This window comes from Sphaerisporangium sp. NPDC005288 (assembly GCF_040607475.1).
Taxonomy (GTDB): Bacteria; Actinomycetota; Actinomycetes; order Streptosporangiales; family Streptosporangiaceae; genus Sphaerisporangium; species Sphaerisporangium rhizosphaerae.
Genome location: NZ_JBEXGT010000029.1, coordinates 1 through 115,343 on the forward strand (window position 1 = coordinate 1; position 115,343 = coordinate 115,343).

Sequence of the window (115,343 nt, forward strand, 5' to 3'; positions counted from 1 at the left end):
AGCACCCCGCGCCCCCCCCGCCGCCGGCCGCGTCGAGCGCGACCGCGCAGCACATCGTCGCGTAGTAGGGGGACGCGTGCCACCGGTCCGACCAGCTCCCGTCGGCCGCCTGCCGTTCGAGCAGCCAGCCCGCGACCTCCGCCATCGCGGCCGCGTATCGGGGGGAGGCGTCCGGACGGCCGGTGGCGTACTCGCGAAAGCAGTCCAGGACGTGCGCGTTGGTCGTCGTCGAGAACCCCTGCTCGCCCTGCCAGGTCGCGAAGTGCGTCCCGGCCCGGTATCCCCACAGACTGGCGGGCTCCCCGGGCTCCCCGGGCTCCCCGGGCTCCCCGGGCTCCCCGGGCGCGCTCGCCAAAGCGAGGGCGTACAGGGCGACGGAGGTGGTGTCCGCGTCACCGGGCAGTCCTGCTCCCGCCGGGATGCCCTGCGGGCCGAGCCCCTCGTTCAGGCTCCGCAGCACCCGCGCTGGCATGGCGACCGGGACGCCCGCGCGAAGCAGCCAGCTCACCACCCAGCCGCGTTCGAACACGGTGATCGGCATCCCGCACGGCACCGGCCCGCCGTGCAGGCGCGCCACCGCCTCCAGGTGGACGCGCGCCGGATGGCCCGGCTCGGGAGCCCTCCCGGCGCCGAGCCACGCGGCCGTGGCGGCCGGCGAGGCCCCGACCGTCCCGGCCGGCGTGATCGGCACCCCGCGGGCGCCGGCCGCGGCGTCGCCCGCCACCTCCAGGGCGTGCATCAGCTTGTCCGGCAGCACAGCGCCCGCGCGCAGCGCCGAGCGGACGCCGGCCAGTTTGTCGGCCCGCATGCCCGGTGGCAGGGGCAGCGACGCCGCCCCGTCCCCCAGGGCGGAGGGGGCCAGGCCGGCCGCCCGCAGGGCCGCCAGGTGCCCGTTCACCGCCTCCACCAGGTACGGGACGATCAGCTCGACCGCCGGCATGTCGGGGCGCGGGCCCGCGTACCCGCCGCGCGACCACCGCAGCAGCGCCCGCAGCCCGCGCTCGGCCGCCGCGGCCGGTGTCCCGTGCCCGCCGTCCAGAGTCGTGGTCGGCGGGCCGCCGCCGCTGGCGCCGCCCGCCGTGCAGCCGCGCCGCAGGTCGGCGAGCAGGGCCTCGGTGGCGCTCAGCGTGGGCACCAGGGCGTAGTCGTCATGCACGCCCCACGAGCCGTCCGGTCGCTGGGCGCCCGTCAGGAACGCCACGCGCTCGGCGTGGCCGGTCAGCCACGGGGCCAGCGTGACCAGCCGCCCGGTCTCGTAGACCGACGCGGTGACCTCGCCCCAGGGGCGCTCCGTCAGCCCCCGCACCAGCGCGCCGGCCCGCGCCGCCAGGTGGCCTGCGGTGTTCCCCGTCGTGTCGCCCGCGGTGGGGGAGGCGTACCCGTTCGCCGAGCCGCCGCGGCTCATGGCCGCGCGGCCGTTGACGTGAGGCGTGGTGCGGTCCGATGCGCCGGGGGGCGGGAGGAGGGCGCTCACAGCCGCCCCCAGTACTCGCCGAGCGCGTAGAAGCCGGCGCAGAAGTCCATCTGGCGCTCCAGGTAGTCGGCCAGTCGCGGGTGGACGTCCCGCACGCCGCCGATCAGCTTCCCGGCCTCGGCGGTGAGCACGGCGACGCGGTCGCCGACCTCTTCGCGCGTGGCGCCGATCAGCAGGGCGTTGACGTCTCCCCAGCTCCGGTCCCGCTCATAGCTGCTCAGGTCGTTGAGCAGCCGCATCACCCGCTGCACCGCGCGGGCCGCCTCGCGCACCTGCCGCGCGGCCGTCGGGGCGTCCGGGCCGCCGGTGGCGATCCAGTGGCAGGTGAACACCAGGCTGAATGCGTGGTTGTCGGCGTTGGCCAGGTACTCCTCCATCGACGGGGTGGCATGGGCGGCCTTCCAGTCCCACTCCCGCACCATCGCCTCGAGCGTGCGCCGCACTTCGTCCTGCCAGATGTCCTCCATCGCCGGCCACGCCGGCGCCCCGGCCAGCCCGGCGCGGATGTCGGCGAGCATCCGGGCAAGGTCGTCCCCGGGTGGCGGCCCCTCGCCGGCCGCCACCTCCAGGCACACCCGCGCGTGGCCGCGGACCTCCTCCGCCGAGGTGAGCGCGTAGTCGATCAGCCAGTCGAGCGCGAACGCCCACAGGCACGCCTTGTTGGCCGTCCTCAGCTCCTCGGCGGTGTGCCGCGGTCCGCTGAACGCCATCGCCATCGCCACCGTGCCGTACAGCGCGGCGTCGAACGGCTTGGCGGAGAACAGGGCGGGGTAGGCGGCCGCCCACTCGGTCATGTGCCGCTGCGATCGTCCGGCGACCGCGGCGGCCCGCCCGCACTCCACGGCGCTCAGGCCGTGCGCGAAGGACGCCGCCATCACAGCGCCCCACGCGGCAGGTGGGGGGCGCGTACCAGTGCCAGCTCCACCTTCTCCTTCGGGCGCAGCGACCCGGCCGCGGCCGGCGTGAAAGGCCCGCCGCCGCGCACCACCGGGCGGAATCGGCTCAGCAGCGCCGCCACGATGAGCGGCGCGGCCATGTCGAACAGATGCCGGCCGAGGCACTGGTGGGGTCCGCCGCCGAAGGGGAAGTAGGCGTACCTGTGCCTGCGCTCCTGCCGGCCGGGCGCGAACCGCTCGGGGTCGAACTCCAGCGGGCGTTCCCAGAACTCGTCCAGCCGGTGGGTCGCGTAGGGGGTGATCAGAACCTGCGCTCCGGCCTCGATCTGCACCCCGCCGACCACGTCGGCCCGCTTGGCCATGCGCGGGAACAGCCAGCCCGCCGGCCGCAGGCGCATCAGCTCCTGCAGGACCATCTTGGTGTAGCGCAGCTCGGGCAGGTGGGAGGCCCGGACCGGCCCATCGCCGACGACCCGGCCGACCTCCTCGTAGAGGCCGGAGGCGACCTCCGGATGGGCGGCGAGCGTCGCCCACAGCCAGGTCAGCGTCGTGGCCGTGGACTCGGCCGCCGCCCCGTAGACGCTGACGACGTCGTCGCGCACCTGTCGCTCGTCGGCCCCCTGCTCCTCGCGGGCCCGGACGAGCGCGGAGAACACGTCGGTACCGGACCGCCGCCGGTCCCGGTCCTGCCTGATCATCGGCAGGACGACGTCGTCGATCCGCTGGACCGCGTCCATGAAGGCCCGGTCGCCGGGGAGCCGGACGCTGTACGGCATCGACGGCAGGAGCAGGCGGAAGGCGATCGAGCGCGCCGCGCGGTCGTAGGCGGGGGACAGGCGGCGCCCGCCCTCACGCGACAGCCGCCCGGCGAACAGCACCTTGATCACTGTCTGGTTGACGACGTCGGCCAGTTCCTCGCCCGCGTCGAACGAGCGCCCCGACGCGGCGTACGGCTCCAGTTCGGCGATCCGCTCGTCCACCGCCGCCGCCATCTGCTCGGCGAGGGAGGCGACGTACCTGGCGGTGAACAAGGGCTGCAGGATCTCGCGGCTGCTCTGCCAGGCGGCTCCGTCGTCCAGGACGCTCGCGCCGAGCAGCCGCTGGAGGGGCCGCCAGAACATCCCCTCGCGCTGGTAGTTCTCCCAGTTGCCGCGCAGGACGTGCTGGACGTCGTCGGGGTGGCTGACGAGGTAGATCGACGGGGTGCCCACGGGCAGCCGGACGATGCCTCCCGCCGACTCCCTCCCCAGTTCCGCCAGCATGTTCACCGGGTCGCGCACGATAGGCGCGAGTATCCGGCGGAGCGGAATTGTTCGGGCACGCCGGGGGGAAGCGACGACCGACATCGTGACTACTCCAATTGTGAGCTGCTTGTGGGGTATCCGGGGTCATGTCTTGACGGCGTGGACTGTTCCGTCTTGCGACGCGGGCACCGGCCCAGACGAGGTCAGGCGTCGGTCGACGGGGCACGTCCGGCCTGTTCGGAGCACGTCTGTGTCGGGCACCGCTCGCCGCATGACCACGAATGCGACAATTGCTTACTCTCCTGGCAAATTGGTGCAGGCCCAATGAGCTATCACGATCTACGACTCCGATCAAGTTTCCGGGCAACTAATGATTTTTTTCGTCAGATATGGTATTTGCTGGTCTTTCCGGGCCCCCGCATCCAAGCGGTCGGCCGGAGATGCCGCGCGCCCGGCTGAGGCTCGGCTAGTCTCGCCACGATTGATCTGATAAGTCGGGAGCTGATGCGTCGTGGAACCGGTATCGGTGGGCCTGATCGGAGCGGGGCCGTGGGCGGAGGCCGTCCACGCCCCCACCATCGCCGCGGGGCCGCACACGCGGCTGACCGGCGTCTGGGCCCGCAGGCCGAGAGCCGCCGCCCGGCTCGGCGTCCCGGTGTACGAGCGCCTCGAGGAGTTGTTCGAGGTCTGCGAGGCCGTCGCCTTCTGCGTGCCGCCCGCCGTGCAGGCCGAACTGGGCGTCCTGGCCGCCCGCGCCGGCAAGGCGCTCCTGCTGGAGAAGCCCCTCGCCGCCGACCTCGACGGGGCCAAGCGCCTGGCCGACGCCGTGGGCGAGGCGGGGGTCGCCTCCCAGATGGTGCTGACCTTCCGCTACTCGGCCACGACCAAGGCGTTCCTCGAACGCGTGCGCGCCATCGAACCGTTCGGCGGATACGCGATGAACGTTTCAGGAGCCCTCTACACCATCGACTCCCCGTGGCGGCAGGAGCGGGGAGCCATCCTGGACGTCGGGCCGCACATGATCGACATGCTGGACGCCTCCCTCGGGCCGGTCACCGGCGTGCGCGCCCACGGCCACACCCTCGGCTGGGTGGGCCTGCTGCTGGAGCACCAGAGCGGCGCGGTGAGCGAGGCGTCGCTGTCCATGGCCGCCCGCGTCGACCACGGCGCCTCCCAGGTCGCGGTGTTCGGCCGCCAGGGCACCGAGACCCTCGACGGCGGCGATCTCGGCTACGACGTCTTCCCCGACATGGTCGCCGAGTTCGCCCACACCGTCCGCCGCGGCGGGGGCCACCCCCTCGACGCCCGCCACGGCCTGCGACTGCAGGAGATCATCGCCGCCGCCGAGGCCCAGCTGCGCTGATCACCGCAGGTCAGGGGCCTCGGGCGCGGGCGGGTTCCGACCCCTCGTGTCCGATCCCGCCGGGGGTTGGTACCGTTCCCCTGACGCGCGCAGCGCAGCGAAGCCGGTGAGAGTCCGGCGCTGTCCCGCAACTGTGAGGCCCTCCGGCCGAGCCAGGTCGCCTGCGTGCCGCGCCGACGCCATCAACCCTCGTGGAAAAGGGTGATCCGTCATTTCGCGGGTCTCTCGATTCCCGGCAACTGGAGGAATCCCCTCGTGAGGCCCGTGCACACGGCCTTGGCGGGCGCGTTGCTGGGTGCGCTGACGCTGGCCGCATGCGGCCAGTCCGGCGGCACCGCAGCAGGCTCCGCCACCCCGGCCACCCCCGCCCCCGCCGCCTCTTCACAGGCGCCCGGCTTCCCGGTCACCGTCCAGGCCGGCAACGGCGCGGTCACCATCCCCGCCAAGCCCGCGCAGATCGTCTCGCTCTCGCCCACCGCGACCGAGAACCTGTTCGCCATCGGCGCCGGCCCGCAGGTCGCCGCGGTCGACGACCAGTCGACCTACCCCGCCGACGCCCCGAAGACCGACCTGTCCGGCTTCAAGCCGAACGCCGAGGCGATCATCGCCAAGAAGCCCGACCTGGTCGTGCTCGCCAACGACACCGGCGGCGTCGTGGCCGCGCTCACCAAGGTCGGCATCCCCGTCCTGCTCGAACCGGCCGCGACCAAGCTGGAGGAGAGCTACGACGAGATCGCCGACCTCGGCGCCGCCACCGGGAACCCCGACAAGGCCGCGCAGGTCACCTCGGACATGAAGGCGCAGATCGAGCGGCTCGCCGCCGCCGCGCCCAAGGACGCCGGGCTGACCTACTTCCACGAACTGGACAACACCCCGTACTCGGTCACCTCCGGCACCTTCATCGGCCAGATCTACGGGATGTTCGGCCTGACCAACATCGCCGACAAGGCCCCGGACGCTGCCGGCGGCTACCCCAAGCTCTCCAGCGAGTTCGTCGCCAAGGCCGACCCGGACCTGATCTTCCTCGCCGACACCAAGTGCTGTGGTCAGTCCAAGCAGACCCTGGCCAAGCGGCCCGGCTGGGGCGGCCTGTCGGCGATCAAGAAGGACCAGGTGTTCCCGATCGACGACGACATCGCCTCCCGCTGGGGCCCGCGCGTCGTCGACTTCGCCAAGGCCGTCGACGCGGCGGTCAAGAAGGCCGCCGGCTGACCGGCCCGGCCCCGAACCACCTGCGAGAACCATGACCGGCACCCGCCCGGACCCCTCCCCGCCCTCCGTGCCCGCCCCTCCCGGCGCCACGGAGGACCACCCCGCCATCTCCCCGGAACCGGCCGCCTCCGGGCAACCGGCCACCGGGGAACCGGCCGCCTCCGCGGAACGGGCCGCCTCCGCGGAGCCGGGGAGGATGCGGCCGGTGGTGCCGTTCGTCGCGGCCGGCCTGCTCGCGGTCTGCCTGCTGGCCGGGCTGATGATCGGCGCGGCCGGGCTGCCGCTCAAGGGCGTCGTGCTGGAACTGCTGGACCGGCTGCCGTTGGTCTCGGTGCACTCCGGGCTGTCCCCGGTCGAGCGCGGGCTGCTCTTCGAGCTCAGGATGCCCCGCGTCGTGCTGGCGGCGATCGTCGGCGGGCTGCTGGCGATGGCGGGCGCCGGCTACCAGGGCGTGTTCCGCAACCCGCTCGCCGACCCGTACCTGCTCGGCGCCGCCGCCGGCGCGGGCCTCACCGCCACTCTGGTCATCGTCCTGGTCCAGGCCGAGGGGCTGGTGCCGCTGGCGGCCTTCGGCGGGGCGATCGGCGGCGTGCTGCTGGCGTACGCGCTGGGCAACACGGCCGCGCGAGGCGGCGGCACCGCGACCCTGGTCCTGGCCGGGGTGGCGGTGGCCTCCTTCCTGTCGGCGTTGCAGGCGTTCGTCCAGCAGGTCAAGGTCGAGCAGCTCCAGCGCATCTACTCGTGGATCCTCGGCGGCATCGGCGGCGACTGGTCGCAGGTGTGGCTCGTCGCCCCCTACGCCCTGGTCTCGGCGGCCGTGCTGATGGCGCACGGCCGCCTGCTCGACGTGCTGTCGGTCGGGGACGACGAGGCCGGCAGCCTCGGGGTGAACGCGGCTCGCGTCCGGCTCGTGGTGCTGTGCGCGGCCTCGCTGGCCACGGCGTCGGCGGTGGCCGTCAGCGGGCTCATCGGGTTCGTCGGCATCGTCGTGCCGCACGCCGTCCGCCGCCTCGCGGGCGGGTCCTACCGGGTGGTGCTGCCGATCTCGCTGCTGGCGGGGGCCGCGTTCCTGGTGCTCGCCGACCTGGTCGCCCGCACCGTCCTGGCCCCGGCCGAACTGCCCATCGGCGTGGTCACGGCCTTCATCGGCGCCCCCTTCTTCGTCGCGGTGCTGCGCGCCACCAGGGCGGTGGAGGCATGACCACGAGGAGACGGTCGTGAGCGCGATCGAGGTGAGCGGGCTGTCGGTGTCGCTCGGCGGGCGGACGGTGCTGTCGGACGTCGGGTTGTCGGCGCGCGACGGCGAGTGGCTTGCGGTCATCGGCCCGAACGGCGCCGGCAAGTCCACGCTGCTGCGCGCGATGATGGGCCTGCTGGACGCGCGGGGCGAGGTGCTGGTGGACGGGCTGCCCGCGCGCTCGCTCAAGCCGCGGCAGCGGGCCCGGCTGATGGCCTACGCCCCCCAGAACCCCCTGCTCCCGCCCGGCCTGACCGTCCTGGAGTACGCCCTGCTGGGACGCACCCCCTACATCTCCTACCTCGGCCGCGACGGCAGGCACGACCGCGAGGTCACCGAGTCCGTCCTGGAACGCCTGGACCTGGCCGGCCTCGCGCGCCGGCCGCTCGCCCACCTGTCCGGCGGCGAGCGCCAGCGGGTCGTGCTCGCGCGGGCACTGGTCCAGCGGGCGCCCGTGCTGCTGCTCGACGAGCCGACGACCGCCCTCGACCTCGGGCACCAGCAGCAGGTGCTCGAACTGGTCGATCGGCTGCGCCTGGCGGACGGGCTGACGATCGTCACGACCGTCCACGACCTCAGCGTGGCCGGGCAGTACGCCGACCGGGTCCTGCTGATCGCCGACGGCCGTGCCGTCGCCTCCGGGCCGGTCGGCCGGGTGCTCACCGAGCCGCTGCTGGCCGCCACCTTCGGCGCTCACGTCCGCGTCGCCCAGGGCGAGGACGGCCGCCCCCTGGTCAACCTCGTCCGCCCCGCCGCCCCCGTGCCCTCCCGCCCAGCGGGCGGTCCGGAGGAGACGGGCGGTCCGGAGGAGGGTGAGGCGTGCTCTCCCTGAGCCATCGGCATGAGGACGGCGCCCGTCTGGCCTGTTTGCTGTGGCGGCTCGGGCCCGGATGGCGGGCCGTCTCCTCGGCCATGCTGGGAGGCGGCATCGGCCCGGTGGAGTGGGTGCTGAACGCGCAGGTCGTCGGCGCCTACTCGCGGATGGACCCGGTCGCGCACCTGCTCGAACTCGCGCCACCCGGACGCGGGGTCGGCATGCTGACGGCGGCCTCGGTCGCCGACCACACCCGTGCGCACGACGGGGGAGTGGACGCCGTGGCCACCGTGGGCCTGCGCGTCCCCACCTGGGCCGCCTCCCCCGAAGGCATCCCCGACCCAGAACTCCGCCCCACCCCCGAACCCCGTCCAGCCCCCGAACCCCGTCCAGCCCCCGAACCCCGTCCAGCCCCCGAACCCCGTCCAGCCCCCGAACTCCGCCCCGCCCCTCAACCTCGCTCCGCCCCGGAGTCCGGGCCGGCCTCCGGACTCCCTCCGGCCACTGGGCCGTACCCGGACCGCGACTCCAGCGCCCGGGGAGGGCCGGACACCCGGCCGGTCTTCCCGGCGCCGGGGACCATCAACATCATCGTGGCCGTCCCGGTGGCGATGAGCGACGCCGCCCTGGTCAACGCCGTGATGACCGTGACCGAGGCGAAGGCGCAGGCCCTGGCCGAGGCGGGGTACGCCTGCACGGGCACCGCCTCGGACGCCGTGTGCGTCGCGGTCCGCGCCGAGGGCCCGGAGGAGCCGTTCGGCGGCCCGAGGTCCACGTGGGGCGCCCGCGTCGCCAGAGCCGTGCACCGCTGCGTCCTCGCCGGCGCCCACGCCTGGCCCACCCTCGACCACACCCCCGCCTCCCCCTCCCGTCCGTTGCCTCCACATCCTTGGCCCACCACCTGAGACGACCGGCTCACCCCACTCCCAGACCCACGCTCCGGCCGTCGTCGATGCGGATCAGCGGCAACGCCGATCTCCGGAAGGGGCGCGGCGTACACTCACGATGTGGACGCCGCGCGTGATTACGACGACCTGCATGCCCTGGTGGACCGGCTCAAGCCAGACCAGGCACGCCGGTTGCGCGCGGTCGCCCTGCGTCTGGTCCAGTCCGGCGACGTCCCCGAAGGGGCGAGTGCGGAGCAATCGGGCAGACGCCGGCTCTCCTTCATCGGCATGATGAACTCCGGGGTGGGCGATCTCGCCGAACGGCATGAAGAAGTCCTCAAGGAGGGCTTGGATCGTCCGATGTGACGACCCTTCTCGATACCGGCCCGCTCGTGGCGGCCCTGGACGCCGACGACAAGAGCCACCACCGCTGTGCGGAGTTCCTGGAAACGGCTTCTGGCCCCCTCCTGGTTCCCGCCCCTGTCATGGTCGAGGTGTGCTGGCTGCTCGAGAAGTACCGTGGTGCCCGCGCCGAGGCCGCTTTCATCGACTCTCTCGTCACCGAGCAGATGACCTTGCTCGATCTGGCCGATGGCGATCTCGCCCGTGTGGCCCACCTGGTGCGGACGTACGCGGACCTGCCGCTCGGCGTGGTGGACGCCTCGGTCATCACGATCGCCGAGCGGCTGCAGCTTCGGGAGATAGCGACGCTCGATCATCGCCATTTCCGCGTGGTGCGGCCGGTTCATGTGCCCGCGTTCAGGTTGCTTCCTTGGCCGCCGAGCCGGTGCCGCCGGCCGTCGGCCGTGGCGGGGGGCTAGGAGGTGAAGGCGACGGTGGTGAGGGTGTGGTCGATGGTGGGCTGGTGGCATTTGCCGGGTGGGCAGAAGAAGGCGAGGAGGCCGACGGGCTGGCCCTGGCCGCGGCCGATGATGTAGACGATCAGGTCGAGGCGTCCCTGCTGGGCCGGGTCGTTGACCACGCCGGTCAGGCGGAAGGCGGGCTTGCCCGCCACGGTGTCGGTGGTGAGCGCCGAGGCGAAGTCGGCCGGGCCCGGCAGCACGAAGCTCAGGCTGCGCTTAAGGGTCTCGGGCGGGTCTGAGGTGGTGATGGCGTCGTTGAGCTCGGCGAACACGCCCGTCGCCCGTTCGGGGTGGGTGCCGAGCAGCGCGTTGACCGCCGTCCAGTCGGAGGCGATCGGCACGGAGAAGAGCGCGTCGAACTCCGCCGCCGCCGGTGAGACGACCGCGTACTCGTCGGCGTGCGTGCGCGCCTCCCACCCGCCCGGGTACTCGAAGGTCATCGGCGCCGCCGTGCTGCCGGGATAGCGCTTGGCCCCCAGGGGAGCCGTCCCCTGGTTGAGCAGCAGGGTGGCGGCGACCGCGACCGCGACCACCGCCGCGCCGGCGCCCACCAGCGCGCCCGCCAAACGGCCGCGCCGGCGCCGGGGCGCGGCGGGACGCGGGCCGGTGGCCACGCCCGGCCGGGTGGCCGGGCCGAGGGAGGCGTGCTGGGACCCCGCCGGGTCCGCCGCGGCGAACGCACGCAGGGAGGTCGTCGGCTCGGCCGAGCCCATGGCCTCGCCTCGCGGCCCGGAATGGCCGTCGTACGGGCCGTCGTACGGCCCGGCGGGCGCGTACGGCGGCTCGCCGCCTGCGTGCGGGCCGGGGTGGGCGTACGGGGGGTCGGTCGCGGGCGCGGCGTGCCGGCCCGGACTCGCCTGCTGCACGCCGGTGGGCTGGTCGTCGGAGCTGATCGCGTCCCGCAGGGCGGCGACGAACTGGCGGCAGGTGACGTACCGCTCGTTCGGCGACTTGGCCAGGGCGCGGAGCATCACCTGGTTGACCGAGTGCGGCAGGTCGGGCCGGTAGGGGGTGAGCGGCGGCGGGTCGTGCGATACGTGCGCGTACAGCAGGGCCAGTTCGGTGTCCCGCTGGAACGGCGGCGACCCGGTGAGCGCCTCGTAGACGACGCAGGCGAACGCGTACAGGTCGCTGCGGCCGTCCACGGGCAGCCCGCGGATCTGCTCGGGCGCCACGTAGCGCGGGGTCCCCATGAAATGGCCGTGGCTGGTCAGCCCCGCCTCGGAGAAGGTGCTCTTGGTGAGCCCGAAGTCGGTGAGGTAGACGTGCTCGGGGTCACGTTCGGACCCGTCGGCGACCAGGATGTTGGCCGGCTTGACGTCCCTGTGCACGAGCCCGTGCTGGTGGGCGGCGTCCAGCGCCGAGGCGATCTGGGAGAACAGGCGGTAGGCGCGGGCCACCGGCAGCGGGCCGCTGCCCTGGATGAGTTTGCGCAGGTCGGCTCCGTCGACGTACCGCATGGCGATGAACAGCAGGTCGCCGTTCTCGCCCGCCTCGTAGATCGGGATGATGTTGGGGTGGTCGACGGCCGCGACCAGGCGCGACTCGCGGACGAACCGGTCGCGGAAGCGCTGGTCCGCCGACAGTTGCGGCGCCAGCACCTTCAGCGCCACGGCGCGGCCGAGCCGCCGGTCGCGCGCCCGGTAGACCGTCGCCATGCCGCCGCGCCCGACGACCGCCTCGATGAGGTAGTCGGCCACCTGGGTGCCGATCAGCGGCGGCATCGAGAAACCCTGTTCGCTCATTGGTCCACCGGGTTCCCGCAGAAGCCGCAGAAACGGTGCGCCTTCTGCAACCGCATGCCGCACTGCGTGCAGAACCGCGCCTGCGCGCCGGACGCGCTCCCCTCAGGGCCGCCGGCCGGCGTACCCGGACCCCCGGCGGGCGTGGCGGGGCCGGCGGCCGGCGTGCCCGATCCGCCGGTGGGCGTGGCCGGGCCGCCCGCGGGCGTGCCGGCGACACCGGCGGGCGTTGACGGCCCGCCGGCCGGGGCCGGGCCCGCCTGCTGGCCTGTGCCGGGCGCGCCGAACGGGGACTGGCGGTACGGGGGGAAGGAGCCGTCGCCCGGGTGCGGCGGTTCCATCGCCTGGGTGCCGCCCGCCGGCCTCCCGGAGCCGCCCCCGGGGCCCGCCGGGGCGAGAGAGCCGAGCGAACCCGCCGGGCCCGCAGTCGTACCGGAGACCCCCGAGACCGCGGGGAAGGATTCGAGAACGCCGTCGCCCGCCGCCTCGCCGGCCGTCCGGCGGCGCCGCCGCAGCATGAGCGGCACCGCGACGGCGACCGCGGCGGCGACGGCGACGATGCCGGCGGACACCGGCAACAGCAGCGGCGCGAGGCCGGAGGCCTTCTGGGCGACGGCCGGAGCCTTGCTCTGCCCGCCCGAAGGGGTGCCCGCGCGGTTGGCCCGGGCGGTGCGCAGGTGGTCCTGGGCGACGGCGTGGTCGGGACGCAGCCGCAGCACCTGCTCCAGGACCGGGATCGCGTTGGCGTAGAACTTGTTGTGGAACGGCGCGAGCGCCGTCTCGTACACCACGTCCACCGGCCCCCGCCGGGCGGTCACGTCGGCGGCCACCAGCGCGGCCCGGATGTCGTCCACCGGGGTCAGCGTCGCCGCGTCGCCGCTGCCGGTGAGCAGGCCGATGACCTCGCTCCTGCCGTCGTCGATCACGGCGCCGCCGTCGCCGTCCTCGCTCAGGAACGTGGCGAGCTTGGCGCGTTCGGCCTCTTTGAACGTGCGCCCGCCCGGCGGGTCGAGGTGGGCCGTCTGGACCTTCGGCGGGGCCTTGGCGCTGGGCCGGCTCGGCAGGCCGATGGTGTCCACCGACTCGACGCCGCTGCCCAGCGTCGTGCCGAGCGGCACGGTGGGCAGCGTGCCGTCCTCGCCGCCCTTGGTGAGCTTGAGCACGGCGGGCGAGCCGGGCGAGGCGCCGGTGCGCAGCAGGTCGGCCGGGTACCCCTCGGGCACGGGCGGGTCCGCGTACGGGAACACCGTGATCTTGGGGGCTGTGGTGGCGATGCAGTTGGAGTTCTGCCTGTGCGGCGGGTAGCAGGCCTGCAGGCGGGCGTTGAGCTCGGGGTTCTTCAGCTTGTGCCGGGAGAAGTCGGCCGGGATCTTGACCTTGAAGTACTCAGAGAAGACCCGGTTGGCGGCGTAGACGGCGGGGTCCTTGCTCGGCCGCACGACGCCGGTGGCGGTGACCACGACGCCTTCGGGGGAGACGGTGAACCCGCTGCCGGTGCCGACCGGCGTGTCGTACTCGCGCACGACCTGCTGGATGACCCCTCGGTCGTCGAGCAGGTTGATGGTCACGTGGGCCTTCGCCTCCACGCGGACCGTTCCAGGGGTCACTCGGTCGGTGGAGCCGCTGGGATGGGGGTGCATGGGAAGGATGAGCGATCCGAGGACGCTCAGCCCCGCGACGAGGTGGTGCAGGCGGGGCATCTCCGCCTCCTGTTCCGGACCTGGTTGAGTCCAGAGTCTCAGCGCGGACAGCCTCGTTCAAGGCTCCTCCGGCCGCCGTCACGCACTTGCAATCGGTCGTTGAACGATCTGCGACAGCCATTTCGCGATCTTGAACGACTTGGAGGCCGCTTGGAGGCGGCGGCGGCGCGGACGCTCACGCGAAGGTCGCGTGCCGGGTTTCCCGTCAGGTGGCGTCATGCATGTATATTTTTCGTACATAACCGGACATTGGTGGAAGATATTTAACCGACGAAGGGATGGGGCGGTATGAGGGCCTTTCCGCGGGTGCTGTTCGACGAGGCGCACAACGAGTCGTGGACGATCCGCCGCGAGGTCGCCGAGGCGATCAACCCGGCGCACCCCGACGACAACAGCTACGCCCGCGCCGCGCAGGTCCTGCGCCGCCTCGGCCACACCGTCACCGCGCACACCGAGGGCCCGGTCACCCCGGCCGTGCTCAACGCCCACGACGTCTACGTCGTCGCCCACCCCTCCGCCGACCGGTGGGAGCGCACCACCGGGCTCGGCAGCCCCGCCTTCCCCGCCGAGGAGATCGACGCCATCGAGCGGTACGTCTCCGAGGGCGGCGGCCTGATCGTGCTCGCCGAGTGCGAGCAGGAGAAGTACGGCAACAACCTCGGCGAGCTGCTCGCCCGCTTCGGCGTCGGCGTCGAGCACACCACCGTCCAGGACCCGGGCAACTCCTACAACGGCGTGGCCACCTGGGTGCTTGGCGCCCCGGTCCCCGGAGCGGGGGACGACCTGACCGCCGGCGCCCGCGAGGCCTGCTTCTACCGGGCGGGCGTGCTCACCGCGCCCGAGGGCGCGACCGTCCTGTTCGCGACCTCGGCCTCCGCCGACCCGGCCGGACGCCCCCTCGCCCTGGCCCTGCGCCACGGCGAGGGCCGGGTGGTCGTCTTCGCCGACTCCGACCTGTTCGGCGACGACTCCATCGACGACCTGCGGCACGCCCGGCTGTGGGGCAACGTCGTCACCTGGGCCGCACGGGTACCGGCGAGCACGGGCGGCGCGAGCTCCTCCGACGAGGCCTTCGCCGAGCTCAAGGACGCGGTCGAGGCACTGCGCCCCCTCACCGCCAAGGACGGCTCGGTCGCCGACGCCGCGGCCGCCTCGCCCCTCGTCGACCGCGTCGTCACCGCCGTCGAGACGCTGGCCCCGCGCTTCCCGCACGACCGGGACTACCTCGCCGCCGTCGTCGCCGACCTGCGCGCCTGGCAGGCGGGCGGGTTCGGCGTGCCCGACTTCCTGGACTCGCTGAACGCCTTCCACCCCGACACCCAGCGGGTGGACGGGCTGGAGCACCTGGTCGTGTTCCCGATGTACACCCAGAACGGCAACCCCGGCCGCAACCTGGAGGCCGTCTGGATCCGCACGGTGTGGCCCGACTGGCTCGCCGAGCTGGAGAGCGGGCAGTACGACAACCCCATGTTCGTGCCGATCGCCTTCGTCGACTTCACCGCCGGGTACGACACCAACAGCGCGGTGCTGTTCCCCGAGACCGTCGCCGTCCGCGAGACCCCGCCCCGGTTCACCTGGGGCGCCATCTTCTGCGACCGCGAGGCCGCGCGGTTCCGCGGCGTCAGCCGCGCCGCCGCCGACACCCTCAAGCTCGCCCTGCCGCCGGACGCCGCCCGCCTGCTCTCCAGCCAGGAGCTCGCCCAGGACACCTTCGTGCTCTGGGACCTCGTCCACGACCGGACCCACAGCCACGGCGACCTGCCGTTCGACCCCTTCATGATCAAGCAGCGGATGCCGTACTGGCTGTACTCGCTGGAGGAGCTGCGCTGTGACCTGACCGCGTTCGGCGAGGCCGTCGCGCTGGAGGGGCGGGGCGTGCCGCACGCCCGGTACGTGCAGTACGCGATCCTGTTCGACCGGCTGTTCCGCTTCCCGATCACCGGCGAGCGGGTGCGCAACTACGACGGCCTCGGCGGCCAGCTGCTGTTCGCCTACCTGCACCGCAACGACGTCGTCCGCTGGACCGACAACCGGCTGTCCATCGACTGGGACCGGGTCGCCGACTGCGTGGCCGACCTGCGCGGCGAGGTGGAGAAGCTCTACCGCGACGGCATCGACCGCTCCAAGCTCGCGCACTGGCTGGCCGCCCACCAGCTCGTCGCCTCCTACGTCGCCCCGCACCCCGCGTCGGTGTGGAACCGCGGCGCCGACGCCCTGCCGGTCGAGGGTTTCCCGAAGGCCGTGGTGGACGCGGTGCTGCCCGACGAGTTCCCCCTGAGCATGTTCTACGAGGCCCTGCGTCGTAAGCTTTCCGGAGTCATCGAGGCGACGAAGGGAATCCGCGCGTGAGCCAGGGCGACCAGGGCGGGCCGGCGAGCAGAGTGGTGGTCGTCGCCGGGGCCGGCGGGCCCACCGGCCGGGCGGTCACCGCGCGGCTCGCCGCGCGCGGCGACACCGTGATCGGCCTCGGCCGGCGCGCCTCCGACGGCGTGACCGCGGTCGACCTGACCGACGGCGAGGCCGTCCGCGAGGCGGCGAGCCGCATCGGCGCCGAGCACGGCAGGGTCGACGGGGTGGTCCACCTCGTCGGCGGCTGGCGCGGGTCCAAGACCTTCGCCGACACCGACCTCGTCGACTGGGACGCCCTGCACGAGGCGATCGTCCGCACCCTGCAGAACGTCTCGCTCGCCTTCGAGCCGCTGCTGCGCGACAGCGACGACGGCCGGTTCGCCATCGTCTCGGCCAAGGCCGCGCGGGAGCCCACCCAGGGCAATGCCGCCTACGCCGCCGCCAAGGCCGCGGCCGAGGCGTGGACGCTCGCCCTGGCCGACGCGCTCCGCGGCACCCGCAGCGCCGCCGCCATCCTGGTGATCAAGGCGCTGGTCAACGACGACATGCGGGCGGCGAGCCCCGACCGCAGGTTCCCCGGCTTCACCGACGTCGACGACCTGGCCGCCGCCGTCGCCGGGCTGTGGGACCGCCCGGCCGCCGAGGTCAACGGCCTGCGGGTCGACCTGACGACGTGACCGACCACCACCGGCACCACCAGCACGACACGCGGGGGCACGACCACATGACCCAGGCACGGCGCCGCCACGACCCCGAGGTCAAGGCGTTCGCGAGCGACAACTACGCGGGCGTCCACCCGGAGGTCCTCCAGGCGGTCGCGCTCGCCAACGGCGGCCACCAGATCGCCTACGGCGAGGACGTCTACACCGAGGCGCTCCAGGAGGTCTTCCAGCGGCACTTCGGGCCGCAGGCCCAGGCGTGGCCGGTGTTCAACGGCACCGGCGCCAACGTCGTCGGCCTGCGGGCGATGACCGCGCCGTGGGAGGCCGTCATCTGCGCCGAGAGCGCCCACGTCAACACCGACGAGGGCGGCGCGCCCGAGCAGATGGCCGGGCTCAAGCTGCTCACCGTGCCCACACCCGACGGCAGGCTCACCCCCGAGCTGATCGACCGGCAGGCATGGGGCTTCGGGGACGAGCACCACGCCCAGCCCAAGGTCGTGACGATCACCGAGAGCACCGAGCTCGGCACCGTCTACACCCCCGAGCAGATCGCGGCGATCTCCGCGCACTGCCGCGAGCTCGGGCTGCTGCTGCACCTCGACGGGTCACGCCTGGTCAACGCCGCGGCGGCGCTGGAGGTGCCGCTGCGGGCGCTGACCACCGACGTGGGCGTGGACGTGCTGTCCTTCGGCGGCACCAAGAGCGGGCTGATGTTCGGCGAGGCCATCGTCGTGCTGAACCCCTCGGCCGTCCGCGGGCTGGTCTACCTGCGCAAGAGCTCGATGCAGCTCGCCTCGAAGATGCGGTTCGTCTCGGCGCAGTTCGAGGCGCTGCTCGCCGGCGACCTGTGGCTGCGCAACGCGCGCAACGCCAACGCCATGGCCGCGCGCCTGGCCGCCGCCGTGCGGGACATCCCCGGCGTCTCCCTGACCAGGGCGGTCGAGGCCAACGCCGTCTTCGCCGTCCTGCCCCGCGAGGCGGCCGACCGCCTGCGCAAGAGGTTCCGGTTCTACACCTGGAACGAGGCCACCGGCGAGGTCCGCTGGATGACCGCCTTCGACACCACCGAGGCCGACGTGGACGCCTTCGCCGCCGCCGTCGCCGAGGAGCTCTCCGCCTCCTGACGCCCCGCCGCGCCCGGGCCCGCCCGCGCCTCGACGCGGGTCAGGGCTTGGCGCCCCGGGCGGTGAGCAGTTCGGTCATGTAGCCGATCTCGCCGTTCTGCGTGTCCACGATGCTCTGCGCCATCGTGCGCACCTCGTCGCGGGTGGTCAGCTTCAGCACCGCCTTGGCCATGTCCACGCCTCCCTGGTGGTGGCGGATCATGAGCTGGAGGAAGATGACCTCGGCGTCCTTGCCCTTGGCGGCCTTCAGGCGCTTCAGCTCCTCCGGCGTCGCCATGCCCGGCATCATCGCCGCGCCGCCCGCCGCCGCGACGGGGGCCGCGGACCCGCCGTGCCCGCCGTGGCCCGCCATCCAGGCCATCACCGGCCGCGAGCCCGCCTGGTCCAGGCCCCACTGCTGCAGCCAGCCCATGAAAATTCCACGCTGCGCGGTCTGGGTGGTGATGATGTCGTAGGACAGTCCCCGGATCGCGGAGTCGGCGGTCTCGTCGCGCACGGTGAAGCTCATCTCGACGGCCTGCGCGTGGTGTACCGCCATGTCACGCGCGAAACCGGCCTCCGGGGAGGCGTCTCCCGGCGGCGCGGACCTGCCGAACAGCAGGAAGGTGGCGACGGCCGTCACCGCGCAGGTGAGCAGCGCGACCAGGACCAGACGTGAGCGTGAGTTGACCATTGCCAGCCAATATGAGGGGTCGTGCCAGACGTTGAACGCAAACGTTATTACCTACCCACTATCCTCCACATAAGTATCGGCAGCTTGACCACACACGTCCTGAACGGCCGTTGGAGGAAACACGATGGGCAAGGAGAGGACGCAGGCACGGCGGGAGCATCTCGCCCAGATGCGCGCCGTGCAGAAGCGCAAGGAACGGCGCTCGGCGATGCTCATGTGGGGTGTCGGCGCCTTCGTCATCGTCCTCGTCGTGGGCCTGGTCGGCTTCTACGTGATCAGGGAGAACGCCGCGGGCTCGCTCGACGCGGTGAAGACCTTCAGCTACAAGGCCTCCCAGCACACCGCGATCAAGGTCAACTACAAGGAGACGCCGCCGGTCGGCGGCGAGCACAACCCGCAGTGGCAGCAGTGCGGCCCCTACGACGGGCCGATCAATCCCGAGAACGGCGTGCACTCCATGGAGCACGGCGCGGTCTGGATCACCTACCGGCCCGACCTGCCCAAGGCCCAGGTGGACAAGCTCAAGGCCATGGTGACCTCTGACTACATCCTGCTCAGCCCGTACCCGGGTCTGACGGCGCCGGTCGTGGTGAGCTCCTGGAACCACCAGCTCGCCCTCACGGGCGCCGACGACGCGCGCCTGCCGCGGTACATCACCAAGTACAAGCAGAACCCGAGCACGACGCCCGAGTACGGCGCCACCTGCGGCGGCGATCAAGCCACCTCGGCGCTGGCCGCCGACAACCCGATCCCCACCACGTCGCCCACCCCGGCGCCGAACGCGTCGGCCGCTCCCAGCGAGTCGCCGGCCCCGGCCGAGTCGTCGGCCATGCCGAGCGCGACGCCCAGCTCCTGACCCGTCCCGCGCCCAGCGGCGGCGGAACCGGGCCGGCCCGCGGAGGTTCGCCTCCGCCGGCCGGCCCTGTCATGTCCGTGTCTCCGCCGCCCCCGCCGCTCTCGCCGTCCGGTGCGGCGCCGGGCCCTCGCGGCCGGGCGCGGGGCCGGTCAGCGAAGGACGTCCTCGGGGTCCACGGCCTCCAGCGCGTGGGCCTCGCCGACCGGGCGGCTGGTCAGGGTGCCCGCGTGGGCGTTGAGCCCGAGCGCCAGCGCCGGGTCGTCGCCCAGCGCCTCCCGCCATCCCTTGTCGGCGATCGCGAGGGCGTAGGGGAGGGTGACGTTGGTCAGCGCGTACGTCGAGGTGTGCGGGACGGCCCCCGGCATGTTGGCCACGCAGTAGAACACCGAGTCGTGCACGCGGTAGGTCGGGTGCGCGTGGGTGGTCGGCCGGGAGTCCTCGAACGCCCCGCCCTGGTCGATCGAGATGTCCACCAGCACCGAGCCCTCCTTCATGCGGGCCACCATCTCGTTGGTCACCAGCTTGGGCGCCTTGGCCCCCGGGACCAGCACCGCTCCGATCACCAGGTCGGCGGAAAGGACGGCGCGCTCGATCTCGTAGATGTTGGAGGCGACCGTCTGCAGGTGCCCCCGGTAGATGGTGTCGGCCTGGCGCAGCCGGTCGATGTTCTTGTCCAGGAGCAGCACCTCCGCCTGCATGCCGAGGGCGATCGTGGTCGCGTTCATGCCGGTCACCCCGGCGCCCAGCACCACCACCTTGGCCGGGTACACGCCGGGGACCCCGCCCATGAGCACGCCCCGGCCGCCGCCCTGGCGCATCAGGTGGTAGGCGCCGACCTGGGGCGCCAGGCGTCCGGCGACCTCGGACATGGGCGCGAGCAGGGGGAGCGCCCCGTTGGCCGTCTGCACGGTCTCGTAGGCGACGGCCGTGACCCCCGACTCGATGATCGCGAGCGTCAGCTTCCGGGACGCCGCGAGGTGGAGGTAGGTGAACAGGACCTGGCCCTGCCGCATGAGGGGGTACTCCGAGGCGATGGGCTCCTTGACCTTCAGGATCATGTCGCCCTCCCCCCAGACCTCCTCCGCCGAAGGGAGGATCTCCGCGCCCGCCGCCCGGAAGTCCTCGTCGGGGATGGAGGAACCGGCGCCCGCGCCCTGTTCGACGAAGACCTGGTGGCCGTGGCGGACCAGCTCGTTGGCTCCGGCGGGGGTGAGGGCGACCCGATGCTCCTGGTCCTTCACCTCTCGGGGTATTCCGACCTTCATGAGATCCTCCTTCGACCCGGGGCGGCGGCTGCCCGCTCGTCTCCCGTTACCGCCGTTCGCGTGCCGGTGACGGTGTGATCAGCGGAGCACTGCCCAGGAGCGACCCCGCCTCACCCGGCCCGGCGCCCGAGCCGGCGGCCGTGGCGTCCCGCCGGCCGCCGCAGGCGCCCAGGCCCTCGGGATATCGGGGCCGATCTCGGCGCGCGGGCGAATTGTCAGGTTCTCTTCAGCGTAGGACCCCCTCTCCGACGTCCATCCTGCGGTTAGCTCGTACGGGCGAGCCTCGATAGGCTCGGCCGAGCGATGTCGGTCACCGGACATCAAGGGCGGACGCCCCGCTCCTGGGGCGAGGCGATGTCGAAGGGGTGAGGATGCGCAACCGTCGGGCGGCCGGCGATCACAGTGATCCGGCCGGCGTGCTGCCGGGTCTCGGCGATCCTCCTCCGGCCGACCCCGGCGACCCGCCGGTGCTCATGGACGACCTCCGCTCCGCCGAGGACGAGACCATGGTCGACATCCGGCCCGTGCCCGGCGAGCCCGAGGAGACGCCCCTCGCGGCGGTCCCGCCGGAGGCCGTGCCTCCGCCGGCCGGCGAGGAGGACCTCCCGCCCGGGTCCGGCGGCATTCCCCCCGGCCCCGAAGGGCCCGCCGTCCCCGGTGAGCCGCCGCCCGGGCCCCCGAGAGCCGGGCGCGGCACGACCATCGCCCTGATCGCCGGCCTGTTCGTGGCCATCGTCGTCACCGGCGTCCTCGGCACGATCGCGGTGCTGATGACCCGCGAGCCCGACCTGCCGCTCGGCGCCGACCCGCCGAGCCGCCTGGCCACCCCCATCCACTTCGCGCCCGTCACCGGCGTGCGCGCCGCGCCGTGCCCGGGCGCCGAGGCCGTGCTCGACGACGCGGGGACGACGTGTTACCAGGTCGCCCGGGGGGTCACCGTCACCTCCGTGGTGAGGATCTCGACCGTCGCCGCCCAGGACGGCACCTATGCCGTGCGCGTCGTGCCCGCGCCCGACAGCCGCGCGCGGCTGGCCGACCTCATCAAGGACACGCTCAACCAGCAGCTCGCCGTTGTGGTGGACGACAAGGTCGTCACCGCTCCCCGGGTCGCCCAGCCCATGACCCAGGACAGCCTCAGCATCGCGGGCCTGTCCAAGGAGACCGCCGAGGCGCTGATGTCGCGCCTGCTCGGCGGCGTCGGCACGGTCACCGGCAGCGGCGCTCCGACCCCCACCCCGTCCTGCCCCTCGACCGGCGTCCCCGGCACCGGGACGACCGGCGACCCGGGCACCGGTACCACCGGTAACCCCGGCACCGGTACCACCGGTAACCCCGGCACCGGTACCACCGGTAACCCCGGCACCGGGACGACGGGCGACCCGGGCACGGGCACCACCGGCACCCCCGGAACCGGCACCACGGGCGGCCAGGGGACGGGCGGCACGATCGGCGACCCGGGCGCCGGAACGGTCGGCGGCTCCCCGGCCTGCCCGCCCACCGCCGCGACGACGGCCGCACCGCCCCCCGGCGGCGCCACGACCGGGGTGCCCTCCGGCCCGCCCGCGACGGGCGCGCCCTCGGCGCCGGCCTCACAGCCGGGCTCGGTGCCGCTGGTCCCGCCCGGCGCCACGCACACCCCGGGAACCGGGACCGGCGCCACGCCCGCCGGGAAGGGCGCGCAGCCGGCGGGCTCCGCGAGCCCCCATGCGACCGGCGTCTCGGCGCGTGGCCCGCGCCGCACCCTCGACCCGCGGTTCTCCAGTTGCAAGCAGGCCCACGCGGCCAACTACGGGCCCTACACCAAGGGAGTCCACCCCGAGTACGACTGGTACGTCGACGGCGACCACGACGGCGTGGCCTGCGAGCGCGGCGACATCACCTGACCCGCCGCGCCGTGTCGTGCCGGCCCTGGCCCTGGCATGCGCACCGTGTCCCGCCGTGTCCCGCCGTGCCGCGCTGTGTCCGGCCGTAGCCGCCGGGCGGCGGGCGTGTCCCTCCGGCGGGGCCGATCACGGGGTGGCGGGGGACAGGGCGATGTCCTCGGGGCGGATGGGCACCCGCGACAGGGGCAGGCCCGTGGCGGCGCGGACGGCGGCGACGATGGCGGGGGTCGAGGACAGCGTGGGCGGCTCGCCCGCCCCGCGCAGGCCGTAGGGCGCCGCCGGGTCCGGATTCTCCAAGATCGACAGTTTCATGGGCGGCATGTCGAGGATGGTGGGGATCAGGTAGTCGGTGAACGACGGGTTGAGCACCCGTCCGTCCCGCACCTGGATCTCCTCCATGAGCGCCAGCCCGAGCCCCTGCGCCGACCCTCCGTGGATCTGCCCCTCGAGCGCCGTCGGGTTGATCATTTTTCCGACGTCCTGGACGGCGGCCAGCTCGACCACCTTGACCAGGCCGAGGTCCACGTCCACGTCCACGACCGCCCGGTGGACGCACAGGGCGAGCTGGGTGTGGGAGTCGCCCTGCCCGGTGAGCGGGTCCATGGGGCGGGTCGGCCGGTGGCGGTACTCGCGGGTCTCCTCGACCGGGCCGTGCTCCCGCAGCAGGTCGGCGAGCGCGAGGCCGGGGCGCTCGGCGAGCAGCGCGTTCAGGCGCTCGCGCACCGCCTCGCACGCGGCCTTGACCGCGCCTCCGGTGACGTAGGACTGCCGTGAGGCCGAGCTGGACCCGGCCGAGCCGACCGTCGTGTCGGCCGGGGCGACCGTCACCCGCCCGGCGCCCAGCTCGGGGAACTCGACGAGCTCGGTGCGGGCGATCTGGGCCTGCACGGTGACCAGGCCCTGCCCGACCTCGGCCGCGGCGGTGTGGACGAGCACGTGCGGCTCGTCCCCGAGCAGTTCGACCCGGACGCGGGCCGTGCTGTAGTCGTCGAAGCCCTCGGAGAAGCAGATGTTCTTGATGCCGACCCCGTACCCGATCCCGCGCCGCACGCCCTCGCCGTGCGTCGTCTGGGCGACCCCGCCCGGCATGGACCGCAGATCGGACGAGCGCGCCGCACCGGGCAGCGGCATGGCGGCCAGTTCGCGCAGCATGCCGGCCAGTGGCGCCGGAGAGTCGATCACCTGGCCGGTGGCCAGGCGCGACCCCTGCGACACCGCGTTGAGCAGGCGGATCTCCACCGGGTCGAGCCCGCACGCCTCGGCGAGCCGGTCCATCTGCGACTCGTAGGCGTAGCAGGCCTGCACCGCGCCGAAGCCGCGCATCGCCCCGCAGGGCGGGTTGTTGGTGTAGGCGCCGTAGGCGTCGATCGCGATGTTGGGCACCTCGTACGGCCCGACGCCGAGCGAGGCCGCGTTGCCGACGACGGCGAGGGAGGAGGAGCAGTACGCCCCGCCGTCCAGCACGATCTCGGCCTTGACGTAGACGAGCCTGCCCTCGCGGGTGGCGCCGTGCTCGTACCGCATGCGGGCGGGATGCCGGTGGACGTGGCCGAAGAACGACTCCTCGCGGCCGTAGACGATCTTGACCGGCCGGCCGGTGCGCAGGGCGAGCATGCTCGCGTGGATCTGCATCGACAGGTCCTCGCGGGCGCCGAACGCGCCGCCGACCCCCGCCAGCGTCAGCCGCACCTTGTCCTTGGGCAGGGCGAGGCAGGGGGCGATCTGGTCCTGGTCGACGTGCAGCCACTGCGTGGCGACGAACAGGTCGACGCCGCCGTCCTCGGCCGGGACGGCCATCCCCGACTCGGGGCCGAGGAACGCCTGGTCCTGCATGCCGACCTCGTACTCGCCGGTGACGACGACCTCCGCGGACGGCGGGACGCTCCCCACGCGGACGGGCTGGTGGCGTACCACGTTGCCGCCCGGCAGCACGTGCGGGCAGGCGGGGTCGAACAGGGCGCGGCGCGCGTCGGTGACGGCCTCGCGCGGCTCGTACACGACGACGATGGCGGCCGCCGCCCGCCGCGCGGCCTCCGGGTGGTCGGCGGCCACGATGGCGACCGGTTCGCCCTGGTAGCGCACCTGGTCGATGGCCAGCACCGGCTGATCCTTGTGCTCCAGGCCGTAGAAGCGCTCGCCCGGGACGTCCTCGTGGGTGAGCACGGCGTGCACGCCGGGCATCGCGAGCGCGGGGCCGACGTCGACGGAGCGGATCCACGCCGAGGGGTGCGGGCTGCGCAGCGTGGCGCCCCACAGCATGTCCGCGAGGTACAGATCGGAGGAGTAGGCGAACTCCCCGGTCACCTTCAGGATGCCGTCCGGCCGGATGGCGCCGGTGCCGACGCCTTCGCCGAGGCTGCGCCCGCGCGCGGTCTGGGTCACACCGGCAGTACATCAGCCCAGCTCAGGGGCGCCAATAGGCGCGGGTGTGAAACGCCGGGGGCCGGTCGGGCGATGAGTTGGAGGTTCATCCAAATCGAGTGGTTAGCCTTGATAAGTGCGTATACGTGATCTCATCGCGGTGGACGGGCTGCGCCTCACCCTGCTGTCGGACCAGAGCCACCTGGACCGGCGGTTCACCGGCGCGCACATCACCGACCTGCCCGAACCCGGACGTTACCTGTCCGGGGGAGAACTCGTGCTCACCGGGTTGACCTGGCATCGCGGCCCAGGGGACTCCGCGCGGTTCGTCGGGGCCCTGGCGAAGGCCGGAGTGGCCGCGCTGGCCGCGGGACGGGCGCTGCTCGGCCACGTGCCCGGCGACCTGGTCGAGGCGTGCCGGGAGCACGACCTCCCGCTGCTGGACGTGCCGGAGGAGGTGTCCTTCCGCGCGTTGAGCGAGGTCGTCGAGGCGCGCCTGGGCATCGGCGGCGCCGCCGACCTGCGGGGGGCGCTCGGCCGGCACCGCCGCATCGTCGCGGCCGTCGCCGAGGGCACCGGGCTGGACGAGCTTTTCACGGTGATCGCCCAGGAACTCGGCATCACCGGCGCGGTCGTCTCGGCGAGCGGCGCGGTGGTCGCGGGACGACTGGAGGAGGATCTGCCGGCCTTACTCGCCCGCGAGTACCTGTCCGCGCCGCGCCTGCCCCACCTGGTGCGCACTCCGCGAGGGCCGTTCACGCTGTTCGCCGTCGACCGGTCGCACCGGGCGGCCGGCTGGGCGCTGGTCCTCGGCTCGGACCTGCTCGACCACGCCGACACCGGCTTCGAGCTCGCGGCCTGCGTCGCGCTGCAGCGCGGCCGCACCGAGGAGGGCCGCAGGGTGGAGCGGCGGCTGGCCGAGGAGCTGATCGGGCTGGCCATCACCGGGTCGGGGAGCGGGCCGGAGCTGGCGGCCCGCCTGCGCACCTGCGGCATCGGACCCGAGGAGCCTTACGCGGTGGTGACGGCGGCCGTCGTCAGGCCCGGAGCCACCGACGGACCCGACGCCGCCACGCTCGGCGGCCAGGTTCTGGAGGAGTTGCTCGACCGGCGGATCGTCGCCGCGCGGGGAGCGGACGGGGCCGTCGCCCTCGTGCCGCTGCGGATCATGGGGGCCGAAGCGCGGGCCATGACAGCCGATTCGGCAGGGGAGATCGCCTCTGACCTGGGCCTGAGCACACAAATCGACCGGGACCGCGGACCTCGTGTCAGGTCCGCTGCCGAATCGATGCACATTCATCCGCAAGTGCGGGCGCAAGTGCATGGGCAAATGCAGTCTCATGTGCAAGCATTGGTACACGCGATAAGGGAACGTGTGACGGCCCTCTCGGCCGGGATGCCGAGAGCGCAGGTGGCCATAGGCGTCAGCGCCTGGCTCACCGGTGCCACGGGCATCCGGGGCGGTGCCGAGGAGGCTGGTCACGCGCGGCGTCTGGCGGAGGCGCGGGGTGGAGGGGTGGTGACCAGTGACGAGATCTACACGCACGCCTTGTTGCTCGCCACCGTGCCCGCAGAAGTCCGCAGGTCCTTCTCCGACCGCATCCTCGTGCCGCTCTTCGCGTACGATCGGCGGCACCGGTCGGAGTTGGTCCGTACGCTGGACGTCTTCCTCGAGTGCGCCGGCTCGTGGAACAACTGTGCCGAACGTCTGCACGTGCATGTGAACACGGTGCGGTATCGCATCCGGAGGGTCGAGGAGCTCACCGGACGTGATCTCGGTTCCATGGCGGACCGGGTGGACCTTTTCCTTGCGCTACGTGCGAACTGAATATCGAGTCAGCGGTTCAGGAAGACCGAATGGTGAATCAGCAGCAGTACAAGTCCGCACGCGAGTTCTGGGCGGCGGGGGACATGTTAATGTCCGTACCATTGCCGGTAACACCGAAGACGGCCGAAAAAGCTACGGCCAGGGTGAGAAGTGCGAGGCGGCGGCGACGCATGGCTGACTCCTGTCGGTCGGGGATTGTCGGGGCTTACATCTTGAAGGGGTGCCGGTGAGCGGTCAAGATCTTATTGGTCAGCGAATCAGAATGACCCGCCGCCAGCGCGGTCTTTCCCAGGCGCAATTGGCACATCCGGAACTCTCGGACAGTTATGTATCACTGATCGAGAGTGGAAAGCGTACGCCCACCGCGGCCGTTCTGGAACTGCTGGCCGCCAAGCTCGAATGCTCCCTAACGTACCTGATCAACGGCGTCACGGCCGAACAGATGCAGGATCTCGAGCTTCGCCTGGGCTACGCCGGCCTGGCGCTCAACAACGGCGAGGTCGCCGAGGCCAGGCGGCGTTACGCCGAGCTCCTCGAGGACGGCAGCCTCACCGGGCTGCGCTCGCTGCTCCAGCAGGCCGAGTACGGCTACGCGCTGGCCAGCGAGGCGTGCGGCGACCTCGACGAGGCGATCGAGGTGCTGCTGCGGCTGCGCAGGTCCTCCGGCGACTCGATGCCCTCCGACCAGGCCGTGGCGATCGCGGTCGCCCTGACCCGCTGCTACCGCGAGCGCGGCGACCTCGCCGCGGCGGTGCAGGTCGGCGAGGACACCCTGCTCGGCGCCGGCCGGCCCACCTGGAACGACGCCCTGGTCGAGCTGGGCGCGACCCTGCTCAGCGTCTACGACGTGCGAGGCGACCTGCTGCGCGCCCGGCAGTTCTCGATGGAGCTGCTGGCCGCCGCCGAGATGCTCAACACCCCCCGCTCCACCGTCGCCGCGTGCTGGAACGCCGCCATCGTCGCCGAGAAGACCGGCCGTGGCGACGAGGCGCTCTCTTTGGTCGAGCGGGCTCTGGCCGTGCAGTCGGAGACCGGCGAGGCGCGCAACCTGGCCAGGCTCCGCGTCGAGTACGCCATCCTGATGCTGCGCACGCGTCCCGCGGAGGCCGCCGCCTGCCGTGACCTGATGCTGCGTGGCGAGCGCGAGCTGATGTCGACCTCGGCGAGCACCGTCGACCTGGCCGTGGTCTCGATCTACCTGGCCAAGGCCGAGCTGGTGCTCGGCAACGCCGCCAAGGCCGTCGAGTACGCCCGCCGGGGCAGGGACATGCTGGGCGAGCGCACCCCGGCGCTGCTGGACGAGGCCCGCCTCACGCTGGCCCACGCTCTGCTGCTGCAGGAGGAGACGGCGGAGGCGACCGTCGAGCTGCTCGCCGTGGAGGAGTCTCTGGAGCACTCGCCCGCCTCGCGCAAGGCGGCCGAGGGCTGGCTGGCCACCGCCACGGTGCTGGAGCGTCTCGACGACCGGGAAGAAGCCAGCGTCGCCGCCTACCAGCGCGCCCTCGCCAGCGTCGGCCTCTGACCGGCCGCCTCCGCGCTTCCGCGCGCCGGCGGCACCCGCTTCCGCGCCCTCGGACCACCCGGTCCGAGGGCGCCGGCGTGCCCGGCGGATGACGATTCGCGGGAACGCCGACGTGGCCGGAGGGCGGGGGACCGGTGAGGTTCGTGTCAGGGCGGACGGCGGGCGGGCGGTCATCTCGTCGGGGTTTTCCACAGGCGGAGACGTGCGGTGAGGACCGGCCCGCCACGTGAGTAGCCTTAGGGTGCTATGAGGACTTCCCCGCTCGCCGCCGCGCTGGCGATCCTGGTCGCCGCCGTCCTGGGCACGGCGTTCGCCGCGCCCGCCCTGGCCCACACGGCGCTCAAGAGCAGCAACCCCGAAAAGGGGGCCACGGTCAAGAGCCTCGACTCGGTCAAGCTGACCTTCACCGAGTCCGTGCGCCTGCCCGTGGTGCTCGTCCGCGATGCCGCGGGCCAGGAGCACCACGACGGAAAGCCCAAAGCCGACGGCCCGACGGTGACCCAGAAGGTCGCCGGCCCGCTGCCCTCCGGGAAGTACACCATCGCCTGGCGGGTGGTCTCCGACGACGGCCACCCCATCGAGGGTGAGATCCCCTTCACGGTGAAGGCGCCGGAGGCCGCCGCGTCGCCGTCGGCGTCCTCTGCGTCGAGCACGCCCTCCGCCTCTCCCTCGACGAGCGTCCTGCCGGCGCCCGCGACCTCCGCCTCCCCGGGCGAGGGAGCGGCGGCCGATCCGGCCGCCACGCCGGTGTCCGACACCGGGGGCCAGGGCGGCGGCATCGCCACCTGGGTGTGGATCGTCATCTTCGGTCTGGCCGGCATCGGCATCGGCATGGCCCTCACCCTGCGGAAGAAGTCGTGAGCAAGACCCTTCGCCTCGCGGTCGCGGGGACGTGCCTGGCGGTCGGCGCCCTGGCCGTCGCCATGGTCGTGGGGGGCGCGGCCACCCCGCGCGTGATCCCCGGCCTGCCCGACGAGGGCCTGCTGACCCGCTGGGCGCTGCCGGTGTCCAAGCTCGCCATGGACACCGCGGGCGTCCTCAGCGTGGGGCTGCTGCTCTTCGCCGCCGCGCTGCTCCCGAGCGACAAGGGCCTGCTGGGCGCCTCCGCCCTCACCTACGTCAGGGCCGCCTCGTGGACGGGCCTGCTGTGGGCGGTCGCCGCGGCCTCCACCCTGGTCTTCAGCCTCTCCGAGACCCTGGGCACCCCGGTCGGCGACGTCCTCGGCGGTGACGAGCTGACCAGCTTCGCCAGCCAGGTCCCCCAGGGCATCGCCCTCACCCTCGTCGTGCTGTTCGGCACGGCCATCGCCCTGTTCGCGCGGGGCGCCATCACCGCCGGCTCCGCGGGGGGGCTGCTGGTGCTGTCCCTGGCCACGCTGATGCCGCCCGCCCTCACCGGCCACTCCGCCTCGGCGCCCAACCACGGCCTGGCCACGACGAGCGTCGCGCTGCACCTGCTGGTGCTGGCTCCGTGGGTGGGCGGCCTGCTGCTGCTCTGCGTGCACGCCTTGCGGCGCGGCCCCCACCTCGACCTGGCCGCCCAGCGCTTCTCCCGCGCGGCCCTGTGGTGCTTCATCGGCGTGGGCGTGTCCGGGCTGTTCAGCGCGCTGAGCAGGCTCACCTCGGTGGGCGACCTGTTCACCTCCTCCTATGGCCTGATCATCATGGCCAAGATCGCCGCCTTCGCCGCGCTCGGCGTGATCGGCTGGTGGCACCGCGGCCGCACGCTGTCGGCGCTCGCCGCCGGGCGGCCCGGCGCCTTCACCCGGCTCGCCGGCGTCGAGGGCCTCATCATGCTGGTCGCCGTCGGCCTGGCCGTCGCGCTCTCCCGCACGGCCCCGCCCCCGCTCGACCTGCCCGTCGACCGCGCCTTCGAGCTCCTGGGCTACCTCGTCCCGCCGCCGATCTCCGTGGCCAACCTCCTCACGCTGTGGTGGTTCGACCTGTTCTTCGCGGTGGTCGCCGCCCTGCTGGCCGGCCTGTACGGGGCGGGCGCCGTCCGGCTGGCCCGCCGCGGAGACCACTGGCCCGTGGGCCGCACGATCAGCTGGGCCATCGGCGTGCTGCTGCTCGTTTTCGTCACCCAGAGCGGCGTGGCGCGCTACGCCCCCGTGCTGTTCAGCGTGCACATGACCGAGCACATGGTCCTGTCGATGCTCGTGCCGATCTTCCTGGTGCTCGGCGCCCCCGTCACCCTGGCCCTGCGCGCGCTCAAGCCCGCCGCCCGGCGCGGCGACCGCGGCCCGCGCGAGTGGATCACCACCATCCTGCACAGCAGGTTCGTCAAGGTGGTCACCCATCCGGCCATCGCCACGGCCCTGTTCATCGTGTCCACCTACGCCCTGTACTTCACGCCGCTGTTCGCCGCGGCCATGGAGGAGCACCTCGGGCACATCGCGATGACCGTTCACTTCCTGCTCAGCGGCACCCTGTTCTTCTGGGTGATCATCGGCATCGACCCGGCGCCGACCAAGCTCCCCTATGTCGGGCGGCTCCTGCTGCTGTTCGTCACCATGCCCTTCCACGCCTTCTTCGGCATCGCGCTCATGAACATGGGCGCCCCTCTGGCGGGCGAGTGGTACGACCAGCTCGGCCGCACCTGGGGTGCCTCCGGCGTCGCCGACCAGAGCACGGGCGGGGCCATCGCCTGGGCCTTCGGCGAGATCCCCACGCTCATCGTGCTCATCGCCCTGGCCTTCCAGTGGTACCGCGACGACCAGCGCACGGCCCGGCGGGCCGACCGCCGCGCGGACGCGCGCGCCGCCAAGGAGGGCGGCACCGGCGACGCCGAGCTCGACGCCTACAACGCCTACCTCTCCCGGCTCAACCAGCCCGGCGGCCGCGAATGACCGCTCTCCACCGCGACGCGCCGCGACCTACCTGCGGGTAGCGTGGCATCAAGGAGTTCGGGCATAACCACCTTGGGCGGGATAGCGGCATACCTGCCTCCCGGGGTGGTCTCGCCTTCACTCCGAGCGATTTTCTCGACCGCTCTTCAAGCACGCGCCGGTAGCGCACCGCCGTCCCATCGGCGGTGACGCGGTGGGGCCGGGATCACGTAGCCCGGAGCGGCGCGCGGCCCAGAAGGGTTGGGGGAGTTGTACGAAGAGTTGCGCATGCGCGGAAAGCGAAGTCTGGCGCGGGCGATCGAGGACTATCTGACGGAATGGTCGGAGCGCACGGGAATCACCGTCGAGGTATGGGCCATGCCCAAAGACAGGGTCACCGGACCGGTCGCCGACGCCGTCTACGCCGTCGTGCTGGAGGCGCTCGCCAACGTCGAGATGCACAGCGGGGCCCACACGCTCTCCGTCGCCCTCACCACGGGGAGCGGTGGGCTGCGGCTCACGATCAGCGACAACGGCATCGGCTTCCCGCCGGGACGCACCGGCCGCGGCATGGACATGATGAAGCGGCGCTTCAGCGAGGTGGGCGGCACACTGGCGGTCAACAGCGTCGTCGGCGAGGGCACCACCGTCAGCGGCCACATCTGACCCACCGGGCCTTGGGGTCGTGGTGAGGGGGCCACGACGGGGGAGGGGCTGTGGTCAGGGGGCAGTGGTCAGGGGGCAGTGGTCAGGGGGCAGTGACGGGGCCGGAGGCGCCGGTGGAGTGCGAGATGTCGAGTCGCAGCTCCACGGCCTCCACCGGGCCCGCCTTCGCGGCGAACACGACGCCGGCCAGCGCGCCGATGAGGGCCAGGAGGCTCAGAGCAGGGGTGTGACCACGTGTCCCGCGCGCGTCCGCCATCCACGTCTCCTTCCGTGCCGGTGATCTCCGCGGCACCGCATCGATCGCCGGCGCCGATGTCCGCGGCTGACCGGAGATACGCGGAACATCCACCGATCGTTCGACCGGCCCTCCGATAACCCGGCCGGCCCTCCGATCGTTCGCCGGGCCCTCCGATCGTGTGAACCGTCGGCGCTCGCGCGGTTCCGCCCCGGTCGTGTGGTGCGTCTCCGGTCGTGTCCTGGGTCGTGCGGTGTGTCGCGGTCGTGCGGTTCGGCCCACGGTCGGCTGGGATGATCACGGCGGTCACGAGGGTCGCGCGGCGGAGGGACGCAGGGGCCTCAGCAGAGGGAGGTGGAGTTCTGCTGGGCGTAGAGGCGCCCGCACTGGCGGACCACGACCTGCGCGCCGTCGGGGTCGACGGTGACCAGCAGGATCGGCCGGTCCAGGGCGTGCCGGCCGTCGGAGGCGCCGTGCAGCTTGATCAGCCCGCTGTCGCCGTCGATCTCCTGGAGCTTCTCCAGCGCCAGCAGCACGCCGGCCCGGTCGACTATGCCCGGCGCGCCGGCCGCGGCCGCCGGGCCGCCCTGGCCGGAGAACGCCACCTGCGCCGCCCCGATGAGCACGTCCGCCGCGTCATGCGCCTGCACGGCGTACTCCTTGGACGGCAGCCGGGTGCTGGGGAGCTTGTCCATGTGCAGCTCAGTGATCAGCGTGCTCAGCTGGTGGTAGAAGTCGCTCCTGAACTCGGTGGGGACGTTCGCCCACGCGCTCTCGGCGGCCAGCGCCACGTACATGACCCGCACCCGGTTGTTGCGTCCCAGCGCGGTGGCGTAGTCGTTGACGTACTGCGTGATGTCGTCGTTGGCCATCACCGTGAGCCGGTGGCACTGCGACTTGGCGATCGCGTCGACGAAGGCGCCGAACTGCGCGGTGCGACCGGCGTAGTACACCAGCTCCGGCTTGGCCGGCCGGGCGCACACCTGCGTGACCTTCTCCTCCAGCGCGGCCGCGTTGGAGTAGCCGATCGAGGTCGCCCCCTTGCCGAAGTCGCGGACGAACCTGGCGCCGAGGTCCTTGGTGAACAGGTCGCTGAGCATGGTGTCGGTGAACACGGCCGCCGTGCGGGCGGGCGGGACGCCGCGCTGGGGGATGCCCGCGCGCGCCCACCGCGCCGCCGCGGCGGCCAGCAGGCTGTTGGGCGGGGCCAGCGGGAAGAAGGAAGGGATGAAGGACTCCCCGTCGCCGCGCCGCCCGAGGTCGTCGTAGGTGGAGGTGGTGCTGATCACCGGCACGGCCTTGCGGCCGAGGATCTGGATCGCGGCCTGGACCTCCTGCCGGCTCTCGCCCAGGCCCACCACGCCGATCACGCTCGGATCGCGGTCGATCTCGCGCAGCACCTGCCGGGCGACGTCCTGGGCGTACCGGAAGTCGGCGCCGGCGTTGGCGACGAGCACCCGCATCTGCAGCTTGCTGCCGTCGCCGCTGTTGCCGATCAGCCTGCCCTGCTCCAGGGCGATGCCGGCCAGCTCGCCGTGGATGTCGGTGAGCGCGTCGTCGGCCGCGGCGACCGCCTTCCCCGGGGTGGTCAGCTTCCCGAAGTAGATCACGGTCGCGTAGGGGTTGCCCGAGGCCAGGACGGAGCGGTTCTGCTGGTCGATGCGGCCGAGCACGGCCGCCAGATGCGGGGCGAAGACGAAGCCCCCGTCGCTGATGCCCACGCACTCACCCGTCCCGGCGCGCCAGATGCCGGGGCCGCAGTTGCTCGTCGCCGTGGCCAGGACGCGGACCAGCGACAACGCGACCAGGGCCGTCACGGTGACCCACGGCAGGATCGGGTGCGCCAGCAGCGGGCGCCGCCGCCCGCGGACCGGGACGTTGATCTTCTCCAGGATCGGCGCGTCCTTGGGTTCGACCTCGATGCGCAACACGCGGTGCGAGCCCAGGGCGCGGTCTCTGGCCAGCTCCTTCCCCCACTGCTCCCACAGTTCCTCGGTGAGCTCGGGCCGGCCCGTCATGATCGGCACGTCGTCGCCGCCGGGCCGCGCCGGGGGCAGAATCCGCTGGTCGCCGGGACCGGTCACGACCACCAGCAGCGGGTCCGGCAGGCAGGTGATCGCGCGCACCTCCTCGATGCGGGCGACAAGGCGGCTGCCGTCTCCCTCGGCCAGCAGCACCGGGTAGGACGTGCGCGCCCAGGCGACCCGCCGCCACACCTTCCACAGGCGGCGCTCGTACCCCTGCCGCAGATCCTCCAGGAACGCGTTCACCAGCAGGCGCTCAATGCCCTCGTTCGCCTGGACGGCCTCCAGCCTCTTGCGGTCCTCGCCCGGCTCGGCCTGCCGGGCCCACGCCTGCGGGCCGGTCACGGACGGCGCCGGCGGATCGTCGGGAACGGCGCTCACCGGAGGAAGCGAGGCGACCGGGGGGATGCCGCGCGGCGGGACGGTGGGGCGGGCGGCGCCCGGGTCGCCGAGCGGAACCGACTCGGCCCGGCGGCGGAACTGCAGCAGGCGGACGGCGAAGGTGGTGACGTCGTGCGGCTGGTTGCGGCGCTGGCCGGGCATGAGGAACGGCTGGCGGCGGAACCACCGGTAGCGGCGCCGCCCGGCCCAGTTACGCGACAGCAGCAGGACGTGGAACGATCCGATCACCGGGCCGGCGAGGATCGCGCACACGCCGAAGAGCGTGGTCAGCTGGTCGGCCCATCCGGCGCTCAAGATGGCCGTGGCGGCGGCCCAGGCCGGCAGCGGGCCCTCCGCGTAGGCGCGGACGTTCGCCCAGAAGTTGCGCCGGTCCTGCCCGGTGCCCGCGCTGATCTGCCTGCGCCGCTGCCGCACGGCCCTTTTCACCCCGTCGTGCAGGCGGTCGGGCTCGTCCTCGGGAACCTGCAGGTCGAGCATCCACAGCACCTGCGCGAACAGCGGGAACCGCAGGTGCGCCTCGCCGGGTGGGGCGACGGCCGCGAGGTCGCGCGTCACCTGGCGCAGCCGCGCGGCGAGCGCGGCGTACGGCGGAGCGGGGCGCTCCCCGGCCGGCGCGCCCTCCTCCTGTTCGGTGGAGGGCGCGAGGTGGGCGAACGGTGTGCCGTCGCACCGGGCCTCCAGCGCCTGGACCGCCGCCGACGTCGCCGCGTACTGCCCGGTGACCCACACCACGGGCAGCGGCACGTCGCCGCCGCGCCAGGTGGGACGCACGCGCATCTGGTCGAAGACGCGCAGGAACTCGCGGACGCCCTCGTTGCGCCTGCGGTAGCTCTCGTCGGGGTCGTGACGCGGGACCGTTCCCGTCTGGTTCCCGGTGCGGTTCCCGGACGGGGAGCCGGGCGCCGCGGTGGCCGGGTCGTCCGGATCCGGGGAGGGCGGGGGTGCAGGGGGCACTGGGTTCACTCCCGATCGGCAGGGGCTGACGCGCTCGCTTTCGGCTGGTCGTGCGGTGGGGAGGGGTCGGATTCCAGCATAGGCTTCCGGCGCCTGCGGCGGTCGAAGCTCACGTCCACAGATGGGCCGTGGGCTCGTGGCGCCCGGCGTCCGGGCTCGCGGCCGGTGTCGAGGTCGGCGGGGTGCGGGCGGTCAGAGGTCGCGTCGCATGCACACCCGGGGCCAGCGGTCCAGGCCGAGCGCCCGCTCGCGCCGGCGCAGGTCGCGCAGGCCCGGGGTCAACTCGGCGTCGTCCAGTGACCAGAACCCGCACCGCTCGTAATAGGGGGCGTTCCACGGCACGCGGGTGAAGGTGATCAGCGTGAGCGCCGGCAGGCCCTCGGCCGTGGCGTAGGCGGCGGCGTGGTCGATGAGCGAGCGTCCCATGCCCCTGCGGGCCGACGCGGGATGCACCGAGACCTGTTCCAGGTGGAGGTTGCCGTCGATCACGTCGGCGAGGAGGTAGGCGACCGGCCGGTCACCGGCGTCGGTCTTCACCCACGCGCGTCCCGCGCGCTGGTAGCCGGCCAGGACGTCGATGGGGAAGGGCTCGTCGTCGGCGACCTTCGTCATGCCCAGGTCGAGGAAGGATCGCCCGGCGGCGCTCGATGTCCTGCAGGAGGGAAAGCTCGTCGAGGGCGGCCATACGGATGCTCATCGGCTCATTGTCGTCGCCGCCGGCGCCGCTGAACAGTCGTTTACGTGCGGCCCGGCGCCCGCCGGAAGGCGGTGGTCGCCGGGGCCGCGGCCATGATGGGCCCGAGCACGACGCGGCCGGCCTTGAGGGTGTTCACGAACGTGGACCATTCGCCGGAGGCGACGACGAGGGCGGGGCCGTCGGGGTTCTTGGAGTCACGCACGGCGATGGCGTCCTCGCCGGCCAGGTTGCTCGCCACCTCGACGCAATGGCCGCCGTTGTCACCAGACCGAGATGATTTGCGCCATAACGCGTGGCTCAGGTCCATTTGTCTACCGCTTCCTTGATTACTTTGAGCGACAGCGACTGAGGGAAGGCCTCCGCCCTGATGGCGTCGTAACGAGCGGTCAGCGACGCGATCGCGTTTCGATCGGTCATCGTGCGTCCGTCGGGCACCGAATCCACATATACCGTATAAGGCGTGCCGCGCTGTTCGGCTATAACGAATCCGGCAAGAAGTCCGGGGATGGCCTCGGCGTCGAACGGAACGATCTGGATCGTCACCCGCGGGTGCTCCGCAATTTCCAGAAGGTGCAGCATCTGATCGCGCATCACCTCCTTACCGCCGATGGGACGGCGCAGGACGCCTTCGTCCATCAAACTGAGGATCAACGGCGGGTTTTCCTGGGACAAGATGCTCTTGCGTTGCATCCTGCCGGCCACTCGCTCCTCCACTATTTCGGGTGTGCTGTCGGGCGCGCGGCAGAAGATGCGCCGCGCATATGGCTCGGTCTGGAAGATCCCCGGAACGAGCAGTGGGTCCCAGGTCTGGATCGCGGTCGCCCGCCGCTCCTCGAAGGTGAAATCGCGGAAATGATCGGCGACCGGAGGCGGCGGTGGCCAGCCCTCCAGGTAGAGGGCCTCGAAGTCCCCCTCCAGGCCGAATGCCTGGTCACAGCGCTTGGCGAAGTCCTCGCTAGGGGTGCGCTTGAGGTTCTCCACCGCGCCGACGAGGCTGCCGGAGAAGCCCACGCGCCGGCCGAGCTGTCCTTGGGTGAGCCCGGCGAGTATCCGGTGGCGCTGAAGCTCGTAGGCGAAGCGGGCGCGCGCGGATTCCCCGGGGTTGATTTTCGTCATATGTGGCATTTGAAACATCTATTCCATTTCGGGAGTGGTGACATGGGGGGTGACCGCCGTTCCACGAAGACCGTGGTTCCGGTGTGTAGTTAATCGGATACCCAAGGTAATGGATCTGGAGTATCACGAGAAGACAGAATCGTTATGGTCGGCGCCGTCGCATCTCGACGTGCCGGAAAAGCGGCATGCGGGCTGGGCGCTGGAACGGTCATATCCATACGATCCGGGCAGCCCTTTTCCGGTCGTCCGTGGGATGAGCTCTGGCCGCTGTTCTCCCCGGGCCGTCCGGTGCCATCGCGGTGTGAAGAATCGGGCGGTGTCCTGATCTGCCGCGCTAATGGGGCCGCGTCGCTGGGCTATGGCACACCAATTCGGCACACGTGATGTGCGCGTGGCGCGGAAACGCCGAACCGGCCCGCGTCCCGCGATTCGCCGGGGCGCGGACGCGCGTTCGGGTGGGCGAGTGGATGGGGCGGGTTCGCCCCCGGGGACCGCTCCACTCCCCGCGAACCCGTGCGCCGCGCCGCCGTTCTTGACTCCGTCCGCTCGTTCCGCAGTCAGTGCCGCGTCTCGGCGTCGTTTCGGAGGGTTTCTCATGTTCCAGTGGGACGCATATAACGAAATGGTATCGACCGAGGTCGTGGGCTTGTGAGCCACGGTTGTCCGTGTTCTTTGGGTGGGTTTGGGAGCGAAACGATCACTTAATGGCACCAATTCCGGTGGAATGATGACGTAGCGGACGTCGGTCAGTAAGGCTCGACAGCACATCCGCATTCGCCGGGTGTGAGTCCACGGACGCCGAGATGGTCAAGGGAGAGACGAGTGCCGGCAGCTCGTTCCAACTCCGGGTTCTCGCCGGACGTCGCGGCGGCTCTGAGCCAGGCCGACCGGGGAATTCGCATGCGGATGGGCGACCATCACGCGCTGTTCGACTACTGGCGCTTCGCCATGAGCACGATCTGCAGCGTGGACGCCTTCTACGTGGGGTTCTACCGGGAGGGGCGCAGAATCGTCTATCCGTACACCTACGACGACACCATCGCCGTCAAGCGCTACATGCCGCCGGAGGTGTTCGGATACGGCCCCACAGGGCAGGCCGCGTGGATTCTGCGGAACAAGCGCACCTACACCTACGCCAGCGACAACGGCATGCTCCTGCACCACGGCGTCGCCTTCGGCGACGAGCAGCGGGTGTCGGCCGACGCCATCACGATCCCCATGTTCGACACCCGCGACGGCGAGGAGGTGGTGATCGGCCTGGCCTCCATCCAGACCTACAAGAGCCACGCCTATACCGACGAGCACGTGCGGGCCTTCGAATGGACGGCCGCTTCGGTGGCGACCGTGCTCGCCCGCGAGCGGGAGGACGAGCTCAACCGCGAAGGGCTGGCCGTCCCGCCGGCCGGCGCGGACGGCGACCAGCCGTCGGTGGTGGAGGTGGTGCAGGACGTCTCGGAGATCCTCGCCGAGCTGCACAGCAAGATCTGCGCGGTGGAGGAGGCCATCCCGATCGGAGAGCGAGAGCTGGTGCGCATGGTCAGGGAACTGCGGCACCAGTGCGAGCGGGGGCAGACCGAGACCATGGACATCATCGCCCGGCCTTCCGTCCGGGCCGAGAACCTGCTCAACTCGCTTTCCTCCAAGGAGCGGGAGATCGCCTTGCTGATCGCGCGCGGCGGCCTGAGCAACAAGGAGATCGCCGCGCGGGTTTTCGTCACCGAATCCACCATCAAAGGCCACGTCTCCCGCATATTGCGCAAGCTCGGCGTCGAGCAACGGTCCGGTATCGCGGCCAGGCTGGAGCAATTCTTCGACTAGTGCCGCCGGTTCCGGTCGCGGGCGGCGCTCCCGGCGCGTCCGTACCCCCCTGAGGACCCTTGGCCGATCTTGTGTGACCGCATCGTCCCTGGACGGCGGCGTCTCGCACGTTACTTGCGAACCATTCGCAACACACGTTCGTCTGCACGTTCCGCGTTCTCTGTATGGTGCTCTGAGGTCGTTTGAGGTGTTTCTCGGGTGCCCTCTCCCCGCATTGTGGTCACCGGCTGTTCACTCGGCTTCACCGAGCGAGCCCAGGCAGTACTTAGTACTGCGGCATCCACCGGGAAAACCCACCCCAAGGGGTGGCGCTATGGGTGATCGATGCGGATATCGTCCTTATGTCAAAAGGGAGGGGTTTGTCGGCACCTGGCGGCTTCCGGCCGTCGGCACGGGGGGAGACGGGTCGACGTCGCCGGTGGTGCCGGCGCAGGCGAGGAGCGGCTATGGAGGGGTTGACCATCGCCATCCTCGGGATCACGCTGCTGTCCGGAGTCGTCTATTCGTGGAGCAACCGGCGGGGGAGCGACGCGCTCGCGTCGATCGCCGGTGAATTCCCGATGACGCCCGAGCAGGCCGCGCTGATCGCGATGGAGGCGGGTCTGACATGGCGGGAAAGGGCGAACGGCAGAGCCGTGCCCGTGACGCGTAGCGGAGATGTACTGAAGGTCGAGATCGAGTGCGGTGCGGGAGTGATGTCGTTCGAGATCCGCCAGACCCCGTCGGGAAGCCGGGTCACCGGGCGGGCCGAGGAGATCGCGATCGTCCGGATGCCGCAACTGGGAGGGTTCGGCGTCTCACCGGCGAACGTGCTGACCATGACGGCGGGCATGCCGAGGAACCCCGCGCGGCTGCTCAGGCGGCGCGAGCGGGTCTTCGACGCCCTCGCCTTCGCGGCACGCGAGGGGGACTCGGCCGGAGTGGATCACGTCCACGAGCCGGAGACCGTCCTCGTCGCGAACACCGGCCGAAGGACGAACGCCGGCCAAGGGCGGGAAACCGGCCAGAGGGAGAACGCCCGGCGAAGGGAGGACTCCGGTCAGGGGACGGACGCCTGTCAAGGGACGGACGCCGGTCAGGGGACGGACAGCGGTCGCGGTGCGCATGCCGGGCGTGGTGGCGGTCGGCTGATGCGCGTCCGGCGAGGTGCGGTGGCCCGGCATCGGGCGGGCGCCCGCGGTGCGGTGGACGTGCTGTACGGAGTGGACGCGGGCCGAAGACGGTGCGACGCCGTGCCGAGGCCCTGACCAGCGCGCAGGCCGGCCCCGTCGCCGGGTGGGCGGCGACGGGGCCGGCCTGTGTCCTTCGCCGGTGCCGCCGTGCGGTGTCCGGGGTGTCGTCCACCTGTGCCGGTGCCGGTGCCGCCGTGCGGCGTCCGCGGTGTCGTCCACCTGTGCCGGTGCCGCGGTGCCGCGGTGCCGCGGTGCGGCGTCCGCGGTGTCGTACGCCTACTGGCGGTGTCGTCCGCTGTGGGCGGTGCGGGCGGCCGTGATCGAGCGCCCGCACCGCTGTCAGAGGGTGCTCAGTCGCGGATGATGTGGACGTCCACCACCGCCGACCGGCCCGCCTCGACGGCCTCGAGGCCGCGGCGCAGCGCGGGCAGCAGGTCGGCCCGGTCGGTGACGGTCTCGCCGTGGGCGTGGCAGGCGCGGGCGACGGCGGCGAAGTCGGGCGGCGCGCTGAAACGCGTCCCCTCGGCGTCCCCCCGGTTCGCGGACAGGCCCTCGGGGAACAGCTCGAAGACCGGCAGCCGGCTGGCGCGGTAGCCGTCGTTGTTGAGCACGACGGCCATGATCGGCGCGCCCGCCTCGGCCGCGAGGCACAGCGCCGCCGTCGGCACGCCGAACATGAAGCTGCCGTCGCCCACCACGGTCACGACCCGGCGTCCCGGTGAGGCCAGGCTGACGCCCACCGCCCCGCCGAGCCCCCAGCCCAGGCCGGGCGACCCCGTGCCGTACATGGTCGCGGCCTCGGTGCGGCCGAGGTTCTCGTGCAGCGCGCGGGCGTTGGTGACCGACTCCTCGACGACGAGGTCGTCGGCGCGCAGCACCTCGTTCAGCGCGGTGACGACCTCGGCCCCGGTCATCGGCCCCTCGGCGGCGCCGCTCGTGGCCGCCGAGGCCGTCGTGCTCGCGGACGTGGAGGTGCCCGTGGCGGTCGCGGCCGGCCGCGTCGCGGGCGCGGTGTGGCCGATCTCCTCCAGCCGGTCGGCGATCTGGCCGAGGGCGGTGGCCCCGTCGGCCGTCACGGCCACGTCCACCGGGAAGGTCCACATCGGCATGTCGGTCTTCAGCGGGTCGACGTCGATGTGGACGACCGTCGCGTCCTCGCGGGGATGGGTGAACCTCGGGATCCACGGCACGTCCGCGTCCACGACGATGATCAGGTCGGACTCCTCGACGGCCTGCTGCGCCTCCGCCGCCGTCAGCAGGTTCATCGGGTGCGACGTCGAGATGCTGACGCAGCCGCTCTCGGCCAGATCGACGACCCGGACCCGCGCGAGATCGGCCAGGCGCGTGACCGCGTGGAAGCCCTCGGCGCGGCGGCCCACCTTCGCGGTGATGAGCAGCGGCCGTTCGGCGCCCGCCACCCGCTCGGCGATCCAGCGCACGGTCTCGGGGTCGGCCGCGGGCGGGCGGGGGACCGCGTAGCCGGTGGTGCGGCCGAGCTCCGGCGCCGGCGGGTCCATCAGGACGTCGCGGGAGACCATGAGGTACGACGGCCCGGGCACCCCGCCCGTCGCGACCTGCACCGCACGGCCGATGGCCCGGGCCAGCATGCCCGGCCGGGTGATCTCGGTGACCCACTTGGCGTACCCGCGCACGACGCCGGCCTGGTCGGGGACGTCCTGCTGCCAGTGGATGGTGTGGGAACGGCCGCCGGGCGCGCCCGGTTCCTCCGCGTACGGCGTCTTGCCCGCGATGACCACCACTCCGGCGCGGTCGCGCAGCATGTTGTGCACCATGGCGCCGAGGTTCTGCGTGCCCACGTCCACGTGCACGAACACGGCCTGCGGGCGGCGGGTCACCTGCCAGTAGCCGTGCGCCGCGGCCAGCGCGACCGCCTCGAACGAGCAGATGATGACCTTGGGGGCGGGCGCGCCGGCCTTGGCCAGCGTGGCGATCGCCTCCTGCAGCGGGGCGGAGTCCGTGCCGGGGTTGAGGAACAGGTGCTCCACGCCGTGCTCGGCGAGCAGCCACAGCAGGTGCTCGGCGGTCGTCGCCGGCTGGAAGTGGTCCACGCGGTATCTCCTGACATAACTGACATAGCGGCATCTATCGCGCGTTGAATCTGCGTCGAGTGCTGAGCGTAGAAGATCAGCGCCCGCGCCGTCTCCCCCTCGGCGGCAGGACCGGAGGCGCCCGGCACCCTTGAGCATCCGGCGGCCGCGGCCGCCGTGCCGTCGGCTGCGTGCCGGCGGATCAGCGGGCGGCGTGCCTGCCCTTGCTCCGGCGTTCGCGTAGCCGCACGACCACGAACGTGACCACGGCCAGCGCGGCGAGCCCGATGACGACCTTCGACAGAATGCCCGCGTAGCCCTCGACCAGCGACCAGCTCTCGCCCAGCTGGTATCCGGCCAGCACGAACACCGAGTTCCAGATCAGGCTTCCCAGGGTCGTCAAGGTGACGAAGTGCGCCAGCGGCATCCGCTCCACCCCGGCGGGCACCGAGATCAGGCTGCGGAAGACCGGGATCATCCGTCCGAAGAACACCGTCTTCGTCCCGTGCTCGCGGAACCACGCCTCGGCCTTCTCGATGTCCTCTACCTTGACCAGCGGCAGGCGCGCGGCGATCGCCACCGTCCGATCGCGCCCGAGTGCGGCCCCGACGCCGTACAGGGCCAGAGCGCCGATCACCGAGCCGAGGGTGGTCCAGAGCAGCGCGTCGAACAGGCTCATCTCACCCCTGCTCGCGGTGAATCCCGCCAGGGGGAGGATCACCTCGCTCGGCAGCGGGGGGAACAGATTCTCCAGCGCGATCGCCAGTCCGGCGCCCGGGGCTCCGAGCCGTTCCATCATCCCGGTCGCCCATCCGGCGACCCCGTCAACCGTCGTGTCCATGCCCGACACGCTATGCAAGATCGGGCATTCCATGGCATGAGGGCGAGAACCGGGTGGGCGATCCGGCGTCAGGGCCGCGAGGTCGCCGGGCTCCGGACGCCACCGCGAGTGGCTGGTGCGGTGACCACATACGTTCACCGGGCGCGGCTCTCCATCCCCGGCCACGTGCTGCGGTGATCGGCGCCGGGTCGGCGGGTCGTGGTACGGCGATGCCGGCGCCTGCCACGGCGCCCGAACCGGTGAACATTCGTGGACAGCGCACCAGAGGGGGCAGGCCGGTCCGCGAACCGTGGACGATCATGTGCCGCGGCCTGCGCTCGTCCGCTGTTAGAGCGGTTGTCCACAGGGCAGAGGTCGGCCTGCTCGTGGCGAAGATCCGGCTACTAGTCTCGGGACACATGACCGAGTGGCCCCGGGCTGGAGGAGATCGATGCACCGGCCGTTCCGCGGTTTCACGCGCCTGACCCGGCGGTGGCCGGCATTGGGGTTCACCCTGCTCACCCTGCTCACACTGACTTCTGCCCTTCTGCCGGCCACCCTCGCCCCGCCCTCCGCGGCGGCCGCCGCCCCTCCCCTCACCGACGCCACCACCGCCCGGGTTCCCCGGGTGGAGGCGGCGGTCTGTCCGGTCCCGGTGCCGGCGGGCACGCAGTGTGGGTTCCTGGTGGTGCCCGAGCGCAGGGACGTCGGCGACAGCCGGGAGATCCGCGTCGGTTACGCCCTTCACCGCTCCACGGCGGCCGACCGCCGGCCCGATCCCGTCGTCTACACCAGCGGCGGCCCGGCCTCGGCCTCCGTCCAGCTCACCGGCTACCTCACCGACATGCCTCTCGGCCGCGACCGCGACGTCGTCGTGCTCGAACAGCGCGGCAGCCGGTGGTCACGGCCGCGGCTCGACTGCCCCGAGATCGCCCGGGCCCTTCTCGACACCCTGAGCATGCCCGGCGGGCCCGCCGACCCGGCCGAACGCGCCCGCATGGCCTCCGGCGCCACGGCCTGCCGCGACCGGCTCACGCGGCAGGGGGTCGACCTGCGCGGCTACGTGACCTCCGAGATCGCCGCCGACGTCGTCGATCTGCGGCGCGCGCTGGGATACGACCAGTGGAACCTGTTCGGCGTCAGCTATTCGACCAGGTCGATGCTCGCCGCCGCGGAGGCCGACCCCGAGGGCACGCGGTCGGTCGTCCTGGACTCCTTCTTCCCCCCGCTGACCCGCCGGTACGACGAGGCGGCCGCCGATCTGGCGGGTTCCATCGCGTCGCTCGGCCGCGAATGGCCGGGCCTGTCCGGGCGCTTCGCGACGATGGTCCGGCGCCTGAACCAACGGCCGGCGCAGGTCCGCACCTCCGACCCCCTCACCGGCCGTCCGATCACCGTCCGGCTCACCGGGGACGACGTGGCCACCATCCTGGACGAGGCGATGCACGAGGTGGACGTCCTGCCGGTCGTGCCCGCGCTGGTGGACGCCGTGGCCGACGGAGACGACCGTCCGCTGCAGGTGCTGGCCGACCAGGCCGGCGGCGGGCTGGTGTCCCACGAGTTCGGGCTGTTCTACGCGGTGATGTGCCAGGACGAGGCGCTCTTCAACACCTTCTCCGGCCAGGGCCACCCTCGGCTGTTCACGGTCGAGGCCGACAAGGCGGTCTGCGACGCCTGGGGGCTGCCCGCCTCCCCGTCCGCCGTACTCACCCGCGGCCCCGCACCGACGGCGCCGCGCAGGGTCGTCAGCGCGCCGGTGCTGGTGGTGGGCGGGGAGTTCGATCCCACGACGCCGGTCGCGAAGGCCAGGTCCGCGGCCCGGGCACTGCCCGGGGCGAGGGTCGTCGAGTTCGCCGGCGTGGGGCACGCCGTGTTCCTGTCGAGCCGGTGCGGGCGGCAGACCATCTCGGCCTTCGTGGCCGACCCTCGTGCGGCGGCCCCGTGCGACCCTGGCCGGGCGTCGTACGCGATCTCGGGCCCGGGGGACTTCCACGTCACCCCGGTCGTCTACCGCGTGAGCACCGGCGCCTGGTGGCTGCTCATCCCGTTCGCCCTGTTCCTGGTCACCTCGTTCGGCCAGCTCGTGGTGGGGATGCGGGCGCTGGTCCGGCAGAGCGCGGCAGGCAGGGTCAGCTCGGTGGTGGCCCTCACCACGGTCGCCGGTTTCACGGGGGTCACCTTCATCCTGCTGACCGCGGTGGGCCTCTACAGCGCCGCGGCGTCCAACCAGACCGCGCTCGGCATCGGCGTCCCCTCGGCGGTCCTGTGGTACGGCACCGTCGCGGCGCTTTCGGCGGCGCTGAGCCTGGTGGCGCTGCTCCGCAGCCGCCTGCACTGGCAGACCGCCGTCCCCGTGGCCGCCGCGGTCACCCTGCTGCTGTGGTGGGTGCTGTACCTGTGATCACGCCCGGCCGCCGGCCGGTGCGCAGTGCTCCGACGACGCCCCGCATCTCGCGCATGGCGGTTCAGGGCGGGCGCGGCGCGCGGGGAGCGGTCAGGGGAGGGTGAGGATCTCGCTGCCGGTGTCGGTGACCACCAAGGTGTGCTCGAACTGGGCGGTGCGCTTGCGGTCCTTGGTGACGGCGGTCCAGCCGTCGGGCCACAGGTCGTACTCGATGGTGCCCAGGGTGAGCATGGGCTCGATCGTGAAGGTCATGCCGGGCACCAGGGTGACCGACAGCGACGGGTCGTCGTAATGGGGCACGATCAGGCCCGAGTGGAAGGAGGTCGAGATGCCGTGCCCGGTGAAGTCGCGCACCACGCCGTAGCCGAAGCGCTTGGCGTACGCGGAGATCACCCGGCCCACGATGTTGAGCTGACGCCCCGGGGCCACCGCCTTGATCGCCCGCATCATCGCCTCGCGCGTGCGCTCGACCAGCAGGCGCGACTCCTCGTCCACCTCGCCGACCAGGTAGGTGGCGTCGGTGTCGCCGTGCACGCCGCCGATGTAGGCGGTGATGTCGATGTTGACGATGTCGCCGTCGTTGAGGACGGTGTCGTCGGGGATGCCGTGGCAGATCACCTCGTTGATCGAGGTGCACAGCGACTTGGGGTAACCGCGGTAGCCCAGCGTCGAAGGGTAGGCGCCGTGGTCGCAGAGGAACTCGTGCCCGATGCGGTCGAGTTCGTCGGTGGTCACGCCGGGGGCGATGTGCCGGCCGACCTCCTCCAGCGCCTGGGCGGCGATGCGGCCCGCGACGCGCATGCGCTCGATCGTCTCGGGCGTCTGGACGTCGGAGGTGCCGCGGCGGGGCTCCTTGCGGCCGACGTACTCCGGGCGCTCGATGTCGGCGGGAACCTTGCGGGTGGGCGAGAGCCGTCCTGGCCGGAGCAGTGTCGTCATGCGCCAAGTCTAGTTCGGCGGCAAGCGGGCAGGATCTGCCGCAGAACGAGCGCGCCGGCCGTTCTGCGGGCATTGTTGTAGATCATCCGTACGGCAAGGAGAGACATGAGCGCCGACCAGTGGTGGTTCTGCCTGAAGCACATGGCGGTCGAGCCGGACGAGGGCTGTCCGAACAAGGACCGCATGGGGCCCTATGCCACGCGTGACGCGGCGGCGGCGGCGTTGGAGACGGCCGCCGCGCGCAACAAGAGCTGGCAGGAAGGCGACAAGGAGTGGGACGGAGACTAGACCTCGCGCCTCCACGGCCGGGTGGCCATCACGCGCCGGACGGCGAGGATGCCGATGCCGCACCAGACGAGGTTGAGCAGGGCCGATGGCCACGCGAGGTGCACGGCGGAGTTGATCATCAGGGCGATCGCTCCGCCGAGGTTGAGGAGCTGGTAGGCGAGCCCGTCGCCGGACAACCTGCGCATCGACAGCATGGCGTAGGCGTAGACGAGCACCCCGGCGCCGAGCATGCCCAGGATGTCGATCAGGAGCGGCACCTTCTCATGCCCCGGCGGAAGCGCGCGGCCGGCGGTAAAGGCGATGAAGGCGGCGCGTGTCGCCTATAACGGGAAATGTCTGGCGTGGGTGGGTGCAGTGCAACTTTGTTCCCCCTATCCATCGACATGCCGGCGTCCGCGGTGGGCCGGGCCGCGCGCTGCTGCGAGTGCCGGCGTTCGTGCGGCTCACCTCGCTTGACCGGTGTTGTCCGCCAGCGTACGCCCGGTGCGGGCGCCGTCCGGGGTGGGCGCTGAACAGGCATGCCACCTGGTTGGGCATGATTCAGCAGCGAGCGCATCTACGTCCTATCGGGACGTAGGTTCTGCTTCCGATATCCCGGCCGAATGGGTCTTTCTTCGAGATGTCCGGCCGGCCCCGGAGGGTGGCCGTCGTGCGGGGCCGGTGGCTCAGTCGGGGAGGCGCGGGCCGGTGATGCGTTCGGCCAGGCGGGCCAGGCGATCGATGAGCCGGCCGCCCGAGCGCGGCCCCTCCCCGGCGGCCATGCTCACCAGGTGCTGGGCGGCGTCGAAGGTGAACAGGCCGTCGTGGGACGGCACCGCCAGCGCGTCGTGGGCCAGACCCTCGAGCTCGGGGTCGCCGCCGTCCAGAGCGAGGATCGTCGCCCCTGTGCGCCGCGCGTCGTCAACGCGTTCGAGCAGAGGCGCCGGCGCCTTGTCCTCGGCCACGACGAACAGCGTCTCGCCGCGACGGGCCGCCTGGATGCGGTCGATGCCGACGGCGAGGTGCGGCGGCGCGTCCGCCGGGGGCGACCAGCGCACCAGCGTCGGGGCGAGCTGGGACAGCCCCGACATGCGCGCCTCGTCGTCGAGGTGGGCGGCGAGGTGCCACGGCTCGTCCTTCGGGGTGCCGACCAGCAGCAGCCCGCCGGGCGAGCGGGTCGAGCGGAGGAAGGTGCCGAGCTCACGGGTGCGCTCGACCCAGCGGGTGGTGGAGAGCACCTCGCGCAGGAAGGCCACCGACGCAGCGTCCATGGCCTCCATGGTGCATCATCGCCCCCGCCGCCGTCCCGGATAGCGCCACCTGGCATGATCGAGAGGATCAGAGCGCGACGAGGAGATCAGGCACACCATGAGCGATGCACTGCCGGACGTCAGCGGCCTTTCGGTGGGGATCCTCGGCGGCACGGGCGACCAGGGGAAGGGGCTCGCCCGCAGGTTCGCGATCGCGGGGCACACCGTGATGATCGGCTCGCGCAGCGCCTCGCGGGCCCAGGAGGCGGCCGACGGTCTCGGTTCCGGGCTCCCGATCAGCGGCGCCGACAACGCCGCCGTGGCCGCGGAGGCGGACGTCGTCATCGTGGCCGTGCCGTGGGACGGGCACCGGTCCATCCTCGCGTCGCTGCGCTCGGAGCTGACCGGCAAGATCGTCGTCGACTGCGTGAACCCGCTCGGGTTCGACAAGCAGGGGGCCTTCGCGCTGGAGGTGGAGGAGGGCAGCGCCGCGCAGCAGGCGGCGGCGGTCCTGCCCGGCAGCCGCGTCGTCGCGGCCTTCCACCATGTCTCCGCCGTCCTGCTGCTCGACCCGGCCGTGGCGGAGATCGATCTCGACGTGCTGGTGCTGGGAGACGACCGCGAGGCGACCGACACGGTGCAGGCGCTGGCGTCGCGGATCCCCGGCGCGCGCGGCGTGTACGGCGGGCGGCTGCGCAACGCCCGGCAGATCGAGGCGTTCACCGCCAACCTCATCTCGATCAACCGCCGGTACAAGGCCCACGCCGGTCTGCGGGTGACCGACGTCTGACCTCGCGTCCTGCGAGGGCGCCTGACCGTGGTGCGGGCGCCGGACGGTGGGTGGGGGTTGCGGCCTGTGGCCCGGAGGCGATCTGACAAAACAGGGCGTTTGCGGTCATTCTTGACGGCATGAGCTCTTTGCACCCAGAGACCCGTGCCGTCCACCTGCCCAACCCGCCGCTGAACGGAAGCACGCCGATCGCGGTGCCGCTGTACCAGACGTCGGGGTTCGTGTTCGACGATCCGGCCGTCTTCGCCGACGGCATGGGACGTCCCGACGGCGCCTTCGTCTATGGGCGGCTGAGCAACCCGACCGTGCGCGCGCTGGAGGAGGCCGTCGCGGGCCTGGAGGGCGGCGTGGGCGCGGTGGCCGCGGGTTCGGGCATGGGGGCGATCAACACCGTGCTGTTCGGGCTGCTCCAGCCCGGTGACCATGTGATCGCGCAGACGGCCCTGTACGGCGGCACCGCCGCGTCGTTCGCCGACCTCCAGGAGCGGTTCGGGGTGTCGGTGACCTACGTGCCGCAGGACGACCCGGCGGCGGCGCGCGAGGCGATCCGGCCCGAGACCAAGCTGCTGTACCTGGAGACCATCGCCAACCCGATGACCCAGGTGGCCGACCTGCCCGGCATGTGCGCCGTCGCCGGCGAGGCCGGGGTGACCACGGTGGTGGACAACACCTTCGCCTCCCCGGTGCTGTGCCGGCCGCTGGAGCACGGCGCCGACGTCGTCGTCCACTCCATGACCAAGTACCTGAGCGGGCACAGCGACGTGCTGGGCGGCATCGCCGTCTTCGCCGACGACGCGGCGCATCGCAAGGTCTGGTCGTACGCGACGAAGCTCGGCGCGACCCTCGACCCGTTCGCCGCCTGGCTGACGCTGCGCGGCATGCAGACGCTGCCGTTGCGCATGGCCCGCCACTGCGACAACACCCGCTCGCTCGCGACCCGGCTGGCCGAGCACCCGGCGGTCGCGGCCGTCCACTGGCCCGGCCTGCCCTCGCACCCGTCGTACGAGCTGGCCGCCAAGCTGCTGCCCGACTTCGGCGGGGTGTTCTCCTTCGACCTGGTGGGCGGGCGCGCGGCGGGGGAGAGGTTCATGAGCTCGGTCCGGCTCGCTCTGCTCGCCCCCTCGCTCGGCGGCGTCGAGACGCTGATCCTGCACCCGGCCACGACCTCGCACCGCTCGCTGACCGCCCACGAGCTCCAGCGGGCGGAGATCGGCGAGGGCACCGTACGGGTCGCGGTCGGCATCGAGCATCCCGACGACCTGTGGGCCGACTTCGCCCAGGCCCTCGACGCCTAGACGGACGGTCACCGCGCCACCCGCCCGCTCTGCTCCGTTGGTGGGAACGAGGTAAAGCGGGCGGGGCCGGCTGGGTACGGGGTGCCGCACGGGCGGCGGCCTGGCCGGTCGGCGGGCCGCCGCGGGCGGTCAGCGGTAGCTGTGCTCGGGAGCCGGGAAGGCGCCGGAGACGACCTCGTCGGCGAACGCGCGGACCGCGTGGTCCATCTCGCCGGCCAGGTCGAAGTACTTCTTCACGAACTTCGCCGGACGCTGGGTGAGACCCATGAGGTCCTGCCAGACGAGCACCTGGGCGTCGCAGGACGGGCCCGCGCCGATGCCGATGGTGGGGATCGACAAGGCGGCGGTCACCCGCGCGGCCAGGTCGGCGGGCACGCATTCGAGCACGACGGAGAAGGCGCCCGCGTGCTCCAGCGCCTTGGCGTCGGCCATGAGCTGCTCGCCCGACTCGCCGCGTCCCTGCACACGGTAGCCGCCGAACGCGTTGACCGACTGCGGGGTCAGCCCGAGGTGGCCCATCACCGGGATGCCGGCCGAGACCAGCGTCTCGACCTGGGGGAGCACCCGGCGGCCGCCCTCCAGCTTGACCGCGTGGGCGCCGGCCTCCTTCAGGAACCGCGCCGCGGAGGCGAGGGCCTGCTCGGATGAGGACTGGTAGGAGCCGAAGGGCAGGTCGGCGACCACCATCGCCCGCGAGGACCCGCGGACGACCGCCGCCGTGAGCGGGATGAGGTCGTCGACGGAGACGGGAAGGGTCGAGTCGTACCCGTAGACGACCATGGCGGCCGAGTCGCCCACCAGCATGACCGGAATGCCGGCTTCGTCGAACACCCGAGCCGTCATCGCGTCGTAGGCGGTGACCATCGGCCACTTCTCGCCGCGTTCCTTGGCGGCGGAGATGTCGCGGACGGTGATCCTGCGTCCAGCTTGGCCGCCGTAGAGCGCGGTCGGCGAGCTGGCAATCTGGGACGTAGAGGACATCATGGATCCCTCCAGGCCTCGAGGCGCCCTTGTGGCGTCCCCGGACGGTCAGATCATCGCATGTCTGACCGTCAAGGCAACACCCGGGAGGCCCCCTCCTCATCCCGGCGTTCCCCTGTCGGAGTCCCCCATACCCCTGGGTCCGCGAGCCCGTGCCGGAGAGGTCGCGGGCGCGCCGGCGGGGATGCCGCCGCACGTCCGAGGAGGTTCTGTCGGTGCGCTCGGGTAGCGTCCCGCAGGCCCCTGGGAGAGCGTCCGGCGCCGCCCGGGAACGCCCGAGGTCCGTCATGCCCACGAATGGACGGCCGGGTGGACGGCCGGTGAATAACGAAACGAAACCGTTGCGTATCGAATCTAGAAGCGATACGGTAGCGTTGCGATACTCAACCGTATCGAAATTACAGACGTGTTAATTCCTGGGGGGATGAAGCAGTGGAACAACCGACAGGTCACCCACGCCGATGGCAGGTCCTCGGCGTCATGGTGTTCAGCCTGCTGGCGATCGTTCTGGACAACACGATCCTCAACGTCGCGCTGAAGGTCATCTCCGACCCCGAGGCGGGGCTCGGCGCGACGCAGAGCCAGCTCGAGTGGGCCATCAACTCCTACACGCTGGTCTTCGCCGGCCTGCTGTTCACCTTCGGCGTGCTGGGTGACCGGTTCGGGCGCAAGCGCATGCTGCAGGTCGGCATGGTGTTGTTCGGCCTGGCCTCGCTGGCCAGCGCCTACGCGCAGGACCCGACGCAGCTGATCTTCGCGCGGGCCGCCATGGGCCTTGGCGGCGCCGCCGTCATGCCGGCCACTCTGGCGATCATCGCCAACGTCTTCGCGCCGCAGGAGCGCGCCAAGGCGATCGGCATCTGGGCGGGCGGCGTCGGCCTGGCCATCGCCATCGGCCCGATCACCGGCGGCGTGCTGCTCGAGCACTTCTGGTGGGGCTCGGTCTTCCTGGTCAACGTGCCGGTCGTGCTCATCAGCTCGGTGCTGATCGCCCTGCTGGTGCCCGAGTCCAGGAACCCGGACAAGGCACAGCTCGACCCGGTCGGCGTGCTGCTGTCGATCATCGGCCTGGTCGGCGTCATCTACGGCATCATCAAGGGCGGCGAGCTCGGCACCGTCACCGACCCCGAGGTGTGGGCGCCCGGCCTGGCCGGCGTCGCGGTGCTCGCGGCCTTCGTCTGGCACGAGCGCAGGACCGCCCACCCGGCCTTCGACGTCCGCTACTTCGGCATCGCGAGGTTCTCCACCGCCGTCGCCAGCGTCGGCCTGGTGTTCTTCGCCATGATGGGCGTGATGTTCTTCCTGGCGTTCTACCTCCAGATCGTCAAGGGGTACAGCCCGCTGCAGGCGGGGGCGCTGATGCTGCCGTTCGCGGCGGCGCAGCTCATCTTCTCGCCGCTCAGCGCCCAGATGGTGCGCAGGTTCGGCGGCAAGGCCGTCGCCACGGTCAGCCTGGTCATCGTGGCCGGCGCGCTGGCGGGCTTCGCCTTCCTGGAGGTCGGCACCTCGGTCTGGGTCTTCATGGGGCTCGCCTTCGTCCAGGGCGCGGCGATGGCCAACATCAACCCGCCGGCCACCGAGGCCGTCATGTCGTCCCTTCCCCGGGAGAAGGCCGGCGTCGGCTCGGCGATGACCAACACCGTCCGCCAGGTGGGCGGAGCGCTCGGCGTCGCCGTCCTCGGCTCGCTGCTGTCGGCCAGCTACCGCGACAACATGGCGGGGGCGCTGTCGGGGCTGCCGGAGAACGTGCGGCACGCGGCCGGCGAGTCGATCACGGCCACCTTGGGCATCGCCCAGTCGCTCGGCCCCAAGGGCGCCGCGCTCATCGCCCCGGCCAAGCAGGCGTTCGTCGACGGCATGCACGTGACGGCGCTGTGCGGCGCGGTCGTCGCGCTCATCGGCGCGGCCGTCGTCGCCAAGTGGCTGCCAGGTAAGAACGCGACCGCCACCCCGGTCGCTCGACCGGAAAGCAAGGAACCGGCAGTAGTGTGATCTGACCATGGTGACTGAGCAGACGGGGACGGTCCGTACGCCCGGCCGTCCCCGCAGCGAGAAGGCCGAGAAGGCGATCATCGACGCGGCGATCGCCATGATCGCCGATGGCACCGGTGTCGCCGAGCTGTCCATCGAGGCGATCGCCGCGCGGGCGGGTGTCGGGAAGACCACCATCTACCGGCGGTGGTCCAACAAGGAGGAGCTCGTCGTCGACGCGCTCGCCAGCCTCAAGGCCCCGATACCCGAGCTGCCCGGCCTGTCGGTGCGCGACGACGTCATCCGCTACCTGGCGGCGATGCAGGCCGACAGCCACAGTCCGCGCACCCGCTGCATCATGAACATCGCGCTGGGCGAGTCCGACCGCTTCCCCCACCTGACCGAGCGGTTCCGGGAGATCGTGGTGCGTCCCCGGCGGGAGGCACTGCGGTCGGTCATCCAGCGGGGTGTCGAATCCGGTGAGCTGCGCCCGGACGTGGACGTCGAGATGGCGATCGCGGCGCTGTCCGGCGCCATGATGTTCTTCACCAAATGGCGTGACAACGACGACGAACTGCCTGCCGACCTCCCCGACCGCATCGCCGACCTCATCCTCAGCGGCCTGCGGCCCTGAGCGGTTCGTCCCGGTGAGTGTTCCCCGAGGGCTTTGAGGGCGGCCGGCGGCCGAGGGATCGTGGCCCGGCCGCCGCTCGGCGTAGGGCGGGCCTACGAGGCGGGAGTCTCCCGCCAGCGGTTGGTGATGGGCAGGCGGCGGTCACGGCCGAAGTTCTTCGGAGTGATCTTGGGGCCCGGGGGATACTGCCGGCGCTTGTACTCGGCCAGGTCGACCAGGCGGATGACCCTGGCCACCAGCTCGGCGTCGTGCCCGGCGGCGACCAGCTCGCCCTTGCCCATGTCGTGCTCGACGTAGTCGGCGAGCAGCCGGTCGAGCACGTCGTACGGCGGCAGGGAGTCGGTGTCCCGCTGGTCCGGACGCAGCTCGGCGCTCGGCTCCTTGGTGATGGAGTTCTCGGGGATGGGCGGCCGGTCGAAGCGGTGCAGCAGCTCGCTCTCGCGCCCGGCCTGCTCGTTGCGCCAGCGCGACAGCTGCCACACCGTCGTCTTCAGGACGTCCTTGATGGGGGCGAAGCCGCCCGCCGAGTCGCCGTAGAGAGTGGAGTAACCGGTGGCCAGCTCGCTCTTGTTGCCCGTGGTGAGCACCAGGTGGCCGTGCTCGTTGGACAGCCCCATCAGCAGCATGCCCCGCACGCGCGCCTGGAGGTTCTCGGCGGCCAGCCCGCTCAGCTCGACCTCCTTCTCGAAGGCGTCGACGATGCCCTCGATCGGGACCAGCCGCGAGTGCAGCCCCTGCCGGTCGACCAGGTCGCGCGCGTCGCTCACCGAGTGGTCGGAGGAGTGGCGGGAGGGCATCAGGACGACGTGGACCCGGTCGGGGCCGACGGCGTCGGCGGCGATCGTGGCGGTCAGCGCCGAGTCGATGCCGCCGGACAGGCCGAGGATGACCGACCGGAAGCCGTTCTTGGCGAAGTAGTCGCGCACGCCGAGGACCAGCGCCGAGTAGACCTCCTCCAGGTCGGGGAGACGCGGGGCGACCGTCGGAGGCTCGGGGTCGTAGGCGGGCAGCGGGTCGCCCGACAGCACCAGCCGCTCGACCGTGATCGTGGTGCCGTCGCCGGCGTCCACGGGGAACGAGCCGGGACTGACCCACGGGTCGGCGGTCGGCAGCTCGAGGTCGGTGACCAGGAGCTCCTCGCGGAACTGGCCCGCCCGGGCGACCAGCTCACCCTGCGCGTCCACCACGATCGAGTCGCCGTCGAAGATCAGCTCATCCTGGCCGCCGACCTGGTTGGCGTAGGCGAGGGCGCATCCGGCCTCCCGGGCGCGGTTGGCGCACAGCGCCAGGCGCACGTCGTCCTTCTCGCGCTCGTAGGGGGAGGCGTTCGGCACCACGAGCAGGCCCGCGCCCGCCTGGGCGACCGCGGCGACCGGGCCGCCGTCCTGCCACAGGTCTTCGCAGACGGCGATCGCCACGTCCACGCCGTGCAGCCGGAAGATCGGCAGCCGGTCGCCGCGGATGAAGTAGCGGTATTCATCGAAGACGCCGTAATTGGGCAGGTGGTGCTTGGCGGTCCTGGTGACGACCCGGCCGCGGTGGAGCAGCGCGGCGGCGTCCAGCGGCGCCCCCTTCGGCTGCCCGGCGCGGGGCGTGACCCCGGAACGGTCGACGTAGCCGACGACCACGGGCAGCTCGCCGAGGCCCTCGTCGGCCAGCCGGGTCGCCGCCGCCGAGAGCGTCGCGATCGAGGCGTCGACGAACGAGGTGCGCAGCACCAGGTCTTCGACGGGGTAACCCGTCAGGAACATCTCGGTGAACACGACCAGGTGTGCGCCGCGATCTGCGGCGCGCCGCGTCCACTCGACGAGTTCACCGGCGTTGGCGGACAGGTCGCCTACCGACGGGTTGGTCTGGGCGAGGGCTATTCGCAGTTGAGGCACGGTGTCCACCTTACGTGTGACGGCGTCGGCGAACAGGGGCCGGACCGCCGGCTGTGGACGAGCGCCCGGCCGTAACCCGCCTTCCCCGGCGGGGGCCGCCCATCCCTCCCTGCTCTAGGAGCCCACGCCCACCCCGACGGGGTGGCCGGCGGCGGCGCGCCGGCGGATGGCGGGGCCGATGGCGAGCTGGCCGAGAGCCGCGAGCAGCCCCAGTACGCCGACCGTGATCCACAACGTGGCCTGGCCGGCGCTCAGCAGGCGGGTGCCGATCAGCGGGGCCAGCAGCCCGCCGGCCGACCAGGCGAAGCCGAACAGCCCGCTGTAACGGCCACGCAGATGCGGCGGAGCCAGGAGCGCGACGACCGTGCCCGCCATGCCCGCCGTGACCACCTCGCCCAGCGTCCAGATCGCGACGCTCACCGCGTACCCGGCGGTGGTGGAGACGAACGCGGTGAGCGCGAACCCGAGCGCGCACACCGCCATGCCGAGCGCCAGCGTGCCGCTGGGGTCCCGCTTGGCCAGCCAGTGCCCCACCAGCGGCTGCACCACCACGATCAGCAGACCGTTCACCGCCATCGCGAACCCGTACGCGGAGGCGGGCAGCCCCGAGGAGGTGACCGCCAGGGGCAGCGTCGTGTACGCCTGGAGGTAGACGAAGGTGTACAGCAGCGTCAAGGCGACATAGGTGACCATCAGCCGGTCCTTCAGCACATCACCGAAGCCGCCCGCCTCGCGCGTCCTGTCGGGGCGCGTCTCCGGCACGGCACGCCACACCAGCACGCCGAAGACCACCGAGGTGACCGCGTCGATCCAGAACAGCCAGACGAACCCGGTCCTGACCAGCATGCCGCCCGCGACCATCGCCACCGCGAAGCCCAGGTTGATCGCCCAGAAGAGCAGCCCGAACGCGCGCGACCGGTCGTGCGCCGGGATCAGGTCGGCGACCAGGGCCTGCGAGGCCGGGCGGTAGGCGTCCACGACGACGCCGAGCACGCCCATCGCGGCGACGATCGCCGGCAGCGAGGTGCTGTACCCGAGGGCGATCATCGTGGCCGCCGTGGCGACCATGCCGCCCGCCAGGGTCGCGCGCCGGCCGAGATGGTCGGCCAGCCAGCCCGCGACGAGCTGCGACATCAACGAGCCGATGCCGAAGACCGCCAGCACCAGGCCGGCCGTCGCCAGGGGCAGCCCGCGCGCCTGGGTCAGGTAGATGCCGATGAAGGGCTCGACCATGGTGCCGAGCCGGTTGATGAAGGTGCCGCCGAGGAGCACCCAGAAGGCGCGCGGGAACCCCCCGATTCTGGACCGGAGGAAGGAAGGCCTGTCGGAGATAACGCTGGTCACGAGGTCCAGCCTTGGACATGGCCTTGCCGCCGTGCCAATCTTTTAGGCTGTGCTAAAACATCGGTGAAGGGCGGGGGCCCCGTGGCAGTGCAGTGGCGGTTCGAGGCCGACGACCTGGCGCGCCTGCGGTTCGCCTTCTCCCCGCTCTGGGAGGTCGTCGCGAGCCTGCGCGTGCTCAGCGCTCCCGCGCGCCACTCCGTCCACCTGCCGTGGTTGCGCGCCGTCAAGCCGCGGCTCGGCGAGCTCGACCTGTCCGAACTGCTCGCGCTGGCCCCGGCCCGCGGGTACATCGCCGACTTCCTGACCCCGCCGCCCGACACGCCGCTGCCCGACTTCGCCGCCGAGCTGGCCCGGGTGCGCGAGACGCCCGCCGAGAAGGCCGCGGAGGAGGCCGGCTGGGTGGCGACGCCCGACACCCGGGCCATCGCCCGGTTCCAGGCCGACCCGGCCGCCGGGGTCCGCCGTGTGGCCGACACCCTCGCCGCGTACTGGGAGCTCGCGCACGCCGAGCACTGGCCGCGTGTGCACGGGTTGCTGGAGGCCGACCTGATGTGGCGCACCCGCCGTCTGGCCGCGGGCGGGGCCAAGGAGCTGTTCGCCGACCTGCACCCCTCGGTCCGCTGGGAGGGCGACCGGCTCACCACCGCCACAGGAGGGGCCTGGTGCCACGCCGGTGACCTGGGAGGAGACGGGTTGTTGCTGGTGCCGAGCGCCTTCCGCTGGCCGGACATCGCAGTCATGGCCGAGCCCTACCAGCCGATGCTCGTCTACCCGGCGCGTGGCGTCGGCACGCTGTGGGAGGCCGGGCCGCCCCCGGCGCCCGGCGCGCTCGCCGCGCTCATCGGCAGGACCCGCGCCCAGTTGCTGCTCTCGCTGCGCGACCCCGCCTCCACCACGGCCATCGCCAGGCGGATGTCCATCACCCCCGGCGCGGTCTCGCAGCATCTGTCCGTCCTGAGCGCCAGCGGCCTGGTCGTCCGCAGACGACTCGGCCGTGAGGTCCTCTACCGGCGCACCCCCACCGGCGACGCCCTCGCCGGCGCCTCCTGACTTCGAGGCACCGGCGGTGGCACACCGGCCGGCGTCCCTCCTTTGACTCCAGCCGGATCCGGGACGCTTACTCCTTACTCCGGTCGGATCCGGGACGGCGGCGATGGTGACTCCGTCCGGATCGGTGGTCCGGGCGACGGCATGCGAGCCGCCCCCCTGGCCGTGGGATCCGGGATGGCGGCGATGGTGACTCCGTCCGGATCGGTGGTCCGGGCGACGGCGCGCGAGCCGCCCCCCTGGCCGTGGGATCCGGGATGGCGGCGATGGTGACTCCGTCCGGATCGGTGGTCCGGGCGACGGCGCGCGAACCGCCGCCTGACCGCCGCCGGACCGCCGCCTGACCGCCCCCTGACCGCCGCCTGACCGGCGATCCCGGCGACGGCGGGCGGGGCGCCGGCGTCAGCAGAAGAAGGGGCGGACGGAGGGCAGGGCGGCGAACGGGGCGCGGCCGGACGCGGGACGCGAGCCGCCCGGATAGGCGTCCAACGTGCCCCGCGCCGCGCCGTTCTCGTTCACCGGCCCCTCGGCCACGGCCCGTGAGGACTCACCGCCGCCCACCGGCATGCCCTCGGAGGCGATGCCGCCGGCCGATGCGAGACCGGACGCGGCCGGCCCGAGCGCCGCGCCGTCCGGGACGGCTCCGCCAGGACGCGTCCCGCCGGACGCGCCGGCGAGGGAGGAAGCGTCCGCGGACCCGGCCCCCCAGGATCGGCCCGCGGACGAGGCGCCCCCGCCGGCGCCGTTCGCACCCGCCGAGGGCGGAAGGTTCGCGTTCGTACCGCCCCCTGGCAGGACGTTCGCGGCCGTGCCGTCCCCGGAGCGCGGCCGGGCCTCCGGCCCGCCGCCGGCCGGCCCGGCGGCCCGGCCGCCCGCCCGGGACGCCCCCTCACCACCAGAAGACCCGGAACCACCAGAAGGCGCGGAGGCCCCGGAACCGCCGGAAGACCCGGAACCACCAGAAGGCCCGGAGGCCCCGGAACCGCCGGGACCGCCGGAAGACCCGGAAGTCCCGGACGCTCCGGAGGTGCCGGAACCGCCCGAACCGCCAGGGCGGGAAGGCGCGGACGCGCCGGGGGCTCCGTGGGCGCCGGAGGCCCCCTGCGTGCCGGACCGCCCTTGCGCACCCGAGGCGCCGGAGAGACCCGAGGGACCCGAGCCGGCCGAGGGAGCCCGGGAACCCGGCGGCCATCGAGAGCCCGCGGGCCCATGGGAGCCCGGCGCACCGGGGGCGCCATGTGCGGCCGACCACCTTGAGGCGCCGGCCGGTCCGTCGTCCACGCGGGAGGGGACGCCGCCGCCCGTGCGGGGCGGCCACCCGCCTATGCGCGGAGGTGCGTTGCCGGAGGTGCGCCGCGCGGACGCCCCCCACGCCGACGGGGCGGGAGATGCCGACCCCGGGGCGTACAGGCGGTCGGAGGTGCGCTGGAGGCTGCCGGGCAGCAGGCCGATGCCGCGCGCGACCAGCCGCTGCCCGTAGACGTCGGTGATGCGGACGGTGTACGGCCCGGACCCGGCCCCGTGGTCGGCCACCCAGTAGTTGTCCGGCGCGCGCGACAGGTCGCGCCAGCGCCCGTCCCGCGAGATCTGCAGCCGGCGCAGCGGGTTGCCGTGGTCGACGGCCTGGATGGCGAGCCAGCGGGCCGAGGACCCCTGCTTGAGGCGGAACGCCACCGGCCTCGGGACCGCGGGGTTGCGCACCCTGTGGTAGCCGACGGGCACGACGCCCCGGCCGGGGTCGGCGATGCGGGCGAAGGCGGGGCGGCTGAGGTCGAGCTCTCCCGTGGCGCACGACAGGCACTCGTCGACGACCTGCACGCGGACGGTGCCGCGCGGGCCGGTGACGTCGAGATACGCGCCGCAGGCGGCCGAGCCGGCGTACTCGACGGGGGAGACCGCGACGACCAGGGCGTCGCGCACCGCCCCCAGCAGGGAGCAGTCGCCGCCGAGCACCCGCGACAGGCCGCCCGGCCCGCCCGGCCCCGGGCCCGACGCGGCGCACGCGGCGTTGCGGCCGACCTGCGCGCCGAGCGCCACCAGCGCGAGCGCGGTGCCCAGGGACACCGCCCACGCCAGCCGGTGCCACGCCGCCGCCCGCGCCGGTCGCCGCCTGCGCCGACGGTCGCCCCGGGAGCGCGCGGACACGACCTCGTGGTCGCCGGGCGACCGTCCGGACGCGGCCTCGCCGGCGCCCGGCGAGCGTCTCGACGTGGCCCTGCGATCGCGCGGTGCCCGCCTAGGCGTGACGTCGCCGTCACCCGGCGAGCGTCCGGAAGTGACCTCGTCATCGCTCGGCGAGCGTCCTGACGTGATCTCGTCGTCGCCCGGCGAGCGGCGCGCGTCCGGCAGGTCGCGGGCTCCTGCCTGCGCCTGATCATGAGCGTGCGTCATCGGACGCCGTGGCCACCGTCGCGATGCCGTCGGCCTGGCGCGCCGCCGATCCGCCTCCATGTGTGCTCTCCTCGCCGGACGTCGGCATTGACGAATGCGGAACGACACCATGCTGTCACATTAAGCAACCGCAGGCTGCTCTTGTCCCATCTCCGGAGTGGGATGCCGATCGCAGGGCATTCGGTGACCGATGGGCGCGAAGGTCGTCGCGGGCCGATGGCGGGCGCGGACCGGCGCGAAAGGGTGAAGGTCACGGCTTCGACTCCTCACTACGGACCCGCGTAACGTGTGCGAAACACCAAGCGGGCAGACTGGTAGATGACCAGACATGTCTTCCGCCGACTCAGAACCTGGCTCAGCGTGACGACGATGGTGTCCGAACACCGTCCGGCAGAAGGGGATGCCTTGGACCGCCAGCAGGAATTCGTGCTCCGTACGCTCGAAGAACGCGACATCCGGTTCATCCGGCTGTGGTTCACCGACGTGCTCGGGTTCCTCAAATCCGTGGCGATCGCCCCGGCCGAACTCGAGGGCGCCTTCGCCGAGGGCATCGGCTTCGACGGGTCGGCGATCGAGGGGTTCGCCCGCGTGTACGAGTCCGACATGCTGGCCAAGCCCGACCCTTCGACGTTCCAGATCCTGCCGTGGCGCAGCGAGACGCCGGGCGCCGGCCGCATGTTCTGCGACATCCTCATGCCGGACGGCTCGCCGTCGCACGCCGACCCGCGCTGGGTGCTCAAGCGCACGCTCGCGAAGGCCGCCGATATGGGCTTCACCTTCTACACCCACCCCGAGGTGGAGTTCTTCCTGCTCAAGGGACGGCCGGAGGAAGGCGACAGGCCCGTGCCGATCGACTCGGGCGGCTACTTCGACCACACCCCGCACAGCTCGGGCCACGACTTCCGGCGCAACGCGATCATGATGCTGGAGGCGATGGGCATCTCGGTGGAGTTCAGCCACCACGAGGGCGCCCCGGGCCAGCAGGAGATCGACCTGCGGTACGCCGACGCGCTCACGACGGCCGACAACATCATGACCTTCCGGCTGGTCATGAAGGAGGTCGCCCTGGAGCAGGGCATCTGGGCGTCGTTCATGCCCAAGCCCTTCACCGACTTCCCCGGCTCGGGCATGCACACCCACATGTCGCTGTTCGAGGGCGACCGCAACGCCTTCTACGAGCCGGGCGCCGACTACCAGCTCTCCAAGATCGGCCGGTCGTTCATCGGTGGCCTGCTGCGGCACGCGGCCGAGATCACCGCGGTCTGCAACCAGTGGGTGAACTCCTACAAGCGGCTGTGGGGCGGCGCCGAGGCGATCGCCGGGCTCGGGGGCGAGGCGCCCAGCTACATCAGCTGGGGACACAACAACCGGTCCGCGCTCGTCCGCGTCCCCATGTACAAGCCGCACAAGGGCAACTCGACCCGCGTCGAGTTCCGCTCGCTGGACTCGGCGTGCAACCCCTATCTGGCGTACGCGGTGATCCTCGCCGCCGGCCTGAAGGGCATCGAGGGAGGCTACGAGATGCCGCCCGGCGCCGAGGACGACGTGTGGGCGCTCACCAGCGCCGAGCGGCGCGCCCTCGGCATCGAGCCGCTGCCGCAGAGCCTGGACGAGGCGATCACCACCATGGAGCGCAGCGAACTGGTCGCCGAGACCCTGGGCGAGCACGTCTTCGACTACTTCCTGCGCAACAAGCGCGCCGAATGGCACGAGTACCGCCGCCAGGTCACCGAGTTCGAACTGGGCCGCTACCTGCCCGTGCTGTGATCGCGCCCGGGCGGCGTGCGCGCCGACGGGCGAGAGGTGGCAGAGGGACGCGACGGCGGGTCGTCGGCCTTCTGCCACATCCACCTCGTGGTGACCTGAACCGCTGATGGACATCGGCGAGTACGTCGAGTTCTTCGATCCGGACGTGGTAGGCGCATGGCTGCGCTGGGACGCGGTCACCGCGTCGAACCGCCCGGTCACGCAGATCTGCACGCGGTCCAGGAGTACCTCGCGGGGCTGTACACCATGTGGTACGTGACTCCGGACGGCTCCGACGGCGACTGGCGAGGTGAGCGGGACCGGCCACTGCGGGTGGGCGAAGCCCACACCACGTCGAGCACCTGGCCGGAAGGGCGTGCTGACCGCATCGCGCGCCTGAGGGACGCCTTCCAGCGTGAGGGCCGTCCGGTTCACCTCGTGCTGCCCGGATACTCGCTGGGGAACGGCCGGGTTCTGCTGCTCGACGGCACCCACCGCGCGGTCGCGGCCCATCTGTCCGGCCTGGACGTACGGCTGATGGTGTTCTCCATCGAGGGCCCGATGGACGCGGCCGTGCTTCCTGATCTCGCCCGCTATTCGGCCTCTGCGGCGGCTTCCGCCTGCGGAGCGGACGCGTAAGGGGGGAGGGCGGCGGCGCGGCGGGCGAGATAGTCGAGGAGCAGATTCTCCACCGCCTCCCGCTTCTCGGACACCCGCAGCCGCAGCAGCGAGTCCAGCAGAACCGCGCAGAACAGCAGGGCGCCGACCGGCCCCGCCACGACGGCCGTCCAGTGGAAGCCGAAGGCGACCATGAGGTTCGCCGACGCGAGCAGCACGGGCGCGAGGATGGCGGCCAGGACGTTGATCTCCAGCTCGCCCGCGAGCGCGCAGATGGCGACCATCACCCCCAGAACGCCCGTCGCGCCCGCCAATGTCCGCAGGGTGTCCTCGTGACGTAACTGGTTGACGAGCACGGTGCCCTCGGTGAGGACCACCAGGACCGGCGCGAGGACGCTGGCCAGTTGAAGGCTGATGTAGAAGGACATCCGGCCGCGCGCCAGTTCCGCGCCTCCCAGCAGAGGAGTGAGTGGATCCACCGTTCGCACCCCCGGGACCGTCTGTCGCGACGCATCAAGAGGTATCGACCGCGGTGATCTCCGTCAAGGGAGCCGATGGCGGTGGGCGGACCGGCTCTCATGCGTCATGCCGCCGTTACGCACCGCTAACGGCTCCGTCATCGTCGGCTGATGCAATGACGATCAAGCGGTACGGATAATATCTGGCGGTATCTACCGGAATTTACGGTCTATCGCTCCTGTTAGGAGCAGCATGGGGGGTGCTACCGCATGACAACGACGTCCGCAGGTGTGCAGACCGCGCTTACCGTACCGGCCCGGTTCCGTGGCCCTGAGGGGATGGCGAACGGCGGCTGGGTGGCCGGGACGCTGGCCGGAACCCTCGCCGATCGGCTCGACTGCGCGCACGCGCTCGAGGTCACCCTGCACCGGCCCGTCCCGCTGGACACCGAGCTCGCCGTGAGCCACATGGCCAACTCCGCGTCGCTGTCCCTCGACGGGCAGGTGCTCGTGGAGGCGATCCCCGTCGCGCTCGACGTGACCCCGCCGCCCTTCGTGCCCTTCACCGACGCCGCGCGCGCCGAGGCGGGCTTCCCCGGCCTGACCGGCGGCCATCCCGCGCCCGGATGCTTCGTGTGCGGCCTGCGCGACCCGGGCGACGGGCTGCGGATCTTCCCCGGCCCCGTCGAGGGCACCGACCTGGTCGCGGCCGGGTGGCGGGTGCCGGTGACCGTGACCGACGACGGCGTCGTCCCGGACGCCCTGGTGTGGGCCGCGCTCGACTGCCCCACCGGGTGGGCGAACGCCGGGGAGGGCGGCCCGGGCCTGCTGGGACGCATCACGGCGCAGGTCTTCCGGCGCGTGTACCCGAACGGCACCTACTCCGTCGTGGCCCGCTCCACCGGGCGCGAAGGGCGCAAGCTCTTCGGCGAGAGCGCGGTGTACGAAGTGGACGGCACCCTCGTCGCCGCCGCCAAGGCCACCTGGATCATCCCCGCCTGAACGCCCCAGCCCGGCATCCCTGTGTGAGGGCCGGTCCCGTCGGCGCGTGCGGACGCCGGGTCAGAGCGCGAGGCCGGCGCGGATCAGGCTGATCGTCCAGATCGTCAGGAGGGCCAGCACGCCTGTGCCCAGCAGGGCCGAGGCGCCGAAGATCGACCAGCGCAGGAGCCGGTGGGTCAGCGGCACCCGGTCCTCCGCGCCCCGGCTCGGCGCCCACGGCCCGCGCAGGTCGGCCGTCGTCAGCTCCGGATCGCCGTCCCCTTCAGAACCGTCCCCTTCAGAGCCGTCCCCGCCTGCGTCCGTGCCTTCGTCCCCGCCGGGCCGCGGCCTGCCGGGCCGGGTGCCTTCGTTCCCGCCGGGCCGGGTGCCCGCCTCCGGTTCCGCCTCTGGCTCTGTCACGGCGCCCGGTCCGGTGGAAGCGTCCCGCGCCGTTGCCCGCGCCGGGGCCGTGGCGAGGCGGATTCTCCCGTGGAGCCTGAGCTTGGCGCCGTTGGCGATGCTCGCGGAGGAGGCGTGGTCGTGGCCGTCCGGGTCGGAGCCGTTCACGGGCAGGCCGACCAGCCAGGCGAGCAGGCCGGCGACGGCGGTGTCGTCGGCCGGAAGCCCGGAGGCCAGGTAGCGCACCTCGGCGGCCGTCCTGGCCAGGTCGCGCACCATGTTGCCCAGGCCGACCCCGTCGAACCACTCCGGCAGCCGGTCGGCGTCCTGGCCCACGGCCGTCGTGCGGAGCAGGTCGGCCTTGGTGACGACGACGGCGACGCGTTTCTGCCGGCCCCCGTCGGCCCGTGCGGCCAGCTCGTTCCTGACCCGCTGGAAGGTGTCGGAGGGGTCCTCGGGGGACAGCACGACGCCGGCGCGCTGGAGGGACTGCCGCTCGCCCTCCGACAGGCCGAGCTGCACCAGCGGCAGGGCGAACGGGTCCACCACGAGCAGCATCGCCTCGCCGTGGGCCAGGTAGCTCATCGCCTCCACCTGGGTGGCGCCGGTGAACCCCTCCCCGGAGGGGTCGAACAGGTACAGAATGCGGTTGCCGCTGCGGGCCCGCGAGCCGGGCAGCGTGACGTCCACCATGGTCGCCGACGGGGCCCGCGTCGTGGTCTTGGAGACTCTGCCGAGCCGCAGCTCCTGGCGCAGCCGTGAGAAGGCGATCTCATCGCCCTCCACCACGAACCCGGCCCGGCCCTGCGCGTCCTTCACCACCCGGTTCAGCGCGTTCAGCGCCAGCACCATGAAGGTCGTCTTGCCCGCGTCGGGCCCGCCGATGAAGGGCAGCGGCTCGATGCGGGCCCTGCCGATGCGGGGCGGCAGCGCGCGACCGCACTCGGGACAGTACGCCGGCAGCCGGAAACGGCCGAGGACGATGGCCGTGGGCAGGCGTGTGCCGCACCGGCACACGTGCCGGAACACCCCGTCGAGGTTGGGAGCCAGGTGGCGGTGCCGCCGCCCGCAGGTGGGGCAGGCGTACTCGGGCAGGCTGATGCGCGCGTAGCACTGCGGGTGCGGGCAGGTCTGCAGGATGCGCCGCGCCCGCATGAACACCGTCTCCACGCACAGCAGCAACAGCAGACAGCTCAGCCATAACAGCAGCCCCGCCGCCGCGACCAGCGCGTACGCGGCGGTGAGCGCGGCGGCGACGGCGGCCAGCGGGACCACCGCCGCGGCGACGCCCGCGACCAGGGCCAGCCAGATGGGCAGGACGAAGAATCCCTGGACGTTGGTCATCAGCCGCCGTGTGACCGTGCCGAGCGCCCGCCTGGCCGCCTGCGCCATCGCGGGGACGGCCGCGCGCTGCGTCCGCCACCAGTCCAGTGCCATCTGGCCGAACAGGTAGTGGCGGTAGACGGGGTCCCGGTCGGTCTCGGCGGCGCCCGGACGGCCCTCCGCGTCCGCCGCGCCGGCGACGACGGGGGAGGCGCCGCGTGCCGTGACCGGGAGCAGCACCCGCCCGGCACGCAGGAAGTAGTGCCCGACACCGGCCGCGGTCGCGGCGGCCAGGGTCAGCGTGGCGACGACCGGGAACCCGTACAGGAACCCGAAGTACATGCACGCGCCCCACAGCACGACCGCGACGCCGAAGACGAACGGCATCAGCCCACCCCCTTGGAGGGGCTCATGTGGAGGGGCATCGAGGGACTCATGTGGGGGGTCATCGGGGGTCTCGCTGCCAGGGGAGGGTGCGCCGGCCCTTCGCCATCTCCTTGAGTCCGGCCGCCAGCTCCGGGTCGTGCTTGAAGCGCGAGTCGGCGGACCCGAACGGCGACCAGCCGGTGAGCTGCGATCTCGCCCACGCGTCCAGCTCGGGCGCCGTGGCGCCGGCCAGGTGCAGGCGGACCGCGACCTCCAGCAGGGCGGCCTGCTCGTCGCGGCTCCTGCGCTCCTCCAGCCAGGCGTGGGCCAGCCCGGTCCTCGCCTCCTCGGGCAGTCGCCGCATGACCTCGGCGCGGAAGCGCGGCTCCCGATCGGCCGTGGTCCGGGCGGCGCAGGCCAGCGCCTCCCGCAGCAGCTCGTCGTCGCACTCCGGCCGCAGATCCTCCAGCCGCCGCAGCGTCGCCGCCGCGCCCGCGGGGTCGGCGGCCTCCCGGAGGCCGGCGACCAGGAGCACCACCTCGGCGTCCGCGGCGGGATATCCGGGCACGGTGTCCCGCACCAGCCCGGCCAGCCCCACCAGGGCGGGGTCCTCGACGCCCTCGGCGAGGAAGGTGCGGGCCGGCAGGTCGCTGAGGTGCGGCGAACGGCCCATGGCGGCGCCGAGCCGTCGGACCAGGGCCTCGCACTCGGCCCGGCCGGGCGCCTGCTCCCACACCGCGAACACCGCGGCGTCCAGCGCCCCGGCCGGCATGTCATCGCCGTTCGCGCCCACCCCAGGAGAATGCGCCGCCTCCACCGATCCGTGCGAAGGGGCGGTGCTGGAAAAGGCCGAAGCATAGGGGTGAAGGGCGTGGGAGGCGTCCCCGGCCCCGGGAAGAGGGGAGCCGCAGGCGTCTTCGGCGCCGTGAGGGGGCGAACCGGACGCGGGCCCGGGATCGTGCAGGGCGCCGGGCCCGGGATCGTGTAGGGCGCCGGGCCCGAGGTCGTGTGGGGCGCCGGGAACGGGGTCGGGTGGGGCGGTGGGAACGGGGCCGGGGCCGGACGCGGCGGTCGCGGTCTCGTGGAGGGTGATCAGCTGGACGGTGGCCTCGACGCGGGGGAGGCGGTCGCGCCGGACCCGGGACAGGATCACCGCCGTCCCGGTGAGCGGCGCGGACGACAGGTCGCGCGAGGCCAGCAGGTCGCACACCTCGTCGCTCAGCATCCGCCCGCGCACCGCCGGCGCCGACTCCTCAAGCCCCCGGACCACTCCCGCGAGCACGGCCTCGCGCATGCCCGGCGGCACCCGTTCGAGCAGGAGGCCGAGGTCGCCCCTGCCCGCACGGACGACGGCGTGGGCCGCGAGCGCGAGGCCGGCGGGGTCGATGGGCGCGCCGACCGCTTCTGCGGTGGCCGCGATCTGGACGAGCTCGGAGGCGTCCCGGACATCGGCCAGCGCCCGCGCGGCCTCCGCGCGCAGCGTCTCGCGCGTCCGCGGCCACGCCGGAGGGGCGGGGGACGGCAGCGTGGGGTCGCGCAGGGCCAGAACGGCGCAGCGCGCGGCGCACAGCTCGGCGGTCTCTGCGGGCGCCACGGCACGGGCGGCGTCGGCCAGTTCGTACTCCATCCGGTCGCACACGCGCCCGAGGTCGGACCACAGCCAGTCGGGCAGGCCGGGCGAGAGCGTGCGCGCGATGGCCGCCTGCTCCTCGGCGGTCACGCTGTCGTCGCCCCTGCACAGCGCGAGCAGCGCCGCGCTGGTCTCCGGTTCGAACCCCTCGCCGTCCAGGCCGCCGGCGGACCGCAGCTCGCCGATCGCGTCGATGCCGGCCAGGTCCAGGCGCCGCCAGCATTCGGCGACCGTACGGGCGAAGCGGCCGAGCGGGAGGCCCGCCGCGGCCGGGGGCTCGGAAAGCCGCACCACGGCGGCGTCGATGTCGGAGGGCAGCCAGACGTCGGGGGTGGTCCCGACGATGACCTGCGGCGCCGCGCCCGGGTCGGCGCTGTAGGTGCAGAACGGCAGCCGTGCGGCCACCTGCCAGGGCAGCGAGTAGGAGATGACGCCGATCCAGCGCACGATCTCCTCGACGTCCGCGCAGACCAGCACCAGCCGTCCGTGGCCCTGGGAGAGCGCCTTGACGACGGCTTCCAGCAGGGCGCCGAGCCGCGTGTAGGCGGCCTCGCCGCCGGAGGCGAGCCAGGAGGCCAGCGACTCGGGGTCGACGTGGTCGCCGGGCGGCAGGTCGGTGAGCGCGGGGAGCGCCGTCCCGGAGGAGGCGGGCACGTCCGACCACAGGGGGGCCTGCCAGAACTCCACCGGGCGCAGGCCCGTCAGCTCCTCGGGGTCGGCGACGACGGCGTGGCCGAGGTAGTTGCCGTACCGGCCCGAATAGTCCTGGCCGAGGTAGACGCAGCGGGTGAGGACGTACCGAGACCCGGCCGGGCCGTAGGCGAGGGCCACGGGCAGCCCGGCGACCTCGGCCGGAGTGGGGGCGAGCGGCGCGCCCGGCGGCGGCCTGTAGGACAGGTAAGGGGCCACCTTGCCCGCGAGGCCGTGGGGCAGCCCCGGCGACTCGGCGACGAACTGGAACCCCGCCCGCCCGGCGGGCCCCGCCTCAGCGGAGGTGTAATGCAACTGCCACGCCATCGGCCCCGCCCCCCTCCAGGTCGGCGAAGGGGCGCCGGGTCGCCCGCCGTACGGCGGCGCCGTCCCCCTCCTCGCCGTCGCGGCGCCGTCGTGTGCGCGCGCATGGCGGAGGGCACGGCCACCGCCCCGGCGCGGCAGGACCCGAGCGAGCCGGCACCGCCGGCGCGGAACAATCGGCTCCCCCGTGCCACGCCCCGGACGGTGGCGCCGGTGGAAGGAGAGCGCCGAGCGCGGTCCGGCGGGGGCACGGCGGCCTCGGGGTCATCGGGGGGCTTGGGTGGGCGGGTCGATGGGGTGGTGCGGCGGTCGGTGGCGCTGGTGGGCGGGGTTCGGCCCGGGTGGTTCGGCGGTACGACTGGGTGGGGGTCATCGGCGGACTCCGGTGAGCATGCCGAAGCGGTGGAGGAGCCATAGCAGGGGGTCCTCGACGCGGTAGGGGCGGATGCCCCCGGGGCCGACGCTGTCGGCGCCGGGGACGCCGCCGAGAGCGGACAGGCCGAACAGCGCGAAGTCGATGAAGTGCTGACGCAGGTAGCGGTCGACCATGCCGGCCTGCCACTCGTCCAGCAGCGCCCTGATCTGCTCGTGGACGGCCTCGCGGTCGTCCAGGTCGAGGGTGCCGGACGGGGTGCGGGCCCGGTGCAGGGCCGACTGGGTGTCCATGCCCTCCTGCAACGCGTCGATCTTGCTGAGCGCCACCGCCACCGGCACCTTCAGCCGCCCCGACCCCGCCCGGTCGCGCAGCAGTTCGGTGACCCGGCTGATGACGTTGATCGGGTCGCTGTCGGGGTCGCCCGCGTTGACGCCGCTCCTGGCCGCGGCGATGCCGCTGAGCGACGCCTTGGCCCCGGGCAGCTCCAGCGGGTCCACCAGGAAGACGATGGCGTCGGCGGCGTTGAGATAGCGGAGATGGGTCTCGGTGGACTCGCGGCTGCGCAGGTCCTCACCGGCGGTGTCGAACAGGACGAGCGTCAGCGACATGGTCTTGGAGCGCAGGCGGCCGGGGACGGTGCGGGTGAGCAGGTACACCAGCGGGTCGCGGGGCTCGGTGGCGGCCGGCCGGGTGGTGGCCAGCAGCCGCTGCTCGCCGTAGAGCGGCCGGGCGAAGTCCTGCTTGTAGCGGGCGATGGTGCGGTCGTCGCAGGCGACCAGCGAGGAGTCCAGCTCGGCCCCGACCCGGTTGGTCAGCTCGTGCAGCAGCACGGCGATGTAGGTGCTCTTGCCCGACCCCTTGGCCCCGACCAGCGCGACGATCTTGCCGGGGTTCGCGCAGTACTCGGCGGGCAGCCGGTTGTGGCATTCGGGGCACACCCGCCACCCGGTGGAGCGCGTGCACCTGGGGCAGTCGGCCCGCCGTCCCGGCCTGCGCACGGAGAACACCGGCGGCAGGGACGCGGCGGCGGGCGAGCCGAGGTAGTCGGCGAGGGTCTCGTCCAGCACGGCGTCGCATCCGCCGCCGCGCCCGGACCTGCCCGCGCAGCGGAAGGCGATGCGGTTGCGATCGAGCCGCGCGAAGCAGAACGGGCAGGTGATCACCACGGCGTCATCCCACCTTCATCCGCCGGACCGGCGGGTCGATGAGGGCGACCTCGCCGCCCGGGCCGCCGCGGTCGGCGCCGTGGCCGTGCGCCGGCCCTGGATCGGGGTCGTCGTCGAACACCAGGCCGCCGCCGAACGACGGGCCAGGCCCGCCGCCGGGAATGGGGGTGCGGCCGGCCGCTGCGGCGTCCCCGTAGGGCTCCCACGCCGGAGCGCTCTCGACGGCGCCCTCGGCGAAGCAGCGCAGCCAGTACGGCTTGGCCTGCCGCGGGGCCGGGACGGTGAGCCGGGCCGGGACCTCCAGGTCGGTCCAGTCGTCCAGCAGGATGCCGTCGTCGGCGGACTTGGGCTGGACGTGCCCGGGCTTGAGCACCAGGGCCAGGCGGCGCAGCCGGACGGGCCGGTCGGCGGTGATCTCGACCACCAGCGAGCGCCGCCAGGCGGGCCCCTGCTGGCTGAGGTCGTAGCGGACCGGGACGCGGCCGGGCAGGTGCAGGCTGACGGCGGCGCCGCGCACCCGCTCGCCGCGCACCATGGAGGTGGGCGCGACCTCGACGGTGACCGGCTCGCCCTCGGGCACGTCCAGCCGCACCCCGCCCTGCGCCCGGTAGGCCGCCGAGTTGACGATCATGCTGCGGCCGTTCCAGCGGACCTCGACCTCCGGGACGTCCGGCGGCCAGACGAACCCGACGTACACGGTGACGCCGCGGCGCTGGGCGGTGAGCCGGGCCGGGGGAGCCAGGTTGACGTGCTCGATGTGCGCGCCGACGGTGGCCAGCTCGCCGGACACGGTGACCGCCAGCAGCACGCCCTGGCCGCCGCCGGGGCGGATCGACTGGCCGTCGCGGGTGGGCGCCGAGGGAACGGCCCGGGTCGCCGCGCGCAGCTCGGTCAGCGACAGGGTGGTGCCCATCGGCCAGGGCGGCGCCGCGTCCAGGCCGACGATCTCCAGGGCGCCGGTCGCGGGCTCCTCGTAGTGGACCAGAAAGGTGCCCGGCGCCGACGGGTCGGGCCGCAGGGTGAAGTCGGTGATCGGCCGCGGCCGTCCGAGGGGCGTCATCGTGCGCCGCACGCCCGGCGTGACCACCTCGCCGTCGGGGTCGGCGTAGACGGCGCGGACGGTGTAGCTGTAGCTGGTGCCGTTGGCGACGTCCCTATCGCGGAACCCGGTGTCGCCGGCGGGCACCGGGTGCCCGTCCCGGGTGACGATCACCCGGGTGGCCTCGGCGGGCCGCGCCCAGCGCCCGGACACCACCCCGTCGCCCGCGGTCAGCCGCAGGTCGCCCGGTTCGGGACGGACGATCACCGTGGCGGCGAGCGCCGGCATGGCGACGGCCTCGTCCCTGCGGGCGACCACCCAGTAGGCGACCGGGGTGTTGACCGGCGGCTGCTCGTCGCGAGCGGAGGGCCGCTCGGCCGTCGCCAGCAGGATGCCGTCGCGGTAGACGTCGTAGACGATGCGGCCGGCCCGTGACGGAGAGGGCTGCCAGACCAGGCTCACCCCCTCGCCCTGGACGGCGGCGCGCACGGCCCGCGCCGGGTGGGGGGCCAGCCGGGCGAGCAGTTCGGCGGCGCCGGGCAGGTCGGGGACGCGCTGGAGGGCGTCGCGCGCCGCGAGCCAGGCGTCGTCGGGGTCCAGGGCGGTGCGCGCCCGCTCTCTGAGCCGCACGGCCTGCGCGAGCCGGGCCCGCACCTCGGTGGCCAGCTCGGCGGCGTCGCCGGTGAGCGCGCCGGGCTCCAGCGCCTCGGCGAAGTCGGCCGCCGCGTGGATCTCTCCCGCGTCGACCAGCTCGCGCAGCCGCGAGGCCGCGCCGCCGCCGAGGCCGCCCTCGCCGCGGACCGCGAAGATCAGCCGGCGCGCGTCGCCGGCGGCGAGGTCGAGCTCGGTGGTCGCGTGGCGCAGCAGCGTGTCGTCGTAGGGGTGCTCGCGGACCCGTTCGCGCAGGCGGGACACGATGTCGTACAGGACCAGCGCCGCGGGGTCGGGGGAGTTGCGCAGGGCGGCCAGCACCGTGTCGGCGCCGATGGTCCACGGCCCGCGCGTGCGGGCGGCCCAGTGGCGCCCCACCTCGGCGATGGCCTCGGGCACCGAGCCGCCGCCGGCGACCGCGAAGCCGTCGAGCACCCGCATCTCGGCGCACCGGTCGCCGAACAGGAAGCGGCCCAGGTGGGGCGCGCCGAGCACGTCCAGCGCCTCGCGCACCTTGGCGAACCCGGGGTAGGGGGCCGCGTCGGGCAGCGGGTCGGGGTCGCGGACCTCGATGTCCCGCTCGGCGGCCAGCCGGACGGCCTCCTCCTGGCTGACGCCGCTGGAGCGGGCGATGGTGGCGAGCAGCGCGGGGGAGAGCATGCGCAGCCGCCCCGCGGCGTCCTCCAGCCGGCCGCCGGCGCCCGACAGCCGGCGCGCCGCCCTGCGCTCGGAGTCGCCCAGCGCCTCGCGCAGCGGAGCCAGGTCGCCCTCGGCGGCGGCGGTGAAGATGGGCGAGAACCGCGCGTGGTCGGCCTCCAGCCGGTCGGCCAGCCGCTTGTACTTCAGCATGCCCCGGGCGCGCCGCCAGCACTGCCGCACCTGCCGCACGGTCTCGGCGACCTGGGCGGCCGTCATCGCCTCGGTGAGCTGGTAGCGGACGCGCAGATCCTCCGGCGGGAGACCGCCGGCCTCGCGGGCGGGCTCCAGCACCTCCCGGGTGTAGCGCTGTTCGTCGAACGCCATGCGACCGCCCGGCTAGCTGACCTGGACGCGGGACAGGGCGGCCCGGGACTCGGCGACGTCCTCCTCGGACATGCCGCCGATCTGGATGCGCAGTTCGAGCTCCTCGCCGGTCTCGCGCTCGCGGGCGGTGACCTGCAGCAGCCCGGAGGCGTCCAGGGCGAAGGTGACCTCGATCGGCCACCCGGCCGGCTTGCCCGCGGGGATCTTCAGCACACCCTCGGCGATGACGCCGTTGTCCTCGACCTCCTCGGACTCGGCGGTGCCGGCCTGTTCCATGACCTCGATGGTGACCCCGGTCTGTCCGCTGTCGATGGTGTAGAAGTCCTGCGTGACGCCGGCGGGGAGCGCGTCGTTGGCGTGGACGAGGTGCTCGACGCTGCGGCGCCGGGTCTCCTTGTCGGTGACGATGATGCCGAAGGCGCGCGAGGCGACCGTCTTGATCGTGCGGCCGGCGATCTGCTCCTGCTGCTCGGCGCTCAGGCCCGCCCGCTCGGCGATCTCCTTGGCCTTGGCCGGCTCGCCCGAGCGCATCAGGCGGCGGTAGGTCTCCTCGAAGGCGAACAGGGCCGCGCCCTTGGCCACGGCCAGGTCGGGGTCCTGCAGGCGGGGGGTGAGCTGGAACTCCTTCTGCAGGGCCTCGGTGACCGCGGGCATCTTGGTGGAGCCGCCGACGAGCACCAGGTGGTCGTAGGCGGCGACCCCCTTGCCGGTGGCGGTCTCCATCGTGCGCCGGGTGATCTCGATGGTGCGGTCGAGCAGGTCGCGGGTGAGCTCCTCGAAGGACGCGCGGGTGAGCTCGACGGTGCTGACCCGGCCCTCGTGCATGACGCGGACGACGTGCTGGGCGCGCGTGGACAGGGTCTTCTTCAGGTCCTCGGCGTCGCGGCGGAGCTGCTGCTCGGAGTGCTTGTCCAGCAGCGGGTCGCCGGCGTCGGGGTGCTCCTCGCGGAACCGCTCGGCCAGGTGCTCGGCCAGGCGGTCGTCCCAGTCGGCGCCGCCCAGCTCGTGGTCGCCGTCGGTGCAGACGACCTCGATGTCCCCGCCCTGGATGCGCATCACGGTGGTGTCGAAGGTGCCGCCGCCGAGGTCGTACACCAGGATCGTGCGGTCCTGGTCGGGGTTGAGCACCCCGTAGGTGATGGCCGCGGCGATCGGCTCGGAGATGATGTCGATGACGTTGAGGCCGGCGATCTGCCCGGCCTTCCTGGTGGCGTCGCGCTCGGCGGCGCCGAAGTAGGCCGGGACGGTGATGACGACGTCGTCCACCGTCTCGCCGGTCGCGGTGGCGGCGTCGTCGGCGAGCTTGCGCAGGACGAAGGCGGAGATCTCCTCCGGGGTGTAGGGCCTGCCGTGCCGCACGCGCGGGGTGTCCTGCCCCATGTCGCGCTTGATGCGGCTGACGACCAGGTCGGGGTGCAGGACGGCGCTGTCCTTGGCGGTCGCCCCGACCACGACGTTGTCGGGCGACTCGAAGAACACCACCGAGGGCGTGGTGTCGGCGCCCTCCAGGTTGCGCAGCACCGTGGGACGGCCGACGTCGTCGACATAGGCGATGCACGAATACGTCGTACCGAGGTCGATCCCGTGAACAGCCATCCCCTACTCGCTCCCCTTCTCCGTGCCGCCGCCGGCGCGTTCGGCGGCGCCGTTCACCGCGTCACGCGCATTGTCGGCCTTGCCGTCTTTTCGATTGCCTCGCTGTTGCTTCGGGTCGTCCGCGCTGCCCGCTTTATCCTGTTTCTTCGCTTTTTTTGGTTCGGTCGATTTCGGCTGCGCGGCCCGGTCGTCGGCCCTCCCCACCACTACCGGCGCCTTGCGCAGCACCCGCTCGCCCATGGTGAAGGCCTCGCCCAGCACCTCCACGACCGTCCCGTCCTCCCCGGCGGCCACCGGGCTGGTGCCCGCCGGCCGGTGGAGGGCCGGGTCATAGGCGTCGCCCGCCTTGACGCCCGCGCGCTCGGCGCCCGTGCGGCCGAGCACCTCGGCGAGCTCCTCGGCGATGGCCGACAACAGCGGCCCGGCCAGCTCGGCCGACGGGACGCGCGGCCCCTGCCAGCGCGCCGCCTCGCGCGCCACCGTGTCGTGCAGGCGGTACAGGGCCGCCCTGACCGGGGTCAGGGCCTCCTGGAGCGCCCCGTGCCGCAGTTGCTGGTTCTCGGCGTGCAGGCGGTCGATCACCTGCTCCCGGTGCGCCGCCCGCTCGTGCTCGCGCCCCACGGTCTCGGCGAGGGCGGCGAGCCGGCGGGTGAGCTCCTCGACCTGGCGCGAGAGCTCCTTGGCGGCGTCGGCCTGCCCCTCGGAGGGCGCGGAGGGCGTCGTGCCGCCGGAGGCGGGCTCGCGCGGCTCTTCGGGGGGAGGCGCCATCGATCTCCTCGCGGCGGAAATAAGAATTCCTGACGTCAGTAACTGTAGGCCACCGAAGACCCCGCCCGGTAGAGATTGATCTGTCCGGTAATGAGCCTTATGTCGGACTGATCGGTCATCCCGGTCGCGGGCCTTTCGGAGGCGGGACCTGCACCGTATATACATCCTTCACGGCTCGGCGCAGGGAATTCTCGGTTGGATATGGCTTAGATCCCATAAGTCCCATTAGTTACACGCATTGCGCGCCGGGCGATGTCAGATGGGATCGCCGCCGCCTCTCGTCCCGGCGGGCGAATCCGCCCGGTGCGGGTCCGCGTCCCTCCTGTGTTCCACCGGCGGGGGCGCTGATCCGGACACTCATAATTGAGGGATGACAAACCGGATCCTGATCGTCGAGCACGAGGCCGAGGCGGGCCTCGGCCTGTTCGCCGGGTGGCTGGCCGGCGCGGGCCTGGCCTGCGAGGTCGTGCGGCCGTACCTGGGCGAGGAGATCCCCTCCCTCGACGCCGGGTCGGGAGTGACCGGTCTCGTCGTGCTCGGCGGCGCGCCGTCGGCCTGGGACGACGAGGGGACGCCATGGCTGCCGGCCACCCGCGAGCTGATCAGACGGGCGGTCGAGGCGTCGCTGCCCACCCTCGGCATCTGCCTGGGCGCCCAGCTCATGGCGCTGGCCTGCGGCGGAGAGGTCCGTCCGGGGGAGGCGGGGCTGGAGGTCGGGCTGGGCGAGGTGTCCCTGCTGCCGGCCGCCGCCGACGACCCGCTGTTCGCCGGGATGCCGCTCACCGCGCGGGCCGTGCAGTACCACCAGGACGCCGTCACCGTCCTGCCCCCCGGCGCCGTCCCGCTGGCCACGGGCGCCGCCTACCCCAACCAGGCCTTCCGCCTCGGTGAGCGGGCCTGGGCCGTGCAATTCCACCCCGAGGCGTCGCCGGAGATCTTCCGGTCGTGGACCGGGCCGAACCTCGCCGAGCTGGCCGCGGCCGGACACGACGCCGCCCGGCTCTGCGCCGAGGTGGACGCCGCCGATCCGGAGCTGCGGCGGACCTGGCGCCCCCTCGCCGAAGCCTTCGCCGCCGTCGCGCGGAAGGGGCGGGAGCCCGGCGACCTGCCCGGCACCCATGTCCATTCCCGGTGACCGGACGATTACGTAGCGAAACCACTAACGACGAATCGGTGAGGAAGCGGCTACGTTGAGCATGTGACCGCCGAGTCCCGTATGCAGACGACAGCAGGGCGTCTCGCCCGGCTGGGCTTCGCCGACGGAGCCCAGGCCGAGCGGCTTCTCGACGACCTCGGACCCGAGGCCGTGGGCGATCTTGACCTGCTCGCGGCCCTGGTCGGCGCGGCCGACCCCGACCTCGCCCTCATCTCGCTCAACCGCCTCGCCGAGCGCGACCCGAGCGTCCTCGGCGCGTTGCGCGCCGACCCGGGCCTGCGATCGCGGCTGCTCGGCGTCTTCGGGCTGTCGGCCGCGCTCGGAGACCACGTCGTGCGCCATCCCGAGCACTGGAAGCTCCTGTCCGGCGACGAGGCCGTCCAGCGCACGCCCCGGCACGCGATGCGCTCAGAGCTGCTGGCGGCCGTCGGCGCCGACCCGGACGACCCCGAGCCGTGCGCCGCGCACGGCGGCGCCGAGGCCACGTCGGCCACGTCGGCCATGTCCGCCCTGCGCGTCGCCTACCGCGGCAGGCTGCTGCACCTGGCCGCCCGCGACATCACCGGCGCCGCCTCGCTGTCGGAGATCACCTCCGAGCTGTCCGACCTGGCCTCCGGCGCCCTGGAGGCCGGGCTCGCCATCGCCAGGGCCGAGGTCCCCGAGAGCGCCGACGTCCGCCTCGCGGTGATCGGAATGGGCAAGTGCGGCGCCCGCGAGCTGAACTACATCAGCGACGTGGACGTCGTGTTCGTCGCCGAGCCCCGCGACGGCGTCGACGAGACCAAGGCGCTCCAGACCGCCACCCGGCTGGCGCAGGGCATGATGCGCGCGTGCTCCACCAGCACCCCCGAGGGCTCCTTGTGGGAGGTGGACGCCGCGCTGCGGCCCGAGGGCAAGGCCGGGCCGCTGGTCCGCACGCTCACCAGCCACCTGACCTACTACCGCCGGTGGGCCAAGACCTGGGAGTTCCAGGCGCTGCTCAAGGCGCGGCCGGTCGCCGGCGATCTCGAACTCGGCGGCGAGTACGTCGCCGCGGTCAACGAGCTGGTCTGGCAGTCCGCCGCCCGCGAGAACTTCGTCGAGGACGTCCAGGCCATGCGCCGCAGGGTCGAGGCCCACGTCCGCGCCGGCGAGGCCGACCGGCAGATCAAGCTCGGCCCCGGCGGCCTGCGCGACATCGAGTTCGCCGTCCAGCTCCTCCAACTCGTGCACGGCCGCACCGACGGGCTGCTGCGCCGCCGCGCCACCCTGCCCGCCCTGGCCGCCCTCTCGCGGGGCGGCTACGTCGGCAGGGACGACGCCAAGGCCCTGGCCGAGGCCTACACCTTCCTGCGGCAGATCGAGCACCTGCTGCAGCTGCACCGCCTGCGCCGCACGCACGTCGTGCCGGAGAACGTCACCGACCTGCGCCGCATCGGCCGCGGCCTCGGCATGGTCGTCGACCCGGTGGGGGAGTTCACCACCCGCTGGAAGCGCCACGCCAGGGAGGCGCGGCGCCTGCACGAGAAGCTCTTCTACCGGCCGCTGCTGCAGGCCGTCGCCCGGCTGCCCGGAGAGGAGGCCCGCCTGTCGGCGGCGGCCGCCTCGGCCCGGCTGTCCGCGCTCGGCTACGCCGACCCCGACGGAGCTTTGAGGCACATCGCCGCCCTCACCAGCGGCGTCTCCCGCCGGGCGGCGATCCAGCGCACGCTGCTGCCGGTCATGCTCGGCTGGTTCGCCGACGCGCCCGACCCCGACGCCGGGCTGCTCGGCTTTCGCCAGATCAGCGACAAGCTCGGCACCACCCCCTGGTACCTGCGCCTGCTGCGCGACGAGACCGCGGTCGCCGAGCGCCTGGCCCGCCTGCTGGGCACCAGCCGCTACGCCACCGGCCTGCTGCTGCACTCGCCGGACGCCGTCGCCATGCTCGGCTCGGACGGCGAGCTGACGCCTCGCCCCAAGCAGGCCATCGCCGGCGAGGCCGCCGCCTCGGTGCGGCGCCACTCCCAGGACGCCGAGAGCGCCGTGGTGTCGGTCCGCGCGCTGCGCCGCCGCGAGCTGCTGCGCACGGCGGTCGCCGGGCTGGTCGGCCGCATCGACATCGAGGAGGTCGGCCAGGCCCTGTCCGAGCTCAACGACGTCACCATCCAGGCCGCCCTGGACTCCGCCGTCCACAAGGTCACCCTCGAACGGCGCGGCGAGTTCCCCACGCGCTTCGCGGTGATCGCGATGGGCCGGCTCGGCGGCTACGAATGCTCCTACGGCAGCGACGCCGACGTGATGTTCGTCCACTCGCCGCTGGAGGGCGCCGACGACAAGGCCGCCGCCGACGCCGCGCACGCGGTCGCCAACGAGCTGCGCCGCCTGCTCGCCCGTCCCGCGCCCGACCCGCCGCTGCTGATCGACCCCGACCTGCGCCCGGAGGGCCGCCAGGGCCCCCTCGTGCGCACCCTGTCCTCCTACGCCGCCTACTACCGGCGCTGGTCCTCGCCGTGGGAGTCCCAGGCGCTGCTGCGCGCCCGGTTCTCGGCCGGAGACCCGCACCTGGGTGAGGCGTTCATGGAGCTGGTCGAACCGCTTCGCTACCCGCCCGACGGCATCGGCGAGGCGGCCATGCGCGAGATCCGCCGGCTGAAGGCCCGCATGGAGGCCGAGCGGCTGCCCCGCGGGGCCGACCCGCTGCTGCACACCAAGCTCGGCAGGGGCGGGCTGTCGGACGTCGAGTGGCTCGCCCAGCTCATCCAGCTCCGCCACGCCTGCGAGATCCCCGAGCTGCGCACCACCCGCACGCTGGAGGCCCTGCGCGCGGCCGTCGGAGCCGGGCTGCTGGCCTCCACCGACGAGGAGGTCCTGGCCGAGGCCTGGCGCTTCGCCTCCCAGATCCGCGACGCCATCATGCTGGTGCGCGGCCGGGCCGGCGACAGCATCCCGGTCGACGTGCGCGAGCGCATGCTGATCTCCCGCGCTCTCGGCTATCCGCCCGACGGTTCGGAGGACTTCGTCGAGGACTACCTGCGGACCACCCGCCGGGCGCGGGTGGTCACCGAGCGCGTCTTCTACGGCGGCGCCTGACCCGCCGCGTTCCGCTCTCTTCCGCTCCCTTCCGCCGCGTTCCGTTCTCTTCCGCCGGCGACGCCTCCCTCGGCGGTCGGCCGCGTGTCGCGACCGAGGCGCGGCGTCGTCCCGGCGCGGCGTGGGCGAAGGTCCCCGCGCCCCATGACCTCAATGAGTACCTTTGTTGACGTTCCGTTGACCTACCGCTTCGTGGAGGAACGGTCATGCCCCCCTCGGACTTCCGCGCCGCCCCGCAGGGCCCGGCCGGTGATGCCCGGTGAACTCCGTCTACATCGACCTCGCCATCGGCCTGGTCCTGGCGTTTTTGATGTTCTCCCTCCTGCTCAGCGGCGTGAACGAGGGCCTGGTGCGCCTGCTCGGCATCCGCAGCAAGTTCCTGTGGGCCTACCTCAGGGACACCCTCGACGGGCACAAGGGCAGGAAGTCCATCCCGAGCACCATCGCCGAGGTGTTCGCGAGCCTGCCGTTCCGCCGGGACGAGCGCCCCGCGTTCAGCGCCCAGCCCCCGCCGGTGCGGAACTCGGCGACGAGCTGGACCGGTCTGCTCTACGAGCGGCTGCGCGAGATCGACCACGGCAAGGACGGCAGGACCAGCATCGCCTCCATCCCGCCCGGCCGCTTCGCCATGGCGATGATGGAGATCGTCACCGGCGAGGGCGGCGTGCCGGCCATGCTGACCAAGCTGGAGCAGAGCGGCAGCCCGCTGTACCGGCCGCTCAAGGGCGCCTGGGACACCGCGCACGGCGACCTGGACGCCTTCCGCAAGGCCGTCGAAGAGTGGTTCGACGGCGAGATGTCGCGGCTCACCATGCTCTACCGCCGCTACGTGCGCTGGGTGATCGCCGCGCTCGGCCTGGTGCTGACGCTGGTGTTCAGCATGGACGCCCTGGAGTACGGCAGGGCCATCCTCACCGACAACGCCATCAGGGCGCAGGTCGCGACCACGGCCGACGGGGGAGCCCGGTCGCTGGAGTCCCTGCGCGACAAGTGCCCCGAGCACCCCGCCGACCCCTATGGCTGCGTGACCGAGGTGCTGTCGGCCCCCGCGTTCGTGCAGATGGTCAGCCACGCGCCGGTGTCGGTGCGCATCCCCGAGGGCGGCAGCCCCCAGTGGTCCTGGAAGGGCGGCGACTGGTTGCACCGGCTGATCAGCCCAGGGCACTGGCCGGGATTCCTCATCACCTTCTTCGCCCTGCTGTTCGGGGCCCCGTTCTGGTGGGACATCCTGCGCCGGCTCACCGGCATCCGCGTGCGGGCGGGGGAGACGTCCGGAAAGTAGGCGCGGCACCGGCGAACGCCGGCCCGAATGCCGCCCCGAATGCCGTCGTGCACGGCGAATGCCGTCACTGTAGGTGTTCGACGTGCTGCGTTACGTGTTGAGAGCGCGGGACGGGGGGTAGGAGAGCCATATCTCATTCCGCGCGCTGGTTGGGGGGACCATGGGGCGGTTCCGGGCAGGTCATATCGGGGTGCTGTCGCTCGGCGTCTTGGCGCTGGCCGCGTGCGGCCACGGCGACACCAAGGTCGCCGCGCAGCCGGCCGCGCCGCACAAGCAGGCCGGGCCGGCCGCCGCGCAGGAGGCGCGCAAGGCCGCCGTGGCCATCGCGGCCAAGGTCAAGGCGAACGAGCTGGGCCAGATCCCGGTGATCATGTATCACCGCGTGGTGGCCAAGCCGACCGTCACCGACGACCGCACCCCCGCGCAGTTCCGCGCGGAGCTCGAACGCCTCGCCAAGGACAGCTACGTCCCGATCACGGCCAGGGAGTACACCACCGGCAAGATCGCCATCCCGGCGGGCCGCCACCCGGTCGTGCTGACCTTCGACGACTCCTCGCCCTCGCAGCTCACGCTGGACGGCATGGGCAAGCCCAAGGCGGACACCGCGGTGGCCATCCTGCAGGACGTGGCCGCCAAGCATCCGGGGTTCCGGCCGGTGGCCACCTTCTACGTCATCAGGGACATGTTCGGCACCTTCGGGCCCGAGGCCCAGGCGCAGACGCTCGGCTGGCTGCGGGACAACGGCTTCGACATCGGCAACCACACGCGCGACCACATGAACCTGCGCGGCAAGTCCAAGGAGCAGGTCACCGACCAGATCGCCGCGGGCCAGAAGCTGATCACCTCGTTGATCAAGGACGTGCCCGTCACGCTCGCCCTGCCCTACGGCAACCAGCCCAGCACCAAAGACTGGGCCATGCGGGGCGAGGCCGGTGGCGTGAAGTACAACTACTCGGGGGTCTTCCTCGCCGGGTACACCCCCGGCGCCTCGCCGTTCAGCAAGGACTTCGACCCGCTCGGCATCCCGCGCATCCGGGCCATGGACAAGGTCGGCGACTGCGCCCGGTTCTGCTCCACGGCCTGGCTCGACTGGCTCAACGCCCATCCCGAGGACCGCTACACCTCCGACGGGGACATCAGGACCGTGGCCTTCCCCAAGTTCAAGGCGCCGTACGTCGCGAGCCGCTTCGCCGGGTACACGCTGCCGTACTGACCGGCTAGTGCAGGTCCAGGGCCATCAGCACGACGAGCCCGATCAGGTGGGCGAACACCACGAACACGATCAGGAAGACGAAGACGAACTTCGCGGGCCCGTGCTCGAAGTGCTGCCCCTCCTTGAGCGGGGGCAGCTGGGCGCGGCGCTCGGCGATGCGCTCTTCGAGGGGCTTGCGACCGAACAATGGACTCCCTTTCCTCACCCGGGCAGCCATCGCTCGCGTGTGCCCGTCACCATGTCAACGTCATGAACCCCGGGAGGCTTCCTCGGCGCGGACGCCACCGGGCTGAACGGACACGATACGAGGGTATAGCGCCCCCTCCCCGCCCCCTCGCCCGGGAACCGTCAGGGGCGCGGGGCGGTGACCAGGGCGGCGTGGGGCGGTGACCAGGGCGGCTGGACGGGGCCGGTGAACGCGACATATCGTGATATTGAGCACGTCGCACGGTATGACGTTCATGAGCCTTCGTTCACGGGAGGAATCTTCCATGTCGCACACCCCCAAGAGCACAGGGAGCGCGCTGCGGGAGCTGCTGCGGGCCGTGGCCGGGCTGACCTCGGGGCTGTCCTCGGGCGTCATCGGCAAGCCCACGGCGCCGGGCCCGGTGGTCGACATCCGCGACGGCAAGGGCCACGACCCCCGGCGCCGCCGCTAGAGACCGGGGCGGGGCCGCTCGATTCAGGTGCGCGCGGCGCCGATCGGCGACAGCTCGCGGAGCCTGTCCTCGGTCGGGCTGCCGGGCCGGGCGGTGAAGACCTGCAGGAACTGTGACCGGTCGGGGTCGGCCAGCGTCTGGCAGTGCAGCTCCAGCAGGCCGAGCCGCGGGTGCCGGACGCGCTTGGCCGGACAGGCGGGGCCCAGCACGGGATGCTCGCGCCACACCGCGGCGAACGCCGGGCTCTCCTCCAGCAGCGCCTCGACGATCGCGGCCGCCCGCGACCCCCTGCCGTCGCGCGTGTAGGCATCGTGCAGACCGGCCGCGAAGAGGCGGTCATGCAGCGGATGGTCGTCCTCGGGGTGGATCAGCCGCTCGGCGGGGTCGGTGAACCAGCGGTAGTGCAGGCTGCGCGCCAGCCCGGTGTGGCGGGTCTGGTCGCCCATCAGCGCGACCGCGGGCGGAGTCTGCCTGAGCGTCTCCCCGAGATGGGTGACCACCTGGGCGGGGGTGTCCTCCAGCCGGTCCAGAATGCGCGCCATGCCGGGTGAGATCTGGTCGCCGCGCGGGACCCGCGGCGGCGTGGCGTGCCCGGCCAGGCGGAACAGGTGGTCGCGCTCCTCGGCGGACAGGCGCAGGCCACGGGACAGCGCGGCGAGCATCTGCTCCGACGGCATCGGGCCGCGCCGCTGCTCGATGCGGCTGTAGTAGTCGGTGGACATGCCGGACAGCGCGGCGACCTCCTCGCGGCGGAGCCCGCCGGTGCGGCGTCGCGCTCCGCGCGGCAGGCCGACGTCCTCGGGCTGCAGCGACTCCCGCCGCGTGCGCAGGAATTCGGCCAGTCGGACCCGGTCCATGGACGAGAACACCCCCTCGACCCCCACCGGGCGCGGGCGCCCCCGGCGCCGCCGTCCCACGCCTCGGATCAGGGCTGTCTGCAGCGTACCCGCCGCCGGCCGAGCCCCCGCCACCTCCCGCCAGGCCGATGACGTCCCCTTCTGTGACCGGCAGCACTGATACTTGACCGTGCGTTCCAGATAGTCGTAGCCTGCTCCCATGGCTCGAGTCAGGGAGTTCGACACCGAGGCCGCGCTGGAGGCGGCCATGTCCGCCTTCCGCCGCAGGGGGTACGAGGGGACTTCGGTGCAGGACCTGGTCGACGCCACAGGAGTCGGGCGGGGGTCGTTGTACGCGGCGTTCGGCAGCAAGGAGGGTCTGTACCTGGCGGTCATGGATCGTTATCGGGAGCGGTACGCGGTCCCGCTGGTCGAACTTCTCGGCAGCGGCGCGCCCGCCCGGGACCTGATCCGTGCGGTGCTGGTCGGCGTGGTGGACGAGATCGTCCACGACGGCGAACGGTTGTCCTGTCTCATCGTGAGCGCGACGACGGAGCGGTTGCCGCATGACCCTGATGTCGCCAAGCGCGTGCGGGCGACGACCGCGTCACTGGAGGACGCGCTGACCGAGGTGATCCGCCAAGCCCAGGCGAGCGGGCAGGTGGCCAGCGCTCGGGATGCGAGGGACCTGGCGGGATTCCTGCTGGCGACCGTCCACGGCCTGCGGGTCATGGGCGCGATCACCGCCGATCGCGGGTCACTGATGCGCATCGTGGAGGTGGCCATGGGCTGCCTCGACTGAGTTCTCCCTGCCCTCAAAATGTAACGAGCATTCAAGAATTGGCCCGTGCGCGGCTCACGCGTCACATCACCCGGACCGCACCCGCGGCCGGCTCCACCAGGGGGAAAGCACATGAACAAGATCGGTGTCGGGATCATCGGGGCGAGCTCGCGAGGATGGGCGGCCATCAGCCACGTCCCCGCGCTCAAGGCCCTTTCCGACTACTACGACCTGCGCGCGATCAGCACCACGCGGCAGGAGTCCGCCGAGCTCGCCGCGAAGGAGTTCGACGTCCCGGCGGCGTACGACGACCACAGGGACCTGATCGCGGATCCCGGTGTCGACCTGGTGGTGGTGGCGGTGAAAGTCACCCACCACCATGCGCTCGTCTCGGCGGCGCTGGAGGCCGGGAAGATGGTCTACAGCGAATGGCCGCTGGGCGTGGATCTCCGTGAGGCGGCCGATCTGGCCCAGCGCGCCCGGGCCGCGGGCGTGCGCACCGTGATCGGACTGCAGGCCCGATTCTCCCCGGTGGTCCGTCATGTCCGCGACCTCATCGCGGACGGCTACGTCGGCCGGGTGCTCGGCACGACGCTGACCGGGTCCGGGGTCTCCTGGGGACCCGAGACCGACCGCGCCCACGCCTACATCTTCGACGCGGCCAACGGAGCGACGCTCCTGACCGCGGCGGGAGTGCACGCCCTCGAGGCGGTGAACCACGCGCTGGGGGACCTCGCCGGCGTCTCGGCCAACCTCGTCGTCGGCCGCGAGGAGGTGCGGGTGGTGGACGAGGGGACGACGATCCCGGTGACGACGGCCGACCAGCTGTCCGTCATCGGGACGCTGGACAACGGCGCGGCCCTGTCCTTGTTCTACCGCGGCGGCTTCTCGCGCGGCGACAACCTGCGGTGGGAGATCAACGGCACCGAAGGCGACCTCGTCCTCACCGCGCCCGGAGTCAACGGGAACCTGCAGGTGGCCGATCTGAAGCTGGAAGGCGGCCGAGGCGCCGACACCGCGGTCGCCGAGATCACCGTTCCTGACCACTACTTCGGCCCGGTCCCGCGCGCCCTGGCCGCGCTTCCGCAGAACGTGGCACAGACCTACGCGTTCCTGGCGAAGGACGTGCGGGACGGCACCGAGACCGTCCCCGGCTTCGATCACGCCCTTTCACGGCACCGGCTCGTCGAAGCGATCGAGCGGGCATCCCGCACCGGATCCGTCCAAGTTCCGGCAGATTCGGCCGCTTGACCGCGCGAAAGGCCGAAGGTGAGAAACGGAAAGCCCGTGGCGAGGTGCATGACCTTGCCACGGGCTTCCGATTCGACGACCTGCGGGACCACCTCGCGGCAGCACCGGCCGGAGACCGCGCGACGAACACGTGCGTCGCCGCGCGGTCGCCGGTCACACGTCGTAGTACAGCTCGAACTCGTGCGGGTGCGGGCGCAGACGGATCGGGTCGATCTCGTTCTCGCGCTTGTAGGCGATCCACGTCTCGATGAGGTCGGGCGTGAACACGCCGCCCTCGAGCAGGAACTCGTGGTCGGCCTCCAGCGCGGCCAGAACCTCCTGCAGCGAACCGGGGACCTGCGGGACCTGGCCGGCCTCCTCCGGAGGAAGCTCGTAGAGGTCCTTGTCGACCGGCGCCGGCGGCTCGATCTTGTTGCGGATGCCGTCGAGGCCCGCCATGAGCTGCGCGGCGAAGGCGAAGTACGGGTTGCACGACGGGTCCGGGACGCGGAACTCGATGCGCTTGGCCTTCGGGTTGGACCCGGTGATCGGGATGCGGATGCACGCCGAGCGGTTGCGCTGGGAGTACACCAGGTTGACCGGAGCCTCGTAGCCCGGCACCAGGCGGTGGTAGGAGTTCACCGTCGGGTTGGTGAAGGCCAGCAGCGCCGGCGCGTGCTTGAGCAGGCCGCCGATGTAGTAGCGCGCGGTGTCCGACAGGCCCGCGTAGCCGACCTCGTCGTAGAAGAGCGGCTCGCCGTCCTTCCAGAGCGACTGGTGGCAGTGCATGCCCGAGCCGTTGTCCCCGAAGATCGGCTTGGGCATGAAGGTGACCGTGTGGCCGAACTCCACCGCGGTGCTCTTGATGATGTACTTGTACAGCATCAGGTTGTCGGCGGTCTTGAGCAGCGTGCCGAACCTGAAGTCGATCTCGGCCTGGCCGGCGGTGCCCACCTCGTGGTGCTGCATCTCGGTCTCGATGCCCGCCTCGATCAGGCGGCGGACCATCTCGGAGCGCAGGTCGGTGAAGTGGTCCATCGGCGGCACCGGGAAGTAGCCGCCCTTGTAGCGCGGCTTGTACCCGAGGTTGCCGCCCTCCTGGGCCTTGCCGGTGTTCCAGGCGCCCTCGATGGAGTCGATGTGGTAGTAGCTCTCGCTCGCGCTGCTGGAGAACCGCACATCGTCGAAGATGTAGAACTCGGCCTCAGGGCCGAAGTAGACCGTGTCGGCGATGCCGGTGCCCTTGAGGTACTCCTCGGCCTTGCGGGCGACGTTGCGCGGGTCGCGGCTGTAGGCCTCGCCGGTCAGCGGGTCGTGGACGAAAAAGTTGATGTTGAGCGTCTTGTGCTGACGGAACGGGTCCAGGACGGCCGTCGACGGATCGGGCAGCAGGAGCATGTCCGACTCGTGAATGGCCTGGAACCCGCGGATCGACGAGCCGTCGAACATGAGGCCGTCGGTGAAGACGCTGGCGCCGAAGTTCTCCACAGGGAAGGTGAAGTGGTGCGTCGTGCCCGGCAGGTCGGTGAACCTGACATCGACGAACTGCACCCCTTCGTCCCTGATGAACTTCAGGACGTCGTCGGCGGAGCTGAACATCCAACCTCCCAGGGGCACGGGCTTTCAGACTTGAACGTAGGCCTGTGCCGTTTCCACCCCATGTCTCGTTTGTTTCACGGATGTTAAGCAGACGGGGGGTATGCCGCCGGAAGCACCGTAGCGGCCTCCCGATATCTTACCCGCATGAGCAAGCAACCCCGCTGGACGCAGACGTGGATCGGCGGCACCCGCGCCGCCGGCGTCGACCTCGGGCATCCGGGCGAGCGGCTCGGCCTCCCGAGGGAGGGCAGCGGATCGGTTTCGGGGTTCGGGCGGCGCATCGGCGCGATCACCGTCGACTGGCTCATCTGCACATGGGCCATCGCCGGCGGCCTGCTGCGGGTCGACCCGCGCAGCGCCGGCTGGGTGGGCTTCGCCGTGTTCGCCGCCGAGTACGTCCTGCTGGTGGGCACCATCGGCATGACCTTGGGCATGCGGCTGTTCGGCATCAGGGTCGCCGCGCTCGACGGCGGCCGGCCGGGGTTCGGCGCCGTCGTCCTGCGCACGCTGCTGCTCTGCCTGGTGGTCCCCGCCGTCGTCTGGGACCGCGACGGGCGCGGCCTGCACGACCGCGCCGCCCGCACCGTGGTCGTCCGGCTCTGAGCGGCCCGCGCCGAGCGGTTTGGCCCTCTCAGGGCCGCCTGGTGCAGGAGAAGATCGCGGTGCCCGGCAGCAGGCGGCCGCGCAGCGGGCTCCAGCCGCCCCATACGCGCTCGTGCCCGGCCGGCCACTCGGGTTCCACCAGGGACGTGAGCGTGAGCCCCGCCCCTGTCACCGCGCCCACCCAGTCGCCCAGCGTGCGGTGGTGCTCGACGTAGGACGGCTCGCCGTCCTCGTCCTGCTCCACGTACGGCGAACGGTCGAAGTAGGAGCGGTCGGCGGTCAGCCCGCGCGGGCCCGGATCGTCCGGAAACGCCCAGCGGATCGGATGGCTCACCGAGAACACCAGCAGCCCGCCCGGCCGCAGCACCCGGCGGATCTCGGCCAGCACCGCGCCGGCGTCGGCGACGAACGGCAGGGCCCCGTACGCCGAGCAGGCCACGTCGAAGGACTCGGAGGAGAAGGGAATGCGGCCCGCGTCGGCCTGGACCACGGGCAGGCGGGTGCCGATCTGCTCGTCGATGCGCCTGGAGTGCTGGAGCTGGCGGTGGGACACGTCGAACGCGGCCACCTCGGCGCCCTGGCCGGCGAGCCACCGGCCGCACTGCCCGGCGCCGCAGCCGATCTCGAGCACCCGCCGGCCGCGCACGTCGCCCAGCAGGCGCGCGTCGGCCTCGTCCAGCCCCTCGGGGCACCAGACGAAGCCGTCGTCGCGCAGGAAACCGCCGTGCTCGGCCTGGTAGTCGTCGGCCGCGGCGTCCCACCAGCGGCGGCTGGCCCGCGCGCTCGGCGCCTCGCCCAGCGCGCGGCGCGTCACCGGAGAGGAGCCGGAGGTCACCGCATCTTGCCGCGGGGCATGCGCGCGCCCTTCGGCATCGGGCCCTTCGGCACCGGAAGCGTCTGCGGCAGCGCCCGCAGGCGGTAGTTGACCTCGGACACCGCTTCCTTCTTCAGGTTGCGGGGGAGCTTCATCAGGTGGCGCTGCAGCTTGTTGATGGGCACCTGGCCCTCGCCGTCACCGCACTGGATGTCGTAGACCGGCACGTCGATGGCCACGCGCTGCACGCGCTTCTTCTCGGCCACGAGCATGCGCTGCACCCGCGAGCCGGGCCCCTCGGAGACCAGCACGATGCCGGGGAAGCCCACGACCCGGTGCACCACGTCCTGGTCGCGGGTGACCGCGACGGCCGGGGTGACCTGCCAGTTGCCGCGCATGCTCTGCAGGATCGCCGCGGCGGCGCCCGGCTGGCCTTCGAGCATCGAATACTGCGCCCGCTGGGCGAGCTGCCCGAACACCAGCAGGCCCACCGTGATCGCGACCATCACGCCGAGGATGATCAGCTGCCACAGCAGCCCGGTGACGAGCCCGACGACGACGAAGACGACCAGCGTGGCCAGCGCCGACGCGTAGACGATCGGCATCCCCTTGGGGTTGGCCTTCTGGATGATCTGAGCGACCATGCGGAGCTGCTTGACGCGCCCCGGGCGCTCTGGGTCTGCGGGCTTCTTCGCCATGGTTGAAGGATACAAACGCAAGGCTCAAGAAAGGAAAACGTGACCTGATGGCCGGTCGGACCGTGACCATCGACGTCACCCCGTCATCGTCCGCCTACGCCCGGCGACCCGCCGGCCCGCGAGCGGGAGAGACCGCCCCGGACGGCGTCCACGGGGCCGGTCACGGCGTACGAGGGCCGCCCGCTCATGGGCGACGAAGGCCGGCCGCTCAAGGCGGCTGTGGAAGGGTGCGGCATGCTTCGGATCGCCGAGTGAGGAGGCCGCCGCCTCGGATCACCGGGGAAGGGGGCCGGCCATGTCGGCGCGACGCCCCCTTCACGGATGCGGAACGGGCCTCAGGCGGTCTGGCGGGCCTCGACGGCCTGCCGGTAGAGCCGGCCGGCGCGGTAGGAGGAGCGGACCAGGGGCCCGGACATGACCCCGGCGAAGCCGATCTGCTCGGCCTCGGCCTGCAGCTCGACGAACTCCTCGGGCTTGACCCAGCGGTCCACCGGGTGGTGGCGCGGCGTCGGGCGCAGGTACTGCGTGATGGTGAGCAGGTCGCAGCCGGCCTCGTGCAGGTCGCGCATCGCCTGGACGATCTCCTCGCGCTCCTCGCCCATGCCGAGGATGAGGTTGGACTTGGTGACCAGGCCCGCCTCGTGGGCCATGGTGATGACCGCGAGGGAACGCTCGTACCGGAAGGCGGGGCGGATGCGCTTGAAGATGCGCGGCACCGTCTCGATGTTGTGCGCGAACACCTCCGGACGGCTTCCGAAGACCTCTTCGAGCTGGTCGCGGTGGCCGTTGAAGTCGGGCACCAGCAACTCGACGCCGCAACCGGGGATCATGGAGTGGATCTGCCGCGCGGTCTCGGCGTACAGCCAGGCGCCGCCGTCGGGCAGGTCGTCGCGGGCGACGCCGGTGACGGTGGCGTAGCGCAGGCCCATCTGCGCGACCGACTCGGCGACCCGGCGCGGCTCGTCGGTGTCGTACTCGGCGGGCTTGCCGGTGTCGATCTGGCAGAAGTCACAGCGCCGCGTGCACTGGTCGCCTCCGATGAGGAAGGTCGCCTCGCGATCTTCCCAGCACTCGGAGATGTTGGGACAGCCGGCCTCCTGGCAGACCGTGTGCAGACCTTGGTCCTTGACGAGCGATCTGATCTCGTTGAACGTCGGCCCGTTGCGGAGCCTGGTCTTGATCCACGGGGGCTTGCGCTCAATGGGGGTCTGGCTGTTGCGCACCTCCAGACGGAGGAGCTTTCGGCCTTCAGGAGCTACGGTCACGCCTTCCAGCTTACGTCCGCGTCCGCGCCGGACCGGCCATCGGGTGACCAGGCTCACGGCCCCTCCGGAGAGCGGTCAGAGCCGCCCGGACAGCAGGTCCTCCTCCTGGACGTCGACTCCTTCGGCGCCCAGGGCCTCGGCCAGGCGCCGCTCGGCGAACGGCAGCACCTCGTCGACGGTGATGCGCCGCCCGGTCTCGGCCGACAGCGAGGTGACCCCGGCGTCGCTGATGCCGCACGGGATGATGCGGTTGAACCAGCTCGGGTCGTTGGCGCAGTTGAGGGCGTAGCCGTGCATGGTGACGCCCTTGGCGACCCGGATGCCGATGGCGCCGAGCTTGCGGTCGGGCAGGCCGCTGGCGGGGTCGCCGGCGACCCAGACGCCGCTGCGCCCCTCGACCCGGCCACCGACCACGCCGAAGTCGGCGCACACCTTGATCAGCGCCTCCTCCAGCAGCCGGACGTAGGCGATGACGTCGAGCGCCTCGGTGAGCCGGACGATGGGATAGCCGACGAGCTGGCCGGGACCATGCCAGGTGATCTTGCCGCCGCGGTCGACGTCGATGACCGGGGTGCCGTCGGTGGGACGCTCCTCGGGGCGGGTGCGCTTGCCGGCGGTGTAGACGGGGGCGTGCTCCAGCAGCATGCAGGTGTCGGGGATCAGGCCGGCCGCCCGGCGGGCGTGGACCTCACGCTGGAGCTCCCACGCCTGCTCGTAGGGCACGTCGACTCCGAGGCGGACCAGCGCGAGTCTGCGAGGCTCACCGCCGTTGGTTCCTGCCTGCTTGGTATGGTCGGCGCGCTCAGTCACGGTGCAAGCCTAACGCGAGGTCAGGCGCTCACGCGGTCAGCGGGCGCGGGTCGATGCGGACTTCCTTGACTCCGGTGCCGTCGCGCTCGACGCGGTAGGCGTGGCCCCGGGGGTCCACGGTGACGGCCTGGATGAACTCGGTGCCGACGTAGTGCAGCGCCACCCCCTCGTCGGCGGCGTAGCCCTCGGGCAGCTCGCCGGAGGCGATCGACTCGTGCAGCAGGGCGCGGCGCTGCGGGTCGGAGTTGTAGTGCACCCCGCAGGAGTAGGGCAGCAGGCCGAGGCCCTCGGCCCACGGGCGCAGGACCGGACCGAAGGAATCGGTGTTGCCGCCCACGTGCCAGCACAGCGCGCCGGCGCTCTGACCTGCCAGGACGACACCGGCCCGCCAGGCCTCATCCATCGCCTCGTCCAGGCCGTGCAGCCGCCACAGCGCGGCCAGGTTGGCGACGCTGCCGCCGCTGACGTAGACGGCGTCCTGTTCCAGGAGCCACTCGCGGGGGTTGTCGACGTTCGGCATCGGGAACAGCGCGAGGTGGCTGACCTCGACGTCCCACGCCTGGAACGCGCCGTACATCTTCAGCAGCCACTCGGCGTCGTCGCCGGTGGCGGTGGCGAGCAGCCCGAGCTTCGGGCGGTCCTGGCCGGTGAGGTCGAGCGCGTACCGGAGCAGGCCCGAGGGCTCCATGACGCCCTGGCGCGGCGAGGAGACGAACGAACCGCCGCCGATGGCGAGGATGTGGGACTGGCCGAGCCTGCTCATGATCTCTCCTGCTGCCTGTTGGGAAGGGCGGGGAGGACCCTGCCTGGAAGGCGCACGGGCCGGACGCGGCCACCCTCCCGTTGTCACCGGACCGGCACCCTAGAGTATGGCTGCCAGGGCCCCGTCGAGACGCGGATGCCGGAACCGGTACCCCATCTCCAGCAGGCGGCGGGGAAGCGCGCGCTGGCCGATGAGCACGCCCTCGTCGGCCAGGTCGCCGAGGGCCGCGCGCAGCGCGAACCCGGGCACCGCCACCGGCATGGTGGGGCGGTGCAGTGCCCGGCCGAGGGCCCGGGTGAACTCCGCGTTGGTGACCGGCGTGGGGGCGGTGAGGTTGACCGGCCCGCGGACCTCGGGCTCGTCCATGATGTGCAGCACGGCGCCCACCCAGTCGGGAAGGGTGATCCACGAGACGTACTGCCGGCCGGAGCCCAGGGGCGCGCCGACGCCGAGCCGGAACACCGGCAGCATCTTGCCGAGGAAGCCGCCCTCGGGGGCGAGGACGTGCCCGGTGCGCAGCCGGACGACGCGGACGCCGGCCTGCTCGGCGGCGGCGGTCTCGGCCTCCCACGCGAGCACCAGCTCGGCGAGCCACCGCCCGTGCTCGCGCGCCCGGCCGCCCTGCGCGGACCCGGGCGTCTCGCCGCCCGGGGCCGCGGCCGGCTCGCCGGTGCGGGGGTCGAGCGGGCGCCACCCCGGCGGGGGCTGCCAGGACTCGTCGACCGGGTGCTCGCCGGTGTCCCCGTAGAGGCCGATGGCCGAGCCGCTGAGCCAGACGCGCGGCCGGTGCTCCAGCCCCGCCATCGTGGCGGCGAGGGTGCGGGTGCTGTCGACGCGGCTGGTGACCAGCTCGCGCCGGTGCTCGGGCGTCCACCGGCGGTCGGCGATGCCCGCTCCGGCGAGGTGGACGACGGCCTCGGCGCCCTCGAGCACCGAGGGCGCCAGAATGCCCTCGCGCGGATCCCAGAACGCCTCGTCCGGCGCGGCGGGCGTGCGGCGGACGAGCCTGACGACCGTGCGGCCCTGTTCGCGCAGGGCGCGCCCGAGCGCCGAACCGAGAAGCCCGGACGAGCCGGTGACCACGACTGCCATGCGATCACCCTACGTCCGCCGCCGCCCGTCGCCCCGGCAGCCCCCGCGTCATCACCGCGTGTCAGCCGCGGCGATGCCCGGTGATGCCCGGCCATGCCGGGCCCGGCCGGAGCCGGGCCCGTGGTGGTCAGCTCAGGCCGAGCTGGTTCTCGAACCGGCCCTCTTCCAGGCGGCGCTTGACCGTGGTCAGGAAGCGGGCGGCGTCGGCGCCGTCGACCAGTCGGTGGTCGTAGGTCAGCGCCAGGTACACCATCGAGCGGACCGCGATGACCTCGCCCTCGGGCGTGTCCAGGACGACCGGGCGCTTGACGACCGCGCCGGTGCCGAGGATGGCGACCTGCGGCTGGTTGATGATCGGCGTGTCGAACAGCGCGCCGCGGCTGCCGGTGTTGGTCAGCGTGAACGTGCCGCCGGACAGCTCGTCCGGGCTCACCTTGTTGGTGCGGGTGCGCTCGGCCAGGTCGGCGATCTTCCGGGCGAGGCCGGCGATGTTGAGGTCGCCGGCGTCCTTGATCACCGCGGAGGCGAGCCCGCGCTCGGCGTCGACCGCGAACGCCAGGTGCTCGTGGTCGAAGTAGGTGACCTCGTTGGTCTCGCTGTTGATCACCGCGTTGAGCTTGGGGTGCTGCTTGAGCGCCTCGACCGTCGCCAGCGCGAAGAACGGCATGAAGCTGAGCTTCACGCCCTCGCGGCGCTGGAAGTCGGCCTTGGCGCGGTCGCGCAGCCGCGCGATCTTGGTGACGTCGACCTCGACGACCGAGGTGAGCTGCGCGGAGGTCTGCAGCGACTCCATCGTGCGCTTGGCGATGGTCTGCCGCATGCGCGACATCTTCTCGGTGCGGCCGCGCAGCGTGGTGTCGGCCTGCACCGGCTCGGGCGCCGAGGCGGCGACCGGGGCGGCGGCCTGCGGAGCCGGGGCCTGCGCGGGGGCAGGGGCCTGCGCGGCCTGGGCCTGCGCCGCCTGCTCGCGCTGGACGCGCGCGGCCTCCAGGACGTCCTGCTTGCGGATGCGGCCGCCGACGCCGGTGCCGGTGAGGGCGTCCAGGTCGACGCCGTGCTCGGTGGCGAGCTTGCGCACCAGCGGCGTGACGTACGGGCTCTCGCCGGTGGCGCCGGACGCGATCGGCGACGGCGCCGCGGCGGCCGGCGCCTGCTGCGGGGCCTGCTGCTGCGGGGCCGGGCGCGGCGGCGCGGCCTGCGGAGCCGGCGGCTGCGGGATGGAGGAGACCGGGGCCTGCTGCGGAGCCGGGGCGGGCTCGGGCGCCTTGGCCGGCTCGGGCTCGGGTTCGGGCTGCGGCTCGGGCTGGGCCTGCGCCTGGGGCTCGGCCTGCGCGGGCGCGGCCGAACCGGCCCCGGCGCCGTCCTGGTCGATGATGGCGAGCTCGGCGCCGACCTCGACGGTCTCGTCCTCAGCCACGACGATCTTGGTGAGCACGCCGGCGGACGGGGAGGGGATCTCGGTGTCGACCTTGTCGGTGGAGACTTCGAGCAAGGGCTCGTCGGTCTCGACCTGGTCCCCTTCCTTCTTCAACCAGCGGGTGACGGTGCCCTCGGTCACGCTCTCGCCGAGCTGGGGCATGGTTACGGAAACCGGCATGGTGTCGTCTTCTCTCGCGTTTCCTGTGAGGGCTTAGTTGTGTACGTGCAGGGGCTTGCCGGCGAGCGCGAGCATCGCCTCGCCGACGGCCTCGGACTGGGTCGGGTGAGCGTGGATGAGCTGGGCCACCTCGGAGGGCAGTGCCTCCCAGTTGTAGATGAGCTGGCCTTCGGTGACGAGTTCACCCATGCGCTTGCCGACCATGTGAACCCCGAGGACGGGGCCGTCCTTCGCGGAAATGATCTTGACGGCGCCCTGGGTGCCGATGATCTGGCTCTTGGGGTTGCCGCCGAGGTCGTAGACCAGCTCGGTGATCTCGTGGCCGCGCTCCTTGGCGACGGCCGAGGTGATGCCGACCGAGGCGACCTCGGGGTCGGAGTAGGTGATGCGCGGCACGCCCGCGTAGTCGATCGGCACGGGGGACAGGCCGGCGATGTGCTCGGCGACGAGGATGCCCTCGGCGAAGCCCGCGTGCGCGAGTTGCAGGGTGGGGATGAGGTCGCCGACCGCGTAGACGCCGGGCACGCTGGTCTGGCAGAACTCGTCCACCACGACGGTGCCGCGCTCGATGGCGACGCCGGCCTCCTCGAAGCCCATGCCCGAGGTGACGGCCCCGCGGCCGACGGCCACCAGCAGCAGCTCGGCCTCGAAGGTCTTGCCGCCCTCGAGGGTCACCACGACGCCGGTGTCGCTGGTCTTCACGCTCTCGAAGCGGGTGCCCAGCTCGTACTTGATGCCGCGGCGGCGGAAAGCGCGCTCGAGCAGCTTGGAGCTGGACTCCTCCTCCAGGGGGAGCAGGTGGGGCAGGGCCTCCACGATGGTGACCTCGGCGCCGAAGGACTTCCAGACGGAGGCGAACTCGACGCCGATGACGCCGCCGCCGAGCACGATCACCGAGGAGGGCACGCGGTCGAGCTTGAGCGCGTGGTCGCTGGTGATGACACGCTCGCCGTCGATGTCGAGGCCGGGGAGCGACCGCGGGACCGACCCGGTGGCCAGCACGATGTTGTGGCCCTCGACGACCTGGTCGCCGACGACGACGCGCTTGGCGCCGTCCAGCCGGCCCTCGCCCTCGATGATCGTGACGCCCCTGCTCTTGAGCAGGCCCTGCACGCCCTTCCAGGCGCGGTTGACGATCTTGTCCTTGAAGGCGTGGACACCGGGCATCTCGACGCCCTCGAAGTGGGCCTTGACGCCGACGCTCGTGGCCTCGCGGGTCTCGTCGGCGACCTCCGCCGCGTGCAGGAGAGCCTTGGTGGGGATGCAACCCCGGTGCAGGCACGTGCCGCCGATCTTGTCCTTCTCGATCAGCGCGACGCTCTTGCCCAGCTCTGCCGCCCGCAGGGCGCAGGCGTACCCGCCGCTGCCGCCGCCCAGGACAACGATGTCGTAGGGGCCGCTGCCATCAGCCACTGGAAAGCTCCTTGTCGGATCGGTGGGCCCTCACGGCCGGGTCATGCCCGCTCTCGCGGCGCGCCCGGCCTGCCCAACAGCATCTTTTCACTTGTCTCGCGTATTCGTGACGCGCGCGGTGCGCCGGTGTGGACCGGCGGCGTGGCCGCCGGTTCCCCCGGCGCACCGCGCTCATCATGCCTCGTGACCGCTCTGGTGACGCTCGGCCAGCGCGACGAGGGTACGAGTGATCACGCCGGTGCCGCCCTTGGGGATGTACCCGTAGGGGGCCTCCTTGTTGAAGGCGGGGCCGGCGATGTCGAGGTGGGCCCAGCGCACGCCCTCGGGGACGAACTCGCGCAGGAAGATGCCCGCCGCGAGCATGCTGCCAGAGCGCTCGGGGTTGAGGTTGGCGATGTCGGCGATCGGGGAGTCCAGGCCCTTGCGCAGCTCCTCGGGCAGCGGCATGCCCCAGGCTCCCTCGCCCTGCGCCGTGGCGGCCTCGACGACCTCCTCGCGCAGTTCGTCGTCGGAGGCCATGACGCCGCTGGTGCGCCAGCCGAGGGCGACGATCTGGCCGCCGGTGAGGGTGGCCACGTCGACGATGATGTCGGGGTCGTCCTCGGCGGCGCGGGCGATGCCGTCCACCAGCACCAGGCGGCCCTCGGCGTCGGTGTCGAGGACCTCGACGGTCTTGCCGGCGTAGGTGTGCAGCACATCGGAGGGGCGCTGGGCGCTGCCGCTCGGCATGTTCTCTGCCAGGCACAGGTAGCCGACGGCGTTGACCCGCAGGCCGAGCCGGGCGATGGCGAGCAGGGCGCCGAACACCGCGCCCGCGCCGCCCATGTCGGACTTCATCCACGCCATGGAGGCGGACGGCTTGAGCGACAGGCCGCCGGAGTCGAAGGTGATGCCCTTGCCGACGTAGGCGACGGTCGTGGTGGCGTCGGGATGGGAGTAACCCAGGCGCACCAGGCGGGGAGGGTTCACCGAGCCCTGGCCGACGCCGACGATGCCGCCGTAGCCGCCCTCCTTCAGGGCCGTCTCGTCGAGCACCTCGACCGACAGGCCGGCCTTGGCCGCGGTCTCCTCGGTGATCTCGGCGAAGCGCGCGGGCGACAGGTCGGACGGCGGGGTGTTGACCAGGTCGCGGACCAGCGTGACCGACTCGGCCAGCGTCGCGGCCCGGCCCACCGCGCCGTCGGCGCCGGGGGCGTCGCTCAGCACGGTGACCGTCTCGAGCGGCGCCTGCCGGCCCTCGCCCGTGCGGTAGCGGGCGAAGTCGTAGGCGCCGAGCAGCGCGCCGAGCGCCACGGCCTCGGCCTGCTCGGGCGTGGCGGCGGGCAGCGCGAAGGCGGCCTCCGTCGTGCCGGCGAGCGAGCGGGCGGCCGCGCCGGCCGCCCGGCGCAGCGTCTCGAGGTCGTGCGCCCCCTCCTGCGCGGGGGCCTCGCCGAGCCCGACCGCGACGATCACCGGTGCGGGCACGGCGCCGAAGGAGGGGAACTTGGCGATCTCGCCGGCCTTGCCGGAGAACCCCAGCGCTTGCAGCGTGGGCGTGAGCCCGCCGGTGATGGCGGCGTCCAGGGCTTGCGCGCCGGGCGCGGGGCGGGGGCCGTCGGGCGAGGTATTGATGCCGACTACGAGGGCGCCGGTCTCGACCGGGCCCGAGTCAGAGGCGTTGAGTCGCACTGTCGTCACGTAGGCCGATGCTAGCCGTGCTTCTCCCGTACGCATAAACACGGGTTCGTCCTACGTATGTGAGGCCGCCTGTGGCGTCGATGATGCCAATGGCGCTAGTACCATCGTGCGTTTGATGTGAATGATGCTAGCGTCAATGGCACTATGCTGCTCACCCTCGATCTGAACGACCCGCGGCCGCTGCACGAACAGGTCACCGGAGCAATCAGGCGCGCCGTCGCGTCGGGCCTGGTGGTGCCCGGTCAGCGGCTGCCTCCGGCGCGCGAGCTCGCCGCCGCCATCGGTGTCAACGCCAACACGGTGCTGCGCGCCCTGCGGCAACTGCGCGACGAGGGCGTCCTTGAGTTCCGCCGCGGCCGGGGCGTCTCGGTGCTCGCTTCCCCCGACGGAGGCGAGGTCGTCCGGCGCATGGCGCGCGAGCTGCTGGAGGAGGCCGAACGTTACGGCCACGGCCCGGCGGACGTCATAGAGATCATCAAGGAGCTGGAGTCGTCATGACGTACCGATCGCGGTTCCTGCTGACGGCGGGCGCGTGGGCCGCGTCGGTGACCGCCGCCCTCGTCGTGGTCCCCCTCGTGCTCCGCGCCCGGCTGCCCGAGCCGCTGGCCACCCACTGGGGACCGCCGGGAGCGCCGGACGGCGCGTCGTCCTTCTGGGCCGCCCTCGGCCTGCAGATGGCGTTGTGGGCGGTGTTCGCGGGCCTCGCGGCGTACACGGTGCTCCGCGGGGACGCAGTGCGGCACAGGGCGCGCAGGAAGGCGGCCGCCGCGATGCTCGCCGGCGGCGCCGGACTGGCGCTGGGCACGCAGTGGACGACGCTCGGCGCCAACCTCGGCCGCGCCACCTGGCGGGACGCCGGAGCGGTCGGCGGCCGGGTTCCGCTGGTCCTCGCCGGAGCGGTCCTGCTCGGGGTGATCGGCCGGCTGCTCGCCTCGGCGGGGCCCGGCGACCCGCCGGAGGAGGGGGCGGCGCGGCTGCCCAGGCTCCGCCTGCGCGCCGACCGGCGCTCGGTGTGGGTCTCGGCGGCCTCCAACCGGTGGATGTCCGGCCTGTGCCTCGCCGCCCTGGCCGGTCTCGCCGTCCTCGCGGTCCTCGGCCTGGTCACCGGGGACGGCCGCATCCGCGACACCGCCGTCCCGCTGGTGATCGTCGCGGTGGTCGGCTGGGCCCTGTCGACGGTCGGCGCCCGGGTGAGCGAGCAGGGCCTGGTCATCTCGTTCGGCCCCTTCCAGTGGCCCACGCGGACGATCCCGCTCGACAAGATCCAGAGCGCCAGAGCCGAGGTGCGCCATCCGCTCGAAGTCGGCGGTTGGGGAATCCGCGGCCTCCCCGGGGCGTCCACCATCATGATCCGCGGCGGCGAGTGCCTCGTCGTGCGCTACACCTCCGGAGGCGAGCTGGCCGTGTCCGTGGACGACGCCGCGCGCGGCGCTGCGCTGCTCAACGCCCTGGTCTCCGCCCGTCCGGCCGTGTCCCCCTGACCTGCCGGGCGGAGGGAAGGGCCCGCCGCGGTCAGGGGGCGGCGGCGCAGATGATCAGGGCGGCCGCGGTGGCGACCTCCACCAGGGCGCCCAGCACGTCCCCGGTGATCCCGCCGAGCCGCCGGACGGCGTGGGCGCGCACCGCCCAGGCCGCGCCCAGACCGGCCGCGACCGCCACCGGGAAGACGACCAGGCCGCCCGCGAGCAGGCCGAGCACGAGGGCCCCTGCCGCGACCGCCGCCGTCGCGATGATCGCCGTACTCTGCCGGACCGTCCCGGCGACCATGGCGCCGAGGCCGCCGGGACGGGCGGACGGCACCCCGGTCACGCAGGCCCAGGTCACCGCCAGCCGCCCGGTGACGACGGCGAGCGCGAGCGCCGTGGGCCCGGCCTCGGAGGCCGCCGCGGCCTGCGTGAGCAGCGTGAAGACCAGCGTCACGACGCCGAACGGGCCGATGTCGGAGCGCTTCATGATGTCCAGGGCCTGCCCGGCCGGCTTGCCGCTGCCCAGGCCGTCGGCCAGGTCGGCCAGCCCGTCCAGGTGCAGGCCGCGGGTGAGCACGGCGAGGGTGCCGAGGCCGAGCGCCGCGGCCAGCAGCGGCGAGACCAGCAGCCCGGCGGCGGCCATGACCGCCGCACCGGCCAGGCCCAGGCCGAGCCCGATCAGCGGCGCCAGCGCCATGGCCCATCCGGCGGTGACGCGGTCGGTGCGGGGCAGTCCGGCCGGCCAGATGGTGAAGGTGCCGGCGGCCAGGCGCAGTCCTGCGGCGACCGGCTCCTCCGGCGCGGAGGACGCGGGCGTGTCAGGGGACATATCAGGAGGCATATCGGTAGCCCGGTCGAAGAGGTCTCACAGGGAACGAGGGACGACGCGGACGGCGGCATCGGCGGCCCGCCCGGCGCGGTCTCACAGGGGTCTCACAGGGGGAGGGGGACGACGCGGCCGGCGACGACGAAGACGGCCTCCTCCGACTCGGCGGCCAGACGCTGGTTCAGCCGGCCGAGGGCGTCGCGGAACACCCGCCCGCTGGCCGTGGCGGGGACCACGCTGAGGCCGACCTCGTCGCTGACCGCCACCACCTGCGCCCGGGTCTGCCGCCAGGCGGCCACCAGCTCGTCGCAGCGCGCCGCGACCGCGTCCAGTGCCGTCCCGAACCGTCCGGGCTTGCGGCCCCTCGGCCGGTCATGGGCGGGATCGTCCCAGGCCCCGCACGCGTCGAAGACCGCGGCGAGCCAGGTGCCGACGCCGTCGATCAGCAGCGGCCCCGTCTCGGAGCGCAGCAACGCCTCCAGCTCGGTGGTCTCGACGGTCGTCCAGTACGGCGGACGCCGCAGCCGATGGGCGCGGACCCGGGCCAGCCACTCGGCGTCGCGCCCGCCGGTCGGCCCGGTCGCGACGTAGGTGACGTCGGGCTCGGTGATCAGCCGCAGCTCGGCCTCGCCGGACTTGCCCGAGCGGGCGCCGCCGAGGACCAGCGCCCGCCTGGGCAGGGGCGGGCGCGCCGTCGCCGGGGTGCGCGTGTCGATGATCGTGCCGTCGTCCACCATCTCGCCGCCCCAGAAGCCGAGCCGCCTGCGCAGCTCGCCCTCCGAGGGGAGCCGGTGGTCCAGGTTGACGGCCACGACCTGCGTGCGGGCGGTGACCAGGCCGCGCCTGCGCAGGTCGCCGAGGCGCTGGGGCCGGTCGAGCAGGTCGATGAGCACCAGGTCGTAGGCGTCCTCCGCCCAGGAGGGCGAGGGGGAGCCGGACAGGTCGTCGGCGGAGACGGCGTACAGCACACGCCCGCGGTCGGGGCCGCTCACGGCGTAGCCGTCCGGCGTGACGGTCATCCGGTAGCCCTTGGGCATCGCCGCGGGAGGAGCCAGGGGGAGTCCGGCGGGCGGAGCGAGCCGCACCGCGTCGTCGAGCACGACGGCGGTGGGCAGGCGGTGGCCGGGGGACAGGCGGCGGCAGGACGCGCACCCGCAGTTGGGCTCGGGCCAGCCGTACGGACCGGCGGTGCCGGATAGCAGGACCTTCACTATGCCCGTGCCGCGCTGGTCGCCTCGGCGGAGGTGGCGGGAGCCGCGACGGCCGCCGTCACGGGAGCCGCTACGGCCGCCGTCACGGGAGCGCGAGCGGGCGCGGCCGGGCGTGCGGGCGCCGTCGCGCGTCCGGGTCCGGCGGCCGGGGCCGTCGGGCGTCCTGGTCCGGCGGCGGGGGCCGGAAGTCGGAAGTTGGGCGGCATCGTCCGGCCTCCAATCTCGGCTGTCGCGCGGTCGCGCAGGTCCGCTCCGTTCTGCCCGGCCTCTGGCCTGTCCCGCCGCGCGCACGGCAAGATCTGCGGCAGACTCCAGGGGATAGGGTCTGCACAGCCTGGTGAGGGCATTGGGCAAACCCCACGAAAAGGAGCGTATGGCATGACTTGGCGCTGGCGTTATGAGAACGCTAACGGTGGTGAGGTTTTGGACGGCCCGCTTCCGCGCGAGATCTTCCCGAGTCAGGCCGATGCCGAGTCATGGCTCGGTGAGAACTGGCGCACCTTGCTCGAGGCGGGAGTCGAGCAGGTCACGCTGCTGGAAGACGACAAAGTGGAGTACGCCGGGATGTCGCTGCGTGTGGAGTGAGCGCGGGGCCCCTTGGCTTTCCTGATGCCCATGTGACAAACGTTGTCAGAGTGACCGAAATACCAAGGGGCCCGAGACGACTCCTTTACGGCCGCGCCTTCATGCCGGCCCGGCGAAGGCGAGCCGTCAGCGCCCAGGCCGGGACGGCGGGCTCTGGGTCTTGGCCGGGTCGCGCTCGACGATCGCGCCCAGCGCGGAGTCGATCTTGGACATCACCTCGGCGTCGAGCTTCACCCCCGACGCCTTGACGTTGTCGGCCACCTGCTCGGGGCGGGTGGCGCCGATGATGGCCGAGGAGACGTTCGGGTTCTGCAGCACCCAGGCGACGGCCAGCTGCGCCATGCTGAGCCCCAGGTCCGCGGCGATGGGCTTGAGCTCCTGCACGCGCGACAGCACGTCGTCGTCCATGAACCGCGAGATGAAGCCCGACCCGGACGGGTCGGTCGCCCGCGACCCGGCGGGCGGGGCCTGGCCGGGCAGGTACTTGCCGGTGAGGATGCCCTGCGCGATGGGCGACCAGACGATCTGCCCGACGCCCTCCTTCTCGCACAGCGGCACGATCTCGGCCTCGATCACCCGCCACAGCATCGAGTACTGCGGCTGGTTGGAGATCAGCCGGTCGAAGCCCATCTCGTCGGCGATCTTCAGCGCGTCGGCGATCTGGGAGGCGGTCCACTCGCTGACGCCGACGTACAGGACCTTGCCCTGCCGCACGAGGTCGTCGAAGGTCTTCAGCGTCTCCTCGAGCGGCGTCTCGTAGTCGTAGCGGTGCGCCTGGTACAGGTCGACGTAGTCGGTCTGCAGGCGGCGCAGCGAGCCGTGGATGCTCTCGGTGATGTGCTTGCGCGACAGCCCCGCGTTGTTCGGCCCCGGCCCGGTCGGCCAGTACACCTTGGTGAAGATCTCGACCGATTCGCGGCGCACGCCCTTCAGTGCGCGGCCGAGGACCTCCTCCGCCTTGGTGGCGGCGTAGACGTCGGCGGTGTCGAAGGTGGTGATGTCCGCGTCGAGGGCGGCCCGCACGCACTCCTTGGCGGCGTCCTCCTCGACCTGCGAACCATGGGTGATCCAGTTGCCGTAGCTGATCTCGCTGACCTTCAGACCGCTGCGGCCAAGATGGCGATATTGCATGCTTTTGACCCTAACCGTCGCTTACTGGTGATCTGTTTCGGGGTAGTCTGCCCCGGGTGCGGCGGTTGATCACACGCGGGGTTGTACGGCGCGCGCTCGCGGTGGCCGCCGCGGGCGCGGCCCTGGCCATGGCGGCCTACGCCCTGCGCATCCTCACCCGCCGGCCGACCGCGCCCCACCCCCTCACGCCCCGCCCCGACACTCTTCCCGCGCTCCGAGCCGGCGCCCCTCCCGCTCCCTTGGACGAACGCGGGCCGGAGCGGACCGTCGTCCGGCGGCGGGGACGGCGGGCGGCGCCGGTCGCCGTGTTGTGCCTCGCGGTCGTGACGGCCGCCCTGCTCGGCGCCCGTGCCATACGGGACACCCCCGCGCCGGCCGCCGCCACCGCCCCGTCCCAGCCCGCTCCCTCACCCGGCGCGGTGGCCGGCACGGCCTCGCCGGAGGTCATCGCCTCGCCGGAGGTCACTGCGGGACCCGCCACGCCCGCGGGTGGCGCGTGCCCGCCCGAAGGACGCCGGGTCCTGGCCCGGCCGCTGGACCCACGGGTGCGCGCGGCGGTGGACCGCCAGTGGCGGCGCGTCGAAAGGTGGCTGCGGGCGAACGCGCCGGTGACCTATGCGGCTCTGCGTCCTCCGGCCAGAGCACGGGCCATCGCGGTCGCCGAGGCGCAGACCGGCCTGCGGTTTCCGGCCGGCCTGCGGGCGTCGCTGCTGCGTCACGACGGCTCCAGCGCGGAGGGCGCGGTGCTGCCCGGCCTGCGCGACCTCGGCGTGCGCGAGATCCGCGACACCTGGCGCGCGCTGTGCGCGGGACGGGGCCCGGCCGACTGGCCCGCAGGGCGGTGGGACGGCCGTTCGATTCCTTTCGCCGTGCCCGCGCCGGGCGTCGCCGGAGCGTCCGCCGTGATCGTCCCCGGACGGGGCGACGTCGGCCGCCCGAGCGCCGAGGGAGTCACGCGCGACCCGCGGAACGGCTGGACGTCGTCGTACGCGCTGCTCAGGGCGACGGCCGGGGCGTTGGAGGCAGGGCGGCCGGTGCGGGGGCTGCGGCCGGTGGTGTCAGGTGGCCGTCTGCGCTGGGTTCCGCCGGGTTTCTCGCCGTAGACCGGCGCCGGTTTCGCCGACCACCTTCCCACCGCCCCGGCGCCGAACAGCAGATCGTCATGGGGCAGAGCGCCTGCCGGGGTACGCGGCGCCGCGGGCGCTGACGGTGCGCGACCGGACAGGGGCCGACCTGTCGGCCGCGCGGGTGGTGGGGAGGTGTGGGAGCTAGTTCTTGGGGGGGACGGGTTTGCCGCCGGGGAGGACGGTGGGCGGGGGGAAGCGCAGACGGCGGATCTGCATCGCCCGCATGGCCGCGTAGAAGCCGACGCCCTTGAGGCTCTCGTCCGGCAGGCGCTGCGCGGCCTCCTTCTTCACCCGCTGCGCCACCCACACCGCGCTCACCGCGACCACGACGATCATCGCCGGCCACAGGATGGTGATGGCGTAGGAGTACAGGAGCATCCCGGTCTGGCCGCCGAACATCGGGACCGTCCACAGGATGACGAGCAGCAACAGCGAGACGGGAAGGAAATACTGGCTGATCGTGCGGCGCGAGTCGACCCAGTCGCGGGCGAGCTTGCGCGCGGGCCCGCGGTCTCGCGCGGGGAGATAGCGGTCGTCGCCCCGCAGCATGCCCTCACGGGCGCGCGTCCGCTCTGAGGACTGGCGCTCGCGCGCCTGCTTGTAGGCCTCTTTGCGGTTGCTGGGAGCGGTCACCGGCTGGCGGCGGCGGCCTTCGGCCTCGCGGCGTTTGGGGGTTGGCCGGCCCTTTCCCGCGGTTTTCGCCAGCGTCTCTGAAGACGGAGTGGGGCTGTCATCCACGGGGGCCTGCGTGCGACGTCGGAACACGACGTCAGCCTACCGGGGGTGCAACTTAATGACGCCCTCGTGCGTTATGCGTAGGGTGGACCTACGCGACTTTGCCGCGATAATCGGGGGCTGACGATGAGCGGGCAGCCTGTGGAGTTGCGAGTCGGCGCGAGGGAGCATGGATGCCAGCGAAGCGAGCATACGGCCGGCGAGCGTCGCAGCGAGCGGGAGCATAGGCACAGCACTACCTAAGAAGGGGACGGCCAACGCGCATGAGCGTGATGAAGAGACTTTCCATGATCTTCAAGTCCAAGGCCAACAAGGCCTTGGACAAGATGGAGGATCCGCGCGAGACCCTCGACTACTCCTATCAGCGGCAGCTTGAGCTTCTGCAGAAGGTACGCCGGGGCGTGGCCGATGTCGCCACCTCGCGCAAGCGGGTGGAGCTGCAGATCAACCAGATCCAGCAGCAGGCGAAGAAGTATGAGGACCAGGGCCGCAAGGCGCTGAGCGTGGGGCGTGAAGACCTGGCGCGTGAGGCGCTGAGCCGTCGCTCGGCCCTGCAGACCCAGATCGCCGACCTGCAGGTGCAGCACAACAACCTGCAGGGCGAAGAGGAGAAGCTCACCCTCGCCAGCCAGCGCCTGCAGACCAAGGTCGACTCCTTCCGCCACAAGAAGGAGACCATCAAGGCCACCTACACCGCCGCCGAGGCCCAGACCCGCATCAACGAGGCGTTCTCCGGCATCTCCGAAGAGATGGGCGACGTGGGTCTGGCGATCCAGCGCGCCGAGGACAAGACCGCCCAGATGCAGGCGCGCGCGGGCGCGATCGACGAGCTGCTGGCGAGCGGCGCCCTGGACGACTTCAGCGGCCAGCGCAACGACGACATCCAGGCCGAGCTCGACCGCATGGGCGGCGGCAGCGACGTGGAGCTCGAGCTCGCCCGCATGAAGGCCGAGCTGGGCCAGGGCCCCGCGCCGCGTGACGCGATCGAGGCCGGCCACCCGGGTCAGCAGCAGGCGCCGCCGCCGCAGCAGCAGTCGCAGTCGCACCCCACCCAGCAGTACCGCCAGCCGGGGGAGGGCCTGTGATCGTCCGCATCATGGGCGAGGGCCAGGTCGAGGTGGCCGAGGGCGACATCGACGTGCTGAACTCCCTCGACAGCGAGCTCGAGGCCGCCATCGAGATCGACGACGAGCCGCAGTTCCGCACCAAGCTCCACGCGCTGCTCGACAAGGTGCGCCAGATCGGCAAGCCGCTTCCCGACGACGCCCTGGAGCCCTCCGAGCTCATTTTGCCGCCGGCCGACGCTTCGATCGACGAAGTGAGGGGCATGCTGGGCGATTCGGGGCTTATCCCGGGATAGTTTGTAGATATGACACAAACCCGGTACGCCCCCGACCGGGGTCTGACGGTGCGCATGGTGACGACCATGTTCCTGCTGGGCCTGCTCTACGTCGTCTTCGTGGGCGTCCTGATCGCCCTGGGGGTCCAGGCGGTCGTGGTCCTCGTCCTGGCCGGGGGCCTCCTGCTGGTCCAGTACTTCTTCTCCGACAAGATCGCGTTGTTCGCGATGCACGGACGGGAGGTCTCCCGGCAGGAGGCGCCCGAACTGCACGGCCTGATCGACCGGCTGTGCGTCATGGCGGACGCACCCAAGCCGCGGGTGGCGATCGCCGACACCGATGTGCCCAACGCCTTCGCCACCGGGCGCAACCAGAAGAACTCCGTGGTGTGCGTGACCACCGGCCTGCTGCGCCGGCTCGACCCGCTGGAGCTGGAGGGCGTCATCGCCCACGAGATGTCCCATGTCGCCCACCGGGACGTCGCGGTGATGACCATCGCCTCCTTCCTGGGCATCGTCGCCGGCCTCATGACGCGCTTCGCGCTCTACTCGGGCCTCGGCCGCGACCGGGGCAACAACAACGGCCCGCCCATCGGCCTCATCATCATGCTGGTCTCGATCGTCGTGTACGCGATCAGCTTCCTGCTGACCCGGGCGCTGTCGCGCTACCGCGAGCTGTCGGCCGACCGGGCCGGGGCCCTGCTGACCCAGCGGCCCTCCGCCCTGGCCAGCGCTCTGGTGAAGGTCACCGGCGAGATGTCGCGCATCCCGACGCGCGACCTGCGTGAGGCGCAGCCGTTCAACGCCTTCTTCTTCACCCCGGCGATCTCCGGTCGCGCGGGCGCGAGCCTGGCCACCCTGTTCGCCACCCACCCGCCGCTGGAGCGCAGGCTCGAGCAGCTCAGCACGATCGCCGCCCAGCTCGGCCGGGGAGCCTGAGCCGATGGGCTGGCTGGACGCCCTGCTCGGCCGCAGCAAGCCCGCCCGGCCGAACCTCGACGCGCTGTTCGCGCTGCCGTCCGCGGCGGTGACCCTGCAGGCCGCCACCGGCTTCGAGCCGACCGGCCTGGGCTCGGTGTGCTTCCGCTCCGCCGAGGGCGGGGCGTTCGCCACGCTCCAGCGGGACATCAGGGAACTGCTCGGCGACGTCGAGGTCGAACGCTCGCAGGACTCCTACGGCTACACCTGGCTGCTGGTGCGGCGCCCGGCCGACGACCTGAGCTCGCTGGTCACCGACCTGCACGGGGTGAACTCCTCGCTGGAGGGCGCCGGCTTCGGCCCGTCGCTGCTGTGCTCGCTGGTCACCTTCACCGACGACCAGCGGCGCGCCCTCGCGGTCGTCTACCTCTACAAGCAGGGCACCTTCTACCCGTTCGCGCCGCTGGCCGGCGAGCGCAGGGACAACGCGCTGGAGCTCCAGGTTCGCGGGGCAATCTCCGGTGAGCTGCGCGTCGAGCCCGAGCTGTCCCGCTGGTTTCCGCTCTGGGGCGCGCCGGGCCTGTGATCCCGCGCCGGTCCGGCCCGGCGACCGCCTGTTCCCCCTGCTTCGTCCCTGCCCCGCGTCAAGGGCACGTACGAGAACGATCACCCCGGTCGTTCCGCCCCTTAGCCAGGCGAAACGCGGGGTATACCACCCGGCAGATCAGCCATCGCCGGGGGGAAACAGGTGGCAGTGACCGACCATGGCCGCGCTGGGGCGGCCGCAGAGACCCACGCGGCGGAGCGGCTGCGCGCCGTCGTGCCGCGCGTGATGTCGGTGTGCATCGCCATCGCCGCGGTGTACTCGGCCGTGATCGCGCTGATCGCGCCGGTACGCCACCTGCTGAGGCCGCTCACCGGCCTGATCGAGATGGCGGTCTTCCCCGTCGAGCCGAACCTGGGCTACGCGGTGTTCCTCGGCATCCTCGCCGGAGCCCTGGCCCGGCACAAACGCGCCGCTTACTGGGTGCTGGTCGCCTTCTTCTCCCTGCTGGTGCTGGGCAACCTCGCCGTCGTGCTGTCGGCGTCGCTCATGCCCGACCTGGTGGAGGAGTACGCCCTGATGGGCCAGGTGGTGGCCTCGGAGGTCAACCTGTCGGTGTCGGCCGTCGTGCTCGGCATCCTGGCGGCGGCGCACAACCAGTTCTTCGCGCCGATGCGGCGGGCGTCGTTCCGCAAGGCGCTGCTCACGCTGGGCTCGCTGCTCGCGGTGGCCTTCGGCGTCGGGTACGGCCTGGTGATGCTGTTCCCGGGCACGTTGCGGCCCCGGGACCACCTGCCCTGGGCGCTGGAGCGGACGCTCGGCGGGGTGGTGACGCTGGACTTCTACCGCACCGGTCGGCCGCCGTTCTGGGTGAACTCCGTCATCGGCCTGCTGAGCGCCGTCGCGGTGCTGGTCGCCTTCGCCGTGCTGTTCCGCTCCCAGCGGGCCCGGGCCGAGCTGCCGCCCGACAGCGAGACGCGCATCAGGGCGCTGCTGTCGGCCTACGGCTCGCGTGACTCGCTCGGCTATTTCGCCACCCGCCGCGACCGGGCGGCCATCTTCTCGCCCAGCGGCAAGGCGGCGGTGTCCTACCGCGTGGTGGCCGGCGTCTGCCTGGCCGGCGGGGACCCCATCGGCGACGTCGAGGCGTGGGGACCGGCCATCCGGGCCTGGATGGACGAGGCGCGGCGCTACGGGTGGGCGCCCGCCGTCATCGGGCCCAGTGAAGCCGCCGCCCACGCCTACGCGCGCGCCGGGCTGCGCGTGCTGGAGCTCGGGGACGAGGCCGTCATCGAGGTCGCCGAGTTCGGCCTGGAAGGCCGCGAGATGCGCGGGGTGCGGCAGGCGGTCAACCGGGTCGGGCGCGCGGGCTTCACGTTGCGCGTGCGACGGCACAGCGAGCTGTCGGCCGAGGAGGCGCGCCAGATCATCGAGCGCGCCGCCGCCTGGCGCGACACCGAGACCGAGCGGGGGTTCTCCATGGCCCTGAGCAGGCTCGGCGACCCGGCGGACGGCGAGTGCGTGCTGGTGGAGGCGAGGGACGCGGCCGGCGAGCCCGCCGCCATGCTGTCGTTCGTGCCGTGGGGCGACGACGGCCTGTCGCTGGACCTGATGCGGCGCGACCGGCACGCCGACAACGGGCTGATGGAGTTCATGGTCGCCGGGCTGATCACCCAGGCCGCGGCGCTCGGCGTCAAGCGCGTCTCGCTCAACTTCGCCATGTTCCGCTCGGTGTTCGAGGGCGGGGCGCGGCTCGGCGCCGGGCCGGTGCTGCGCCTGTGGCGGCGCGCGCTGGTGTTCTTCTCCCGGTGGTGGCAGCTCGAGTCGCTGTACCGGGCCAACGCTAAGTACCACCCCCGGTGGGTGCCGCGCTTCCTGGCCTACGACGACACCCGCGACCTGCCCAGGGTGGGGCTGGCGTCGGCGATCGCCGAGGGGTTCCTCACCGTGCCGAGCCTGCTCACCCTGCTGCGCCGCCGCCGGCGCGCCGCCGGCCGCCCCGCGGAGGGTGGGCGTTCCGCCGGCGGCTGAGCGCCGGGACGGGCGGTTCCTTGTGCCGGGTCACGCTACGAGTACGGCTTGCAGCCGGTAGTTCTAGATTCCTCCAAGTCCGCGCCACAATGGGGCGACAAGCCCAATAAGCGGGGGACGGAGGGCGCCATGTCGGACCCGGTGCCGTTACGGCCGGGTGATCCCGCGCGGGTCGGGGGCTACGAGCTCACCGGCCGGCTGGGGGAGGGAGGCCAGGGGGTCGTCTATCTCGGCCGCACTCCGGCGGGCGCGCCGGTGGCCGTGAAGGTGCTCCGCTCCGACCTGGCGCAGAACGAGGAGGCGCTGGCCAGGTTCGTCCGGGAGGTGTCCACGGCCGTCCGCGTGGCGACCTTCTGCACCGCCCAGGTGATCGAGACCGGGGTGGCCGACCAGCGGCCGTTCATCGTCAGCGAGTACATCGACGGTCCGACCCTCATGGCCGTGGTCGAGCGCGAGGGGCCCCGCCAGGGCGCGGCCCTGCACCGGCTGGCCATCGGCACCGTCACGGCGCTGGTCGCCATCCACCAGGCCGGCATCGTGCACCGCGACTTCAAGCCCTCCAACGTGCTGCTCGGCGCGGACGGGCCGCGGGTGATCGACTTCGGCATCGCCAGGGCCCTGGACAGGAGCTCCACGCTGACCTCGACGCTGGTCGGCACGCCCGCCTACGTCACCCCCGAGCAGCTCGCGGGGGAGCAGGCCGGTCCGGCCGCCGACATGTTCGCCTGGGCGGGCACCATGGTGTTCGCCGCGACCGGCGAGCCGCCCTTCGGCGCCGACAGCCTCCCGGCCGTCTTCCACCGGATCATGAACCTGGAGCCGGATCTCGGCGCGCTGGACGAGCGGCTGCGCGTCATCGTGGCCGCCTGCCTGGCCAAGGACCCGGCCGCCCGGCCGGCCGCGGGCGAGGTGCTCATGCGGCTGCTCGGACACGACGGCGCCGGCCCCGCGCCGGCCGCCGCGATCATGGCGGAGGGGTCGGCCGTCGCCCAGCCCCATCTCTCCCACTCCTGGCCGGGCCCCGCGACGGCGTCCGGCGGGCGGCCGTACCCGCCACCGCCGCCCCGGCCGGGCGGTCCGTCCCTCAGCGGCCCGTCCCCTGCCGGCCCGTTCTCCACCGGCTCATCCTTGACCGGCTCATCCTTGACCGGCCCGTCCTTGAACGGCTCCTCCTTGAACGGCCCGTCCTCCGCCGGCCGGTCCTCAACCGGCTCGTCCTTGAACGGCCCGTCCTTCACCGACCCCTCCTCCGCCGGCCCGACCGAAGTCCGGACGGCCCCGCCCTCCGCCTCGCCCACCGAAGGGTCCTCCGGAGGGAAGGGGCGGCTTCCGCTGGTGGTGGCGGGCGTCGTCGCGGGCGCGCTCGTCCTGGGCGGCGCCGGATACCTGATCGCCCAGCCGTCGGCCGGCGCCCCGGGCCCGCGGGTCTCCGCGGACGGCACCGCGGGCACGCAGGGGCGCCCCGGCGAGCGGGCCGGACGCTCCTCCGGCCCGGCCGCGTCCGGCGGGGCGAGCCCGGCGGCGACGGCGCCGCCCGCCGCCACCAGGACGATCGAACTGCCGGGCAGCACGGTGACGATCTACGAGAGCGACGACGACCCGGTCAGGCTGACCTTCTACAGCCTGGACAACGGCACGCGCGCCTACATCCGGGACGACGGCGCGAACTCCTTCACCAAGACGAGCAAGTACTTCGAGTACGTGGTGAGCGGCGACGGCCGGCGGGCGCTCGGCGTCGACACCCTCTACACCAAGGACGGCCACTCCGCCGTCTCCCTGGTCGACCGGGCCGGCGCCGGGCGCACGATGATAAGGATCGCCAAGGCGCCGGTGTACCCGTCCTACCCGCAGTGGTCGCCCGACGGCACAAAGGTGCTGGTCACGGTGAACGAGGCCGTCGGCGGCACCAGCCGCGGCCGCGGCTACGCGATCATCGACGTGGCGCGCAGGAAGGCCAGGATCGTCCACGTGAAGGAGAAGGACGTCGGCCGCTGGAGCTACTTCTGGCGGGGCGACGGCAGGGCCGTCGGCACCTGGGCCCTGAAGGGCGGCACCCGGCGCATCCGGTTCTACGACCTCGACGGCACCGTGCTGCAGACGTTGCTGCGGGTCGGGAGCCCGCTCACCGTCGAGGGCGACGACATGTCGCCGTCGGGGAACCTCTTCCTCACCTCCTGCGCCGGCCGCGGCCGGATCTGCGTGTGGACGGCGGACGGCGAGGAGCGCGCGCGCTTCGCCTTCCCGACCGACCGGGTCATCGGCTGGTACGACGACGCCCACATCGCGGCCTGGCGAAAGAAGGGCAGAGGGTACGAGGCCGTGGTCGTCGACCTGAAGGGCAGGGCCGGCCGTGTCCTGGCGACGGCCGGGGCGGCGGAGTACCCAAAACTGTCCCTGCGCTACACCAGGGCCGCCTGAGGTTGGTCAAGATCCGGCCGCGCCTGGGAAGGGCGCGCCGGAGCCGGGGCCGGCCGGTGGTGCCATGTGCACATGACCACGTTCAGCGCGGCCCTGGCGGCCGCCGCCTTCGTCATCGCCGCAGCGCAGGCGGCCCCCGCCCTCGCGGCCACCCCCGCCCCCACCCTCGCGGCCCCTGTTCTTGCGGTCTCCGCCGTCCCCGCGCCGGGCCATGCCCACCTCCGCGACGCCGCGAGGTCGCCGTCGCATCGTGGGCGCGCCGGGGATCCGGCCGAGCTCTCCGTCAGCGGACGCGGCGTCGTCCAGACGACGCCGGACGTGATGCGCCTCACCGCCGGCGTGGAGGTGCGCCGAGATCGGGCGGGGGAGGCGTTCGCCGCCGCCAAGGCCGCCGCGCTCAAGCTGAACCAGGCGCTGCTGGGCGCCGGCGTGGCCGAGCGGGACCTGCGCACCAATGACCTGTCTCTCGCCGCCGACTACGACAAGTACCCCAAGGTCGTCGGATACCGGGCCGCCCAGGGCGTCGAGGCGCTGGTGCGCGACCTGTCCCGGGCGGACGCGGTGGTGCAGGCGGTCGCGGGGGTGGGGGAGGAGGCGCGCCTGAACGGCATCTCCTTCGAGGTCTCCAAGGGGGCGGCGCTGGTGAAGGCCGCGCGCGCCGCCGCGGTCCGCGACGCGCACGACAAGGCGCGGCACTACGCCGAGCTGACCGGGCGTGGGCTGGGCCGGGTGCTGAAGCTGGAGGAAGAGGGCGACACCTCGCCCTCCCGCTTCGCGATGCTGACCGAGAAGTCCGGCGTCAACCCCGGGCAGGGCACGGTCACCCTCACGGTGCGGGTCGTCTACGAGCTCACCTGAGCCCGGCCGCACCTCCCGGCCAAGGACCGGCCGATAACCTGCCGCTTCCTCCGGGCGTGCTCTCCTCGGATCCGTCCTTCCGGCACCTCGGCCGGCCGCCGTCCCTGACCCGTCACGGGAGGGCGAGCATGCGGTCCAGGGCGACCTTGGCCCAGTGGATGGTGTCGGGGTCCACGGTGATCTGGTTGACGACCTGGCCCTCGACCAGCGACTCCAGCGCCCACACCAGGTGCGGCAGGTCGATGCGGTTCATCGTCGAGCAGTAGCAGACCGTCCGGTCCAGGAAGGTCACGGTCTTGTCGGGGTGCTGGGCCGCCAGCCGCTTGACCAGGTTCAGCTCGGTGCCGACCGCCCACGCCGACCCGGCCGGCGCCTGGTCGAGCATCTTGATGATGTACTCGGTGGAGCCGACGTGGTCGGCCTTGGTGACCACCTCGTGCCGGCACTCGGGGTGGACCAGCACGTTGACGCCGGGGATGCGCTCGCGGACCTCGTCCACGCAGCTCTCGGTGAACCGGCCGTGCACCGAGCAGTGCCCGCGCCATAGGATCATCTTGGCGTCCCTGAGCTGCTGGTCGGTCAGTCCGCCGTTCGGGCGGTGCGGGTTGTAGACCACGCACTCCGAAAGGGGGATGCCCATCTCCAGGACGGCCGTGTTGCGGCCGAGGTGCTGGTCGGGCAGGAAGAGCACCTTGCGCTCGCCGGCGCCCTTGCCTTCCGGCCCCTCGGGGCCGTCGTCGAACGCCCAGGTCAGCGCCCGGCGGGCGTTGGAGGAGGTGCACACCGCGCCGCCGTTGCGCCCGCAGAACGCCTTGATGTCGGCTGAGGAGTTCATGTAGGTGATCGGCACGGTCACCTCGGCGATGCCGAGGTCGGAAAGGACCTCCCACGCCTCCTCTACCTGGTCGAAGGTCGCCATGTCGGCCATGGAGCACCCGGCGGCCAGGTCGGGCAGCACCACGCGCTGGGAGTCGCCGGTCAGGATGTCGGCCGACTCGGCCATGAAGTGGACGCCGCAGAAGACGATGTACTCCGCGGACGGGCGGGCCGCCGCCTCGCGGGCGAGCTTGAAGGAGTCGCCGGTCACGTCCGCGAACTGGATGACCTCGTCGCGCTGGTAGTGGTGCCCGAGCACGAAGAGCCGCTCGCCGAGCGCCGCCTTCGCCCTGACCGCGCGCGCGACCAACTCGGGGTCGGAGGCCGCGGGCAGGTCGCCGGGGCAGTCGACGCCGCGCTCGCTGTGCGGGTCGGTGCCCTGACCGAGGACGAAGAGCGGAAGGCCGGTTTCGGTGGTCGTCACGGCTTACACCTCTTAAGGGGCTTATCGTCTAGTTGACGACTAATGATGGCACACGGCCGGAGATGCTCCGCGCAGGGGGGTGGAGCGGACCGCCCCCTGAGACAGGAATGTGTAGTGGTGCCCCGCTGTTGGTAGCGTCTGAGTGAGACCTCAGAACCAGGCCTCCGTCCCCGAGGGGCGTTGGCAGACGGGGAGTCAACAGATGACGGTTGAGAGCAGCGAGACCACGCAGCAGGGCTTGGTCCTGACCGACGCGGCGGCGGCCAAAGTGCGCAGCCTGCTCGAGCAGCAGGGCGAAGAGGGCCTTCAGTTGCGCGTGGCGGTGCAGCCCGGCGGTTGTTCCGGCCTGCGCTACCAGCTCTTCTTCGATGACCGCTCGATGGACGGGGACGTCGTCTCCGACTTCGGCGGGGTCAGCGTCGTCACCGACCGCATGAGCGCCCCCTACCTCATGGGTGCCACGGTGGACTTCGTCGACACCATCGAGAAGCAGGGCTTCACGATCGACAACCCGAACGCCACGGGCTCCTGCGCCTGCGGCGACTCGTTCAACTAGGCAGGCCGGCCCCCCACCCCGTCCGGCGGTCCCGCCAGACGGGGTTTCGGCCTGCCCGCCCTCCTTGGGTGTCACCTGGCCGTCAGTGTTCGGTAGCCCGGACTCCGCCGGTCCCGCGCGCGCCGGGGCGGGGCGGCGTCGCGGCGTGGACCCGTAGGGGTGCGGCGGGGCCGCCGGGCCGCGCCGCAGGTCACACGGGGCGCCGCCCGGACCTCGCGCCGCCCGAGCCACCGGCTCCCTGTCCGGCCCCCGCGCGGAGAAGATCATCCACGGCGGTTCTCGGTTCGGGCTCGAGTTCCTTGCCGTATTCTTGGCGGGCTCATCGAGGCTGACAACGAGGAGAGCGACCCCGTGCGCATCGCCGTCACCGGATCCATCGCGACCGATCATCTGATGACCTTCCCGGGAAGCTTCGGGGACCAGCTCATCGCCGAGCAGCTCGACCGCGTGTCGCTGTCCTTCCTGGTCGACGACCTGCAGATCCGGCGCGGGGGCACCGCGGCCAACATCTGCTTCGGCATGGGCTGCCTGGGCCTCTCGCCGGTCCTGGTGGGCGCAGTCGGCGACGACTTCACCGACTACCGCTCGTGGCTGGAGCGACACGGCGTCGACTGCGGCTCGGTGCACGTCTCCGACCTGCACCACACGGCCCGCTTCCTGTGCACGACCGACGA

Annotated in this window: 96 protein-coding genes and 1 riboswitch (1 of these 97 running past the window's edge); of the genes, 50 read left to right on the plus strand and 46 right to left on the minus strand. The window is 72.6% G+C overall.

The window, feature by feature from the left end; translation table 11 throughout:
- From ABZU32_RS25385 to ABZU32_RS25395, 3 genes are all read right to left on the minus strand, one after another.
- A partial coding sequence (locus tag ABZU32_RS25385) for a prenyltransferase/squalene oxidase repeat-containing protein (RefSeq protein ID WP_354925773.1) occupies positions 1-1,474 on the minus strand: 1,474 nt, incomplete at its 3' end.
- The gene (locus ABZU32_RS25390; protein ID WP_354925776.1) at positions 1,471-2,349 is read right to left on the minus strand and encodes a terpene synthase family protein; all 879 of its coding nucleotides are present in this window, start codon (positions 2,347-2,349) and stop codon (positions 1,471-1,473) included. The genes ABZU32_RS25390 and ABZU32_RS25385, both read right to left, overlap by 4 nt.
- The gene (locus tag ABZU32_RS25395) at positions 2,349-3,650 is read right to left on the minus strand and encodes a cytochrome P450 (protein WP_354925779.1); all 1,302 of its coding nucleotides are present in this window, start codon (positions 3,648-3,650) and stop codon (positions 2,349-2,351) included. Before ABZU32_RS25395 ends, ABZU32_RS25390 begins: the two co-directional genes overlap by 1 nt.
- Positions 3,651-4,125: 475 nt before the next feature.
- Between ABZU32_RS25395 and ABZU32_RS25400 the strand changes: the two genes are divergently transcribed.
- The 7 genes from ABZU32_RS25400 (at position 4,126) to ABZU32_RS25430 (ending at position 9,948) form a co-directional block, all read left to right on the plus strand.
- A complete protein-coding gene (locus ABZU32_RS25400; RefSeq protein ID WP_354843764.1) occupies positions 4,126-4,977 on the plus strand; it encodes a Gfo/Idh/MocA family oxidoreductase in 852 nt (283 codons plus the stop codon).
- Between the two features lie 102 nt (positions 4,978-5,079).
- A riboswitch (cobalamin riboswitch) is annotated at positions 5,080-5,134 on the plus strand.
- A 98-nt stretch (positions 5,135-5,232) separates the two neighbouring features.
- Entirely contained in the window at positions 5,233-6,189 is a 957-nt protein-coding gene (locus ABZU32_RS25405; protein WP_354925782.1) for an ABC transporter substrate-binding protein, read from the plus strand.
- Positions 6,190-6,385: 196 nt separating this feature from the next.
- Positions 6,386-7,390 (plus strand): iron ABC transporter permease, encoded by a 1,005-nt coding sequence (locus ABZU32_RS25410; protein WP_354925945.1) that lies wholly within the window; start codon positions 6,386-6,388, stop codon positions 7,388-7,390.
- Between the two features lie 16 nt (positions 7,391-7,406).
- Complete coding sequence (locus ABZU32_RS25415) at positions 7,407-8,258, plus strand: ABC transporter ATP-binding protein (RefSeq protein WP_354925785.1); 852 nt, start codon at positions 7,407-7,409, stop codon at positions 8,256-8,258.
- On the plus strand, positions 8,246-9,145 hold the full coding sequence (locus tag ABZU32_RS25420) for an adenosylcobinamide amidohydrolase (RefSeq protein ID WP_354925788.1): 900 nt from the start codon (positions 8,246-8,248) through the stop codon (positions 9,143-9,145). The genes ABZU32_RS25415 and ABZU32_RS25420 overlap by 13 nt, the downstream gene beginning before the upstream one ends.
- 102 nt (positions 9,146-9,247) lie before the next feature.
- Complete coding sequence (locus ABZU32_RS25425; protein WP_354925791.1) at positions 9,248-9,493, plus strand: hypothetical protein; 246 nt, start codon at positions 9,248-9,250, stop codon at positions 9,491-9,493.
- Positions 9,490-9,948 (plus strand): PIN domain-containing protein, encoded by a 459-nt coding sequence (locus ABZU32_RS25430; protein ID WP_354925794.1) that lies wholly within the window; start codon positions 9,490-9,492, stop codon positions 9,946-9,948. Before ABZU32_RS25425 ends, ABZU32_RS25430 begins: the two co-directional genes overlap by 4 nt.
- Here ABZU32_RS25430 and ABZU32_RS25435 read toward each other — a convergent pair.
- The gene (locus ABZU32_RS25435; RefSeq protein WP_354925797.1) at positions 9,945-11,735 is read right to left on the minus strand and encodes a protein kinase; all 1,791 of its coding nucleotides are present in this window, start codon (positions 11,733-11,735) and stop codon (positions 9,945-9,947) included. The two genes, ABZU32_RS25430 and ABZU32_RS25435, sit on opposite strands and share 4 nt — an antisense overlap.
- Positions 11,732-13,432: a hypothetical protein gene (locus tag ABZU32_RS25440; RefSeq protein WP_354925800.1), complete on the minus strand. Its 1,701-nt coding sequence runs from the start codon at positions 13,430-13,432 to the stop codon at positions 11,732-11,734. The genes ABZU32_RS25435 and ABZU32_RS25440 overlap by 4 nt, the downstream gene beginning before the upstream one ends.
- Positions 13,433-13,720: 288 nt before the next feature.
- Between ABZU32_RS25440 and ABZU32_RS25445 the strand changes: the two genes are divergently transcribed.
- The 3 genes from ABZU32_RS25445 to ABZU32_RS25455 are packed head-to-tail and all read left to right on the plus strand — an operon-like array spanning position 13,721 to position 17,567.
- On the plus strand, positions 13,721-15,781 hold the full coding sequence (locus ABZU32_RS25445) for a DUF6421 family protein (protein ID WP_354925803.1): 2,061 nt from the start codon (positions 13,721-13,723) through the stop codon (positions 15,779-15,781).
- Positions 15,778-16,458, plus strand: coding sequence for an SDR family NAD(P)-dependent oxidoreductase (locus ABZU32_RS25450; protein WP_354925806.1), 681 nt, complete (start codon positions 15,778-15,780; stop codon positions 16,456-16,458). The genes ABZU32_RS25445 and ABZU32_RS25450 overlap by 4 nt, the downstream gene beginning before the upstream one ends.
- Before the next feature lie 47 nt (positions 16,459-16,505).
- Positions 16,506-17,567, plus strand: coding sequence for a low specificity L-threonine aldolase (locus ABZU32_RS25455; protein ID WP_354925947.1), 1,062 nt, complete (start codon positions 16,506-16,508; stop codon positions 17,565-17,567).
- 40 nt (positions 17,568-17,607) lie between these two features.
- Here ABZU32_RS25455 and ABZU32_RS25460 read toward each other — a convergent pair whose 3' ends face one another.
- Complete coding sequence (locus ABZU32_RS25460; protein ID WP_354925809.1) at positions 17,608-18,240, minus strand: DUF305 domain-containing protein; 633 nt, start codon at positions 18,238-18,240, stop codon at positions 17,608-17,610.
- Between the two features lie 124 nt (positions 18,241-18,364).
- Between ABZU32_RS25460 and ABZU32_RS25465 the strand changes: the two genes are divergently transcribed.
- On the plus strand, positions 18,365-19,096 hold the full coding sequence (locus ABZU32_RS25465) for a DUF3105 domain-containing protein (RefSeq protein ID WP_354925812.1): 732 nt from the start codon (positions 18,365-18,367) through the stop codon (positions 19,094-19,096).
- Positions 19,097-19,245: 149 nt separating this feature from the next.
- Here the strand turns inward: ABZU32_RS25465 and ald are convergent, their stop codons facing one another.
- Positions 19,246-20,361 (minus strand): alanine dehydrogenase, encoded by a 1,116-nt coding sequence (gene ald / locus ABZU32_RS25470; protein ID WP_354925815.1) that lies wholly within the window; start codon positions 20,359-20,361, stop codon positions 19,246-19,248.
- 371 nt (positions 20,362-20,732) lie between these two features.
- Between ald and ABZU32_RS25475 the strand changes: the two genes are divergently transcribed.
- Positions 20,733-22,244 (plus strand): excalibur calcium-binding domain-containing protein, encoded by a 1,512-nt coding sequence (locus tag ABZU32_RS25475; RefSeq protein WP_354925818.1) that lies wholly within the window; start codon positions 20,733-20,735, stop codon positions 22,242-22,244.
- Positions 22,245-22,370: 126 nt separating this feature from the next.
- Here the strand turns inward: ABZU32_RS25475 and ABZU32_RS25480 are convergent, their stop codons facing one another.
- Positions 22,371-24,626 carry a molybdopterin cofactor-binding domain-containing protein gene (locus ABZU32_RS25480; RefSeq protein ID WP_354925820.1) on the minus strand — a complete coding sequence of 752 codons (2,256 nt, stop codon included), beginning with the start codon at positions 24,624-24,626 and terminating at the stop codon, positions 22,371-22,373.
- A 115-nt stretch (positions 24,627-24,741) separates the two neighbouring features.
- Here ABZU32_RS25480 and ABZU32_RS25485 point away from each other — a divergent pair, with 115 nt between their 5' ends.
- The 5 genes from ABZU32_RS25485 to ABZU32_RS25505 all read left to right on the plus strand — a co-directional run bounded on the left by ABZU32_RS25485 (position 24,742) and on the right by ABZU32_RS25505 (position 31,449).
- Entirely contained in the window at positions 24,742-26,433 is a 1,692-nt protein-coding gene (locus ABZU32_RS25485; RefSeq protein WP_354925822.1) for a helix-turn-helix domain-containing protein, read from the plus strand.
- A 226-nt stretch (positions 26,434-26,659) separates the two neighbouring features.
- Positions 26,660-27,955: a helix-turn-helix transcriptional regulator gene (locus tag ABZU32_RS25490; protein ID WP_354925825.1), complete on the plus strand. Its 1,296-nt coding sequence runs from the start codon at positions 26,660-26,662 to the stop codon at positions 27,953-27,955.
- 246 nt (positions 27,956-28,201) lie between these two features.
- A complete protein-coding gene (locus ABZU32_RS25495; protein WP_354925827.1) occupies positions 28,202-28,816 on the plus strand; it encodes a copper resistance CopC family protein in 615 nt (204 codons plus the stop codon).
- Complete coding sequence (locus ABZU32_RS25500; RefSeq protein ID WP_354925830.1) at positions 28,813-30,804, plus strand: cytochrome c oxidase assembly protein; 1,992 nt, start codon at positions 28,813-28,815, stop codon at positions 30,802-30,804. Before ABZU32_RS25495 ends, ABZU32_RS25500 begins: the two co-directional genes overlap by 4 nt.
- A 267-nt stretch (positions 30,805-31,071) precedes the next feature.
- Positions 31,072-31,449, plus strand: coding sequence for an ATP-binding protein (locus ABZU32_RS25505; RefSeq protein WP_354925833.1), 378 nt, complete (start codon positions 31,072-31,074; stop codon positions 31,447-31,449).
- Between the two features lie 82 nt (positions 31,450-31,531).
- Here ABZU32_RS25505 and ABZU32_RS25510 read toward each other — a convergent pair whose 3' ends face one another.
- The 5 genes from ABZU32_RS25510 to ABZU32_RS25530 form a co-directional block, all read right to left on the minus strand.
- Positions 31,532-31,705: a hypothetical protein gene (locus ABZU32_RS25510; protein WP_354843705.1), complete on the minus strand. Its 174-nt coding sequence runs from the start codon at positions 31,703-31,705 to the stop codon at positions 31,532-31,534.
- A 320-nt stretch (positions 31,706-32,025) separates the two neighbouring features.
- Positions 32,026-35,064 (minus strand): hypothetical protein, encoded by a 3,039-nt coding sequence (locus ABZU32_RS25515; RefSeq protein ID WP_354925836.1) that lies wholly within the window; start codon positions 35,062-35,064, stop codon positions 32,026-32,028.
- Positions 35,065-35,256: 192 nt separating this feature from the next.
- Entirely contained in the window at positions 35,257-35,676 is a 420-nt protein-coding gene (locus ABZU32_RS25520) for a GNAT family N-acetyltransferase (protein WP_354925839.1), read from the minus strand.
- Between the two features lie 125 nt (positions 35,677-35,801).
- Entirely contained in the window at positions 35,802-36,068 is a 267-nt protein-coding gene (locus ABZU32_RS25525) for a DUF397 domain-containing protein (RefSeq protein ID WP_354843696.1), read from the minus strand.
- Positions 36,059-36,877 carry a helix-turn-helix transcriptional regulator gene (locus ABZU32_RS25530; protein ID WP_354925842.1) on the minus strand — a complete coding sequence of 273 codons (819 nt, stop codon included), beginning with the start codon at positions 36,875-36,877 and terminating at the stop codon, positions 36,059-36,061. Before ABZU32_RS25530 ends, ABZU32_RS25525 begins: the two co-directional genes overlap by 10 nt.
- An 822-nt stretch (positions 36,878-37,699) precedes the next feature.
- On the opposite strand from ABZU32_RS25530, the gene ABZU32_RS25535 reads away from it, so the two are divergent.
- Positions 37,700-38,695: a LuxR C-terminal-related transcriptional regulator gene (locus tag ABZU32_RS25535; RefSeq protein WP_354925845.1), complete on the plus strand. Its 996-nt coding sequence runs from the start codon at positions 37,700-37,702 to the stop codon at positions 38,693-38,695.
- Positions 38,696-39,141: 446 nt separating this feature from the next.
- Positions 39,142-39,942, plus strand: coding sequence for a hypothetical protein (locus ABZU32_RS25540; protein WP_354925848.1), 801 nt, complete (start codon positions 39,142-39,144; stop codon positions 39,940-39,942).
- Positions 39,943-40,217: 275 nt separating this feature from the next.
- On the opposite strand, the gene ABZU32_RS25545 is transcribed toward ABZU32_RS25540, so the two are convergent.
- Both ABZU32_RS25545 and ABZU32_RS25550 read right to left on the minus strand, forming a co-directional pair.
- Positions 40,218-41,936 carry a thiamine pyrophosphate-requiring protein gene (locus ABZU32_RS25545; protein WP_354925850.1) on the minus strand — a complete coding sequence of 573 codons (1,719 nt, stop codon included), beginning with the start codon at positions 41,934-41,936 and terminating at the stop codon, positions 40,218-40,220.
- A gap of 181 nt (positions 41,937-42,117) precedes the next feature.
- Positions 42,118-42,756 carry a DedA family protein gene (locus ABZU32_RS25550; protein ID WP_354925853.1) on the minus strand — a complete coding sequence of 213 codons (639 nt, stop codon included), beginning with the start codon at positions 42,754-42,756 and terminating at the stop codon, positions 42,118-42,120.
- A 430-nt stretch (positions 42,757-43,186) separates the two neighbouring features.
- Here ABZU32_RS25550 and ABZU32_RS25555 point away from each other — a divergent pair, with 430 nt between their 5' ends.
- Positions 43,187-45,136: an alpha/beta hydrolase gene (locus ABZU32_RS25555; protein WP_354925856.1), complete on the plus strand. Its 1,950-nt coding sequence runs from the start codon at positions 43,187-43,189 to the stop codon at positions 45,134-45,136.
- Between the two features lie 93 nt (positions 45,137-45,229).
- Here ABZU32_RS25555 and map read toward each other — a convergent pair whose 3' ends face one another.
- Complete coding sequence (gene map / locus ABZU32_RS25560) at positions 45,230-46,078, minus strand: type I methionyl aminopeptidase (RefSeq protein WP_354843668.1); 849 nt, start codon at positions 46,076-46,078, stop codon at positions 45,230-45,232.
- 105 nt (positions 46,079-46,183) lie between these two features.
- On the opposite strand from map, the gene ABZU32_RS25565 reads away from it, so the two are divergent.
- The gene (locus ABZU32_RS25565; protein WP_354843665.1) at positions 46,184-46,366 is read left to right on the plus strand and encodes a hypothetical protein; all 183 of its coding nucleotides are present in this window, start codon (positions 46,184-46,186) and stop codon (positions 46,364-46,366) included.
- On the opposite strand, the gene ABZU32_RS25570 is transcribed toward ABZU32_RS25565, so the two are convergent.
- The gene (locus ABZU32_RS25570; RefSeq protein WP_354843662.1) at positions 46,363-46,623 is read right to left on the minus strand and encodes a hypothetical protein; all 261 of its coding nucleotides are present in this window, start codon (positions 46,621-46,623) and stop codon (positions 46,363-46,365) included. The two genes, ABZU32_RS25565 and ABZU32_RS25570, sit on opposite strands and share 4 nt — an antisense overlap.
- Before the next feature lie 408 nt (positions 46,624-47,031).
- The gene (locus ABZU32_RS25575; RefSeq protein WP_354843660.1) at positions 47,032-47,616 is read right to left on the minus strand and encodes a hypothetical protein; all 585 of its coding nucleotides are present in this window, start codon (positions 47,614-47,616) and stop codon (positions 47,032-47,034) included.
- A gap of 97 nt (positions 47,617-47,713) precedes the next feature.
- Between ABZU32_RS25575 and npdG the strand changes: the two genes are divergently transcribed.
- Complete coding sequence (gene npdG / locus ABZU32_RS25580; RefSeq protein WP_354843657.1) at positions 47,714-48,385, plus strand: NADPH-dependent F420 reductase; 672 nt, start codon at positions 47,714-47,716, stop codon at positions 48,383-48,385.
- Positions 48,386-48,504: 119 nt separating this feature from the next.
- Positions 48,505-49,680 carry an aminotransferase class I/II-fold pyridoxal phosphate-dependent enzyme gene (locus ABZU32_RS25585; protein ID WP_354925859.1) on the plus strand — a complete coding sequence of 392 codons (1,176 nt, stop codon included), beginning with the start codon at positions 48,505-48,507 and terminating at the stop codon, positions 49,678-49,680.
- 129 nt (positions 49,681-49,809) lie between these two features.
- Here the strand turns inward: ABZU32_RS25585 and panB are convergent, their stop codons facing one another.
- Positions 49,810-50,661, minus strand: a complete 852-nt coding sequence (gene panB, locus ABZU32_RS25590) for a 3-methyl-2-oxobutanoate hydroxymethyltransferase (RefSeq protein WP_354843651.1) — start codon at positions 50,659-50,661, stop codon at positions 49,810-49,812.
- Positions 50,662-51,093: 432 nt separating this feature from the next.
- Here panB and ABZU32_RS25595 point away from each other — a divergent pair, with 432 nt between their 5' ends.
- Entirely contained in the window at positions 51,094-52,653 is a 1,560-nt protein-coding gene (locus ABZU32_RS25595) for an MFS transporter (protein ID WP_354925862.1), read from the plus strand.
- Between the two features lie 7 nt (positions 52,654-52,660).
- Entirely contained in the window at positions 52,661-53,266 is a 606-nt protein-coding gene (locus ABZU32_RS25600; protein WP_354843644.1) for a TetR/AcrR family transcriptional regulator, read from the plus strand.
- Between the two features lie 92 nt (positions 53,267-53,358).
- Here the strand turns inward: ABZU32_RS25600 and ABZU32_RS25605 are convergent, their stop codons facing one another.
- Both ABZU32_RS25605 and ABZU32_RS25610 read right to left on the minus strand, forming a co-directional pair.
- The gene (locus ABZU32_RS25605; protein ID WP_354843641.1) at positions 53,359-55,149 is read right to left on the minus strand and encodes an NAD+ synthase; all 1,791 of its coding nucleotides are present in this window, start codon (positions 55,147-55,149) and stop codon (positions 53,359-53,361) included.
- A 114-nt stretch (positions 55,150-55,263) separates the two neighbouring features.
- Positions 55,264-56,493, minus strand: a complete 1,230-nt coding sequence (locus ABZU32_RS25610; RefSeq protein ID WP_354925865.1) for an MFS transporter — start codon at positions 56,491-56,493, stop codon at positions 55,264-55,266.
- Positions 56,494-56,574: 81 nt separating this feature from the next.
- On the opposite strand from ABZU32_RS25610, the gene ABZU32_RS25615 reads away from it, so the two are divergent.
- Positions 56,575-57,543: a DUF5937 family protein gene (locus ABZU32_RS25615; protein WP_354925868.1), complete on the plus strand. Its 969-nt coding sequence runs from the start codon at positions 56,575-56,577 to the stop codon at positions 57,541-57,543.
- A gap of 399 nt (positions 57,544-57,942) precedes the next feature.
- Here the strand turns inward: ABZU32_RS25615 and ABZU32_RS25620 are convergent, their stop codons facing one another.
- Positions 57,943-59,931 carry an expansin EXLX1 family cellulose-binding protein gene (locus ABZU32_RS25620; RefSeq protein ID WP_354925870.1) on the minus strand — a complete coding sequence of 663 codons (1,989 nt, stop codon included), beginning with the start codon at positions 59,929-59,931 and terminating at the stop codon, positions 57,943-57,945.
- 405 nt (positions 59,932-60,336) lie between these two features.
- On the opposite strand from ABZU32_RS25620, the gene ABZU32_RS25625 reads away from it, so the two are divergent.
- On the plus strand, positions 60,337-61,698 hold the full coding sequence (locus tag ABZU32_RS25625; RefSeq protein ID WP_354925873.1) for a glutamine synthetase family protein: 1,362 nt from the start codon (positions 60,337-60,339) through the stop codon (positions 61,696-61,698).
- A 156-nt stretch (positions 61,699-61,854) separates the two neighbouring features.
- Positions 61,855-62,316, plus strand: coding sequence for a hypothetical protein (locus tag ABZU32_RS25630; RefSeq protein WP_354925876.1), 462 nt, complete (start codon positions 61,855-61,857; stop codon positions 62,314-62,316).
- Here the strand turns inward: ABZU32_RS25630 and ABZU32_RS25635 are convergent.
- Positions 62,271-62,774: a hypothetical protein gene (locus tag ABZU32_RS25635; protein WP_354925879.1), complete on the minus strand. Its 504-nt coding sequence runs from the start codon at positions 62,772-62,774 to the stop codon at positions 62,271-62,273. The two genes, ABZU32_RS25630 and ABZU32_RS25635, sit on opposite strands and share 46 nt — an antisense overlap.
- A gap of 249 nt (positions 62,775-63,023) precedes the next feature.
- Here ABZU32_RS25635 and ABZU32_RS25640 point away from each other — a divergent pair, with 249 nt between their 5' ends.
- Positions 63,024-63,755: a hypothetical protein gene (locus ABZU32_RS25640; protein WP_354843621.1), complete on the plus strand. Its 732-nt coding sequence runs from the start codon at positions 63,024-63,026 to the stop codon at positions 63,753-63,755.
- A gap of 60 nt (positions 63,756-63,815) precedes the next feature.
- Here the strand turns inward: ABZU32_RS25640 and ABZU32_RS25645 are convergent, their stop codons facing one another.
- The 6 genes from ABZU32_RS25645 to grpE form a co-directional block, all read right to left on the minus strand.
- Positions 63,816-65,843: a hypothetical protein gene (locus ABZU32_RS25645; protein ID WP_354925882.1), complete on the minus strand. Its 2,028-nt coding sequence runs from the start codon at positions 65,841-65,843 to the stop codon at positions 63,816-63,818.
- 58 nt (positions 65,844-65,901) lie between these two features.
- Entirely contained in the window at positions 65,902-68,469 is a 2,568-nt protein-coding gene (locus ABZU32_RS25650) for a hypothetical protein (protein WP_354925884.1), read from the minus strand.
- A gap of 366 nt (positions 68,470-68,835) precedes the next feature.
- Positions 68,836-70,008 carry a hypothetical protein gene (locus ABZU32_RS25655; RefSeq protein WP_354843613.1) on the minus strand — a complete coding sequence of 391 codons (1,173 nt, stop codon included), beginning with the start codon at positions 70,006-70,008 and terminating at the stop codon, positions 68,836-68,838.
- A 4-nt stretch (positions 70,009-70,012) separates the two neighbouring features.
- The gene (locus ABZU32_RS25660; RefSeq protein ID WP_354925887.1) at positions 70,013-72,721 is read right to left on the minus strand and encodes a hypothetical protein; all 2,709 of its coding nucleotides are present in this window, start codon (positions 72,719-72,721) and stop codon (positions 70,013-70,015) included.
- 12 nt (positions 72,722-72,733) lie between these two features.
- Positions 72,734-74,317 (minus strand): Hsp70 family protein, encoded by a 1,584-nt coding sequence (locus ABZU32_RS25665; protein WP_354843608.1) that lies wholly within the window; start codon positions 74,315-74,317, stop codon positions 72,734-72,736.
- 3 nt (positions 74,318-74,320) lie between these two features.
- Positions 74,321-75,085, minus strand: coding sequence for a nucleotide exchange factor GrpE (grpE, locus tag ABZU32_RS25670; protein ID WP_354925890.1), 765 nt, complete (start codon positions 75,083-75,085; stop codon positions 74,321-74,323).
- Positions 75,086-75,455: 370 nt separating this feature from the next.
- Here grpE and ABZU32_RS25675 point away from each other — a divergent pair, with 370 nt between their 5' ends.
- The 4 genes from ABZU32_RS25675 (at position 75,456) to ABZU32_RS25690 (ending at position 81,787) form a co-directional block, all read left to right on the plus strand.
- Positions 75,456-76,220 carry a type 1 glutamine amidotransferase gene (locus ABZU32_RS25675; RefSeq protein ID WP_354925893.1) on the plus strand — a complete coding sequence of 255 codons (765 nt, stop codon included), beginning with the start codon at positions 75,456-75,458 and terminating at the stop codon, positions 76,218-76,220.
- 81 nt (positions 76,221-76,301) lie between these two features.
- Positions 76,302-79,292 carry a bifunctional [glutamine synthetase] adenylyltransferase/[glutamine synthetase]-adenylyl-L-tyrosine phosphorylase gene (locus ABZU32_RS25680; RefSeq protein WP_354925949.1) on the plus strand — a complete coding sequence of 997 codons (2,991 nt, stop codon included), beginning with the start codon at positions 76,302-76,304 and terminating at the stop codon, positions 79,290-79,292.
- Positions 79,293-79,551: 259 nt separating this feature from the next.
- On the plus strand, positions 79,552-80,574 hold the full coding sequence (locus ABZU32_RS25685) for a hypothetical protein (RefSeq protein WP_354925896.1): 1,023 nt from the start codon (positions 79,552-79,554) through the stop codon (positions 80,572-80,574).
- 160 nt (positions 80,575-80,734) lie between these two features.
- On the plus strand, positions 80,735-81,787 hold the full coding sequence (locus tag ABZU32_RS25690) for a polysaccharide deacetylase family protein (RefSeq protein WP_354925899.1): 1,053 nt from the start codon (positions 80,735-80,737) through the stop codon (positions 81,785-81,787).
- Between the two features lie 4 nt (positions 81,788-81,791).
- Here the strand turns inward: ABZU32_RS25690 and ABZU32_RS25695 are convergent, their stop codons facing one another.
- Positions 81,792-81,974 (minus strand): hypothetical protein, encoded by a 183-nt coding sequence (locus tag ABZU32_RS25695; protein ID WP_354843592.1) that lies wholly within the window; start codon positions 81,972-81,974, stop codon positions 81,792-81,794.
- A gap of 304 nt (positions 81,975-82,278) precedes the next feature.
- On the opposite strand from ABZU32_RS25695, the gene ABZU32_RS25700 reads away from it, so the two are divergent.
- Positions 82,279-82,446: a hypothetical protein gene (locus ABZU32_RS25700; protein WP_354843589.1), complete on the plus strand. Its 168-nt coding sequence runs from the start codon at positions 82,279-82,281 to the stop codon at positions 82,444-82,446.
- Positions 82,447-82,469: 23 nt separating this feature from the next.
- Here the strand turns inward: ABZU32_RS25700 and ABZU32_RS25705 are convergent, their stop codons facing one another.
- A complete protein-coding gene (locus ABZU32_RS25705) occupies positions 82,470-83,303 on the minus strand; it encodes a helix-turn-helix transcriptional regulator (RefSeq protein ID WP_354925902.1) in 834 nt (277 codons plus the stop codon).
- 199 nt (positions 83,304-83,502) lie between these two features.
- Between ABZU32_RS25705 and ABZU32_RS25710 the strand changes: the two genes are divergently transcribed.
- Together ABZU32_RS25710 and ABZU32_RS25715 are read left to right on the plus strand one after the other, a co-directional pair.
- On the plus strand, positions 83,503-84,084 hold the full coding sequence (locus ABZU32_RS25710; protein ID WP_354925905.1) for a TetR/AcrR family transcriptional regulator: 582 nt from the start codon (positions 83,503-83,505) through the stop codon (positions 84,082-84,084).
- A 111-nt stretch (positions 84,085-84,195) separates the two neighbouring features.
- A complete protein-coding gene (locus ABZU32_RS25715) occupies positions 84,196-85,314 on the plus strand; it encodes a Gfo/Idh/MocA family oxidoreductase (protein ID WP_354925908.1) in 1,119 nt (372 codons plus the stop codon).
- Between the two features lie 153 nt (positions 85,315-85,467).
- Here ABZU32_RS25715 and glnA read toward each other — a convergent pair whose 3' ends face one another.
- Positions 85,468-86,892, minus strand: a complete 1,425-nt coding sequence (gene glnA / locus ABZU32_RS25720) for a type I glutamate--ammonia ligase (RefSeq protein WP_354843578.1) — start codon at positions 86,890-86,892, stop codon at positions 85,468-85,470.
- Between the two features lie 144 nt (positions 86,893-87,036).
- Here glnA and ABZU32_RS25725 point away from each other — a divergent pair, with 144 nt between their 5' ends.
- Entirely contained in the window at positions 87,037-87,495 is a 459-nt protein-coding gene (locus ABZU32_RS25725) for an RDD family protein (protein ID WP_354843575.1), read from the plus strand.
- A 28-nt stretch (positions 87,496-87,523) separates the two neighbouring features.
- Here the strand turns inward: ABZU32_RS25725 and ABZU32_RS25730 are convergent, their stop codons facing one another.
- The 9 genes from ABZU32_RS25730 to ABZU32_RS25770 form a co-directional block, all read right to left on the minus strand.
- Positions 87,524-88,330 (minus strand): class I SAM-dependent methyltransferase, encoded by an 807-nt coding sequence (locus tag ABZU32_RS25730; RefSeq protein ID WP_354843573.1) that lies wholly within the window; start codon positions 88,328-88,330, stop codon positions 87,524-87,526.
- Positions 88,327-89,007, minus strand: a complete 681-nt coding sequence (locus ABZU32_RS25735) for a DUF4191 domain-containing protein (RefSeq protein WP_354843570.1) — start codon at positions 89,005-89,007, stop codon at positions 88,327-88,329. Before ABZU32_RS25735 ends, ABZU32_RS25730 begins: the two co-directional genes overlap by 4 nt.
- 335 nt (positions 89,008-89,342) lie before the next feature.
- On the minus strand, positions 89,343-90,272 hold the full coding sequence (lipA, locus tag ABZU32_RS25740) for a lipoyl synthase (RefSeq protein ID WP_354925911.1): 930 nt from the start codon (positions 90,270-90,272) through the stop codon (positions 89,343-89,345).
- A gap of 75 nt (positions 90,273-90,347) precedes the next feature.
- Positions 90,348-91,016, minus strand: coding sequence for a lipoyl(octanoyl) transferase LipB (gene lipB / locus ABZU32_RS25745; protein WP_354925951.1), 669 nt, complete (start codon positions 91,014-91,016; stop codon positions 90,348-90,350).
- Positions 91,017-91,110: 94 nt separating this feature from the next.
- On the minus strand, positions 91,111-91,845 hold the full coding sequence (locus ABZU32_RS25750) for a peptidase E (RefSeq protein ID WP_354843564.1): 735 nt from the start codon (positions 91,843-91,845) through the stop codon (positions 91,111-91,113).
- 99 nt (positions 91,846-91,944) lie between these two features.
- Positions 91,945-92,937, minus strand: coding sequence for a DUF1731 domain-containing protein (locus ABZU32_RS25755; protein WP_354925914.1), 993 nt, complete (start codon positions 92,935-92,937; stop codon positions 91,945-91,947).
- A 127-nt stretch (positions 92,938-93,064) separates the two neighbouring features.
- On the minus strand, positions 93,065-94,534 hold the full coding sequence (sucB, locus tag ABZU32_RS25760; protein ID WP_354925917.1) for a 2-oxoglutarate dehydrogenase, E2 component, dihydrolipoamide succinyltransferase: 1,470 nt from the start codon (positions 94,532-94,534) through the stop codon (positions 93,065-93,067).
- 33 nt (positions 94,535-94,567) lie between these two features.
- Positions 94,568-95,947 carry a dihydrolipoyl dehydrogenase gene (gene lpdA / locus ABZU32_RS25765; RefSeq protein ID WP_354843555.1) on the minus strand — a complete coding sequence of 460 codons (1,380 nt, stop codon included), beginning with the start codon at positions 95,945-95,947 and terminating at the stop codon, positions 94,568-94,570.
- A 174-nt stretch (positions 95,948-96,121) separates the two neighbouring features.
- Complete coding sequence (locus ABZU32_RS25770) at positions 96,122-97,624, minus strand: leucyl aminopeptidase (RefSeq protein ID WP_354843551.1); 1,503 nt, start codon at positions 97,622-97,624, stop codon at positions 96,122-96,124.
- A gap of 144 nt (positions 97,625-97,768) precedes the next feature.
- On the opposite strand from ABZU32_RS25770, the gene ABZU32_RS25775 reads away from it, so the two are divergent.
- Together ABZU32_RS25775 and ABZU32_RS25780 are read left to right on the plus strand one after the other, a co-directional pair.
- Positions 97,769-98,122, plus strand: a complete 354-nt coding sequence (locus ABZU32_RS25775; protein WP_354843548.1) for a GntR family transcriptional regulator — start codon at positions 97,769-97,771, stop codon at positions 98,120-98,122.
- The gene (locus tag ABZU32_RS25780; protein WP_354925921.1) at positions 98,119-99,105 is read left to right on the plus strand and encodes a DUF1648 domain-containing protein; all 987 of its coding nucleotides are present in this window, start codon (positions 98,119-98,121) and stop codon (positions 99,103-99,105) included. The genes ABZU32_RS25775 and ABZU32_RS25780 overlap by 4 nt, the downstream gene beginning before the upstream one ends.
- Positions 99,106-99,136: 31 nt before the next feature.
- Here ABZU32_RS25780 and ABZU32_RS25785 read toward each other — a convergent pair whose 3' ends face one another.
- Positions 99,137-99,919, minus strand: a complete 783-nt coding sequence (locus tag ABZU32_RS25785; RefSeq protein WP_354925924.1) for an adenosylcobinamide-GDP ribazoletransferase — start codon at positions 99,917-99,919, stop codon at positions 99,137-99,139.
- A gap of 104 nt (positions 99,920-100,023) precedes the next feature.
- Positions 100,024-101,127 (minus strand): bifunctional adenosylcobinamide kinase/adenosylcobinamide-phosphate guanylyltransferase, encoded by a 1,104-nt coding sequence (locus tag ABZU32_RS25790; RefSeq protein ID WP_354843540.1) that lies wholly within the window; start codon positions 101,125-101,127, stop codon positions 100,024-100,026.
- 378 nt (positions 101,128-101,505) lie between these two features.
- Between ABZU32_RS25790 and ABZU32_RS25795 the strand changes: the two genes are divergently transcribed.
- Complete coding sequence (locus ABZU32_RS25795) at positions 101,506-101,712, plus strand: hypothetical protein (protein WP_354843537.1); 207 nt, start codon at positions 101,506-101,508, stop codon at positions 101,710-101,712.
- 126 nt (positions 101,713-101,838) lie between these two features.
- On the opposite strand, the gene ABZU32_RS25800 is transcribed toward ABZU32_RS25795, so the two are convergent.
- Positions 101,839-102,843, minus strand: a complete 1,005-nt coding sequence (locus ABZU32_RS25800; RefSeq protein WP_354925926.1) for an aldo/keto reductase family protein — start codon at positions 102,841-102,843, stop codon at positions 101,839-101,841.
- 56 nt (positions 102,844-102,899) lie between these two features.
- Between ABZU32_RS25800 and ABZU32_RS25805 the strand changes: the two genes are divergently transcribed.
- A complete protein-coding gene (locus ABZU32_RS25805; RefSeq protein WP_354925928.1) occupies positions 102,900-103,946 on the plus strand; it encodes a hypothetical protein in 1,047 nt (348 codons plus the stop codon).
- Positions 103,947-104,111: 165 nt separating this feature from the next.
- Here ABZU32_RS25805 and ABZU32_RS25810 read toward each other — a convergent pair whose 3' ends face one another.
- Complete coding sequence (locus tag ABZU32_RS25810) at positions 104,112-104,735, minus strand: DUF3043 domain-containing protein (protein ID WP_354925929.1); 624 nt, start codon at positions 104,733-104,735, stop codon at positions 104,112-104,114.
- Positions 104,736-104,968: 233 nt separating this feature from the next.
- Between ABZU32_RS25810 and ABZU32_RS25815 the strand changes: the two genes are divergently transcribed.
- The 7 genes from ABZU32_RS25815 to ABZU32_RS25845 all read left to right on the plus strand — a co-directional run bounded on the left by ABZU32_RS25815 (position 104,969) and on the right by ABZU32_RS25845 (position 112,813).
- On the plus strand, positions 104,969-105,790 hold the full coding sequence (locus ABZU32_RS25815; protein ID WP_354925931.1) for a PspA/IM30 family protein: 822 nt from the start codon (positions 104,969-104,971) through the stop codon (positions 105,788-105,790).
- Entirely contained in the window at positions 105,787-106,065 is a 279-nt protein-coding gene (locus ABZU32_RS25820) for a hypothetical protein (protein WP_354843522.1), read from the plus strand. The genes ABZU32_RS25815 and ABZU32_RS25820 overlap by 4 nt, the downstream gene beginning before the upstream one ends.
- 9 nt (positions 106,066-106,074) lie before the next feature.
- Entirely contained in the window at positions 106,075-106,983 is a 909-nt protein-coding gene (htpX, locus tag ABZU32_RS25825) for a zinc metalloprotease HtpX (protein WP_354843519.1), read from the plus strand.
- Between the two features lie 4 nt (positions 106,984-106,987).
- Positions 106,988-107,548 (plus strand): hypothetical protein, encoded by a 561-nt coding sequence (locus ABZU32_RS25830; RefSeq protein ID WP_354843516.1) that lies wholly within the window; start codon positions 106,988-106,990, stop codon positions 107,546-107,548.
- A gap of 162 nt (positions 107,549-107,710) precedes the next feature.
- The gene (locus ABZU32_RS25835) at positions 107,711-109,537 is read left to right on the plus strand and encodes a phosphatidylglycerol lysyltransferase domain-containing protein (protein ID WP_354925933.1); all 1,827 of its coding nucleotides are present in this window, start codon (positions 107,711-107,713) and stop codon (positions 109,535-109,537) included.
- A 129-nt stretch (positions 109,538-109,666) separates the two neighbouring features.
- On the plus strand, positions 109,667-111,955 hold the full coding sequence (locus ABZU32_RS25840) for a serine/threonine-protein kinase (RefSeq protein ID WP_354925935.1): 2,289 nt from the start codon (positions 109,667-109,669) through the stop codon (positions 111,953-111,955).
- A gap of 72 nt (positions 111,956-112,027) precedes the next feature.
- The gene (locus tag ABZU32_RS25845; protein ID WP_354925937.1) at positions 112,028-112,813 is read left to right on the plus strand and encodes an SIMPL domain-containing protein; all 786 of its coding nucleotides are present in this window, start codon (positions 112,028-112,030) and stop codon (positions 112,811-112,813) included.
- A gap of 112 nt (positions 112,814-112,925) precedes the next feature.
- On the opposite strand, the gene nadA is transcribed toward ABZU32_RS25845, so the two are convergent.
- Positions 112,926-114,113, minus strand: coding sequence for a quinolinate synthase NadA (gene nadA / locus ABZU32_RS25850; RefSeq protein ID WP_354925939.1), 1,188 nt, complete (start codon positions 114,111-114,113; stop codon positions 112,926-112,928).
- 202 nt (positions 114,114-114,315) lie between these two features.
- On the opposite strand from nadA, the gene erpA reads away from it, so the two are divergent.
- The gene (gene erpA / locus ABZU32_RS25855; RefSeq protein ID WP_114031177.1) at positions 114,316-114,669 is read left to right on the plus strand and encodes an iron-sulfur cluster insertion protein ErpA; all 354 of its coding nucleotides are present in this window, start codon (positions 114,316-114,318) and stop codon (positions 114,667-114,669) included.
- 351 nt (positions 114,670-115,020) lie between these two features.
- Positions 115,021-115,343: the beginning of a carbohydrate kinase family protein gene (locus ABZU32_RS25860; protein ID WP_354843501.1), read on the plus strand. It continues 664 nt past the right edge of the window; 323 of the gene's 987 nt are visible here — the first part of the coding sequence; its start codon is at positions 115,021-115,023; its stop codon lies off the right edge, out of view.

Coding starts and splice junctions, on each gene's coding strand:
- ABZU32_RS25725 (WP_354843575.1), top strand. CDS start 87,037: ATGAGCAAGCAACCCCGCTGGACGCAGACGTGGATCGGCGGCACCCGC.
- sucB (WP_354925917.1), bottom strand. CDS start 94,534: ATGCCGGTTTCCGTAACCATGCCCCAGCTCGGCGAGAGCGTGACCGAG.
- ABZU32_RS25585 (WP_354925859.1), top strand. CDS start 48,505: ATGAGCTCTTTGCACCCAGAGACCCGTGCCGTCCACCTGCCCAACCCG.
- ABZU32_RS25650 (WP_354925884.1), bottom strand. CDS start 68,469: ATGGCGTGGCAGTTGCATTACACCTCCGCTGAGGCGGGGCCCGCCGGG.
- ABZU32_RS25665 (WP_354843608.1), bottom strand. CDS start 74,317: ATGGCTGTTCACGGGATCGACCTCGGTACGACGTATTCGTGCATCGCC.
- ABZU32_RS25510 (WP_354843705.1), bottom strand. CDS start 31,705: ATGGCGGACGCGCGCGGGACACGTGGTCACACCCCTGCTCTGAGCCTC.
- ABZU32_RS25460 (WP_354925809.1), bottom strand. CDS start 18,240: ATGGTCAACTCACGCTCACGTCTGGTCCTGGTCGCGCTGCTCACCTGC.
- ABZU32_RS25700 (WP_354843589.1), top strand. CDS start 82,279: ATGTCGCACACCCCCAAGAGCACAGGGAGCGCGCTGCGGGAGCTGCTG.
- ABZU32_RS25675 (WP_354925893.1), top strand. CDS start 75,456: ATGACAAACCGGATCCTGATCGTCGAGCACGAGGCCGAGGCGGGCCTC.
- ABZU32_RS25435 (WP_354925797.1), bottom strand. CDS start 11,735: ATGAGCGAACAGGGTTTCTCGATGCCGCCGCTGATCGGCACCCAGGTG.
- ABZU32_RS25455 (WP_354925947.1), top strand. CDS start 16,506: ATGACCCAGGCACGGCGCCGCCACGACCCCGAGGTCAAGGCGTTCGCG.
- ABZU32_RS25775 (WP_354843548.1), top strand. CDS start 97,769: ATGCTGCTCACCCTCGATCTGAACGACCCGCGGCCGCTGCACGAACAG.
- ABZU32_RS25845 (WP_354925937.1), top strand. CDS start 112,028: ATGACCACGTTCAGCGCGGCCCTGGCGGCCGCCGCCTTCGTCATCGCC.
- erpA (WP_114031177.1), top strand. CDS start 114,316: ATGACGGTTGAGAGCAGCGAGACCACGCAGCAGGGCTTGGTCCTGACC.
- ABZU32_RS25565 (WP_354843665.1), top strand. CDS start 46,184: ATGAGCGCCGACCAGTGGTGGTTCTGCCTGAAGCACATGGCGGTCGAG.
- ABZU32_RS25520 (WP_354925839.1), bottom strand. CDS start 35,676: ATGACGAAGGTCGCCGACGACGAGCCCTTCCCCATCGACGTCCTGGCC.
- npdG (WP_354843657.1), top strand. CDS start 47,714: ATGAGCGATGCACTGCCGGACGTCAGCGGCCTTTCGGTGGGGATCCTC.
- map (WP_354843668.1), bottom strand. CDS start 46,078: ATGACGACACTGCTCCGGCCAGGACGGCTCTCGCCCACCCGCAAGGTT.
- ABZU32_RS25795 (WP_354843537.1), top strand. CDS start 101,506: ATGACTTGGCGCTGGCGTTATGAGAACGCTAACGGTGGTGAGGTTTTG.
- ABZU32_RS25815 (WP_354925931.1), top strand. CDS start 104,969: ATGAGCGTGATGAAGAGACTTTCCATGATCTTCAAGTCCAAGGCCAAC.
- ABZU32_RS25495 (WP_354925827.1), top strand. CDS start 28,202: ATGAGGACTTCCCCGCTCGCCGCCGCGCTGGCGATCCTGGTCGCCGCC.
- ABZU32_RS25550 (WP_354925853.1), bottom strand. CDS start 42,756: ATGGACACGACGGTTGACGGGGTCGCCGGATGGGCGACCGGGATGATG.
- ABZU32_RS25840 (WP_354925935.1), top strand. CDS start 109,667: ATGTCGGACCCGGTGCCGTTACGGCCGGGTGATCCCGCGCGGGTCGGG.
- ABZU32_RS25710 (WP_354925905.1), top strand. CDS start 83,503: ATGGCTCGAGTCAGGGAGTTCGACACCGAGGCCGCGCTGGAGGCGGCC.
- ABZU32_RS25555 (WP_354925856.1), top strand. CDS start 43,187: ATGCACCGGCCGTTCCGCGGTTTCACGCGCCTGACCCGGCGGTGGCCG.
- ABZU32_RS25530 (WP_354925842.1), bottom strand. CDS start 36,877: ATGACGAAAATCAACCCCGGGGAATCCGCGCGCGCCCGCTTCGCCTAC.
- ABZU32_RS25785 (WP_354925924.1), bottom strand. CDS start 99,919: ATGTCCCCTGACACGCCCGCGTCCTCCGCGCCGGAGGAGCCGGTCGCC.
- ABZU32_RS25735 (WP_354843570.1), bottom strand. CDS start 89,007: ATGGCGAAGAAGCCCGCAGACCCAGAGCGCCCGGGGCGCGTCAAGCAG.
- ABZU32_RS25680 (WP_354925949.1), top strand. CDS start 76,302: ATGCAGACGACAGCAGGGCGTCTCGCCCGGCTGGGCTTCGCCGACGGA.
- ABZU32_RS25630 (WP_354925876.1), top strand. CDS start 61,855: ATGGCTGCGCTGGGACGCGGTCACCGCGTCGAACCGCCCGGTCACGCA.
- ABZU32_RS25750 (WP_354843564.1), bottom strand. CDS start 91,845: ATGAGCAGGCTCGGCCAGTCCCACATCCTCGCCATCGGCGGCGGTTCG.
- ABZU32_RS25800 (WP_354925926.1), bottom strand. CDS start 102,843: ATGCAATATCGCCATCTTGGCCGCAGCGGTCTGAAGGTCAGCGAGATC.
- glnA (WP_354843578.1), bottom strand. CDS start 86,892: ATGTTCAGCTCCGCCGACGACGTCCTGAAGTTCATCAGGGACGAAGGG.
- ABZU32_RS25755 (WP_354925914.1), bottom strand. CDS start 92,937: ATGGCAGTCGTGGTCACCGGCTCGTCCGGGCTTCTCGGTTCGGCGCTC.
- ABZU32_RS25390 (WP_354925776.1), bottom strand. CDS start 2,349: ATGGCGGCGTCCTTCGCGCACGGCCTGAGCGCCGTGGAGTGCGGGCGG.
- ABZU32_RS25640 (WP_354843621.1), top strand. CDS start 63,024: ATGACAACGACGTCCGCAGGTGTGCAGACCGCGCTTACCGTACCGGCC.
- ABZU32_RS25575 (WP_354843660.1), bottom strand. CDS start 47,616: ATGGACGCTGCGTCGGTGGCCTTCCTGCGCGAGGTGCTCTCCACCACC.
- ABZU32_RS25600 (WP_354843644.1), top strand. CDS start 52,661: ATGGTGACTGAGCAGACGGGGACGGTCCGTACGCCCGGCCGTCCCCGC.
- ABZU32_RS25445 (WP_354925803.1), top strand. CDS start 13,721: ATGAGGGCCTTTCCGCGGGTGCTGTTCGACGAGGCGCACAACGAGTCG.
- ABZU32_RS25645 (WP_354925882.1), bottom strand. CDS start 65,843: ATGCCGTTCGTCTTCGGCGTCGCGGTCGTGCTGTGGGGCGCGTGCATG.
- ald (WP_354925815.1), bottom strand. CDS start 20,361: ATGAAGGTCGGAATACCCCGAGAGGTGAAGGACCAGGAGCATCGGGTC.
- ABZU32_RS25525 (WP_354843696.1), bottom strand. CDS start 36,068: ATGGACCTGAGCCACGCGTTATGGCGCAAATCATCTCGGTCTGGTGAC.
- ABZU32_RS25715 (WP_354925908.1), top strand. CDS start 84,196: ATGAACAAGATCGGTGTCGGGATCATCGGGGCGAGCTCGCGAGGATGG.
- htpX (WP_354843519.1), top strand. CDS start 106,075: ATGACACAAACCCGGTACGCCCCCGACCGGGGTCTGACGGTGCGCATG.
- ABZU32_RS25440 (WP_354925800.1), bottom strand. CDS start 13,432: ATGCCCCGCCTGCACCACCTCGTCGCGGGGCTGAGCGTCCTCGGATCG.
- ABZU32_RS25830 (WP_354843516.1), top strand. CDS start 106,988: ATGGGCTGGCTGGACGCCCTGCTCGGCCGCAGCAAGCCCGCCCGGCCG.
- ABZU32_RS25540 (WP_354925848.1), top strand. CDS start 39,142: ATGGAGGGGTTGACCATCGCCATCCTCGGGATCACGCTGCTGTCCGGA.
- ABZU32_RS25780 (WP_354925921.1), top strand. CDS start 98,119: ATGACGTACCGATCGCGGTTCCTGCTGACGGCGGGCGCGTGGGCCGCG.
- ABZU32_RS25505 (WP_354925833.1), top strand. CDS start 31,072: ATGCGCGGAAAGCGAAGTCTGGCGCGGGCGATCGAGGACTATCTGACG.
- ABZU32_RS25690 (WP_354925899.1), top strand. CDS start 80,735: ATGGGGCGGTTCCGGGCAGGTCATATCGGGGTGCTGTCGCTCGGCGTC.
- ABZU32_RS25620 (WP_354925870.1), bottom strand. CDS start 59,931: ATGACGCACGCTCATGATCAGGCGCAGGCAGGAGCCCGCGACCTGCCG.
- ABZU32_RS25465 (WP_354925812.1), top strand. CDS start 18,365: ATGGGCAAGGAGAGGACGCAGGCACGGCGGGAGCATCTCGCCCAGATG.
- ABZU32_RS25660 (WP_354925887.1), bottom strand. CDS start 72,721: ATGGCGTTCGACGAACAGCGCTACACCCGGGAGGTGCTGGAGCCCGCC.
- ABZU32_RS25475 (WP_354925818.1), top strand. CDS start 20,733: ATGCGCAACCGTCGGGCGGCCGGCGATCACAGTGATCCGGCCGGCGTG.
- ABZU32_RS25410 (WP_354925945.1), top strand. CDS start 6,386: ATGCGGCCGGTGGTGCCGTTCGTCGCGGCCGGCCTGCTCGCGGTCTGC.
- ABZU32_RS25705 (WP_354925902.1), bottom strand. CDS start 83,303: ATGGACCGGGTCCGACTGGCCGAATTCCTGCGCACGCGGCGGGAGTCG.
- grpE (WP_354925890.1), bottom strand. CDS start 75,085: ATGGCGCCTCCCCCCGAAGAGCCGCGCGAGCCCGCCTCCGGCGGCACG.
- panB (WP_354843651.1), bottom strand. CDS start 50,661: ATGTCCTCTACGTCCCAGATTGCCAGCTCGCCGACCGCGCTCTACGGC.